Here is a 115,343-nt window from a genome sequence, read left to right on the forward strand (position 1 = left end):
CTCCGAAGAGATCGCTCGACTTGCATGTGTTAGGCACGCCGCCAGCGTTCATCCTGAGCCAGGATCAAACTCTCAAAATAAAATTGAAGTTTAGCTTCAATTTTATATCGCCAACGAATCTTTTACAGATTCCGTTGCTCAAAATAAAATTGATTCTGTGCTCAGATATATCTGAATATCTGGCTTAATTATGGTTTGTAAGAGTCCGAACAAATCGTTCGAACAAATTTATCTGCTGTTCAGTTTTCAAAGATCATTTCTTATTTTCTTTCGCCCTTTCTCAAGGACAAGTATTACTATACCATCGTAAATTATATTCGTCAACACTTTTTCATAAACTTTTTTTGACTTTTTTTATTCATTTTTATAATACATTGAAATTTCAACCTTAATAGGGGTTGTATTTTTTTGTCTTATGTTCATTATTTTACCTCTATTTTATTGCTTTAGGCATACTATAATGATACTATATATTTAGGAGGAGGTGCTAATTTTATGAAATATATCAGAGAGGCCGGAAACGGGTTTACTCATCTTTTCGGAGCAATCCTTTCTTTTGTCGGATTGCTTGCGCTGGTTATAAAAACATCTATTTACGACCCCGATCCTCTTTCAATTACATCTGTTATTATATTTGGTATGAGCATGATATTTCTTTATACAGCTTCGACTGTATATCACATGGTTATATCTACAGACAAGGTCATAGCCTGGCTTAGAAAACTGGATCATTCAATGATATTTATTCTTATAGCCGGTTCATATGCTCCTTTCTGCTTCATATCACTTAACACTCCATCAGCATGGATACTATTTTCTGTAATTGCTCTTGTGGCAATTGCAGGAGTATGTTTTAAGCTGATATGGTTCAGATGCCCAAGATGGCTTTCAACACTTATGTATGTTGCCATGGGATGGCTTTCGGTAGTTCTTATTGTGCCGCTTTACAAAGTTCTTTCTGCATCAGGACTTTCTCTTCTGGTTGCAGGTGGAATATTTTATACAATCGGAGCAATTATATACGCTGTAAAACCATCATTCCTAAATTTTAAATATTTTGGTTTTCATGAAATTTTCCACGTATTTATAATTCTTGGAAGTCTGTGCCATTTTCTATGTGTTTATATGTATGTAATTGTAAAATAATATATAACTCAAATCAAAAAGGACTTCTTATCTAGAAGTCCTTTTTGATTTGTTTGGGATTATGAGTTTTATTTAAGGATATTACTGTGCCTTTTATAATATCCGTAAAAGCAAATTTCTATAATATAATCGTACCACTTTACCACTTTTTATTATTTTATAAACATTCAGTATTTCAATATATATCAGTTACCCTCTAATATATACTTATTTATTACTGAATTTTTTACATATACCCGCTACTACTCCACTAAGAGCTACTAATGCCATTGCGTTTGGTATAACCATAAGACCATTGAAACAGTCTGCAAGCTGCCAAACAAGTTCAACTTTTAGAGTTGATCCTACTATTATGAAAACTACTACTATTAAAGAATATATCTTTACAGCCTTATCTCCGAACAGATACTTCACGTTTATCCGTCCAAAGAAATGCCATCCAAGTATAGTTGAGAAAGCAAAGAATAGAAGACATACTGCTATAAATAAATCTCCTCCGCTTCCAAATGTTCCCATAAATGCAGCCTGAGTAAGAGCTATACCTTCTTTACCTGAATCAAGTACTCCTGAAACAAGAATTGATATTGCTGTAAGATTAAGTATTATAAATGTATCTATAAATACACTTATCATCGCTGTAAGACCCTGTTCATGAGGGTTTTTAGCTGTTGCTCTTGCATGTGCATGTGGTGTAGAACCCATACCTGCTTCATTAGAGAAAAGACCTCTTGCAACACCATATCTTATAGCTTCTTTAATTGATATACCTACTGCACCACCCATAACAGCCTGAGGATCAAATGCTCCGACTATTATCATTTTAAATGCTTCTGGAACCCGTGTAATATTCATTCCTATAAGTAATAAACTTCCTATAATGTATATAAATGCCATAATCGGTACTATTTTTTCAACTACAGATGCAAGTCTGCTTGTTCCACCGATAAATACGAATCCCGCTGCTACAGCTACAAGTATTCCTACTGCAACTGGTGGTATATTTATGTTTCTTTCAGCAAATACTTCAGAGAACGCAGCTCCTATTGAGTTTGATTGAACCATGTTACCCATAAATCCAAGAGCAAGTATTATAAGTACAGAGAATGTCGCTGCAAGGAATTTTCCGAATCCTCCCTTGAATGCAGCTCTTATATAGTATACCGGACCTCCTGTAACCTCGCCATTTTCAACTGTTTTGTATTCCTGTGCAAGTGTTGCCTCTGAATATATTGTAGCCATTCCGAAGAATGCACTCATCCACATCCAGAAAATAGCTCCAGGTCCTCCTGATAAAAGTGCAGTAGCTGCACCAGTAAGGTTTCCTGTACCAACCTGCGCTGCTATTGCTGTTGCAAGTGACTGAAATGGTGTCATTTCACCGTTTCCTTTTTTCTCCCCATTTAACTTAAGATGACCAAATACAAGTTTAAATCCCTCTCCGAATTTTCTAACCTGTATGAACTTCAGACGGAAAGTAAAATATATACCTGTTCCGCAAAGTACTACCAGCAATAATGAGTTCCATAATACCCCGTTTACTGCCACTACAAATTCCAATAAGCTGTCTAAAAACTGTTCCATATTTCTCCCTCTTCCTTTCTTTAAAAATGAAAATAAAATAAGAGCTGATATAAATCAGCCCCCTTAAAGAGTAGAACATATGCATGCGGTACAAACAACCCGCTATACTGCTCTGTCCTTTTGCCTGAGAGATTACAGGTTAAACCTGCGTACACCTTCGGCGCCCCTTTGTTTGGAGACTCTCCAGAGTAAATCTGTTTTTTATAATACTTTTCTGCTACGGTTTTATCATACCATTTAAATTATATAATTTCAAGGTATTTTACGAATTTAATGAAAATATAGAACATTTTATTTCCCAATTTATTTCCTTATCTAAATATACGGTTTTATCATTGTTTTATTTACTCTTATCGTTAATTCTCTATGTTATAATTTTAATATAAATTAGAAATCATATAACTAATTTCTGGAAGGTGATTATTATGAATATTTTAGTAGCTGTCGACTCTTTCAAGGGAAGTCTTTCCTCTCTTGAAGCAGGTCAGGCAATAGCTGAAGGTATAAAAAATGCATCAGATAATTTCAATGTAGAAGTTTTGCCTGTTGCTGACGGTGGTGAGGGTACATACAAGGCTATAGGAGATTATCTTGATGGGGAATTTATAGAGCTGTATGTGACAGACTCTCTTGGAAACAAGATAAAAGTAGAATACTCTATTATAAATTCCGGCGGTAAACATACTGCTGTCATAGAAACCGCTCAGGCATGTGGGCTTCCCGATGTGCCAAAGGAACTTAGAAATCCTCTTTATACAACTACATACGGTCTTGGAGAAATGATCCTCGATGCGATAAAAAAAGGTTGCAGAAATTTTATAATAGGACTTGGAGGAAGTTCTACAAATGATTGTGGAATTGGCATGCTTCAGGCTCTTGGATATAAATTTTTAGATGATAATATGCAAAATGTAGGTTATGGAGGAATAAACCTTGAAAAAATCAGATATATCGATCCTTCAAATGCAAATGAATTTATCCCCAAATGTAACTTTAGAATTGCATGCGATGTGGACAACCCTCTATATGGAAAGAATGGAGCTGCTTATATATACGCTCCACAAAAGGGAGCTACTCCTGAAATTGTAGAGAAACTCGATTCAGGTATGAAGTCTTTTTCAAATCTATGTGCTGATTTTTATGGAGAAGATATATCATCTACACCAGGATGCGGAGCTGCCGGTGGACTTGGTTTTGCATTTATGAGATTTCTAAACACAAAGCTTGAATCTGGTATAAAAATAGTACTGGATGAGATAGTTTTTGAAAAACATGTTAAAAACTGTGATATTGTTGTAACCGGTGAAGGAAGAATGGATAATCAGACAGCAATGGGAAAAGCCCCTGCTGGTATAACCGAGATAGCACAAAGATATGGAAAAAAAGTCATTGCGATTGCAGGCTCACTTGATGACGATATATCTGAATGTAACAAAATCGGAATAATATCGTGTTTCTCATCGATAAATAAAATCTCCACACTTGATGAGGCATTAAACAAAGATAATGCATATAGAAATCTTGTTTCTACAACAACGCAGATATTCAGACTTATAAATGAGCTGAGCAACTAAAAATTGTAAATAGCTTACCAATACTTTTCCTATACATAGATAAAACCGTGAGAATTTTTCTCACGGTTTTATCTTTTAGCATATTCTATATTATAAATTTGTATGTATGTTATTTGAAATCCATTAGATTTATATACCTGATTTTGTATATCCTTTTATCTAAGCATTCTCATCGCATTTAATACTGCAATTATAGAAACTCCGACATCTGCAAATATTGCTTCCCACATATTCGCAACTCCACCTGTACTCATAAGCATTACTATTATTTTTACGGACATCGCAAATATTATATTCTGCCATACTATTGTATTTGTTCTCGCAGCTATTTTCTTTGCTGTAGACATTTTTGAAAGTTCATCTGTCATAAATACAATATCACTTGCCTCTATTGCAGCATCCGAACCAACTCCACCCATGGCTATACCTATATCGGCCCTTGCAAGAACCGGAGCATCGTTTATTCCATCTCCTATAAATACAGTTTTTCCTGTTTCGTTTTCTTCTGATATTTTTTCAAGTATTTCTACCTTCTGGTTTGGAAGAAGATCTGAATATACCTCATCTATTCCAGCTTCTTTGGCTATTTTTTCTGCAGCTGCTCTGTTATCTCCTGTAAGCATTACAATTCTTTTTATTCCATTTTTTCTCATATCGGCTATTGCCTGAACGCTGTCTTCTTTTATCTCGTCTGATATTACTATCGCTCCCAGATATTTTCCATTTACTGCTACATATACAACTGTTCCTGCTTCAGATATCTCCTCAAATTTTATATTTTCAGAGTTCATAAGTTTTGAACTTCCAGCAAGTATTATCTCTTCGCTATATACTGCCTTTATACCGTGCGCAGGAATTTCCTCGTATTCTCCAGCTTTTTCTGTGCTGAATTCATCTTTGTATCCGTATTCCTTGCATGCATTTTTTATAGATAGTGCTATAGGATGATTTGAATTCTCCTCAGCTATTGATGCATATTTCAGTATATCCTCTTTTGTTGCATCCCTGCATATTACATCTGTTACTCTGAATACTCCTTTTGTTATTGTACCTGTCTTGTCAAGAACAACAGTATCTGCTGTTCTAAGCGCCTCAAGATAGTTACTTCCCTTTATAAGTATTCCGTTTTTAGATGCAGTACCTATTCCACCGAAGAAACTTAGAGGTATAGATATTACAAGTGCACATGGACATGAAACTACAAGGAATATAAGTCCTCTGTAGAACCAGCTATAAAAACTATCCCATCCTGTAAATATTGGAGGTATAAATGCTACAGAAAGTGCAAGCACTATTACAATAGGTGTATAATATCTACAGAATTTTGATATAAAATTTTCCGTATGTGATTTTCTGTTTCCGGCATTTTCCACCATATCAAGTATTTTGGTAACAGTAGAATCTGAATACTCATTGACTACCTCTGCATATATAAGTCCACTTGTATTTATCGTACCTGATAGTATATTATCTCCTTTAAATACTTCTCTTAAAACAGATTCTCCTGTTATGGCAGAAGTATCCACCATTGAGTTTCCCTCTGTAACAACAGCATCAAGAGGCACTTTTTCTCCAGGTTTTATAACTATGATATCTCCTTTTTTGACCTCTTCAGGAGATAACTTCTCTATTTTGTCATTTCTTTTTACATTGGCATACTCGGCTTTTATTTCCATAAGAGCAGATATTGATTTTCTTGACTGACCTACTGCTCTTCCCTGAAGATATTCACCTATCTGATAAAAAAGCATAACTCCTACAGCTTCGGAATACTCTCCAATTGCAATAGCTCCTACTGTAGCAATCGCCATAAGGAAGTTCTCATCTGTAACTCTACCTTTGAACATATTTTTTATAGCATTTAATAGTACCTCTCCACCTATAAGAATATAAGCTACCATATATATAATCCACGAAAACTCGAAGTCTCTTTCAAATAATGCAAAGATATATACAAATACTCCGACAATTATTTTTATCATCTCAGAGTTTATATTTTTACCCGTTTTTTCGTCATGATGGTGTTCATGCTCATGATGATGCCCATGGTTGTGTTCGTGTCCATCTCCGCAATGGCTTGAACAACCTCAGCCACCTCCACCTTTTCCAGAAAAATCAATTGCTCCAACAAAATTATTTGAGGCAAGGCTTATACTAAGTCCGTCTTCTGTATCATCTATTATATCGGCTATTTCATGCACATTTTTATCGTTTATATCTGAATCTTTCATATAAACACTAAGTTTTTTAGCTACAAAATTCATATTCGCATTTTCCACATACGAAAGATTTGAAATTTTATCCTCTATCTTCTGTGCACAATGCGCACAGTTAAGTCCATCAAGTATAAATTCAATTTTTGCACTCATAGATATCTCCTCCTATTTGTAGTATTCCTCTTTTACATGTGCTAGTCCACACTCAAATATTCTGCTTATGTGTTCATCATCAAGTGAATAGAAAACCATCTTGCCTTCTTTTCTTGATTTTACAAGTCTTGCAGATTTTAAAACTCTAAGCTGGTGTGATATAGCAGAATGTGTCATTCCCAGAAGTTCTGCTATATCACATACGCACATTTCATTCGAAAAAAGCGCAAACAGTATCTTTACTCTTGTAGAATCTCCAAAAACTCTGAACAAATCAGCCAGATCACCCAACATCTCATCTGAAGGCATATGACTTCTTGTTTCATCTACTACATCATCATGTATTATGCTTTCCTCACACTCTTCACAGTATCTTTTATCTGAATTTTTTTCCATATTTCTATCTCCTTTGTTATATAAATATATGAATAACTGTTCATATGTTTATTATAATTCCGATTCTGCTCAACGTCAATACAATATATGAATAATTATTCATATATTGTGTAAAAACTTTATCTGATAGACATAATTTATAAATTCTTAAAAATGTAACCTATTAATATATCAACAAATTATTACAGTTTTATAAATTATATTGTTTCAAATAAACGTTCTCTTATAATATATTTATAAAATAGGAATTGAATTGCTTTAATATTATTGAAAGGAGAAAATTAAATGACTGAATTTAATCCAATCAGAATGACAAGGTTATTAAATATAAAAAATATAGAACTTTATTATATATATAGTGATAATGTTCACAGTAAACTTGATTTTAATTATTATGTTTTGATAGTAGATTTAAGACGAAAAAGTACAATGGAAGATTTTCCAACGGCAGATCCAGATGATGAAGAATATATTGTTAGAGATAATCTAATATTAGTAACTTTTATAACAAAAAAACACTTTAAAATTTTTGAGGAATTTGAACCTATAGCGATGATAGTATCGGATTTGATAGAGCCTAAGGAAAGCTGTATTCAAAAGTATGAAGTATTCGAAGATAATAATATTCCTGATGGCATTTGTATGGGATATGGCGTCGTAGAATTTACTAATAAGTATTTAAAAAGACTAGGACTTGATTCTATTGATGATATAGAACTTGATAAATTTAATTACTTATCTCAAGATTAGATTATATCAATATTAAATAAGGCAGAAATTCTTTCAGAGAATCTCTGCCTTTCATTTTTATATTAATTTCATTATTCATCCAGAAAATCGTAGAAATCCTCATTTCCAGACTCTACAAAATCATAAAGTGCATTCTGTTCAAAGAACATCTCATCCCGGAATTCAATATATTCACTGTACTTTGCCTTTAACTGCCCGTTTATATAATCTCTGTCTCTCTCTGAATATGTTCCTACAAAGAACATCCCGTCTATACAATAATATATCGCTTTTATATCATTATTTATTACATATGATTTTTTGCCGACATGGTCGTTGTTGAAATTGAATCTCGTAAAGAATACCGCATCCTCCATATCACTTTTAAGCATATAAGGATTATCTACATAGAATTTTTCTGCAAATTCCTTATAATCTCCATTTATTGTATATACGGTTACATACTCTTCCTTTGATATCTCATCAAACACTTCAAAATCATACATAGGCTCAATATCTGCAATAAGCACAGATTCCAATCTGAATCCAAGTTCTTCATCCTTTGCTATATTGACTGCCATTTTGCAACTATAATATCCGTCGCTGTCTTCATATATTACATCTACTACATATTTTCCGTTTCCTCTTTCGTGTACATCTGTTTTCAGAAGAGCTCCGTTTATTTTTGTTATATGCATAGATCCTATCTCTTCACTTTTTGAATAATATGTAAGTCCCTCTCTGTCCCAAGCTATAAGCCTCATAACCATATAGTTTACAAATTCTACTTCTGTTTCTATTTTTTTGCATATTTTAGGGAACATATCGTATATAGTAATCTCTGTTTCAAAGTTGTTTATTATATCTATATATTCGTCGATATTTCCAGAAAGCTCTTTTCCGTATTTTATATTTCTGCTTCCAAAATGCTTTATAAGGAAAAGTGCCTCTTCCTCTTCTATAAATATTCTATCCGATCCAAGACCTCCCATAAGTCTTTCTTCTTCTATTCTTTTCTCATCATCTGATGGATTTCTCAGACTTACATAGTCGCAAAGTCCCAGTCCCTCAGAATCCAAAAGGAAATACTGATAAAACTCTCCATTCTCATCTTCTCTTTTTATAATAAGTCCCATACTTCCCATAAGTCTGGAATTTGTAATCTTTGCATATATAAACTTCATATTCTACCTCTCTTTGTTATTCATTATGTCTATATTTTATCACAATGAAACCATATGCCCAACCTATCTAAATAATTTCAAATTTTTCTGTACTTATATAACATACTGTTGTATACTATATAGAAATACATTTCTGGAAGGGGGAATATAATTTGAAAAAAAGAGCAGCATTTTTTGATATAGATGGAACACTTTACAGAAATTCACTTATGGTAGAACACTTCAAAAAGCTTATAAAATATGAAATTATAGATGAAAAAACATGGATTGAGCATGCCAGAAGCACTTATGTAGACTGGGATACAAGAAAAGGCGATTACGACGACTATTTACTAGAGGTCTGCAATATTTATGTGGAATCTCTAAAAGGCGTTGAATGGGACAGTATAGAATTTGCTACAAAGCAGGTAATGAAAACAAAGGCTGATAGAGTATATAAATTTACAAGAGAAAGAATAAAAAAACATCTCGAATCTGGAGATATTGTAATATTTATTTCTGGAAGCCCCGATTTTCTTGTAAAGAAAATGGCTGAAAAATACGGTGTAACCGATTATCTTGGAAGCCAGTATATTGTCAGGGATGGATATTTTACAGGAGAACTTGTCCCTATGTGGGATTCAAAAAGTAAAAACAAAGCCATTGCAGAATTTGTGGAAAAATACAACATAGATCTTTCAGAGTCATACGCATACGGAGATACTCATGGCGATATAAATATGCTTAGAAATGTCGGGCATCCAGTAGCCATAAATCCAACCTTTGAACTTTTTGAGGGTATTAAAAAAGATAAGGAACTTTCTTCTAAAACAGAAATAGTTGTGGAAAGAAAAGATGTACTTTACAGAATGAATGCCAATGCTAATATTTCACAGTTCTAACAAAAAATCAGGAGCTACATTAACATTATGTTAGTGTAACTCCTTTTTAATTTCTATAATAAATATATCACTATATAATATATTCATTTCAGAACGTGTAAATATTAAAAATATCTTTTTATATGTTTTCTGATATCTCTTTCATAAAATAATATAAACTGACTGTATACTATATCATAAGCAACAAATGCAACATTATAAAATGGTACAAGGAATATAAGGCTCATCTCTTCTGATATAAATTCTCCAAGAAGAAAATTAAGCACGACAAATATTATATTCGCAAATACAATTTTTATAATCCATTCAATTTTTATGTCTCTTCCCCTTTCAATAAATTCTTTTACAGAACCATATATTGCAAAAGTAAGGGCAAACAGTATCCATTGAAATTTATTCGATATTATCAGAAATGATATAAGCACAGATGCTATACTGAAAACGGCACCTGCTCTGCTTCCGTACTCCATAATTATTATAGATGAGATAAGTGATGCCAGTCCCATTATGAATATTGTGTTAATAGGAACAAAATTCATGGCTATAAGTATAATAGCCTCAAGTGCAAGCATCATACCTCCAGATGCAATTATCTTGCTCTTTGATGCCATATTATCTCACCTCATAATTAACAGCAAGTTATGAAATCTCCACCCATACATTCGCAGCATGAGTCACAGCACCATAACTGACAGCATGTTGTACAGCAGTCATCTCCACAGCAACAGCAACATGGAAGACATCCTGACGAATCATATCTTCTTCTCTCGTTGTAATATCTGGCTCTGTTGTCGTATCCATTTCTGTATCCGTTGAATCTGTTGTATTCCTCATCATATTCTCTATTATCCGGATCCATGAATCTTGCCTTTTTCATATAATCCTCGCTTTCTTCATACATCCCCAGTTTTGAGGCTGCCTTCCCAGCAAGGTAAAACCATTCAGCACTTCTATCTCCAGGCATTACTGTTTTTAAAAGATCATATGCTGCTGAGAATCTTCCACTTTCTATCATTCTTTTTGCTTCAATAACTATATTTCTATCTGCATAATTTCCATACATTTTCCGCACTTCCTTTCTTTTCTCCATATAATATATTTTTGTATCTTAGATATACTCCTGAAAACATAATATTATCTATAATCCCTATATTCCATTTAAGTTTCAGCTCGTCTATCGATTTTGATGCCATTCCAAGACATATTGAAATAAGTCTGTCCACCTTTTTTTTCAGTTCATCATCCGACGGAGAGTAATTTACAAATGGATTGTATCTTCCCTTTTTCAAATCTTCCTCCAGATCTTCATATGCATCCAAAGTATATATATATTTGCCTATATTGAATCCTATATCTCTTAGATATACCTCATACTCATCATTTTTATATGCAAATATTTCTCCCATTATTCTACCGAATGTATTCGATACCTCATCTATATCTGTAGATTTATTTCTTTCAAGTTCTGCAAGCTTATCCAGCTCTTTTTTTATTATTTCGGCTTTTTCAGGATACATTTTCTTTGCTTTTGATGCACTGCTTTTTCCTATTGAAAAAGCTATTTTATCTTTTATTCTTCCATCGTCATTTACATTGTCCTCAAGTTTATAGTATGTAAGAAGTACATTCATAGCGGCTGCATATTCTGTAATTTCATTTATTAGAACCTTCTTTTTCTTCATAGGGTTTGCTATGCACACCTCTTCTGTTACCTTTGACTCAGGATTGTATATTGCCGAAAGCAGAACTATAAGAAATGTTATATCATAATTCAGAGAAAATCTTGAAATTTCACCGTGCTCTCTTTTCAGACATTTACAAAGTCCACAGTAATAACTTCTGTAGTGCTCGTATTCTCTGAATGTAAGATCCATTTTATTTATTTTTACATATCCAAACATTTAAGTTCCTTTCAGTCGTTTATTTATTATATTGATTATAGCACTTTTTATATCTTTTGTTGTGAATAATATTTAATCTTTATAGATTATTAATATTTTGATGGATTAATATTTCCCAGAAAATAGAATACCTGTACTTTTTAATCAAGTACAGGCATTTTTTATCTTTATTTATTTCATAACCGCAGATTTTATTATATCTACTTTCTCACTATATGTCTTTCCATCTTCTCTGAAAAGTGCAGATGTTCCAAGCACATATACATCAACTATATCTCTGTCCATCATTGCAATCGTATCCGGATTTATATTTCCATCCACTTCAACTATAGGTCTTTTATCCATATGAGCAGTCATTTTCTTAAGCTTATCAAGCTTCTTTAAAACCCCCATATTAAATTTCTGACCTGCAAATCCAGGATTTACAGTCATCATAAGAATCATATCTATTTTATCCAGATACTTTTCCAGTACTTCTACAGGAGTCTGAGGACTTATTGCTATAGACACTTTTATTCCTGCATCCTTTATCATCTGTATATCTCTTTCTACGTCGTCACTTGCTTCAAAGTGAAACGATATATACTCAGGCTTTATATGACTGTACATTTCTATATATTTACCGGGATCTATCGTTGCAAGATGTATATCAAGAGGAATACTTGTTTCCTTTTTTATATATTCTAATGCATATGGACCCATAGCAAGATTATTTACAAAAATTCCGTCCATTACATCACAATGCAAAATATCCACATTTGCTTTTTCTAGTTTTTCAAGTTCTTCCTTAAGTGCAAGCTGATTTGCACACATTATTGATGCTGCTATTTTCATAATATCCTCCAGAAATGCAGCCCTCAACATTTATCTTTATCCTACAAACTTATTCTATATTTTTTTATACATTTTATCAAGATTTATATTTATTTATTGTAATATTCAGTATGTTTCAATTTTACGAAACATTTTTTCAGCCAAATAGTTTTAAATTTTCAAAAAATATAAAAAATGTATTGACAGCTTTGCCGTAAAAAGTCATAATATTATTAAATTTCTAAAAATCCGGATTGTATACAAGTTCATTAAGATAGAGGTGAAATTATGAGTGAAAAAATCAGTATTGGAAGTGTTATAAAATTTGGAGGTGCTTATATAGCATATATTATAGGTTCAGGTTTTGCGACAGGTCAGGAAATAGTACAGTTCTACACATCCTATGGTATGCTAAGTATTGCTGCTGTTCTTATAAGTATGTTTCTATTTGCATGGGTTGGTGCAACTGTAATGCGTCACGGATATGAGAGTACTGTTTCTGGAGACAATACAGGTGCATACCAAAAATTCTGTGGAAAACATTTAGGAACTTTCTATGAATACTTTGTTGCATTCTTTCTTTTCTGTGTAGTTGTAATCATGCTTTCTGGAGCTGGGGCTACTTTAAACGAATACTATGGACTTAACCACTATGTAGGAAGTGCAGCTATGGCTATAGTTGTGTATCTTGCATATGTATTTGGTCTTAAAGGACTTATAAATATAATCGGGACTATCGGTCCTGTAATAATAGTTTTTACAATTGGAGTTGGTATAATATCTATATTAAATTCAACAGGGGATCTTTCTTCTGCAAATAGTATAATAGCTTCTATGGAGATTCCAAAGGCATCCCCTCAGTGGTGGCTTAGTGGTCTTCTTTATGCAGCATATAATATTTTCGGTTCTATTATATTCCTTTCAGAACTTGGAAAAAATGCAAAATCATCAAAAGAAGCTTCTATGGGAGGTGCATTCGGAGGAATAACTCTTATGGTAGGTACTCTTCTTATGAACGTAGCATTCCTTGCAAATATAAGTGAAGTTGGAGCTCTTGAAATACCTACACTTTATCTTGCAGACAGAATTTCTCCAGTTATAGGAGTTATCTTCTCTGTAGTACTTATACTTGGGATATTCTCAACAGCAGCTCCTATGACATGGACTGTATGTGACAGAATAACAAAAGAGGGCACTGTAAAATCAAAAGTTGTTGCAGCTGTTGTTGTTATATTGGCATTTATCGGAGGTCAACTTCCATTCGGACAGCTTGTAGGTACTATATACCCTTGGACAGGTTATCTTGGATGTCTTCTTTTTATCTGTCTTGCGGTATACGAAATCAAGAACAGAAAATCATTGTAATTACAGAGGTGAAATAATATGAAGCTAAAAATCAGAGATGAACTTACACAACTTGAAAAAAACAGCTATGCTTCTGCAGAACTTGTAATTCCTGAAAATTGTATAGATTGTGGAGAGGGATGTAATCCTTATGGATATCCAAAGGAGATATTAGATACTTTTAAAAATTTTGATACAGATAAGATTTTTCCATATCCTCACAGTATGGCAACTACAGATGCCATAATCGATTACTGGAAAAACGAATGCAATCTTGAAAGAGAAAACATATTGCTTGCTGATGGAAGTATCTCCGCTCTTTATCTTATAAATAATATTTTTAATATAAAGGGAGCGAAGGTACTTGGGTTTGCACCGCAGTTTGCAGATTTCTCAGCAAATATAAGATTACTTGGTATGGACTACAAACCTTTTTATGCAAATGCAGAGAATAACTTCAAAATGAATGTTGAAGATCTTATAGATACAGTAGACGAGACATACAGTCTGGTATATATAGACAATCCTAACAATCCAACTGGACAGATATTCGGCTGCGATATGATAAAAAAACTTCTTGATAAATGTGCCGAACTTGGAGTATGTGTCATTATCGACGAAGCATACGGAGATTTTATGAAAAAGTCAAATTCATCAGTTCAGTTCCTTGAGGATTATGAAAATCTTATAGTTGTTAGAACTTTTTCTAAGGGATTTGGTCTTGCAGGTCTTAGAGCAGGATATATTCTTGCTTCAAAGATGATAATCTCCTATATGAATAAGCTTTCAAACCCTTATCAGATAGGAGAACTTACCAGAGAACTTGCTGCATCTGCACTTAAAGTTGGCAATAATTTAGATGCAACTATGGATGAGTTCTCAGATGCGAAGTCTCAGATACAGAAAATAATAGGAAATAATCTAAACATGGCAGAGACAGGTATGTCTGTATCAATCTGTACTCTTTACCACAAAGACAGCAATATCGACCTTCAGTCAGAGTTTCTGAAATATGGAGTTCTTACTGTACCAGGTGCCGAGTTTGACGGACTTGACAAGTCTTTTGTAAGGGTAAGAATGCCTAAAAAAAGCGAACTTCCTTCGCTACTTGATGCAATAGCTAAAATAGACCTAGCCTAGTCTATTATATAAATAAAATTCCTTTAGTCAAACGGTGATATAATTCACCGTTTTTTATTTTGAAAATATAAAAATTCCGGCAATACCTATCTTATAGGTATGTCGCCGGAACCGATTTCTAATATATAATATCTTCTCATCTCGTCAATTCTAAATAGTTCAGATATCACTGGAATATCTACATAGACTTTCTATATATCTCTTCTAATGCTTTTTTATCAAATACAACTGGATGATTTTCTATATTTCCAAGAGAAACCTTAAATGCATTTTCAGCCATCCAAGGTATATCAGATTCCTCTATTCCAAGTTCAGAAAGCCCTCTATCAAGTCCTATTCTCTTTATAAATGCTCTTACTCTGTCGGCACAGTCAAGTGCACTGTTTCCACCAAGAAGAACAGAAATAGTAGCGTATCTTTCAGGGTCTCCCTCCCATGAAGCTTCTACTATCGCAGGTGTAAGAGCTGCAAGGCCTTCTCCATGTACTATATTTTTTATTCCACTTGCTGGATGTTCCATAGCATGAGGAAGAGCACAACCAGATGCTCCTATTGCCATACCTGCAAGAGTACTTGCAAGTGTTATTTTCTCCCATACAACAGTATCTCCTGTTTCATCTTCAACTGCAGGAACTCCATTATCAGCTATCAGTTTCATAGCATATGCTGCATATGCATCAGACATTGGTGTTCTTTTCTTTGTAACATATGCTTCCATTGAGTGTGCAAGAGCATCAAATATTACAGCTGCTCTTACTCTTTTGGGCATTGTCATCATAAGTTTTGGATCTACTATTGAAACTTTTCCATATATGGCAGCGCTTCTTATAGATTTTTTATCTCCTGTTTCACCATCTGTAAGAACTGCATAACAGTTACCCTCACTTCCTGTACCACATGTAGTAGGAACAAGTACAAGTGGAAGCGCCTTGTCTGAAGACTTTCTTCCATACATATACTCAACTGCATCTCCTCCATTTTCAGCTATAAGTGCTATAGCTTTTGCAGCATCCATTATACTTCCTCCGCCAAGAGCAACTACTACATCACAGTTTTCTTTTTTAGCAATTTCAGCTCCCTGATGTACAGTTGATACAAGAGGATTCCGCGTTACTTCATTGAATATAACACCATCTATTCCCTCATTTGCCAGAAGTTCCACTGATTTTTCAAGAAGTCCTGATTCCTTTGAACTTCTTTTACCTGTAACTATAAGTGCTTTTTTCCCGTATTTTGCTGTTTCACGTCCAAGCTCATTTATCTTATCGCATCCAAATAATATATTTACTGGTAGATTGTAGTTAAATTCTATTTTCTGCATGTCATTTTCCTCCAAAATTTATCTGTTTTCAATGCTTTTTAGGTATCTTAAAAAACTGTTTATATCATCTATATTCACTGGATATACCTTATCGTCTTCTTTTGATTCCTTCTCTTTTTCATCTATTATAAATCTGAATGAAAGTCTTAATCCAAAAAGTTCATAAGATACTTCTTTAAGAAATCTTCTATACTGTGTCTCCATTATCTGAGCAGTTCTAAGATCTTTTACTGTTACATATACAACACCTGAATCGTATCCACTCTGATAACTTTCTCTGAACATACTCTGATATACTGCAGGACTTATAAGTTCCTGAATTCTCCCAAGCATAACTTTCCATATATCCATAACATCTATGTTCTGTATATCTGCATTTAATTCTTCTTTTTCTTCTTCAATTTCAGGTTTTGGGGGTCTTACCTCTACTGTCTGTTCTTTTAAATTTGTCAAATCTGATTTTTCAAGTGATTTTATACCTATATCTATTATTTCATCTCTTGATATAAATACAATATTTATATTTTCAGCTCCATTTATAACAGCTGATAGATATTTTTTTATAATATAGATATATACATCATTTACTCTGTTTTTTATATCTTCATTTTTTACTATTATATACAGCGTATCTTTGCTGAATTTTATTTTGTCAATTCCTTCTGATATAGCCTGTATATCCTCTGACATTGAAGATATTGCATCTTTTATAATGTTCTCTATGTCCATAAAAACACCCCTTTCTAAAATTATGTTCTTAATATTAATTATACTTCAAACACAGCACTTTGTTTATATTTATAATAATATTTTGTAGTCAAATAAAATATTATTAATTCAGACACTTGTATTCAAATAAAAAAATTCCGGCGATATCCCTCTCATGGGTATATCGCCGGAACTGACTTTGAATATATAACATCTTCACGTTTCTTCATTTTTGAGCGGGTAATGAAGATTTATGAATTTATACTCTTACTTGCCTTTTTAGGCTGTTTTTCTATTATTTAAAGTATTTAACACCAGATTCGAATATCTTCTGGTCTTTTTCTCCTGGTATGTTTTTGATAACATTGGCACCAGTTCTCTCTGAGTGACCCATCTTACCAAATACTCTACCATCTTTACTAGTTATACCTTCTACAGCATAGAATGAACCATTAGGGTTGTGTTCTATATCGTAAGTAGCATTTCCTTCGTAGTCAACGTACTGAGTAGCTATCTGTCCGTTTTCTATAAGCTCTTTTAGTACTTCTTCGCTTGCTACGAATCTACCTTCACCGTGTGATATTGGTATACTGTGTATATCTCCTACCTCTGTCTGAGATAACCATGGAGATTTGTTTGATGCTATTCTTGTTCTTACAACCTTAGCCTGGTGACGTCCTATATTGTTGTATGTTAATGTAGGAGCATCAGCAGATGGCTGTCTTATTTCACCATAAGGAACAAGACCTAGTTTTATAAGTGCCTGGAATCCGTTACATATACCAAGCATTAGACCATCTCTGTTGTTTAGAAGGTCGTGTACAGCTTCCATCATCTTAGGATTTCTGAATACTGTAGCTATGAATTTAGCAGATCCGTCTGGCTCATCACCTGCACTGAATCCACCAGGAAGCATTATTATCTGAGATTTCTTGATTTCAGCTACCATTTCATCTATAGATTCCTCTATATCTTTGTAAGAAAGGTTTCTGAATACTTTTATAGTTGCTTCCCCTCCTGCTCTCTCAAAAGATCTAGCTGAGTCGTATTCACAGTTTGATCCTGGGAATGCAGGTATAAATATCTTAGGTTTAACTATGCTTAGTGAAGATTTAGCAGGAGCTCCTGTTCTCACGTAGCTTACGTTTTTAACCTCAGAAGTTATTTCAGCGGCTTTTGTTGGGAATATTGGCTCAAGAGTAGCACAATGTCCTTTGTATAGTCCGCATAGATTTATTTTTTCATTTCCGAATACTATTTCAGAAGCTTCAGCTGTTTCTCCTAGAAGAACACATCTGAATCCTTCAAGTTCAGAAAGTGCACTTTCATCAGCAAGTTCAAGTATTATGCTTCCGTAATCTGCTGCAAATAAGTCATCAGTGTTTGCGAATTTTTCTTCAGCTTCTTTGCTGAATACAAATCCTATTCCATTACCGAATCCCATTTTTGCTATAGCTTCACCAACACCGGCAAATCCTAAAGCATAACTTGAAAGAACTTTTCCTGAGTGTATAAGTTCTCTTACTTTTGTAAGGTTTTTCTTTAACTCATCGAAGCATACAACTCCGTTTTCAGCTTTTTCAGCTGATATAAGTACTACCTTAGAACCAGCTTTCTTGAATTCCTGAGTTACTACCTTCTTGGCATCTACTGTATCTACAGCAAATGATACAAGAGTTGGAGGAACATCTATATCCTTGAATGTACCAGACATTGAGTCCTTACCACCTATTGCAGGTATCTCGAACTGTTCCTGAGCATAGTATGCACCAAGAAGAGCTGAGAATGGTTTACCCCATCTTTCTGGAGCAGTTCCAAGTCTCTCGAAGTATTCCTGGAAAGTAAGTCTAGTTGTAGCGTAGTTTCCTCCAAGTGCAACAAGTTTTGCAACAGATTCAACTACTGCATAAAGTGCACCGTGGAATGGAGACCACTTACCTATCTTAGGGTTGTATCCGTATGTCATTATAGTAGATGTATCAGTTTCTGCTCCAAGTACCGGTATTTTTGCAACCATACCCTGTGCAGGTGTAGCCTGATATTTTCCACCAAATGGCATTACTACAGTGTTTCCACCTATAGTGTTGTCGAATTTCTCTACAAGACCTTTCTGTGAACATACGTTAAGATCTGCCAGAGCTTTTTCAAATTTTTCGTTAAGAGTTGATGCACCTGCTACAACGTCTCTGTTTTTGAAGAATGTATTTTCTTCATCTACAGCCTCAACTTTTACGTCTGTTGACTGTTTTGCACCGTTTGTATCAAGGAATGCTCTCTTAAGATCTACTATTGCTTTTCCATTCCAGAACAGTCTCATATATCCTGTATCTGTAACAGTAGCAACATGAGTTGCCTCAAGGTTTTCAGTTCTTGCAAGCTCTATAAATCTTTCTTTGTTTGAAGCATCTATAGCAACCGCCATACGCTCCTGAGATTCAGATATTGCAAGTTCTGTACCATCAAGTCCATCGTACTTCTTAGGTACAAGGTCAAGGTTTATGTCTAAGCTTTCAGCTATTTCACCTATAGCAACACATACACCACCTGCACCGAAGTCGTTACATCTTTTTATCATCTGAGCTACTTCTTTATTTCTGAAGAATCTCTGTATTTTTCTTTCGTTTGGAGCATCACCTTTCTGAACCTCAGCTGAACAAGTGTTTATAGACTCTTCACTGTGTTCTTTAGATGAACCAGTTGCACCACCGCAACCATCTCTACCAGTTTTACCTCCAAGAAGGATTATTACATCTCCCTCTTCAGGTCTTTTTCTTATTACGTTTTCTTTAGGAGCTGCAGCTATAACTGCACCTATTTCCATTCTCTTGGCTACGAAATCTTCATCGTAAACTTCTGCTACCTGTCCAGTTGTAAGACCTATCTGGTTACCGTATGAACTGTATCCGTTTGCAGCTTCAGTTACTATCTTCTTCTGCATAAGTTTACCTGGAAGAGTATCTTCAAGAGATGTTCTAGGATCTGCCGCACCTGTAACACGCATTGCCTGGTAAACATAAGATCTTCCTGATAATGGGTCTCTTATTGCTCCTCCAAGACAAGTCGCTGCACCACCGAATGGCTCTATTTCAGTCGGATGGTTGTGTGTTTCGTTCTTGAACATTACAAGATATTTTTCAGGTTTTCCATCGATTTCAACATCAACGTTTATTGAGCATGCGTTTATCTCTTCACTCTCGTCAAGGTCAGCAAGCTTTCCTTCTTTTTTAAGTTTTTTCATAGCAAGAGTTGCTATGTCCATAAGGCATACATCTTTCTTTCTGTTTACATAGATTTCTTTTCTTGTATCCATGTAGCTGTCAAATGTATCCTTAACTATATCAGTGTATTTACCTTCTGATATTTCCACATTCTTAAGCTCTGTCATGAATGTAGTGTGTCTACAGTGGTCTGACCAGTAAGTATCAAGAACCTTGATTTCTGTTATAGTCGGATCTCTGTCTTCGTCGTTTTTAAAGTAGTTCTGAACATGTTTTAAATCTTCAAGAGTCATCGCAAGTCCCTGTGATTTAACAAAATCAGCAAGTCCTGCCTCATCAAGATTTCTGAAGCCATCAAGAACTGCAACTTCTGTAGGTATTTCTGTAACCATAGCAAGAGTTTCAGGTTTCTCTAAAGAGGCTTCTCTACTGTCCACAGGGTTTATTATATAACCCTTGATTTTGTTGAATTCTTCTTCAGTTATGTCCCCAGTAAGAACGTATACCTTTGCTGATTTAAGCTCAGGTCTCATTCCCTGATTGACAATCTGTATACACTGAGCAGCCCAATCGGCTCTCTGGTCATACTGTCCTGGAAGGTATTCAACCGCGAATACTTTTTCGTCTTTAAGTCCCGGAATTTCCTCGAAGTAGACAACATCAAGGTTTGGTTCTGAGAATATTGAGTTTGCAGCATTCTGGTAAACTTCCTCAGATATACCTTCTACATCGTATCTGTTAAGTACTCTTAGAGACTCAACAGAACTTATGTGAAGACTTTCCTCGATGTCTTTTTTAAGAGCTCTTGCTTCAAGATCAAAGCCGTTTCTTTTTTCGACTAATACTCTTTTGACATTCTTATCCATCTTTTCTCCTCCAGTTTATTTTTTGAAAGACTACATTCCTATATCAGTTCTGTAGTGCATTCCTTCAAAGTTTATTCTTTTTATGTTTTCATAAACTTTATCGGCAGCTTCAGAAACAGTATTAGCTTTTGAAGTTATTCCTATTACTCTACCGCCGTTTGTAACTAATTTACCATCAGACATCTTAGTTCCGCTGTGGAATACTACTATATCATCATCAAGGCTATCAAGGCCAGTTATCTCTTTGCCTTTTTCGTAGTCTTCAGGATATCCTCCAGAAGTAAGTATAACACATATTGCCTGTTCATCTGTATACTCTATTTCAACTTCTGAAAGTCTGTTGTCTATTACAGCGTTCATTATTTCACTTAGATCAGTTTTTAGTCTGAATAATACTGACTGAGTTTCAGGGTCCCCAAATCTTACGTTGTATTCAAGAACCTTTGCTCCATCTTCAGTTATCATTATTCCCACGAATAATATTCCTCTGTAGTCAAGACCGTCGTTTTTGAATCCCTGAAGAGTTCTTTCAAGTACGTTTACTCTTATTTCTTCAGCAAGTTCTTCAGTCCATAACTCACTTGGTGAGAATGTTCCCATTCCACCTGTGTTAAGACCTTTTTCTCCGTTGTTTACTTTTTTGTGGTCTTTTGCACTTTCCATAGGAACTATTGTGTTATTGTCGACAAATGCAAGTATAGAAGTTTCTATTCCTGTAAGGAATTCTTCAACTACTACCTTATCTCCGGCACTTCCGAATTTTTTGTCAGACATCATTTCTTTTAAAGTTTTTATTGCATCTTCTCTGTTTTCAGGTATTACAACACCTTTTCCTGCAGCAAGTCCGTCAGCCTTTATAACTACAGGGTATCCGAAGCTGTCTATTTCGGCTATTGCCTCGTCAAGGTCTGTATACTCTTTGTATTTTGCAGTAGGTATATTGTTTCTTATCATGAATTCTTTTGAAAATGCCTTACTTCCTTCGAAAGTAGCACATTCTTTATTAGGTCCGAATACTCTAAGACCTCTTTTTGCAAACTCATCAACTATACCCATTACAAGAGGTACCTCAGGACCGACTACTGTAAGGTCGATCCCGTTTTCCTCTGCAAACACTGCAAGTTTTTCTATATCACTGTCTTTTATATCCACACACTCAGCAGAATCAGCTATTCCGGCATTTCCTGGTGCGCAGTATATTTTTTCAACATCTTTTTCCTGTTTAAGTTTCCAGCATATTGCGTGTTCTCTTCCGCCGCTTCCTACAACTAGAATTTTCATATCCGATACCTCTCTTAGTGTTTGAAATGTCTTACTCCTGTAAATACCATTGACATATTGAATTTATCGCAGGCATCTATTGAATCCTGGTCTCTTATTGATCCACCAGGCTGTACTATTGATTTTATTCCATATTCATTTGCTAGTGTAACACAGTCGTCAAATGGGAAGAATGCATCAGATGCAAGAGTTGCTCCTGTAAAGTCTTTATCTTTGTTGTTTTCAAGAGCATTCTTAAGAGCCCATATTCTTGAAGTCTGTCCACATCCTAATGCTAAAGTCTGTCCGTCTTTTACAACTGCTATAGCATTTGACTTCATGTTTTTAACTATCTTCATACCGAATTTCATATCTTCAAGTTCTTCTTCAGTAGGTTCAAGTTTTGTTACTGTTTCGTATTTATCAGCAAGTTTAACATCTTTATCCTGGATAAGAAGTTTTCCATCAAGATATTTCATATCGTATTTCTGTTTGCTGTCTTCTATTTTAGCAAGTTTTAATACTCTAAGGTTTTTCTTAGTTCTAAGTATTTCAAGAGCTTCATCTGTAAAGTCGTATGCAACAACTATTTCAAGGAATATTTTGTGAAGTTCTTCTGCAACAGCTTTATCAACTGTTGAAGTTATACCAACTATTCCACCGAATATAGAAGTCTTGTCAGCTTCATAACATTTTATGTAAGCTTCTAAAGCATCTTTTCCAAGACCTACACCACATGGGTTAGTATGTTTTATTGCTACTGCAGCAACCTCTTCAGAATCCTTGAACTCTCTCATAACTTCAAGACATCCTGTAAGGTCGTTTAAGTTGTTGAAAGAAAGTTCTTTTCCGTTAAGCTGCTCGTAGTTTAGTATAGGGTTTTTAGCATTTGGCTGAGAGTAAAGTATTCCGTTCTGATGTGGGTTTTCACCGTATCTTAGAGTCTGTTCCTTCTGGAATGTAAGGTTAAGAAGCTCTGGATAATCGTCTCCAACCTGCTCTGCAAAGTAAGTAGATATTAAAGCATCGTATCTTCCTGTTGTAGAGAATGCCTTGTATGCAAGGTTTCTTCTTGCTTCTTCAGAAAGATCTCCCTCTTTAAGTCCTTCTATTACCATATCGTAGTCTTTTATATCAGTAACTATTATAACGTCTTTATAGTTTTTAGCTGCTGATCTTATCATTGAAGGTCCACCGATGTCTATGTTTTCTATCATTTCAGCGTGGCTTTTTCCTGCCTTTAAAGTTCCCTCGAAATCATAAAGGTTTACACATACAAGGTCTATTCCTTCTATTCCGTGTTCTTTTACTGTTTCAACATGACTTTCAAGGTCTCTTCTGTAAAGTATTCCACCATGTATATATGGGTTAAGAGTTTTTACTCTTCCATCAAGTATTTCAGGGAATTTTGTAACGTCTTCAACCTGCATTACATTTACCCCGTTTTCTTTAAGCATTTTAAATGTATTACCAGTTGATATTATTTCAAAATCAAGTTCGTTAAGTGCTTTTGCAAACTCAAGTACTCCTGTTTTATCAGTAACACTTATTAAAGCTCTTTTACTCATTTATATATACTCTCCTTCCATCTACTTTTACTTTTCCATCGCATATAAGTCCTACGCTCTTTTTAAGTATTTTATGTTCCACTTTTAGAACTCTAGCAGCAAGTGTATCTGCATCGTCATCCTGCATTACAGGTACTGCTTCCTGCATTATTATAGGACCTTCATCGGCACCTTCAGTTACAAAGTGAACTGTGGCTCCAGTAACTTTTGCTCCGTAGTCAAGAACACCCTGATGTACTCTCTTTCCGTAGAATCCCTTACCGCAGAAAGAAGGTATAAGTGAAGGATGAATGTTTATCATTCTGTTTTTATATTCATTTACAAATCTTGGGCTTATTATCTTCAGATATCCTGCCATCACCACAAGATCTATTTCTTTTTCTTTAAGTATTTCAATGACTTTTTCCTCGTCATTTTCAAATACAGCCTCTATGTTGTGCTTTCTGGCTCTTTCAAGTCCGTATGCATTTTCTTTGTTAGAAATTACAACCTTTATCTGTCCGTTTATTTCTCCTGCCTCGGCAGCATCTATTATAGACTGAAGGTTTGTTCCCCCTCCAGATACTAAAACAGCTATATTTAGCATAGTTCTACTCCTTCGTGAGAATCAGTAACTTCTCCTATTATGTATGCTTTATCTTCCATTAAAGAAGCGTATTTTTCATCAACATAAGCTGCATTGTCATTTGGTCTTGCATTTATGTAATCAACAACTGCCTGAGCATCTTCTTTGTTTACTATTACAACAAGTCCGATACCCATGTTGAAACTCTTATGAAGTTCTCTCTGCTCAACAGCATTGAATCCTTCTATCATCTTGAATATAGGTGGTTTTTCCCAAGATTTAGTGTTTATATCAAGTCCAAGACCTTTTGGTATTACTCTTGTTATGTTTTCTATAACTCCTCCACCAGTTATATGAGCTATAGCTTTTATATTCTGTTTTTCTATAAGGTCAAGAGCAAGTTTTACATATATTTTTGTTGGAGTAAGAAGTGCCTCTCCTACTGTCATTCCTAATTCTTCAACATACTGGTTCATATCGTAGTTGTATTCTTCAAGGAATATTTTTCTTACAAAAGAGAATCCGTTTGAGTGAACTCCACTTGAAGTTATACCAACAAGAACATCTCCTGCTTTTACATCTTTTCCAGTAACTATTTTTTCCTTGTCAGCTATACCAACAGCAAATCCTGCTAAATCGTAGTCGTCTTCTCCATACATACCAGGCATTTCAGCTGTTTCTCCACCTATAAGTGCACATCCTGACATTTTACATCCGTTTGCAACACCGTCAACTATCTCAGCTATATGCTCAGGAACTAATTTTCCTAAAGCTATATAGTCAAGGAAGAATAGTGGTCTTGCACCCTGACATATAAGGTCGTTTACACTCATCGCAACAAGGTCTATACCTACTGTATTGTGAACGTCCATCATCTGAGCTATTTTAAGTTTTGTACCAACACCGTCAGTAGCTCCCATTATTACAGGATCTTTCATTCCAGCAAATTCAGCTATGCTGTAAAGTCCACTGAAGTTTCCAAGATCTCCTATAACATTGTTGTCATAAGTTTCTTTTATTTTTCCTTTTATAAGGTCTACAGCTCTGTTTCCTTCGTCTATATTAACACCAGAAGCTTTGTAAGTTAGCATTTCATAATCCTCCTAGATTTTTTATTTATCTATTTTTTTTACTGCATAATCTCCATCGAAGCATGATGTACAGAATGTGTTCATTCCGTGTGCTGCCTCTTTCATTCCTTCAAGGCTTATAAATTTAAGTGTATCGCAGCCTATGTATTCTCTCATTTCCTCTACACTATGGCTTGCTGCAAGAAGACTCTCTCTTGTTGGAGTGTCTATTCCGTAGTAGCAAGGAAATTTTACAGGTGGTGAAGTTATTCTAAGGTGTACTTCTTTTGCTCCAGCTTCTCTAAGTGATTTTACAAGCTGTTTTGAAGTAGTTCCTCTTACTATAGAGTCATCTACAAGTATTATAGATTTTCCTTTTATTGCTGATGCAAGTGGGTTAAGTTTTATTCTTACTGCTATTTCTCTCTCTTCCTGAGTAGGTTTTATAAATGTTCTACCAACATATCTGTTCTTTACAAGACCCTCAGTAGTTTTAAGTCCACTTTCATTTGCATAACCTATCGCTCCTGCCCATCCTGAATCCGGCACTGGAACAACACAGTCAGCTTTTATATCTTCATTTCTTGCAAGATATGCACCGCAGTTTATTCTGAATTCGTAAGCATTAAGTCCGTCTATTGTAGCGTCGTTTCTTGCTATATATACATGCTCGAATATACAGCTTTTCTTAACAGGTTTGCATACTTCTGAGTAGTGATATGATTTAAGTTCTCCGTCTTTTACAACTATTATCTCACCTGGTTCAACGTCTCTTATTACTTCTCCACCAAGTATTTCTATTGCACTGTTTTCAGAAGCTACAAGATATTCATTTCCTTTTTTACCAAGAAGAAGTGATCTGAATCCATGAGGATCTCTTACTGCAACAAGTGAATCATCACATATAAGAGCAAGAGTATACGATCCTTTTATATGATCCATAGTCATTTTAACAGCTTCAACTATATCTCCTTTGTAGTATCTTGCAAGTATGTGAAGTATTACCTCAGCATCTGAATTTGTCTGGAACATAAATCCTTCCTCTTCAAGAGAATCTCTAAGATAATTTGCATTCACAAGACTTCCATTGTCAACTATTGCAAGCTTTCTAGATCTGCAACTTCCAACAAAAGGCTGAGTATTTGACACATGGTTGTGACCTACTGATGAAGATCTTACATGTGCTATACCTATATTTCCTTTGTAGTTTTTAAGTTCCTCCTCTTTGAAGGCATCTCCTACAAGTCCTTTTTCCTTTTTATATACAATTTCTGAAGCTTCAGTATCGTATATAGCCATACCACAGCTTTCCTGTCCTCTATGCTGCATAGAGTATATACCATAGTATAATTCTTTCGATACATCTTTGTCTGAATATACACCTAGTATTCCGCTCATAAACACACCATCCTTTTTTAATAGATTTTATTTAATAAATATATGTCATTGTTATATTGTCCGATTCATTATCTAAGGCTTGCATCGTCATCTAAAACTTTTTTAGCCATTTCATCTCTGTAGGCCTGAAGTTTTCCTGTAAGTTCAGGATATTTAAGCGCCATCATCTGAAGAGCTAAAAGAGCAGAGTTAAGACCTCCGTCTATTGCTACTGTCGCAACAGGTATACCTTTTGGCATCTGAACTATTGATAAAAGCGAGTCAAGACCGTCCATAGTAGATGATTTTATTGGAAGACCTACTACAGGTATTAATGTCTGAGCTGCTATTACACCTGGAAGATGTGCAGCTTTTCCTGCAGCCGCTATTATAACGTCTGTGTTTCCTTCAAGTCCTTCAAGGCATTCTGTAAGCTGTACAGGAGTTCTGTGAGCTGATAAAGCTCTTACTACAACCTCTACCCCAAATTCCTTTAAAACATTTATTCCTTCTTCAACTTTTGGGTAATCTGATTTAGATCCCATTATTACTGCTACTTTCATTTTATTTCCCCTCTCTTCCTTTTATTTGTTCAGTTAAAAAAATTCGTATTATTATACGAACTATATAATTAAATTTTATATTAATATACCTATTTTATCAACTTATTTTTTGTTTTTTTTGTAAAAATATTAAATTTTTAATTGTTTCACCTAGATAATGTTCGTGTTTTTGAGTGTAAAATTTATTTTTTGTTCGGATAATATGTATTTATTGCAGAAATAGACCATTTTATCTATATTTCTATCTGAAGTACTTCTATTCCTTTTATGCAGACAAAAAAATAAAAGCATCAGATGCCGTCATTAATGAAGCAGCACCCAATGCTTTGTTGACTTAATTTAATTTATCTGTTTTGACTACGAGATATATTATATATGCCTTTTCTATATTTTTAAATACTATTATTATTTTTTTATATATAATTTTATTTTTATCGTTTAAACCCAGTTATTTGCTGATTCACATTGTTCTTCACTTATACTCATAAGATATCCAAGAGCTTCTTCTTTTGAAAGGAAAAAGTGTATTCCACCTGTAGAATCTCTCCATCTATCCGGGTTAAAACCTTTTGCATATGCCATTTCTCCAGTTCTATACACAAAATCTCCATCTACAAATGAAACCGCTTCATCAAACTTCACACTTTCATCCGGATTTGTTATTTTAAGAACCTTAGCCTTATCACATCTGCATGTATTCATTGTTGATGATGTTCTTCTTGCATCTGCAGGAATAAGAAGCATTACAAGCCTCATATTAAAGCAGGTCTTCCATCCTATAAAAGGTCCTGTCTCCGGACATTTCATTTTGAAGTGTTTTGTCGTATCATCCGTTATTACACCATCAAGTATTGTATCTTCAAGATTTGAACAGAATATATCGGCACCTCTCAAATCTGCACCTTCAAGATTAGAAAATCTCAGGTCTGTACTGTGCATCATGCAGTTTCTGAAAGACACATTCTTAAGAGATAGTCTCTCCATATAGGCATTACTTAATATAGAGCCCTCAAAATCTGCGCCATCCAGATTTACATCGATAAAATCACACCATTCAAAATCGATATTTCTCAGTTTCATACCGCTCATATCGATATTTTCAAATCTGCATCTTTTTAAGTCCAGCATTTTATTTCCTTCTGAGATATCTCTTTCTTTTATCATATCCCTTAGTTCCTGCTCTGATATATTTCTCATAATATCACCTTCTCTGTTGAAGTTTTTCTATTACTTATATTATACATCATTCTGAACTAATCCACTATCTTAAGCCTTCCCTCTACCATCGAATCCATATGCATATGTGTAGACAGGTATTCCTCAACAACCTGAAATCCTGAAGTAGCAGTGCATCTTATATCCTTGTCAAATTCCTTTTTCTTGACCCCAAGATTTTTTTCAACATTTTCATAATGGTATCTCTGTATACCTACAGTGTATTTTTTGTCATCTTTTATCTTATCTCCATCAAGTTCCGCCTTTATGAGCTTCTGTTCAGACATTGACCATATAAACTCACACCCGTAAGACACCTGATAAAATTCTGATGAAATAGGCTCTATATACGCATTTCTGAACATATTTGATATAAATTTCTTGATTGTCTTTCCTTTTAATTCTGTCACATATATCTCATCGTCATACGGATAAAACTCTGTCAAATCTCCAAGGCTTACAACCGGTCCGAGTCTTTTCTTTCTCAGACTTCCACTTCCAAGAAACATTATATCCACTCCTGATACTTCCTTATGTATATCCGCCATAAGATTTCCTGCTTCTGTTTCTCTGGTTCTTTCCGGATGTGTAATCTGTCTATTTAGCCTTGTAACTATTCTTCCGTATTTCCCGTCTACTTCTTTTTTATACGTATTTATAAGAGATTCAAGCTGATTATCTCTTGGGCAGTACTCCTCTTTTATAGGTATCGTCTTCCATTTATAGGAAGCAATTCTTTTCTTTTTTGTATCTATTATCATATCAAATCTTCCAATCTGGTTTGTACCTATACCAGCCTGAACAATCGGTATTCCATTTACTATCTCAGGTTCATCCGGAAGCGTATGGGAATGTCCTCCTATTATAAGGTCTATTCCCCATTCTTTTTTTAGTTTTGACGCAAGGACCTTGTCCTCATCAAAACCTATATGTGTAAGAAGAACTGTCATATCGACATCTTCTTTTCTATATGCATTGCATATTTTTCCTATCTCATCCACCGCATCATTTATATCAATAAGAGAACCTATCATATTTTCCATTCTGGTCCTTGATAGAACCATCTCTGTTATTATACCTATAAACATTATTTTCATTCCGTCTATTTTTATCACTCTATACGGCCTGAACATTCTATGGTTATTTGTAGCTATATACATATTTGCATTTATAATCGGGAATGTAGCACACTTTTCTATAAACAGAAGATGAGCTATTCCATAGTCGACTTCGTGATTTCCTATTGTAGCAATATCCGGTCCAATCAGATTCATTATTTCTATTGTAGATATTCCTTTATACTCACTGTCTATTACAGATCCCCTGAACATATCCCCAGCTATTGCATATATAACATTTTTTTCCTCATTTCTTACTTTATCTATATATCCGGAAAGCATTGATACTCCGCCAACAAGCTCCCGATTCACTTTTTCCGCAAGAAAATCTCCATGTAGATCATTTGAGTGAAGAAGTGTAAGGTTTTTGAATCTTTCTTTACTGTTTTCTTTTTTCTTTCCCATATTCACACCTCTTTATTTATTTTTAACGTCTGTTAGATTATATTAACATCTGTTTTTAAAATACATATTAAGTATTCGTTACAAATATGTTTTTTGTAACTCTTTGTATCCTTTTTGTTGTTGACATAATATTTTGTATTCAGTATAATTTTGCATAATTATTCCAAATTTTATTTAATTTCGGAAAATATGTCTTTTTTAAGGAGGATAAAATGAATCTATTACTGAAAAATATTATTTACTATGTTATTGCTGGTGTGGGATTTTTTTCGCTAAATATGTTTGGTATAGGATATAATAGCCCTATTATAAGCATTGCTGCTATACCTATGATGATTATACTTTCGGTTTATACTCTTTATATAAATAAAAACTATAGCATTACAGACAAACTAAAAACCGCATTTGAAAAGCCTTCTGTAGGAATTTCTCTTATACCTTTTATAGCTGTATTATCGGTTGTACTCACTATTGCAGAGGGAATAATCACTTCAAAATTTTCTGCAAGAATCATCTCGTCAGCTATACTTACTTTTATGATCGGACTTTCAGAAGAGGGTACTTTCAGAAATTTTATAATTTCATATATGCAGGAAAAGAATTATTCAAAACCTGTTATGATTGTGGTTTCGGCTATATTCTTCTCTCTTCTTCATATGGTAAATATTGCTGCCGGGCTTTCAGTTGAGTCAGCATTTATACAGACTGTAAATGTCATACCTTTTGGACTTCTTGCGGCTTTTTTCTTTGTCGAAACCGGGAATATAAGCGCTCTTATTTTCTGGCATATGTATTTTGATTTTTCGCTTTTTATATCAGAAATCGGTATTTTTTATTCTGATTTTATAATAGGTATTGTTATAGATATTCTATTGATAATTGAAATTATAAAAATCATAATAAAATATGTAAAAAAATCAAAACACTAAAAAGGATACATCAGTAAAACCTGGGATCTATATACAAATAAAAAGCATTCAGGCAATAAAAACCTGAATGCTTTAATTCCACAAACTCATATTGTATAACTGTATTATAAATAATCAGTTTTTTTATTAATATATTGTTGTATAAATTATTCTGTAAGCTGATAATTTTCAATTTCATTAAGCTTTCTGAACAAAGTTACAACAACTGATATCGCATATATTCCAAATAAAGCCAGCAATGAACCGCCTATATTATTTGCAATTCTCATAACCGCTGCACTTCCTGTACCATATACTCCCCGGGCCATAGCCAATGCGCCAAAACAGTTACAGGCTGTTTTGTTTCTGTATTCTGTACATAGCCCCATTATAATACCAGCTATCGGACCTACTATAAACATATATCCAGCAGGCATAACTGAACATATAAGAACAAATAAAATTGTTCCCATTACGATACCATATGTTCTCTGTTTTACTCGTGCACTGAAATCCGCCTCATATGCAGTAATAATTGACGCACATGCAAATCCTGCCCATATAAATTTGTCTATATTTACAACTTCACCGATAAAGAACAGCAAACTCATAATTGCTGCAACCTTTATCATCCATCTGCTCTTTTTATTTCTCATTCTAAATCCAGCTAGTATATCTTTAAATGAAATATGTTTATCTTTATGTTTATTGTTTCTGTACATTACAATACTGCATGCAATAAAACCTACTATAAACATAAAAAATCTTCCTGTCATTACTTCCATAGTAACATTTGTATCCATTGCAAATACATATCCAAACATATAAATACCGGCATTACCGTATTCCGGTCTATCACTTGTTATAACAAGAATGGCGGTTATTGCCATAAAGTTTATAAGTATTCCTGCGTATGGCCCAAGTATATACTGGCATACCGGAGAAATAAACATTATTACGTATACCACTGCAAGACCTATTATCGAATCTTTTATATTGTAATTGTATCCTATAAATCTCATGCTCATAAATATACAGAATATAAATACTGCCATGCCACTGTTTTCAGTTCCAAATGCAAAACTCATTGCAGAAATTACTGAAACCGCAAACAGTACTGTTAAAATACTCTTTGTCAACAGAGCCGACATATAGTACATTTTTCCTTTTTTTGACTCTTCTTTAGATATATATCCTCTAAGTGCATACACATCAAGCTGCATTAAATCATAAAAATTCATCTCTACATCACTCCCTGTAAATAGTATTATTTTTACAGCATGTAGAGCATTATATCACATCATTTATTATGTTTCTATTTGTTTTTTTGTCTATACATAATAATTTTTCAGATCAGTTTTATCAAATGCCTGCATTTCTATTTTCTTTTCTTCCTTACAAGATATACTATAAACACTATCGGTATTACAGCTAGAATAATAAGAGTATACCGATTCATATATTCTTCTATATTATTCCATGCACTTCCCAGCATACTTCCTATATTTACAAGAATCGTATTCCATATAATAGTTCCAAGTGTAGTAAGAATTAGAAATTTCTTCATATCCATTTTTGATGCTCCGGCTGGAACTGATATTATACTTCTTATAATAGGAACAAATCGCCCTATAAAAACTGCTTTATATCCGTGTTTATTGAACCACTTATATCCCTTTCTCACATCATCTTTTTTTAGTTTCAGCATTTTACCATATTTGCCGTCTATGAAATTTTCCATTTTTTCTTTTGTCATAAGTTTTCCAACGTAGTATAGAAATATAGCCCCTATTACAGATCCTATAGTCGATGTAATAATTACACCTATTGTTGTAAGTTCTGTGTACGTAGTTGCAAAACCTCCGAATGTCAGAACTCCTTCTGACGGTATCGGCGGAAATATATTTTCTATCGCCATTAATATTCCTATACCAAGGTATCCAAATTTATTTACTATATATATTATTCCTGCTTCCATACTTACCTCTTTAATTTGAATGTATTTACTTTTATATTATACCATTTATATTTTTATTTAATCTTAAAGTTATCTAAAGTATTTATGAATAAAAAAACAGGCATAAAAATGCCTGTTTTAAATATATTTTCTAGTCTTCTAGTATTTCTCCATTTGTTCTTATTGTAACCACCTGCCATGGTATAAATTTACCACTGTTTTTCATAGCTTCTATCGCTGCTTTTTCAATTCCACCACAACATGGAACTTCCATTCTCACGACTTTTACACTTTTTATATTGTTGTTTTTTATTATCTCAGTAAGCTTTTCTGAATAATCTACCATATCAAGCTTTGGACATCCTATAAGAGTTATATGTCCTTTTATAAAATCCTCATGGAAATTTGCATATGCAAAAGGAGTACAGTCAGCAGCAATAAGCAGTTTTGCTCCATCAAAGTAAGGTGCATTTATAGGGGCAAGTTTTATCTGCACCGGCCACTGAGAAAGTCTGCTCGTATTCTCTATATTTACAGTCTTATTCTGTTTTGTTGATACATTAAGATCTATTGATTTTCTTTCTATTGTTTTACTCTGGCTTCCAGGACATCCACATGGAAGTTTTTCTCCCTGAAGATTAATTCCCGCTTTTTTAGCTTCCATTCTTTTTTTAACAGCTTCTTCATCATATGCAGCTGCTTCTCTTTCTTCAAATGATATAGCACCTGTTGGACATACCGGAAGACAGTCACCTAACCCATCACAGTAATCATCTTTTAGAAGTTTCGCCTTTCCATCTATCATTCCTATCGCACATTCGTGACATGCTTCAGCACAAAGTCCACATCCATTACATTTTTCTTCGTCTATTTTTATTATTCTTCTTATCATAACTCTCCTACTCTCCTCAAAATTAAACTTATATATCTTATATACTCTAATTATTATATTGATTCTATACCCATATTATAATAGAATTAATTTAATAATTACGTTGTAAAAACAACTTTGAGGTGAAAAATATGATATTAAATTTAAAAAAACGGGAAATACTAAATAATTCAGCTTTATTCGATGGAGTTTCCGAAAACGATATAATTTCAATGTTAGAATGTTTAAATGCTGTTTCAAAGAAATTCAAAAAAGATGAAACTATATATAGAATCGGAGATTTTATAGAAAGCATTGGTTTTGTTTTGAGTGGAAGTGTATCAATAGAAAGATACGATATATGGGGAAACAGAAAAATAATAGGTAAAATCTCTCCTGGAGATATATTCGGTGAAAGTTATGCATGCAGTTCCGAGGATCCACTTATGGTAAATATAGTTTCAGATTGTGATACAGAGATTCTTTTTATGAACGTAAATAGAGTAATGGCTGTCTGTTCAAACTCATGCCGGCTTCATTCAAGAATTGTAAAAAACCTGCTGAATATACTCGCCCATAGAAACCTTGATTTCACAAGAAAAATAGAATATCTGACTCAAAAGACAATCAGAGAAAAAGTTCTTTTATACTTATCCTATGAAGATTCAAAATCTGATTCCGAGTATTTTAAAATTCCTTTTAATAGACAACAGCTTGCCGACTATTTATCAGTAGATAGATCTGCACTTTCTGCGGAACTATCTAAAATGCAGAAGGATGGCCTTATCGAGTTTAAAAAAGATATATTTAAGATAAAAGTATAGGTGACGGATAAAATTCCGCCACCTAAGGTTTTGCATATACTATATAGCATTACAAATATTATTTTCGGCTATATCTTCACCATCATTACAATTTTCACTATCAAGCTTTCTGAATACCACTGCTATCATAAGTGCTATGGCTAGTGCTATTATTGTGATTGGGAATACTACATTTGTAGCTCCATTTCCAAGATATCCGACTCCCCAACCTATAAATATCTGGTCAACTATGTTATATAGTGATGATACAAGTAATGATAATATACACGGAATAGAAAATTTCATCATAAGCTTTCCTATCGGTGCATCTGTTAAATAATGATTTGTTGTTTCCATATATTCTCCTTTCAAAATAAATATTCTTCTCTTTTTTACGACTTTTGCATTATAGCATAAATTTTTCTTTTTTCGTAATAGTTAATTTTATTTTTCGCGAAACTCCTTGTTTTTTAATCTCATTTTGAATATTTATTTTTCATTTTAAACTATAGGAAACGTTATTTTAGACTATTTTTTCTATATATATGTACTTTTTTCTTTATTTTATAATCATTGCATTTTTATTAACAAAGAAAAACAGGATGTATAGTACATCCTGTTTTCCGGTCAATGGATAGTTTTAAGGTAAATATATATTTATTTAAGTTGATTGCTTATTTTATAAATGCAAGTATTCCTCTCATATCCTGAACAACAAAGTCAGCACCTGCATTCATGTATACTTCTCTTACTCTTTCACAGTTTTCTATTTTTTCTTCTTCTGTTAGAGCATTGTACTCTTCTTCTGTAAGTCCCATTTCAGAACTTCCTTCTATAACACCTATTGTAAGAAGTCCGGCATTTTTTCCTTCTTTTATATCCGATACCGTATCTCCTACTTTTATCGCATTCTCTACTGATGATACACCAAGTTTTTCAAGGTTTTTAAATACCATAAATGGTTTTGGTCTACCGACACCGCAAGTTGAATCAGGGCTGAACCAACAGTCAGGTTCGTATCCTGCAGCTTTTGCTTCTCTTGTAACTATTTCCATCATTTTATCAGTGTATCCAGTTGTAGATCCTATTTTTATTCCTCTTTTTCTAAGTTCTGCCACTGTTTCAATAACATATGGCTTTGGTTCTGCAAAGTTATGAAGTATAGAAAGAAGTTTTTTCTCGAATATATCATGCATTTCCTTTGCATCGTTATCCTCAGGTTTTCTTCCGTGTACTTTTTCAAATTCAGTACTTATTCTTTCCATATTAAGCATAGTTCTTATATGGTCTATTTTCAGCATTCCCATTGGTTTTCTTGTTTCTTCCATTGTAGGTTCTACTCCGTACTCCTTGAATACCTCTACAAAAGCCTGTACAGGTGCAAAGCATCCATAGTCTACTGTAGTTCCTGCCCAGTCAAATATTACTGCCTCTGTTTTTCTACTGCTCATTTGCTTTTACCTCCATGAACTCTTTTATTATTTCAGCAAGTTTTATCATATCTTCTTCGTATATTTCACCTATATTACCTATTCTGAATGTATCAGCTTCAGTAACTTTTCCTGGATATATAGCATATCCTCTCTCTTTTATATACTCATACATTTCCTCAAATGAATAATTGTGTATTTCAGGATAAAGGTAAGTTGTTATTATTGGTGACTGATGATCTATATCTATGTATGTTTTTATTCCAAGTTCTTCCATTTTTGCTATAAGAGTACGGTTATTATTTAGATATCTTTCATAACGCTTCTGTATTCCACCTTCAGCTTTAAGTTCTTCTATTGCCTGTGCAAATGCAAGAACAACATGAGTTGGTGAAGTAAATCTCCATTTTCCGTCTATGTTCATTGTCTTGAACTGGTCATAAAGGTCTAATGATAAACTTCTGGCTTTTCCTTCACATGCTTTTAAAGCGTCTTTTCTTGCTATTATGAATGAGAATCCTGGTACTCCCTGTATACATTTATTTGAGCTGCTTATCATAAAGTCTGCTCCAAGTTTATCCATATCTATAACTACTCCACCAAAACTACTCATAGCATCAACTATAAAAGTTTTTCCATGCCCTTTTACAACTTTTGCAACTGATTCTATATCGTTAAGTATTCCTGAAGTTGTTTCACTGTGGACCATAGATACATGAGTTATTTCTGGATCATTTTTAAGTATTTCATCTATTTTAGCAGCATCTGGTATCATATTGAATGGCTCGCTGTATACTACGCTGTTGATTCCGGCATGCTCTGTTATATCTTTCATTCTTTTACCGTATGCTCCATTTTCACATATAAGAAGTTTATCTTCCTTACCTACAGAACTTGTTATTACTGATTCAACTCCAAAAGTTCCACTTCCCTGCATAAGCACTACTGTATAATTTTCTTCTGATGCATTTGCAAGTTCAAGAAGGTCTTTTCTTATTTTCTGTGTTATAACCTTGTAGTCATTATCCCATGTACAATGATCTACCATCATCGCTTTCTTTACAGTTTCACTTGTTGTAAGTGGTCCTGGTGTTAATAGTTTATAGTTCATTTTTTTTAATTCTCCTTTTTATTTTTATTTTAAGTTTCGTTAACAGACCCCCGAAACATTCAGGGGCTGTTTATCTCTACTATTATTTTTCTTATATTTTTTTATATTATTTGCATGAATCTGAGAATTCTATGTGTTTTTCAAGAAGTTCTGCTGTTAAAGGTTCTGCAAATACTTTTGGATATTTAGAGTGGTTTTTGTTATCTGTTTTTTCACCTTCATATATCGCATTTGGATATGTCTGTATAAGGTACTCTCTACCGTTTTCTATTATGCATTTTGCCATTTCCTGACATAATTCAACTTTTTCAGCATCGTCTTTTTTAACTACTGCAACTGATTCTGTAAGAGAGAAGTTTCCTTCTGTTGGGTCTACATAGTCTATTGGTAGCCCTTCTTCTTTGTCTGCAACTGCCTGATGACGAAGACCAAATCCTATTGCAACTTCTCCTGCTCTTGCTTTTTTAAGTGGTGCTGAACCTGATTCCTCTATATGATCTCCCGCATTTTCATATATAGCTGAAAGTATTTCTTTCCCTTCTGTTTCACCGTATTCACTTATTATAGCCTGTACTAAAAGCCATGCTGTAGATGAGCTTGCAACATCTGTTACTGATATAAATCCTTTGTATTCAGGCTTAGCTAAATCTTTTATACATGTAGGCATAGGAAGGTTGTTTTCCTTTATCATCTCTGTATTAACTATTATTGCTCCCTCCTGTGAAGTTATAGGTGCATAGAAATCCGGAACATCTATTCCATCAAGAGTTTTTATATCATAATTTCTTTTTTCAAACATATCATTTTTTTCCTGAGCACTATCAAGATAGAAAGAACTCATTGTAACCATGTCTGCTTCTATATTAGTTCCCTCTGCTATTAATTTTCCTCCAAGTTCAGATGTACCAAATGTTTGTACTGTATACTGTCCTTCATATCCATTCTCATCAAGTGCTTTTGACATCGCCTCTATAGCTTCTTCATCCGCGTTAGAGTAGATTACAACCTGATCTGATGATCCTGTTTTTCCGCATCCTGCAAGAGGTGCAACTGCCATTGTTAAACATAATAATGGTAAAACCAGCTTTTTCTTTAGACTCATTTTTCTTCTTTCTCCTTTGTTTTCTTCTTTTTCTTCTGATTCTGAAGTTTTTCTATTTGCAAGCGCCTGAAAAATCGCTTTAACAACAACATTTGTTATTAGTATCATTATTGAGAGTATAAAAATTTCATCAAATTTAGCAAAATACTGAAGTTCTTTTATCTTTGTTGTAATTGTTGCAGTTCTCGCTCCAACAAGGAATACAACCGCACTTATTGTTACCATTGCATTCACAAAGTAATAAGATAAAACTTCACATATTGTCGCAAATGAGTTTGGTGTTACTATTCTTATTATTGTTTTTATCCATGTATCTCCCATAAGCATTGCTGTCGTCTCCCATGAAGAGTTCATCTTTGAAAGAGAGTTTTTAAACATAAGATATGGTGTTGAGAAATAATGCACAACCGTACATATAACTAATATAGTGAATGTATTCTGTATACTTGTTCCTGTAAACATAAGCAGATAAGCTATACCTATTACCATTCCAGGAACAGTATTTGTTATAAGTGATATTGTTTCTATTACTGATTTTGCCTTTGGATTTATCTCACTTCTTGAAGTTACAAGCGCTGCACAGTATGTAAGAATCATACCTATTACAGCTGTAGCTGCTGCAACTCCTATGGAATTAAGATATACTTCTCCAAGATTTGCTGTTTCTATTATCTTCATGAAATTATCTAATGTAGGTGTCATATCATATGGCCACATTTTTACAAATGGAGCTATAAATATAACTATGAAAGGTATTATTATTGATACACATACAAGTACTGACGCTATTGAAAATACTGTATCTCTTACAGGTCCTTTTTTTATTTCAACATTCGATATTTTCTGGTATCTTATATTGAATCTTTCAAGATATGTAAGTACCCCTATTCCTACAGCTGTAGGTATCAGCATTACAAGAGCTACAACTGCACCTGTATTGAAGTTTGGTATTGATCCCAGCATCTCAGAATATAAAGTAGATGCTATTGTATCGTATTTTCCACCTATAGATGCCGGTATACCGAAATCCGTAAATGAAAGGAAGAATGTCTGTATAAATGCCGCCGCAAGTGTACCTGCAAGTGGTCTAAGAACCGTATTAAGGAAAGTTCTCAGAGGACTGTCCCCCATTACTCTCGATACTATAGAGAATTTCTTATCTACATATCTCATAGTATTTGATGTCAGCATATACGATATCGGAAGCGTATAGATTACAAATCCCAGCACAAGCCCATTAAGTCCGTATATTTCAAAAAACTGTCTTCCAAGTAGCGTGGTTATAAGTCCCTGTTTTCCAAAAGAATATATTATTGCGAATCCATATGTTATTGTAGGCAGAAGCATTGGAAATACCGCTGCAGTTTTTATGAATTTTTTGATGGGTTCTTTTGTGTTTGTATAGTGAACTGTATAAGAAAGTATAAATGCAAGCACCGTAGATATACATGCACTCAGCGCCGATACTTTTAAACTGTTCATAACTGCTGTTGTAAATCCTTTTTCTGAAAATACCTCAGAGAAAAATTCTGTTGTTATTCCAGCATTTCCTACAAATGCATATCTGAATACATATGCAAGAGGTATAATAAGGAAAAGTGCAAATACAACACAAAGTATTCCGAATATGGACTTTATTTCCTTCTGTGTCTTCATTTTCATGATTACATCGCTCCCCCTGTCGAAGCAGCCGTTATCTGACTTGCCATATTAAAAAGATTGAATATATTATTTTTCTTTATTTCAAGCTGATTAAGTATGAATTCTTTTACAAAATTGTTTCCTGGAGCATTTATTATACTTTCAGGATTTCCATACTGAGATATCATTCCCTGATTTATTATAAGTACCTTATCTGAAAGAGTAAGTGCCTCTTCAGGGTCATGAGTTACTATTATTATTGTAAGATTAAGTTCTTTAGCTATTGTTTTTATACGCTCTTTTATAGATTCTTTTATTACTCCGTCCAGTGCACTAAGCGGCTCGTCAAGAAGAAGTATTCTTGGCTTCATCACAAGAGTTCTCGCAAGTGCAACCCTCTGTTTCTGTCCACCTGAAAGCTGCTCTATCTTTTTATTCAGATGTTCTTTTAATCCAAGAAGATTTATAAAATCATCTATCTCCCGCTGTGTTGATATTCCCGGCTTATTTTTTAGTCCGTATGTTATATTCTGGTATGCGTTAAGGTTTGGAAATAAAGCATAATCCTGGAAAACTATATTGAATCCTCTTTTTTCCATTGGAACTTTTGTAAGATCCTCTCCATTGAAATTTATTTCTCCTGAATCTGCATCTGTAAGCCCAAGTATTATATTAAGTAAAGTTGTTTTTCCACATCCTGATGGACCAAGTATTGAAACTATTTCTCCATCTCCTACTTCTATACTTATATCCTTTAAAACCTCTTTCCCATCAAAGCTCTTTTTTATATTTTTTAATTTAAGCATATTCTATTCTCCTTTTCCTTTTTTTAGTTTGTGTTTCTATCGGTTATATTTTAAATTTTAATTTCATTTCCCTTGCCACATCCAAAGTATAGCATCACGAAAATATCCCATTCAATAAAATCCATGTTAAAAAAAAGTAGTGATTCCATCATTTTCAGGACATAAAAAAATGTAGTGAAACTACATTTCACTACATTTTCTGCATATATTTTTTATTAATATCCTCTGTTTCTTATCGCTTTTTCATTCTTTTTTAGTATATCTATATATTTATCGTAGTCGCTATGGATTATCCCCATATAAATCATATCATTTATTACCATTTGTATTGCTCTTGAAAATATTGCATCTCCATAAAGCATCTGATCACTGCTTGTACATATAAGTATATCTGCATATTTAACTATTCTACTATCTCTGTAATTTGTTATAACTATTGTTTTTGCTCCTTTTTTCTTGGCAGTTTTTATCATCTCAACGGTATCCTTTGAATTTCCTGAATAAGATATTCCTATTGCAACATCCTTTTCACTGAGATTATAGGCACTTATCTTCTGTAGATATGCATCTGTATACATTTTTACATTTATTCCAAGGTAAAGCAGTTTTGTAGCCAGATCGTTTGCTGAAGACACTGAGTTTTCAACACTGTATATATCAATATTTTCAGCATTTGAAATACTTTCTATTACATCTGAATAACTCTTTAGAGATATAGCTTCAAGCATACTGTTTATCTGTTTTTCAATAGTCATAACAATTTTGCCTGGAATCATTTCTATAGTATCATTTCTGCTTATATCAAACCCATGAAGTGGCTTCATAGTTCCTGTCTCATCTTTATTTCTTTTTATAAGCGAGTACTTGAGTTCATTGAATCCATCAAGTCCCAATGATTTTGCAAACCTCATAACTGATGGTTCACTCACTCCAGACTCTTTTGCAACCTGCTTCATTGTAAGATTTTCCGCTTTACCTCTGAAATTTTTTATAAAGTCCGCTACCTTTTTCTCTGATTTACTCAGAGTCATATACTTCGTTGCAATCATAAATAAAAGTTCTTCTCTTTCCATCCTATCTATCCCCCTTAGGTAGTCAAACTACATAATATTATTGATTTTATTTTTTTATTTCTTTCATTTATAACATATATCCCCGATATTTATAGCGATTATATATAAGTTAAACTTTTGTAAAATAAATTTAATCTGTATATGCATATATATTCTAAAGCCAGTATCAAATGGCTAAATATAGAGCTTTTCAATTTCAGAATGATATATTCATATTTAATTTCTTATTTATCATTATATTAAAAATATCATTATATTTTCTATATTATTAATGCTTATTTAACAGTTTCTTTACAATAAAAATCAATTGTCGAACTTTTTTATATAATTGTTTCAGATGACTACATATAAAATAAGAACCATCAGAATAAATTATTCTGATGGTTCTTTTTATATCAAATCTAATTCCCCTTTAATATGTCTTTTAGTGTATCCATTACAGACTGTTTTGTTCCCCCTCCAGCCTGATATATGTTTTCTGTCTTTTTACCTGAAAGTGCCTTTTTCTGTGCAGTACTTAGAGATTCTTTTCCTATTACTACAGGCATATCGTTTTTAGCTGCAAAACTTCCAACCGTAAGAGCATCAACTATAACATCATCTTTCGTTATAATTGTTCCCTTTAACTCAGAACCTGTATAGAATTTCTCTATTACCTTTGCATTTGTATCTTTTCTTGTGTTTCCTGCAATTCTATTTTTGCTTACATCCTTTGATACAACCTGATTTATCTGATTTATTGTTTTATCAGATATTCTCTTTTCTCCACCTATAAAATATGCATCCCCTACATTTTCAGATTTTATAAAGTTATAAACATTACTGTCTACTTTATTTACATCTGTCAGTATTATAGGTGCTTTTGCCTTTCCTGCCACAGAGGCTATTGAAAGTGCATCAACTTCTCCGTTTCCGCCACTTACAAATATTTTTGATACATCATTTGTCTTGTCTATTTCCTTTGCTATGGCAAGTGAAGTTTCATATCTTGTACTTCCACCTATACGAGTTACATTTACATTTGATACAGTATTTTTTATACTGTTTACCACAGTTGCAGGAACTGATGTCGTTCCTCCTATTATGTATACTTTCTTTGGTTTTAGACGTTTAAGCTCCTGAACTGTATCTGATGGAAGCTTTCCATTGTTTGAAAGAAGTACCGGAGCATCGTTTACACTTGCAAGAGGTGTTGCTGAAAGCCCATCTACCATATGCTTTTCATTACCATTTACTATTACTACTGTGTCTGCTCCTGTTTTCCATCCCATCTGGCTTATCTTTGTTGCTGTATCATATCTGTCAGAACCTGTCATTTTTACTACATTTACTGTAGGTTCTTCATCTGGCTTTATCTCCTCATCTGATGTTCCTTCTCCAGACGAACCACTTCCCGAAGAACTTCCTCCAGATGAAACCGAATCTCCATTTCCACCTTCACCTACAGTTATACTAAGGTCTCCGGTTTTTTCAAGATTCGAATCACCATCTTCATCATATGTAGCTGTTACTGTTGTTATTTCAGCATCTGTTACCCTATATTCTTCTCCCGCATTTCCAGATATTGTTACTGCACCTATTTCAAGTTCTCCGGCTTTTGTAAGATCAGTTTCTGATGTTACTGTTATATCAACTGTTGTAATATTTCCATCTTTTGATGTTTTTATATCTGACGTTCCATTTGATTTTATTTTTTCAGCAAATGAAATACTCTTGTATTCCACATTTCCATCTATTTTAAATATCATATGAAATGCATTTGTTGTACTTATATCATCGACTTTCAGATTGAAACTTCTTCCATCTGCTCCAGATTTTATATTTAACTTCATATCTGTATCTTTTGATGCTGAAGTTCTATCTACACCATTATTATTTGCCATACCTATTATCCCGCTCGATACTATTACTGTAGATACGACTGCTGCACTTATAATTTTATTCGATCGTTTCATATTTCCTCCTATCAAATTTTATCTATAATATAAACCTATTTATCTTCGCGAACTGCTATATCAGTATTTACATATGTAGCTTTTGAGTTTGATTTTGTTAATCCTGAATTTTCCAGTTTTATTGTTGGAAGTTCCTCATAACTTCCAGCCCCTATTTCAACATAAAGAGTATCACTTACAAGTCTCTGTCCTATAGGTGCTCCCTCAGAGTTAAGTTCGTTGTATCTGTAAAGTTCCGCCTTTACTCTTCCTGTAAGAGTTTCATATTTTTCAGCAGGTATCCAGTATATCCATTTTCCATCTGCTACACTTCCAAGAGGTGAATCATCCGGTACATTTGCCATAAGTATTGCTTCTCCACTTATAGTTCTGTTGTTTTCATCTATAAGAAGTGGTACGTTAAATGCCGGATTTCCTTTGTACTCACCTGTTATTACTATAGATCCTGCTGGTATTTTTACAGTATCATCCTTTCCGTCATCCGGAGTATTATCTGCCTGTACTACAAAATCACTTTCAAGTCTTCCTATACCGTTTGTTCTTTCTCCATTCTCTGAGTTTATAGCTCCTATTTCTATATTGTCACCTGTAGAACCTATAAGTCCTATATCAGCTATATCTATATTTGTAGCTCCTTTTGCAACAAATTTTACATATCTGGCATCATAAGTGTAAAGATTTCCGTTTTTATTAAATAATACTTTTGCAGTATTTTCATCATCTGCACCACCTATGATAGTGTGATTTCCAAAATCGAATTTTCCTTCAGATACCTTTGTCCAGTTCTTATTATCATTACTTATATGTATTTCATAAGAAGATATAGCTTCATATGATGTATTTCTACTGAAAAGTCTCTTTAATGAGAATCTGCTAACCGCATCTGATGATTTAGTATACTTAAGTCCACTTATAGATTTGCTTCCCTGAAGGTCCATAACTATATACGGATCAGCATTTACATTTATATCATCTACTTTATGAGGATCATTGTTGTATTCAGAAGCTGTAAGCTTTCTTCCCTTAAATGATGTCGCTGAATCTGAATCTTTTATATTGTCAAGTCTGTTGCTATTTTCATTTGTTTCATCCGATGTAAGATTTGATTTCAGTACAAATTTTGAACTATCTATATTTCCATCGTGGCTGAATTTTATGCTTCCTATTTCGTATTCCTCTGTAGCATTTAAGTTATAATCGTATGCTACTACTTTATATGTAGCTGTTCTGTTGTTAATAGGAGATATGCTGTCTGTGAAAGTCGCACTTCCATCAGCTGATGCATTTACAAATCCAACAGGTCTATATGCTACATGATTTGATTCTCCATCAAAATAGTTTCCGTCACTTCTTATTATCTCGTATCCAAGTATCTTGTCTTTGTCACCTGTTACATTCATTGATATTTTAACAGAATCGCTCTTTACAGTACTTCCAGGTGTTGTTCCTACAAAAGATGCTTCTACTGCAGTATCCTCTGACATGTCTGTTACACCTTCAAGTCTCTTTCTGAAGGCTTCATCGTTAAGATACTGTATTTTTCTCGTTTCCTTGTCTTCTGCATTCGGGAATTTCTGCTGAAGATATATACTTGTACTTTCATCCGCTATTATTCCCCAGCTTGCAAAGAATGCTCTAAGGTCTTTTCCAGCTGCATCAGATGCTCTTCTTATAAGAAGCTGATTTTTATCACTTGTTTCATTTGCTGTATTTCTGTATGCTCTGTTCATCTTTGCAAAGTAAGAATCGTTGTTAGGATTATTATCACTGTTATTCTTTAACATCTGTGATGTATTTCCTGGCTCATATGCAAGATGAAGCTGCCAGAACATTCCAAGTAAAGTATTTATATCCTGAGATACTCCAACACTTCCACTTGTTACTTTTTTGTATATGCTATCATATGTTTTGTTTTCATCAAGTCTCGATTTATCTTTTCCATCGAATGTCTGAGTTATAAGTGCAAGAAGGTTATTTGTTGTCTCGCTGTATGTTCTACTTCCTATATCGGCCTTATGACCTATTTCGTGGCTTATTCCCCATCCGAAAAGTTTAGCCTCGTCAGGATTTGTTACATTTCCACTTTCATCAAATTTAAATGGTACACCATTCATAAGATCTGCTGCACTTCCCATTTCAACGCCGACGTGATGTCCACTTGCATACATAAATGCACCTATAAACATTCTCTGGTATTTTACGTTTACTCTGTTTCTAGATGCTTTATTTCTGTTGTATTCAGCATTATCAGAGCTGTCTACCTCTCCATTTCCATTGAAGTCTGCAACTTTTTCGTATACACCTTTCTTTGCATTAGTTATCTGTATAATCTGCTCCCATGCAAGAACTGTATCATAAAGTTTATCTACCTGAGCGTCTATACCTGATGCACCATCTTTGATTCCTTTGTATACTTCTGTCGCAGGAAGTGTAAGTGTAAATCTGTCTCCCTCTATATTAGTAGAGTTTAGTATAGATGTTTTCTCGTCATATGAGTATATATTATTTGTATTGTCCTCTTCTGTCGCTCCTGCTTTGTATTCATTCTGCATTGTAGACACATGAGTATCAAGTTTTGTTATATATGTTCTAATCTTATCCTTAACTGCTTTTACCTTTGGATCTTCGTTATTGTTTTTATTATTTACCAGATAATCTACATCATCTAGATAGTTATTCAGATTAAGATGAGGAGTTTTCTTTGCTCCACTTACTCTTATTTTTATATTTACATTTGAACTATCTACACTATATGGGAATCTTACATATAAGTTTCCGCCTTTTTCAACATTAAGATCTGTAAGTTTATCTATCTGTATAGTATTTTTCCCTGGCTTAAGAACTATTTTTTCTTTTGACATATAAGATCCAGATTCAGCATAGTGCTGCTCATATCCAAACCAAACCTGTTTAGACTCATCACTTGTAGCCATATATACATTTATTGTATCTCCTGCTTTTGCAGTATATCCAAGCGCCTGCCAATCATTTCCATAACCTGTATTTGTTCCACTATTATTTATAAGTGGATCCACAGTTATAACATCCTCTGAAACTTCTTTGTCTCTTAATAAGTCTTCAGCTACCTGAATCTCTTTCATAAGAGTTGTTTTTTCCGGGTGATATTCTCCTGTATTCGGATCTTCTGTATTAAGTCTCTCTCTAAGAGCATCTATTTCATCCTGAGTTACAGGATTTTCCATATCATCTCTAAGCTCTATCTGAAGTTCATCTTTGAAAAGATTTTTTACATCTTTTTCTATGCTGTCGTATTTATAGAATTTAAGTTCCGCTATACTTATCTGAGTATATGCATATCCACCTATATTTACCTGAACTTTATTTGTTGTTACAGGTTTATTAAGCTTTAATATAGTATAATTTCCATTGTTGTTTCTATTGTATACAGATGCTTCATGCTCTTCCCAGCTTTTTGTTTCATCATTCCATACTTTTATAATTCCTCTCCACACAGATGTAGAAAGATTGTCTCCTCTTGTGACAACTGTTATTGTATCCATAGTATATTTCTGGTCAAATGTAACTATAGGTCCAATTCTTGAGTTTATTCCACCGTCCCAGTTATTAAGAGCCCAGGCTGTAGTATAATCGTTGTCTACTACACAGTCCTCATCGAATATATCAAGATATTCATTTGCTGCTGCTCTAGGGAATTCAACAGATGTTACATGCTGCATAAGTTCATTCTGACCATTTGGAAGATTTATCAGATTATAGTTTGATGTATTAGGTATTCTTATTGCACTTGTCTTTCCTGTTACTCCCTGAGACATACCACTTGTTCCAAGATGGTTTGTTGCAGTAAGTTTTATTTCATATGTTGCTCCATCTTCAAGATTTCCTATTGTATAAGATGTTTTATTAACTATAGGTTCTGTATTGGCTTTTTTAAATTCTGTCTCAGAAGCTCCCATTTTTCTGTAATACACATCAAAGCTCTGAGCCGAGTTGTGCGCCTTCCAGTTTACATCAATAGATTTATATTTACCCTTTACGCTTATACCTTCTGGTGGTTCCGGCTTTTCATCCGGCACAACAAGTATATTTATTATTCCGTCTGGATCAAATGTCTTTGGCACATAGTTTCCAGATGCTATCGAATCATTTTCTATATTGTCTATAACTCCATTTTTATCATTCTCGTCGGCTTCCTTGTATCCACCTTTCCATTCACCATTAAGAGACTGAATACTTATTCTGTATCTTGCATATGCTTTTATATCTCTTACCTTAATGCTGTTTTCTGAAGTCTTGAAAGTTCTTGTTCCTGTACCATTTCCAGAGCTGTCTATTGTTTCTACCTTTACCTCATATCCTGTAACGTTCTGTTCATGCTTCCAATTTATTTCCATACTTTCATGAGCAACTTTTGTAGATGTTTTTACTGATGTTATCTCAGGTATATTCATTTCCGGTTTTGGAAGCTCTTTATATACGTTATTTAAAAATTCTACCTTAGCTATTTCAACAAGATTTCTATCATTTCCAGTTGTAGCAGTTACATTTATGGTAATTTTCGATACTGCTTTCTGACCTTGAAGGTTTATAACTATATCACCGTTTCTAACAGTAGTTCTTGATACAATTCCCGTATCAGCTCCACTATCAGTTTCTGAATTTTCACTTCCAAAACTGTATGACTTTCCATCGACTTCTACTGTTCCAGCTGAAGGTGCATTTGTTCCAGATTTTATGACTATCTGCTCCATCTCAACTGCACTTCTTCCTATTCCAGAAAGATCTATATCCAGTTTTGCTGGATTATTCTTGCTTATCACAGTATCACCAGTAGATATCCGTACACTTCCCTCTGTATCAGAAAATAAATCTTCACTACTCCCTGTTATTTTCTGTCCAGCAGCCGATGAAAGTGTAACTTTTTCTGTATCTATTATTGGGTCTGTATCCTCTATTGTAGGAGAACCTGCTGTTTTACCCATATTTTTCTTTATGTATGTAAGATCAAGTATATTCACTTTACCGTCTCTATTTATATCATACTCTGCTTTGTACGTTCCTATACTCTCATATACTGCATCATAGTCCATTCTGTCTACTTTTTTATTGTTATCTATATCTCCAAAAAGCATAGCTCCATTTTTTCTATCTTCTTCTTTGCCAACTGTAACTAATGTATTATTTATGACTACTCTTTTTGAATATGTATCCAAAATAACATTAGAAGCTATTCCCGAGAAACCTACACCATTTATACCTATGTTATATGCACAGTCGCTTCCAGCTTCTAATCCATCAAATATTACTCTGTAGTAATATACCTTTCCTCCGTCTTCTACTTCTGTTACTCTGTCATGAGCAAGAGCTTTTACTGTATAGTTTATTGTTTTATCATTATATGAAATAGAACTTGATTTTATTTCAGAACCAAGCTCCATTTCCGCAATTATATCTTTTTCTTTTTTAAGATTTATATTTATTCCTGCCTTATTTTCATTTACTACAGGAAGTTCAAGATTTATATCAACTTCAAGCTTTCCACTTTTTGTTATTTTACTTTCATTTACCGTATTAGCATTTTCTCCTGTTAATTCTGTACTTAGGTTTATTTCTTCAGCCATTACATTCAGCGGTACATTTCCTGCTATTACCGCTGCTGCCAAAGCACCAGATATTACCTTTTTCATTTTTACCTCCTATTTATTTGAATTGTTTTATAGATGATTTAAGTTGTATTTATAGTTTATTTCTATACCCACTTTCTATAGTTTATATCATAAATTTCTTTATTTTGCAAAATAAATTTATCTATTTTTTACTAAATTTAATATTTATTTAACTAATGTTTGTGTTTTATTATTATTTTTAAAGTTTATGTCAGTAATCAAAATTTCTTTTACTATTTTCTCATTTTTCAAAATTTAACCATTCAATATAATATTACTATTTTATTTTTTCAAAAATAAAACTGCATAGATCACAATATATGCTCTATGCAGTCAATTATTTTATATTCAATTATTTTGCAAGAAGTTCAATATCGTCTTCAACAGTTCCTATTCCCGCTATGCCAAAATTCTCTACAAGTACTTTGGCCACATTTGGTGATAGGAATGCCGGCAGAGTAGGTCCAAGATGTATGTTTTTAACTCCAAGGTATAAAAGCGCCAGAAGAACTATTACCGCTTTCTGTTCATACCACGCTATATTGTACGATATAGGAAGCTCATTTATATCATCTAGTCCAAACACTTCTTTTAATTTAAGAGCTATAACAGCAAGTGAGTATGAATCATTACACTGTCCAGCATCCAGAACTCTAGGTATTCCACCTATATCCCCAAGTTCAAGTTTGTTGTATTTGTATTTTGCACATCCTGCAGTAAGTATAACAGTATCCTTTGGAAGTGCTTTTGCAAAATCAGTATAGTAGTTTCTGGCTTTACTTCTTCCATCACATCCGGCCATAACTATAAATTTTCTGATTGCTCCTGATTTTACAGCGTCAACTACTTTATCTGCAAGCGCAAGAACCTGATTATGAGCAAATCCACCTACTATTTCTCCTGTTTCTATCTCAGTTGGAGGAGGGCATTTCTTTGCATGCTCTATTATTTCAGAGAAGTCCTTGTACTCGCCTATTTCTCCTGGTATATGTTTACATCCAGTAAATCCTACTGCTCCAGTAGTATATATTCTATCTATATAACTTCCCTTTGGCGGAACTATGCAGTTTGTAGTGAAAAGCACAGGTCCATTGAAAGTTTCAAACTCCTCTTTCTGTTTCCACCATGCATTTCCATAGTTTCCTGCAAAATGGCTGTATTTCTTGAATTTTGGATAATAATGTGCAGGAAGCATCTCAGAGTGAGTATATACATCTACTCCTGTTCCTTCAGTCTGCTCAAGAAGCATTTCAAGATCTCTAAGGTCATGACCTGATACAAGTATAGCCGGATTATTTCTTACTCCTATATTTACCTTTGTTATTTCAGGATTTCCATATGCCTCTGTGTTTGCCGCATCAAGAAGTGCCATTGTATCTACTCCAAACTTTCCTGTTTCAAGAGAAAGCGCTACAAGTTCATCCACACCTATACTGTCATCAAGCATTTTTGAAAGTGTCTCCTGAAGAAAAGCGTCTATTTCATATTTTTCTTTTCCAAGTGCGTTTGCATGTTTCAGATATGCAGCCATCCCTTTAAGACCATAAGTTATAAGCTCTCTAAGACTTCTTATATCTTCATTTTCTGTAGATAAAACTCCTACAGATTCAGCTTTTTTCATTATCTCTGATTCATCAGCTTCCATATAAAGGGCATGCTCTGATAGCGAATTTTTATCTGACACCTCTTTTAAAAGCTCTGACTTCAGATTTAAAGTATCTTTTACTCTTTTCATTATAGCTTCATCGTCGAAGTTTGCATTTGTTATTGTTACAAAAAGATTCAGTGATATTAAATGATTTACATTTTCTGATATCTCTTTTCCCTCTTTTCTAAGAAGAGTGGTTACTTCAGATATCCCTTTTGTAACATATACAAGCATATCCTGAATTTTTGCTGTTTCAGGTTTTTTCCCACATACTCCTACTTTTGTACATCCACTGCATCCAGCTGTCTCCTGACACTGAAAGCAAAACATTTTATTATCTATTATATTCATCTATTTATCCTCCTGTTTTTTATGTTAATCAAATAATAACATATACAGAAGTATAAATATGTTGTATAAACAACGTAAATTGTATTTTTAATCAGTATTTATTACGAGTTCACATTCACAGTGCTCAAAGATTTCATTCATTTCCTTTTTTATTTCTCTGGTTGCCATATTAATCTCGTCTATTGATACATATTTTTCCTCGGTACTAAAATATACAGATATCCATATTCTTCTTCCCGTCCTTGTCACGTCAAAAAACTCTGTTTCAAAACCATACTTTTCCATAATCGGCTCTGACTTTTCTTTTATCTCATCCATAACCTCATCTTCTGGTGAGAAAAGAAATACATCTTTGAACGATTTCACAAGCATTCTTATAACCTCAGGCATCATAGCAAAGACTACTATTATTGCCATAACCTGATCAAAATATGCTGACATCCAGGCAAAAGATGTTTTTTCGATGAGTGTTGCCGCCGTAAATGCAATTGCCATCCCCCAGCTGTACACTATATCAAGTTTCCAGTCATAGATTTCTATATCTGCTATTGGAGATGATATCTTCTTGTTCATCATCTGCATAAATATCAGTATAACAATCCCTACACATCCCATACCAACCTGGAAAATCCCTATCTGAGATGTATCGACTCTATTTCCACCCGACAGTATTATTTCAATACTGTTTATTGTAAGACCTATTGTCACAGCGAGAATCATAAAGCATTTTATTATAATAAGAACTGATTCAAGCTGAGCATATCCGAATGGCCTTTTTTCGGATATTGGTTTGTGAAAAAGCGGTGTAAGAAACAGCGTAAGCCCTATAATTATGAGCTCTGATGAATCATATGCAGCATCCATAAGTACGGATTGCGATCCTGTATATATAGCCATTGCAAATTCTGCTATTACAGTTGCTACACCTGCTGCAAATGAGAGCCATAATATCCTCTTCTCTACTTTTTCGGTTTTTGTCATAGTTTCACCCTATTCTATTTATATTTATGCGTATATACGCATATTAGCCAGGATATTATTACAAACATTATATCATATACAGAATATTTTGTCATTTATCCAAAAAAGCCCCTTCACCGCATATTTCAAATACGATAAAGAGACTTTTTATTATTTTTTATACTTTTTTTTAAGTATATGAATATTGTTCAATGTTTCTTCGGCCTTTTTTGAAATCTTTTCATAAACAGCCAGTATTACTGCATCTATAATTATAACAGGAGTAGTCATAGAATGATATTCGTCTTCCTCTCCTCTATATACAAATATATTTGCATCTGCCTTTTCTTCTTCATTTCTGTATTTTTTTCCTGAAAATACAACCGTTTTATATCCTGCTTCTCTTCCGTATGAAAGTATCATTTTTGATTCCTTTGAAATCTTCGAAAGACAGAAGGTTATTATGACATCCCCTTCTTTTGCTGATGCAATTCCCTCTACAATTTCACTTCCACCAGAAGGAATCATAGATACATTTATTCCCATTCTTCTAAGTCTGAACATCATCAGTTGTGCAAGTGATGATGATGCATTTTTACCATGTATAAAAACTCTGTCTGCTTCTGATATAAATTCAACCATTTTTTCAAGTTCAGATGTTTCTATAACTTCCCTTGTCTTATCTATATACCCTTTCTGAAGTTCAATCCAGTGATCTATATTGAATCCATCCGATTTCAGAAGGGCTTCAGACATTTTTTTTGCAGCTCCACCGCTTTTGTTTTCATTTTTTACTTTTATTTTTAAATCCTTGAAGTCTTTACACCCTGTATGTTTTGCAAATCGAGATACAGTTGCATCGGAAACTCCAAGAGTCTTTGCAACCTGTCCTATATTCATAAACAGAAAATCATCAGTATTATTTTCTATAAAGTCCATTATTTTCTCTTCCGCTTTTGTATATGTAAGACTTTTATCGACAAAATTAAATGTCATCTTTTCACCCCTGTATAGTTCATTATCTATCTGAATTATACCACTTATTAGGGATGCTTTTGTACATACTTTCTAATTTAATATAAATCTAAACTATCTCATCACATTTAAGAATAGAAACATAGTCTCCTCCAAGAAAATGTATTTCCTTTAATGCTTTCTTTAAAATAGAAGCTGTTCTAACTTTATAACCTGCATTTTCATCTATTTCTATATTGTAGTCGCCACTTTTAATTCTTTCATAAAGATCTGATATCTCTGTAACTGCACCATAGAATTTTGTTTTTATGCATCCATATTGGAAAGACTGATGAGTATCACTTCCTGATACAACCGGTTTTCCAATCTGCTTTGAAAATTCGTATATTTTCTTTTGAGTTCCCTCTTTATCTATTGCTATATCCTTTCCATTCATATCTATAAAATCAAGTCTTTTAAGCTCATTTATGTCTATTTCAGGTATATGACCGCCCTCTCTGAACGGATGTGCTGCACCTACTATTACAGGATAGTTTGAAAAAAGATCCATGAGCTTATTGAAAGGAAGGAAATTGTCTGGAGTTTTATACGGCTCAAGTTTTCTATTAAGTTCTATTATTGACTCTATAGGACCTATTGATAATATATGTCCACCCTCTTTTATATCTGTTTCCATTCCTGTGAAAATTTTAAGTCCATTTTCCAGAACATAACAGTCATTCTCTCTTTTTCCTATTTTTTTAAGGTATTCATAAAGATCTTCAAACTGTATTGTATTAAAATGTTCTGTAAGACATATAGCGTCAAGTCCGGCTTTTTTTGCTTCTCCAAAAAGCCATTCTGTGTAAATTTCTGAAAATGGAAGCTTTTTAGCAAGCTTTCCATGTGTGTGAAAATCCATATACATAATTATTATCTCCTTTTTTGTGTTTTACTTATTACATAATTGTAGATACAAGCATTGTAAGAGATACCCATAAAACAGATGCAGAGATAAATATCATATCATTGTATCCTATTTTTAGAGTTGAAAGTCTCATCTTTCTTACTCTTTTGTCAGTTGCAGCATATCTATACCCTTTTATTTCAAGTGCCTCTACAGTGGTTCTTGATTTTTTCGCTGTATTAAGCATAAGTGGATAAAATGCCTGTACTATTATTTTTATCTGATATATAAAATATTTTACTTTCCCTTTGAAATTACTGTGTTCCGGAGGATTTCCTCTCAGCTTATATGAAAGCATTATATTCTGAAATTCCTTTATAAGCATCGGAAGTATTCTATATGCATATGATATAGAAAATGATAGTTTTTCAGGAAATCCAAACCACATAAGTCCTTTTGAAAGATTATCCGGATCAAGCCCTGAAAATACTGTTATAGATGCAAGAGAAACTGTTGCAACTTTTACAGTAAGAATTGCAAGCGGTATAAGTGTACTTATATCACCACCAAATAAAAGAGAAACTATAAACAGATATCCAGTCTGTGAAAATACACCTATACAGAATATGAATATTACAAGAGCTGATATATGAGCCATTATAGTTGTTATTGTAACTATTACAAATGCTCCTGTAAGAAATACAAGGTTATTTGAAAACCATGGAACAATACCAAAGAAAAGATACCACATTATAAGTATTCTCGGATCAAGTCCTGCTATTACCGTATCTGTATTGCCGTATGCGTTTTTCAGTATCTGATTTCTAAGAAAATCCATAGAAATTTTGTCGACTATATTATCCGACAATTTTTTCATTATTTTTTCCATCTTCTATCACCTCAAAACTTTCAACAAACTCTTTTATTGTGTAGCATAGACTGCTTTCATCAAGCGCCTTTGCCATACTGAATATTTCAGGAGGTCTTATTCCTGTTTCTATAAGTACATTTTCATCTCCGAATATATCGTCTTTGTTTCCGTCTTTTATAACTTCTCCACCCTTAAGGACAATTATTCTATCTGCCCATTCACACACAAGCTGCATATCATGAGTTGCTATTATTACAGTTTTCGTAGCATCTTTTATATCTGAAAGTGTTCTTATTATTTCCTTTCTTGTTGCTATATCAAGATTTGCAGTCGGTTCATCTAGAAGCAGTATTTCGGGTTTAAGAGCTATACCTATTGCAAGACTCGCTCTTCTCATCTGTCCTCCTGAAAGAAGCCTTCCATCTCTGTCCTTAAGTTCTGTAAGATTAAACCTTTCCAGAAGTTCCCTTGTCTTTTCTTCATATCCCTCTATGTTTCTTACTTTCATGGCATATGCTATATCCGATTCTATTGAATCCTTTATAAACATCTCTTCCGGATTCTGATATACAAGAGATATTGCCCTTGATATTTTATCCATATTCATATCGTTTATATTTTCCTGACCTATTGTTATACTTCCGCCTTCAGCTTTTATAAGTCCTATCATCATCTTCATAAGAGTGGTTTTTCCTGCACCATTTGATCCTATAAGTGCTATCTTCTCACCCTCTCTTATATCAAGATTAAGTCCATTATATATTTTATTTCTTCCACCTTTTACAGTGGAATATGATACTGACACATCTTTAAAACTCACTGAAGTACCAGTAGATTCTGGTTTATATTCTTTTACATCTTTATTTTTTTCTTTATTATATTTAAGTTTTGAAAAACTGTTTATTCCATCGGCAATTGTCACAGGTAGATTTTCTTTATCTGATATTATATTTTTCTTCTGTAGCATTCTCGCTGCTGACGTAACCTGTGGTGGAAATATATTGCATCCTTCAAGTTCGTCTACTTTTGCAAGTGCTTCCTTTACAGGAAGCTTCCACTTTGCTGTTCCCTTATCTATAAATAAAACATTCTTACAATAATCTGCTATATATTCCGTATGATGTTCTATTACTATTATTGTTTTATCATATTTCTCATTAAGTTCCTTCAATACTTCATATATTTTGTCCGCATGCCGTGGATCAAGCTGTGCTATCGGTTCATCAAGTATTATTACATCAGGCTGAATAGATGTAACACCCGCCAGCGCAAGAAGATGAGTCTGCCCACCTGAAAGCTGCCACACAAATTCATCTTTTTTATCTTCAAGTCCACACTGCTTAAGTGCTGTCATTCCTCTCTGCTCATAATCATCCATCGCATAGTTAAGACATGCATATGATGCATCATCAAGTACTGTCGGTCTTACTATCTGATTTTCAAAATCCTGATATACATATCCTACTTTTCTTGCAAGGTTTCCAACAGTTAAATCTATTGTATTTTCTCCATCTATAAGTACTTCTCCGGAATAATCACCTGCTATAAAATGAGGTATAAGACCGTTCATAGTCTTACATAAAGTAGACTTTCCACAGCCGTTATTTCCTATGACTGCAAGAAAGTCTCCTTTTTCTATATTTACAGATATATTGTTTAATATAGGTTCAGATGATCCCGGATAGGAATAAGTAAGGTTTTTTATTTCTATTATGTTACTCATTTTTTCATTCCTCTCCGCTATTTTTTCTGTTATTATGCCTGTTTGTGCTGTGAATTCTTTTTCATAACTATTAGAACAACCAGTGCGACCGCGGCTGCTACCACCATAGCCATCGCTATTGCTGAACCACTTTCTGCCCATGAAGCTTCCCAGTCTATTATTGAAAGACCTGTTTCTGCCATCATTTCTGAACATACTGCTATGAAAAATGCTACTGCTGAGCCAATTATCACTTTTGCATTTATACTTCCCACTCCTGTTTTTTCTGTACGAGGTTTCATTCCTAATAGAGGCTCTATTTTTCCATAAAGTTTAGGCACAAGATATAATGTCGGTAGCATACAGAATAATATTCCTGAGAATAAAAGATCGTTCATAAATGCAAATCCTTCAGTTGCAAATACACTCTGTGGAAGACCTGCCACCGCTTCAAAATCCCGAACTGCAAACTGCACTTTCATTATATCTACAAGCATTCCAAGAAAAAGCTGTACACCGGTACCTGTTATTGCAGCAATTGCAACAGATTTCTTATTTTTAGGATCTTTCACCATTCTTCCTGCAATATAAACACCTATTGTTACTGTTATAAATTTTTCAAGTTCACCTAGTCCTCCGAACTGTCCAAGCATTATTTCACTGAATACAAGTTCTCCTGTCGCTGCACCAAGAGCTGCTGATATAGGATCAAAAAGCATAGCGAGTACAAGTGGTATAAAAAGAAAATATTCCACTGAAAATTCCACAATTCCAACCTGAAACTTAGGTATAAGTTCTGTAAATAAAGTTGCCAAACCGTAAAGTGACATTGTTAATACGAAAATCATTAATTTCTGTGACTGATTATAGCCGTTTTTCTTGTTTTCCATTTTTATTATTCCTCCAGTTTTATCAGTTTTCTTTGTTTCTGATAACAAGTATATCTATTTTTTGTAAAATAAATATTTAATTTGTGTAAAATGCAGTTTAAATTTACATTTTTATAATTAATGTAAATTTATTTACATTAATTATGTAAAATTACATCATTACTGTTTTTCTAATATTAAGGAATGATATTTTACAATTTTTAATTTGGACATCAGTTGATATTATAAAAATATTTATATTTTGCTATAAAATATTTTTATAATATTACAACATTAAATATACAGGAGTATAATTATTTATATAAAGTTTATAATCAGGAAAGGAGTTTTTTTATGAATAGTATAGTAAAACGATACATTATATTTATAATCGGCCTTATAATAAACGCATTCGGTATAACATTTATAACAAAAAGTGCACTTGGAACATCACCGATTTCCGGAGTTCCCTATGTATTCAGCCTTAAATTTACGGATTTGAGTTTTGGTATATTCACATTTATACTAAACTTTATATTTGTAATCCTTGAAATAATCCTTTTGAGAAATAAATTTAAGCCTATACAGCTTCTGCAGCTTGTTGCAACATTTATATTCAGCTCTTTTATAGACATCTGGATGTTCATTTTATCAGACTTAAATCCAAATACATTATTACTTAGACTTATGTGTCTTATATTTGGATGTATGATTCTTGCCTTTGGAATATGTGTAGAAGTCGCACCGAATGTACTTGTTGTTCCTGGGGAGGGAATGGTAAGAGTTATATCATATGTGCTGAAATCAGATTTTGGTAAAACAAAGACTTGCTTTGATGTTACACTTATGATAACTGCTGCTGTTTTTTCTTTTATTTTCTTCGGGAAACTTAATGGCCTTGGTATAGGAACTGTTATATCAGCTGTTGTAGTTGGACAGTTTGTATCTTTGTTTAATAGGAAATTTACTTTCCTAAAAGCTTTAAAAGCATAAAATAGGGATGTACGGCTATACTGATTTCCAGATCAGATTTTATATTCTGATAACAGGAGATCAGTAAATTAACCTACATCCCTTTATATATGTAATATAATTATATATTTAATTTATTTTGTCATATCTATATTCATAGGTGTCGCATTTATTACAGATGCAGATGAATTTGCTGAACGATCTGAGTTAGAAGTTGTTTCAGCTTTAAATGTCTTTGTTTCTTTTGTATCAATATTTACTACATCTATGTAAAGATTTGCTCCATAATCTGCTGTGTATGTACCTTCTCCTTCTACTCTCTTTCCATCAAAGTGGAATTCGTAAGGCTTTCTTGAATATTCTTTCCAGCTATAATGATGTCCGCTTCCCATAAGTCTAGTCAGTGATACATAACCTCTTTCAGTTGCTGTAAGATTTCCTACAAGTTTAACTTTTCCTGATGTTTTTACCTTTTCAAGTCTTGCTCTTACTTCAACAGTCTGACCAGGATTAAGAGTTATTGTTTGTGATGGAACTTTGTATGTTACAGTCTTACTATCACTTTTTGTTTCAGTATCAGAGAAATTGTACTGTGTAGAAACTGTTGTATTAAGACTTCCTACCACAGGTACATTAAATGAAGCTGATGCAGAAACCGATGTACCTATTGAATTTGTCGTAGCCGAAGTTACGGTATTTGTTTCAGCAAAATCAAACGCCTGACTTGTAAGAGTAACCTTTTCATTTGTTGTATTTGTAAGTCTTGTGCTTCCTCCAAATATCATATCAAGATTTGTACTTTCAGAATTTTTAATATTCTCAACCTTAACATCGTTAAGTGTTGCATCCCAGTACTGAGATACCGGATTTCCCTGAACACGATCATTTATTTCTTTTTCAGCCTGTGCTTCAAACTCTTTAGTCTTTTTAAGTCTTGCCAGTTCAGCTTCGTACTCTGCCGCCTGATAATGTTTTACTTCAGCAGTAAATGCTAAATTTTCAAATCCCTGTTCAGATAATGAATGATATTCTCCCTGACCAAGTACAAGACGATGTTTTCCAGACTCAGTTCTAAGAGTTACTATGTAACCATATGGTACCTTTATAGATGACAGATTTCCTCCACCGAACTCATATTTTGAAAGATTGTGATTTCCCTCTTTTAAATATGTATGCACACCCTGATAATCATCATCTCTATAAAGTGCTACCCCCTGCGTGGCTTCATCTGCAAAAATTGCCGCGTTTGAAGATAACATTCCTATTATTGCTGCACTTATAATCACTTTTTTAGCTGTTGATTTCATCGATTTCATATTTTTTCCATCCCTTCTTATTCATAAGATATTTTATGGTATAGAAAGTTTTCCATCCTTTGAACATGATACATTGTTTTTCTGATTTTTCAGATTTTTATATGTATAATAAACCGTTTTCTCCCATTTTTCAGTTACCTTATACATATGAAAAGTAAATTTAAACATCTAAACACAACTCCATATTCCTAAAAAGTATCACCTCTTCCTTTAAGATTTTTTTATTTTAACAGTTATTATTCATTTGTTCAATATTTTATAATATTCTGTAATTATTTTGTAACCTTATTAATTCTGTTATTTTTTATAATTTATTAAATTAATTAAACTTTTATCCTTCTTAAGAACTTTTATTTTTAATATTTTTAGGTGTAAAAAAATATCTGCAGAGAATAATTTCCTGCAGATATCTTATATAATCTATTTAAATTGTTTTTTTAATTCGTCTATTTCTTTTTCGTATTCAGCTTTTATACGCTTTAATTCATCTATTTCTTTTTTATACTCTTTCTTTATATTTTTGATTTCATCTTTTAGACGTTTAGGTCTTGCCTGAAGATTAGGATATGCATCATTTATACGGCGTATAAGCATCTGTTTATCCTTTAGAAGAACTCTTATTTCTTTAGTTATTTCTTCTGTACTGTCACCTTTCCGGTTATCGATTTCTTTTTTAACAATATTCATCATAAAATGTGAAACCACGTTATCAGAAATAACAATGATTACTATTATAACCGCCATATATTTTATGTATTCTGATTTTATTCCTTCAATAACTTTGAAAAAAGCCGGATCAAACCACCATACTATTATTACAGATGCAAGACCAAACAAAATAAGATTTCCCATCCATATACGACCATGAAGGTTCATAGGTTTCTGGCTGTAATCCCACCATCTTGCATGGAAGAATTTTTCCATATACCAGCTCGTAAAATATTCAAGAGCTCCACATATTACCATTCCTGCAAAGAAAGTTTCAAATATTGTACCATGTCTTCCTACAAGTCCACCTACTATTACAGTGACAGTAACAACACCTGCTCCATAGATAGGGCAGTATGGTCCAATCAGAAATCCCCTGTTTATAAATCTGTGAAACTGTATGTATTTAAGTGTAACCTCTGTAATCCATCCCAATATAGAAAATACAAAAAACAGTATTATAAGCTCATCCAAAATATTTAATAATATATTCATATCATCACCTCAAGTTATATACTTTCTTTTGAATTTGAATATTTTATCTGTAAATCTCTTTCAAGTTCAAATACAGTCAGACTATCTCCATCGATATTTTCACTGTTCATATCAATCGCTGTTATCCGACAGTTTTCATAGGTTTTGTAGTAATATATACCCTTGTCCGCATTTATACAGCATGAATATCTTGTCATATCGCTTTTTCCCTCAGGTGTCAGTGCAGCACCTCTTATCATCGCTACCGAATCAAGCACATGAAAAACCTGAGATACAGATGATCTTTCTGATTTTGTAGATTCCGAGTTTGAAAGATTATATACTGCTCTTACAAATCTTGAAGCTGAGGATACATCGCCTGGAAGGCCTATACTCCCCATTCCCCGGCTATAAGTAGATAAATCCAGCTTTTGCGAAAACCTGTTTTCAGGTGTAGTATTTGTCAGGTTTATATAATTGTTCATATTCCATCTGTGGTACTCAAACGGAGGGTTGTTTGTAAGAACATTGTACTCATTTTCAAAAATATTAAGTCCGTCTTTTCTCTGTTCCACTACAATACATCTTTCTCTATCTGATATCATCCAGTGAAGAGGCGCAAGTGTCATATTCTCAGCAAAATTTATGTTTATAAGATTGATGTTTTTTATACTTTCTTCAGCCTCATCGACTGTTGCAAAGTTTCCAAGAAGCCATGGTATAAACTCAAATGGAGTTATATTTAACTTTCCATCAGTCTCATCATTGTATACTGCATTTCCCGGAAAATTAAGCCCTGCTATATAAAGTCCTTTTTCATTCACCGCTTCTGCATATAGTGGATATTTACCAGCTACTGTCGCCATACCTATCATTGCATATTTTGTATTTAGCATTTTTTCTTTTCTAAGTTCAAATTTGTATCCTCTAGGTGTAATTACAACTTTTTCACCAAATGAATACTCAAGATCGAGATTTCTCCCGAAATAACAATCTCCGTTTACGTACTTTAATGATGTACACATAATTTTTCTCCTGTTCATGTTTCATATTTATTGAGTCATATATACCCAGTATATACATATACTACCATTTTGTTTTATATATTTAAATAATTATATTTTAAATTTGTATAAATAAAAAATCACACTATACAAAGCGTGACTTTTTACTAAAATCTATAAACTTTTCTATGAATTTACATTAATTTCCTTGTATTTCTTTTCAGGCTGTGCACTCAGAAGTGTAATTGCACATATTACTAAAAATAACCCTGTAAGAGATATTAAAGTAGGTATCTCAGAATAGAAGATTATACCAAATATCATAGCTGCAATCGGCTCTCCTGATGCAAGTATAGATGCTTTCCCAGCTTCTATATAATCAAGCGATACCGTATACATTACATATGGAAGTACAGATGTGCAAAGTGCATGAACAACCATAAATATACTCATATTTATAGGACTTGAAGATATAGAAGATGCTATTACATTCCAATCAGTAAGCGGTATAAGAACTATAAATACAGTAAGCAGACAATAAAAAGTTATTGTAAGCGGTCCATATCCTCTCTGTATTGCAAGCTTTGTGAAAATACTATACATAGCATAAAATATTGCTCCCATAGTTCCTACTGCTATTCCATATACTGACCATTCCATACCTGAAGAAGATTCAAGAACTCCACTTGCCAGAATACATCCAACTATCGCCATAATCATACATAGTATTTTTCTTGATGTTATTTTTTCTCTGAATATAATTGCAGCAAGTATAAGTACAAATAAAGGTGAAAGACTTAAAAGTACTGCTGAAAGCGATAAAGTAAGTTCTTCAATCGCTATATTGTAGCATACATTAAGTCCAAATATTCCAAGTATTCCCCCGCCAAGAAATACCCAGACATCTTTTAATTTTATTTTTAAAAGGCTTTTATCATATAAGTATATTCCTGCTCCCAGTATAAGTACTGCAAGTATTACTCTTGATTCAACTATTGTATAGCTGTTCATATTCATTTTAGTCAGAGTTCTTACAAATATTCCTGCAGATCCCCAAAGTATACCCGAAATAACAGGAAATAAAAATATAAATTTTTTCAAGCGAATACCCTCTTTCATAAAAAGAATTATACTTATTATTATATCAATATTAGTTCCATGTTTCATATATAATAATATCATCTATTTATACGTTTTTTATTTATCCATCTCTATCATATCAAATCTAATAATCTGAGTATCATGATCAACTATAGTCTGATATCCAAAATAAAGCGCTATAAAGCATGCAAGTATATTAGCTGCACAAATCGCAATCATAATAGCTATCTGATACATAATCGCAGTAATTGGAACCGCACCCGCCAGAATCTGTCCTGTCATCATCCCCGGAAGATGCACTATACCCATACCAAGCATAGAATTAAGTGTTGGAAGTGTAGCTGTTTCAAGAGCCTGTCTAACGCATGGAAGTAAAATATTCTTTGATGATGCACCCGCACATATAAGCGCATTTATCTTGTATCTCTGACCATCTAGAGTTTCTCTGAATGCATTGAGTCCAAGAATCATAGCAGTCATAGTATTCCCAAGAACCATACCTCCAATTGGAATCATATACTGTGGATTTCCTAAATCCTGTCCTGCAACAACAGAAATAAAAAATACTATAATAAAAAGATTGGATACAAGTACCGAAATAACAGTTATAAGCTTGAATTTACTATTAAGCCATTTATTTTTGGAAAGTATTCTGTGTATGGTAAATACAATCATAACTACAAGATATGCAAAAGTATAAATCGGGCTATCTATGTTGAAAATATATTCAAGAAGAAGTCCCGCTAACACAAGCTGAAATGTCATCTTCAAACTCGCTACAAACAAAAGCTTTGTCTGACTCATCTTGCACTTTTTCATAACAAGAAGTATCAAAATCAAAAGAAGATAAATCAGTAAAAAACGCGCAATAGAAACTTCTATATTACTCACCTATATCTCCCCCCAACTTTATAATATCGTCTGCAAAAACTTCAACCAGCTTATTGCTGTGTGATATACATACAACCGTAATATTATTTTCACCACAGTATTTTCTGAAATTCTGCATAAGTTCAATAGATGTCTTCTCATCAAGAGCAGCAGTAGGCTCATCCATAAGAAAAACATCTACTGCCATAGAAAGAAAAATTGCCAGAAAAACACGCTGTCTCTCTCCACCCGACATTCTCGTACATACATCACCTGCTTTGAAATCAAGACAGCATATTCCAAGAAATTCTTCTATTTTCTCATCTGATATCGTCTTATCTCCCCTTGAAGTATAATAAAAATCGAAATTTTCCCTTATAGTGGCATCCAGCAGAAAAATTTCCTGTGGCACAAGAAGAACATTTCTTCTGTATTCTAGTACCGGATACTCAGAAATTTCCTTTCCGTTGTATCTAATACTTCCTTCATTTGGTAAAACCATGCGATTCAGCATTTTAAGATATGTACTCTTCCCACATCCACTTTTTCCTATTATAAAAGTGAATCTATTTCTTTGAATTTTTATCTCCGGATATATTATATCTCCATTGAAACACAAACCCGGATTTGAATTAATAATACACATTTCTTCCTCCTTTATTATTTTATATAATATCTTTTAATATATTTTTCTCAATAACGAACGAAATTGACAAAATATATTATATTTGAATATAAAACTAAATTCAATATGGGATAATTAATACATAAATAAAACATAAACTCAAAAGGAAATCTTAAAATAAAATCATTCTAATCATATTCAAATAAAAAGGCCAAGAAATACTGATTTCACAGCATTCTTGACCGTCTATACGCTTATTTTTATATACTATAAAATTTCCTTCATAAAAGTCTCACCTAATGGGCACTTCAAATCACATCCAAGCTCAGTAAGTGCATTTTCAAGTGCATTCAATGTATCAAAAACATCACTCATATTACAGTTTTCTCCCATATGCCCGATTCTTATAACCTTCCCAGCCATAACATCAAAAGATTCTGCTACAAGTATATTGTATTTATCCTTCATAATATTCATAATATCCGCTGAAGAAATTCCCTCTGGAACATCAAAAACTGTCACTGTATCTGAAAATCCACTTTCTGTATATAAAGTAAGCCCCGAATCCACAATAGCTTTTCTCACTGCTGATGCAATCCTGTGGTGACGCTCGAAAATATCCTTATCATCAAAAACATTATCCAAAGCAGTTCTAAGTGCGTAAATATCATATACAGGCATAGTATAAGGGAACCATTTATCCTCATAATATGTTCTGAAAGTAGAAAGATTTGCATAAAAAGATGCTATCGGAGTTTTTCTGTTGTACATAACTTCTTTTGCTCTATCACTCACTCCAACCATTGTAAGACCTGGAGGTGCAGACAAAGCTTTTTGAGATCCAAGACAAAGTATGTCTATATTACCCATAGACAACGGATTTCCAAAAGAAGCTGATACACTGTCGACAACTGTCATAATACCGTACTCTGAAAGTAAATCAGATATACTTTCCACATCGTTTAAAATACCACTTGGCGTATCACAATGCACAACTGTCGCATATTTGAAATCATGATCTTTTTCAAGATACTCCTTAAGCCTTTTGACATCAACTGTATTTTTGTAATCTACTGTATAAAGAACAGGATTACCACCATACATTTTTACAAAATCCTCAAAACCTTTACCATAGATTCCATTGTCTATAACCAGAACTCTATCACCACTTTCAGTAAGTGATGCACAGGCAGCTTCAAGTCCAAGAATACCCTCACCACCTAATATATAGAATTCATTTTCGGTATTAAAAAATTTTGACAGCATAGAACATGTCTCATGGTAAAATTCACAGAAACTCTCGTCTATATCTGGATTTTCCCTTTCAAAAACCATAGACATTCTAACATTTTCCTTTACCTGTGTAGGTCCAGGTGTCATTACTTTATACATTTTTTCACTTCCAATCATAAGATATCTACTTTCATATTAAAACTTTAATTTGGCTTTGTCAAATGTATACTTTTAATTATTTATAACTTAACATATACGAAATGTATCTAATTATATCAGCTTTCTTTTCTGAATTCCTTTGAAAGTATAAATACTCCATAGAATAGAAAACTTGCAACAAGATATATAAGCATTCCATTCCATGATGCACTCTGATTTGGTTCAATAGATTCTATTCCATAAATAATCGGAGACATCATGTTGTTTATGTAATGAAGAAACGATACAATCCATACACTCTTAGTCTTCATATATACATATCCGAAAAATATTCCAAGGGAGATGCATGTTATCTGATGGGATACAACACCGATAAGTCCATATTCCGGCTTCAGATAATATGCAAAATCAAGTGGCATATGCCAAAGTCCCCATATTATTCCTGTAAGAATAACACCTGTTCTTTTTCCTGCTATATTCTGAAGTCTTCCCTGAAGAAAATATCTCCATCCATACTCTTCTCCAAAGAAAAATACAGGCTGAATAAGAAACATAAGTGGCATAAATATAATACTCATCAATCTTCCAGAAACTTCATCTGCTGTTATATATTTTGTTATCTCTGATATTTCACCTGAAGCAACAGTCATAAATAATACATTCGCCAGATAAAGTACAACAAACAGACACCCGTATTTTAACCATTCTTTTGTTCCTCCTGTAAGTCCAAAAGCATCTGTATTTTTCCTGTCTTCTTTAAAGACAATTAGGATAAATACAATACCTGCAATCACTACAGATAATTCAAGTATGCCGTCTATATTCGTATGAAATATTGTCGCTCCAATAAGTATGACTATTGAAATTAATACAATCGCAATATAAAATATGAACCGTTTTTTCGGAATCTGAGGATTATTTTTTCTGGTAATCAAGTATGCAAACATTACACCCGCTGCCGGATAAAGCATCTGTATCAGCGGAAACATCTGTACAGAAAGTCCATTTCTATATGAATACATAAGAGGTATTCCCATCAGAAATGTTACCACAAATACTGATACGAGATATATTAATAATTCTCTTTTTTCTGTAGCCATAAATTCTCTCCCCTCTATATATTTTGTTCTTTTCTAAATTCCTTTGCAAACAGGATTATACCAAATACCAAAACATTGGCAACAAGTGAAGCAACTACTCCACCCCATGATGGATTCCGGCTTGAAGTGGAATTCATTCCATAAATTATAGGCGTCATCATATTATTTATGCAGTGGATAATTGATACAACCCAGATATTTTTTGTCTTCATAAATACATATGCCAAGAATATACCACCTGTAATACAGCCTATCTGATAACTTGCCATACCTATAAGCCCATATTCAGGATCCATATAATAGAAGAAGTTAAGAGGCATATGCCAAAGTCCCCATATTATTCCTGTAAGAATAACGCCCACTCTTTTTCCTGTCATATTCTGAAGTCTACCCTGAAGAAAATATCTCCATCCGTATTCTTCTCCAAAGAATATCATTATCTGAAATAGAAATGTTATCGGTATAAGTATCATTGAAAAAACTTTTTTGAAAGTATCTGTAGATAATACCTGCATCATTTCAGATATATTTCCTGAGAAAAGCTCCTCTAAAAATAAACTTGCAATATAGAATAAGATAAATATAAGAGAATATTTAATCCATCCTTTCATACTTCCTCTCAATCCATACTCTCTCGCCTTTTCCTTATCTTCAACCTTTAGTATCAGGAAAATAAATATAAACCCGATAATTACCAGAGCACTCTCAATAAGACCATTCACATTTATCTTTAGTACAGTTCCCATAATCATAGCAATTATTGCTAAAGAAACTACTCCCAGATAGAATGTATACCGTTTTTGGGGAATCTTTGGATCCCCTTTTCTGACAATCATGTATGTAAGCATTACACATGCTGCTGGATAAAGCATCTGCACCAGCGGGAATACGTCTACTGAAAGTCCATTGTAGTACGAGTAAGCAAGTGGTATTCCTGTCAGAAATGTTATCGCAAATACTGATACCAGATATATCAGCAGTTCTCTTTTTTCATCGTACATAAAACTCCTCCTTTATAAATTATATATGTATTAAGTAAATATATTTTTCTACTCTGTAGTTTAGAATATATACTTATGTTTTTTATTATACAGAGTAAGAATAATTTCCTCAACGTTATTTATTAGATATACTGCTATTTTTATAGTATGTTTTCATATGCTGATATGTATCCATTCTGACTTAGTGCATATTTTATATATGAGGAAATTGGAGTTGTATAGGATAAACAGTTATCGTAGTTATCCCATAGATATTCTTCCTCAGCATATACTATTATGTTATTTATTTCTTCATCAGTTAGTGATATTCTATTTTCTTCTGTTATTTTGTTAAGTTCTATTTTCATCTCGTCGATATAGTACATAAAACCACCTCAAAATTGATAATTATAAAAGCCAGGAATCCATATTACTTAATCTCCTGGCTAAATACTTTTATTTATAATTTTCTTTAATTACAAGTCAATATTACTTATCTCCTCATCCATAATCTCAATTAGTTTATATATAAATGTATCTTCTTCACACCCATCAATTTCAGAAATAATTTTATCCAATATAGAGAATCCTGTATTCGCATACTCTTCTATTATTTTATATATTTCATCTGTATTGTTTATTTCTTTTTCCATCCCTTCCTCGATTAAATCTGGTAATATTGCTGCCTTCATACAATATAATTCACTATCTCCTATTGAATTATCTCGTACAAATCCCATCTTATTTTTTAAAGGGGTTCTATGTCCATCTTTTATCCCAAGGTCAAAAGCCAACATAAATATATCTATATTATATTTGAATGTTTCTATATTTTTATTTTTAATTTTATCAATCAAAGCAATTTCACCAGGTAATTCTTTATATTTACGGTCAATACTCACTCTATCCAACATAACCTATATTACCTCCATTCCAGTTTTAGTTTCATCTGTTTCAAGATACGCATAACTAGATATAACATCTCTATTAAAAACAGTCTCTATCTCATCAGAATATTCTGCTGGTGTAAAGGCTAATATTATTTGTTTTCCTTCACTTATTCCAAGTAATACTTTAGCAAAATTTTCTCTGTTTACATCAGAAACTCTTCCTACTGGTGTATCAATAAATAATAGATTATCGTATCCAGATACTTTATGTAATGCTATTGTAAAAGCTAATGCTAGAAGTTCTTTTTCTGCTGCAGAGCAACTATTCAAGCACGATGTTTTCTCATATTTATGAAATAATTTTAATCTGAAGTTTGAATCTAATTCTACGTTACCATAAGTGTCCTTTTTCCATATTAAGTCATCAAAAGTGCTCATTGTTAATTTTTCCATGTTTACTCTAACATCGCGTATAATTTCATGCTTTACTTCTGATATTATTTTTGATGCAACTGTTACAAATTCTAACTTAGATTTCAATTCTTCACATTCTTTATTAGCTTTAAGTGCCTTTTCATATGAATCTTCAGCTAATTTTAATTTTTTCCCCAAATTTATGATTTCATTCTCTTTTGCTCCAATTTTTCTATCATTTGTTGACATTCTTTTTTCATTTTCTCTTTTTCTATTAAGTTCATCTGTTATCACTTCTAGATCAGAAACCGTAGCTATTCTTTTCCGTAAAATGTCATTGCTATCATTTAAAGCTTTTATTTCATTATTGCACTCATCTAATTTTTCGTATATTTCTAACTTTTCTTCTTCGTATCTATCAATATCTAAATCTAAATTTCTTTCAATATATCTTTTTATCCTAGATAAATTTTTTATATTATCGTCTATTTCTTTATTTTGCTCTATTAGTTTTTTCAATCTATCCTCGAGAGAACTATCTATTTCATTTCTACATATCCGGCATTTATGTTCATTCAAACTTTTTTTAATTATATCTATATTTATATAATTAGGTATCCCTGATGATTTTTCTAATTTTGATATATAATCGATAACTTCATTCTTTCTTTTATACAAACATATTTTTGTCATATATTTTTTAACAAGATTAGATAATTCCTCATTTAAACTATTTAGCCTATGCTCTCTATTAGCTATTTTTCTTTTATTTTCCTCATAATGTTTATTATCTTCTACTACTGATTCTGTTCCATTAAGTATTCTATTAGCTTTCTCAATTGCTTCTTTAGCCTCTTTATTTTGTTCTTCTAACTTATGTATTTCCTCTTTGAATGATTTTATCGAATTCTCTATTTTTTCCTTTTCTTTTAATTTTTCATTTAACTGAGGGGATAGCTTTGATATCTCCTTTGAATATCTACTTTTAAATTCATTTAAGTGCTTTTCTGTTTTATCTATTACATTTACCTGAGATATTTCATATATACTATCCTTTATATGAGAAATCTTATTATTATCCTCATTAAAATAATTCAATAATTGTTCTCCATCAAAATAAAAATACTCTCTTATTTTTCTTGGAAGATATCTATCCACTATATATTTAGCATGATCTCCTTCTTCGATGTTGGTATTACCTTTTTTATCTTTAAATTTAACATTAAATATATCTTTCCCTGTACTTATTTTAGCATTTACATCAAATTTAGAACTTCTTTTAATTGTATATCTTTTCCCATTATTATAAGCTATTATTTCAACTATAACATCACAAGTTTTAAGTCCATTAGATTTTGCTTCTTCTATAGATTTAAGATTACAAATTGGTAATGTATCTTTTTTTGAATCTGATGCTCCAGACCTATGTGGTTCATCTCCATACAGACACCAGTTTATAGCATTCAATAAATTTGTTTTTCCTACCCCATTTGATGCTACTATTATATGTAAATCATTATTCGTTGTTTTTGTAAAATCAAAGGATATATCTTTGTATTGTCTATAATTTAAAATTTTTATCGATTCAAATCTCATATTTCTATTTACTCCTATTTTTAATATATTTATCTATTAATTTTTCATATTCTTTTTTATATTGACTGTTATCATTTTCATGATTTAGTATATTTATCAAAAACATACTCATATCTGCATCGTCTTTTGTTTTTTCTTTTATCTTGTTTATTATAGATTTATTTTTTATCATAAATTAATCTCCTCTAAAATATCATATATCATATTATTAATCGTTACATTATTTATAGAATTCCTTGACAACTCAAGAACTCTATCCATTTCTTTTCTAAAAATCCTTTTTTCCATTTCTATTAATTTGTCATCATAAAATAAATTAAACGATGGTTTTATAATCATATCGTAAATTTCTGCACAATTTTTATTCTTCTCTTGTCTAATTACTCTACCTATTCTCTGTATATATTCTCTTGGATTAGTACTACTTGCCATAACAATCGCTCTTGTTGCTGATGGTATGTCTATTCCCTCATCTAAACATTTAATAGCTACTAATACCTTATATTCTTTCCTTTTAAATAAATCTATTATCCAATCTCTTTCAGACATTCCATTATACTTTTCTGATATAGAAGTTGATCTTTCTTGAGTAAATCTTGCTGCATCTATATTTCTATCTCCCAATATTTTCATTACTCTGTCTATTTGAGAATCAGATACAAATATAATTGTGTCTGATATATCTTGACCTATTTCATCCAACAAACACTCTAATTCTTTATATTTATTTTCTGCTTTTTTTTCTATCTTAGCTCTATTATATCTTAACATTTCTATATAATCATTTGTCTCATCATCTTTATACCTAGAACTTTTGACTATCTTTTCTGTTATTTTTTTATACTCCTCTATTTCATCTTCTGTTAAACTAATAAATCTTGGATGATATGTATATTCGGCTAAAAATGTTTTCCCAGTAATTGGATTTATATTTGTTAAAGCATCTTCCAGGCTAAATTCAAAACTTTCATTACCAAAAAATGATTCAATCAATTTACTTCCGCTTTCATCAAACCATCTTTGTGGAGTTGCACTTAATCCCAACCTATATTTATATAACTTTAATAGCCCACACCTTGTTTTTTTTGCCCCCATTCCATGAACTTCATCAGCTATCAAAAATTTTATTATATTTTTGCTGCTATTTTTTAGTATATTTATAAAGTTATCTGAATGACAAATCTTATGAGTTGTATAAACTACTAAATTATTATATCTACCTGCTGATAATTTACTAATTTCAGATAACAATAACTTATCCCATCGCTTTATATCTCCATTTATACGTATACTTCTATGTTCTTCTATATCTAAATTTTCTATATCTTTTTCCCATTGAGATGACAATGTAACCTGAGGGCATGAAATTATAACTAGTAATTTATTAGTATCTTTTAACGCATTATCCATACATTTTATAGCCGTTCTAGTTTTTCCACACCCTGTAGCCATTTGTAATAGTAGCCATCTATTATTTTCCTCCCATTTTTCTACTGCTTCTTCTTGATAGAAAAATAAATTTAACTTTTCTTTTTTCTTATTTTCAATGATATATTCTTCTTCATCTTCTTTTACATTTTCCTCTGGATAATATTTATATATATCTATATCATTAAATTCAAAATCCTTACTTACAGTTATTAAATGTTCATTTATCGCCGATGGAATATCTTTTATTTCTATATCCGGTCTATCATCATTCCAAAAACTATCAAACTTTTTTATATCTTCATATATATACTCTTCTACACCTTTCCAACTACAGAAAACTTTAAACTCTTCTGTATTTCCTATCCATCCAGATGCAGATTCATTATTAGAACCAGAAAATGATATTATATTTTCTTCATTATCATATAATATTCCAACCTTTTGATGCATTATTCCAGATTTTTCTATTTCTTCCCGATCATATACATGACCATTTTTTTTAATTATTGCTATCTTTATATCTAATTTATTATTAGCTAGCATCCACCCTAATGCTTTTACATGGTCTCTCTTGAATTTATCTTCTATTTCCTCATAATCTTGTATAAAATTATCACTTAGTATTGCATCTATATCATCAGAAAAATATTCTAACATATCTGCATCACTTCTACTAAGTTGAGGACATGTTATCAACCTCATTTTTCCACCATTTTTTATAAATTCTCCTAATCCTCTAGCACTTGTTGCTAAACTAGTTGATGAAAAAAATCCAGCTATTCTATCATACGATTTTGCATTTGATAAGACGGGTATATAAAAATCCTTTAGTATATCATCAAAACCAGAATCATACGATAGCTTTAATGGTATATCTTTAAAATCATTTCCCAATCAAATCACTTCCATTCGATATTAGTCATTATTCTAACATTTAATTCTATATCTTCTATATTCTCGCATATACAATTTATAATATTTTTTAAGTTTGACCTTCTTCTTATACTTGTCGATTCAGATAAATACTTCCTTAATACATCCATTCCATTAACTCTGTCAGATATAGCCGAAGTTAATAATATTTGAACTATTGGTATTTGTAAAAAGAGTTTATTTCTAACTACTAATTTTTCCTCTTCTGTTAACATCATGTATCTTTTACCCAAATCAGTTACTTCAAATGGTTTTTGAAGAGTTACTAATCCCATTAATGCTGCTATCTTATAGTGATTTTCTCCATATTTCATTTGAGCACCCTTTTTTGAGTCTTTGTTTATATAATAACCTATTAATTCATATGTTGTATTTTCTGCAACACTAACAAAATCTAAAACATCATTTATAGATGATAAATTGCTAAATTGTGGTATATTTCCTGGATTTATATCTTTAATCTTATCTTTATTTGAATCAATCAACTTTATTATATTGTCAGTGCTTACATATTCTAAAATATTAATTAATCTATTTGTACTTTGTTCTCTTTCATTGTCAGTATACTTTCTGTATTCATAGTTAAAATTATCCAAAAAAAATAATGTTAATACCTTATTGTAATCTATTTCCTCTTTTAATAATTCATCTATGTACAATTTTTTAATCACCCTTACTTCATTATCTTTCTTCTTTCTTTCAATTCTTTAACATATTCTTGTTCGTCATATCTAACATCAAAATATTTTGCTGCTATTTCAGGGAATTTTTCTTCAAAATCATTTAATGCTTTCATTGATGAACATAATGTGCCTTTAGTTTTATGATGTGCTTGATTAGCTTCACAAAATTCTCTAAATGTCATTTTCTTTAAAAATTGTGGCATATTACACCATCTTGCAATCTGAACAAATAATCCTCTATAAGGACTTTTTTCATAATCTTTATGTCTCATAATATATGGTAAACAACCATATTTTATAATTATTAAAATCCTCTCAAAAACACTTTCTATTTCCTTCTCGTCTTGTCCATCAAATCCAGATAAAACATATAACTTTGTTCCTTTGGTACTATATTTTCTCCAAAGTTTTAGCTTTTCTTCGATTAATTCTCTCTCTTCTATATGGTCAAAAGCAAATATTATATCTCCGTTATATTTTGCTTCATTTAATACTTTTGCTTTCTCATCTGTAAGAAGTCTTATATCTATTCCTTGTCTAAATTGAAATTTCTTTTTTGTTTCCTTTAATTCATCAAACACTTCTTTCCATTTAGAATATCCAAATATATTATCATCCCATAAATATATTCCTTTTCTTTCTGGATCAAGCCATTCTTTTATATGTGAATGGAAGTGAACTTTGTCATATTTTTTATTTACACAAAACTCACACTTTCTAAAACATCCTCTAGTTGCAAATCCTATAGAATAATCTATATAGTCCTTCCAATACACATTTTTATTTTTATGTTTCGTATCATTTTCTATAAACGAATCATATATATGGTAGTCTGGCATATGATGTTCTATTTCGTATGGTAAATCTTCTCCTCCATCAAAATAAAAACCCGTTCCTCCAAAAAATACATTATCAAACTTCAAAATATTTTCATCAATCTCTGTAAAATCGAATACCTTAGATATATATATTGCATCATAGTCTTTTATGCCTTCATAATTATTATTGGTTATTATAGTATAATTTTCTATGAGTTCTACTTCGCATCCCTTTTCTTTAAAATATCCACTTAATTTCATTATAACAAGATTTGGATGTCTTGTACCATTATCCAATAAATCCGCATCTATTAGTCCAATTTTACCTCTTAAATCGTATCTTGTTTTCTTAACTAACACCTTTCACACATCCTATATTAAAAATGATTTATAGATCCATTCTATTATAAAAACACAAAATTTTCTATATCTTTTACTAAAACAAAATAAATCTTATTTCATACATTTTTATAACTTTTATTTTTCACTTTATAACTTCTATATATTAATAAAACTATTAAAATTATATGTTAAAAAAGGGGCTGTCGCATTAACATTTTGTTAGTGCGATAGCCCCTTTCCATCCTTTATCTTACCACTCAAATACATTATTCTCACTATCAACCATACCTGTAATAGTACTCATTCCAAACATCTCTTTAAACAATCCACGAAGTTCATCCATCGCTTCTCTTACATTATCATCATTAACTCCACGGAAACCATCTATAACAATAACAACATTTCTCGTATCCTCGCTTATCTTACCATCCTCACTTTGTCTCCATGTCCAGCGACGAGTCTTCACTGTATTTCCACTCACATAAAGAAGCTCTTTCTCATCTGGTTCTTCCATCTCAGTTCCACCCATCGGAAGGAAGTGATCTCCCTTTTCGAAAAATCTTACACCCATAGAGTTTCCCTCAAACTTATCAACATTATGAACACCTATAGGCACAAAATTCTTCAGAGAAACGGCATTTCCCAAATCTACAAGTGTATTTATATGTGGAAGTTCAGGCTTTTTCTGAACTCGTTTTGCAAGTGCTTCAATAGAACACATAAACTTATTCGGATTTATATTCAAAAGTCTAAAAGAATTTCTGTATGGCTCTATTCTACTGTCCTCTTTTAGATTTATTCCCTGTACTTTCTCTGAAAATTCAACTGCTGCCTCATCCAGCATCTTTGCGATTTCGTCGACTTTATTCGCATTGTCAAACTCAGAAACCACAACTACCCCAACACAGTAATCCGGTAAAACTCTAAATACCTCTTTATCAATAAAAAATTTCATATACTAATCCCTCCAAATAAAAAAGTGTCAATCAAATTGTACTGTAATACATTAAGATTAACACATTTACACATATATTAAAAACGAATTAAAATGCTTGTTATAAGCACTTTTCTTCATATATAAATTTCAGTAGTTTTTTGAAGGAATCGGATTGAACAGACTTTGAAAACACCAACTGAGTATTTTCCCGAAAGTCATCTCCAAGAGGAAGTGTAGTAAGTCCCTCAAATGTCGAACCCCTAGAATATGGAAGTATCGCAAATCCTTTTGACATTCCCACATTTAACAGTTGTTCTGATAGAGTTTTGCAGACTATTATTTGTGGACTTGTTACTCCGAATATTTGTCTGAAATTCTCCTGACACTTCTCGTGATAGTCCGGATTGTCTGATTTTGTAATTAATGGCATATTGGATATTATAGATCCTGCTGTTTCAAATCTATTTACCATAGATTTTGAGCATACAATGGATTGTCTCATTCTAAGAATCGTATAGTATTCATATCCATCAGGAATTTTGAGTGCATCTGGAATAACAAGTGCATCCACTTTTCCACTTTCAAGTATGTCGATAAGTTCCGTATCCTGACCAAATGAGAAGTATATCGGTATATCAGGGAAAGTTTTTTCAAACTTTTGAAGAACCGGTATCTCCAGATAGTCCTGAATCGCTATTCCCAAATGAATACTGCCATCTACAGATGAAACTATATCCTGTAGGAGTTTCTGGTAGCTTTTGTTTATTTCTGTTATTCCGTTGTAGAATTTCTGCCCCTGCTCAGTTAGAACGACTTTTTTGTTGTTTCTCTGAAATAGGGTGCATCCGATTTCTTTTTCAAGAGTACTTATGTATTTACTCATTGTAGTTTGAGCTATGTTGCATTCTTCCGCTGCCTTTGTAAAGTTTTCAAGTTCAGCTGCTTTTAGAAAATATTCTACTTTTGATAAGTCCAATGTCTACACCCCCTTGATTATGATAAAGTTTCAAAAAAGTCCAATTGATATCTAAATTCTCTTTTGTAGATATACCATGTCCTTTATCTGAGTCCCATTTTCAATGATTGGATGGTCATAGTTATCTATGAAGAAATTTTTTATCATATGCGATTTTACAAATCCACACTTTTCATAGAATGGTACAGTTGATGGACTATCACCTGTCCCAACCTGCAGAATGGAATATCTTCCTTTATATTCTCTAATAATCCATTCAATTAATGCTCTTCCATAACCAATTCCTTGACATTCTGGTAATACAGCAATGTTCTTTATTTCTAAAATATCATCATTTTCAATTGTAACTACGCACTCAGCTTTTATACCATTATCATCAAGCACATACATTGTACCTCTTTCAAGATAACGGTCAATCATATCTTCTTGTTCATCTGCCAAAAGCAATAAATCAATATATTGCTTTTTATCTTTTAATACTTTGTATATTATCATTACAGATCCTCTCGCTTGAAATATTTTATGTTTTTTTAATATGTATTCTATATTCTTTAATACCATGACTTTATTGATAAAAATTATATCACTAAACTTTGAGTAAATCCACAAATACAGAACAAACATCTTTTCTATAGAATATTATATGATTTCAACTCTTTTTATAAAATATTCAACCTTTGATATGTCCAAACTGACCTCCACTTAGTATATATATTACATCATGTTACTTTTGATTTATTAGCATACAAAAAGTGAACTTCTATCAAAAAGTTCACTCCTGTTACAATATTTACATTATATAATCGAGTTTTTTCGAGTCTTGTTCTGAAATAACTCGATTATACCTAGATGATCTTCCTTTACCAATTAAATTTACTTGAACCTAGGCTTCTATAAATTCCTAGTTCTCAATCTTTTGTTATACTAAATTTTATTCAAACTCACTCCTCATAAATCAATATTAAACGATTTTTAAGTATGGTTTAGCAAGTAGTCTATATATTCTTTTGTATTATCTATAAAGCATATGCTATCCGATTTTTATTGCCACAAATGTAATATAAATCCATTAATAAATCAAGGTTTGATATTGGCAACAAAAGTATCTTTTATCTTCTTATTTAGGTCTCTCATATTTTTAAATTGGGAAACATTTATCTCACTAATGATAGTATCATACAATTTATCTGGTACGTCCTCTGAAATAAGCTGATAATACTTAGTAATAATTTGATTCACCCTAAAACGAACAAACTTTTTCTTATCTTCATCAGTAAGTAAATTAAAAACACCTTTATAATCGAAACGAGATCTTAATTCGGGAGATATTTTGCTTGTAAAATTTTCTTTAGTAATATTTGATGTAAATACAATAATATAACCATTAGCATCATACTCATCTGCTTGAGAATTTATAATTTTACCGTTTTCAAGAATATCCAAAAAGTAATTGAATACAGCGTTATTAGCTTTTTCAAATTCATCTATTAATATTAAACCTACATCAGATTCATTGACTCTTTTTAACAATTCACCCCCGTCACTTCCAATATATCCTCGAGGGCTACCAATCAAACTGTTAAGCGCATCATGGCTACTGTAGTTTCCAAAACTTATTTTTGCTAACTTCGATTGACTTCCAAGTGCCTTATGAATCGTTCTCGCAACCTCAGTTTTACCTATACCAGAGTCACCCATTAAAAATAATGATAGTATTTTATGTTCGCCTAACTTATTAAATACTCTAAAAGAAGTGACCAATTCTTTAAATTCTTCTTTAAAGCATTCATGACCGTATAACCCTTCATCAAATTTAGAAAAGAATAAATCTAGCTCAGCGTCATCTAAATCAGTAATTTTTTTAACAGAAGAAGATTCTTTAACCGATATTTCTTGAACTTCATCTGTGATTTCATCTCTTTCAACTTCAACATCTGAAAACTCATCAAATATATATCGAAAAATATATTTGATATCTTTTTCGTAAACTTTGTCACAAATAAAAGATATGTTTTCCCCAAAACTATTAAATAATTGTTCAAAATTGAATAGTTGTGAGTCGTCATATTTTACAAAACTAACTATAGAAGAAATATCAACATAATATTGTTGAGATACCTCCAAACTTTCAATCTTTTGAGATGATATTAATTTAGACATACTCAAAAATTCAAATCCTGCACTCATTTGATCAGATTTAAAATTGAAGAACTGATCTCTTGTGTAGAAAAATAATTTACTCATTAGATAACCCTCTTTCGTTTTGTTGTTTTTTAGAATTCATCATCTGTTTCGCTATCCTGTGATTTTATTACCTGTATAATTGCGAGAAGATCTATATAATTATAATCTATGTCCTCATCTTCACCTTTCAACTTATCTACAGTAGATTCAATATATTGACTATTATGAACCTCACTATCCGAATCAGATTTTGAAAATTGACTCAACTCTTGAAAGAATTCAAATGAATTTTTTAGTCCATTAACCTTCGTTTTTCCTTTGTATATTCCGATTAAAGATACCTTTCCGATAAACAAGTCATCCACATTATACATATTCTCAAATTCATTCTCGAATGTGAGCGGAATTTTTATTAGTACTTTTTCCTTACTATTATTAATTTCGCCTTTTAGTTTATAAGAATAATCCTTGAACATAGAATTGAATAAATTGTTGATATCAAGTCCACCTGATTCTGGCAAATTCATACCTTTGAAAGAACCATTGGAAAACATTTTAACTGTTCTCAATTCTGTTTCATTTTCTAAAGATAGTGATACCTTATCAATTCTAATAAGTTGACCCTCTTCAAGGCTATTAAAATCAGTAACAGGTTTACATTTGTCCATAACTTCGCTCAAAATAAGCGATTTTGTCATAGTTACTTTAAAATTTTCAAGGACCTTTTGCGAATCTGTTGAACCCGACTTAATATCGGAACCGATCTCAGCGTTGAATAATTTCAAAAACTTTGTCCCCATTTTTGCCTGCATCGCCGCATCAACAGTGTCGTTTTGTCCAGTTTCTATACTTTCATCTGTCTTGATAACATTACTTAACATCATCTTTATTTCATATACTTTTGAAAAGTTTAAGTAATAAATATTGAATAGCATTATAAAAGCTCATCCTCCTTTTTATATTTAAATTTTAAATTTATCTTAAACAAATATACTCTAACTTATTTCATACAAAAAAAGGTGAACCTATAATTGAAAGGTTCACCACATAATCTACTACCTGGCCGCTCTTTTTATTAGACGCTCACGGTTTGCGACAAAAGTATTCTATATAACTATAATATCATCTCTTCCTACAGAATACAATAACTAAAATCTTATTCCCACTCTATTGTTCCAGGAGGCTTAGAAGTTATATCATACACAACTCTGTTAGCTCCATCAACTTCGTTAACTATTCTGTTAGATATTCTCTCTAACACATCGTATGGCATTTTGTACCAGTCAGAAGTCATACCGTCAGAAGAAGCAACAGCTCTTATACCTACTAGATAAGCATAAGTTCTCTCATCTCCCATAACTCCAACAGTCTTAACATCTGGAAGTGTAGCAAATGCCTGCCATATATCTCTGTAAAGACCTGCTCTCTTAAGCTCTTCCATGTATATAGCATCTGCTTCTCTTAATATATCACATTTTTCTTTTGTTACTTCACCTATAACTCTTATTCCAAGACCAGGACCTGGGAATGGATGTCTGAATATAAGATCTTCATCTATTCCAAGCTCTAGACCTATTTTTCTAACCTCGTCTTTGAATAATTCTCTTAATGGCTCTATTATTTCCTGGAAATCTACATCTTCAGGAAGTCCACCAACGTTGTGGTGAGATTTTATAGTAGCTGCACCGTTTCCGTGCCCACTCTCTATAACGTCTGGGTATATAGTTCCCTGTACAAGGAAGTCCATTTTTCCTAGTTTTTCAGACTCAGCTTCGAATACTCTTATGAATTCTTCACCTATTATTTTTCTCTTCTGCTCAGGCTCAGTTACACCTTTTAATTTAGAAAGGAATCTGTCCTCAGCATTTACTCTTATAAGGTTCATATCGAATCTTTCTTTGAATATTCTTTCAACATCGTCTCCCTCGTTCTTTCTTAAAAGACCGTGGTCAACGAATATACAAGTAAGGTTGTCACCTATTGCTCTGTGCATTAATACAGCTGCAACAGAAGAGTCAACACCACCGCTTAGTCCGCAAAGTGCTTTTCTGTCCCCTACTTTTTCTTTTATTTCTCTTATTTTATCTTCTATGAAAGAATCTGTAGTCCAGTCTCCCTTAACTTTACATACATTGTAAAGGAAGTTTCTAAGTATTTTATCTCCCTCTAGACAATGCTCAACCTCTGGGTGGAACTGTACTCCGTATATATTTTTCTCAACGTTCTGCATAGCTGCTATTGGACAGTCTGCAGTGTGAGCTATTATTTCAAATCCTTCTGGAAGCTCTGATATGTAGTCAGTGTGACTCATCCATACAGAGTTTGTTGTAAGTCCTTCGAATAAAGCAGATTCTCCGTAAGTTATTTCAGTTTTTCCGTATTCTTTCTGCTGTTTTCCACCTTTTTCAACTTTTCCGCCTAAAAGATGAGCTATAAGCTGATCTCCGTAGCATATTCCAAGTATAGGTGCTCCTATTTCGAATATTTCCTTTGATATAGTTGGTGAATCTGGAAGATATGCACTGTTTGGTCCACCTGTGAATATTATTCCTGATGGGTTTTTAGCCTTTATTTTTTCGATGTCTGTAGTACATGGAAGAATTTCACAATAAACATTGTTTTCTCTTACTCTTCTTGCTATCAGCTGGTTGTACTGACCACCGAAGTCTATGACTAGCACTAATTCATGTTTCATCACTATTCTCTCCTTATATTTAAAATATTTTTTTGCATAAAAGTTACATTATAATACTTTTATTATACTTGAAATCCCCAACAATTAAAAGATTTATTGTTAAATTGTTCGATAGTTTTATTTAATTGATATTATTAAAAAAGGATTTCGGAAAATCCGAAATCCTCTTGTATACCATTTTTTTAAATGCTTTTATTACATCATTCCAGGCATTGCCCCAGCCATTGGGTCTGTATCTTTTTCTGGAATATCTGCAACTGCAGCTTCTGTTGTTAGGAATACTCCTGCTATTGATGCTGAGTTCTGAAGAGCTGTTCTACTTACTTTTGTAGGGTCAACTATACCAGCTTCTATCATATTTATATATTTTTCGTTAAGTGCATCAAATCCAACCTGAGGTTCTGCATCCATTACGTTTTTAACTATTACAGCACCTTCAAGACCTGCATTTATTGCTATCTGTCTTAGAGGTTCTTCAAGAGCTTTTCTTATTATTACTGCTCCAAGTTTTTCCTCTCCGTCAAGTTCATTTATAAGTTTTTCAAGTGCAGGTATTACACTTACAAGTGCTGTACCACCACCTGCTACTATACCTTCCTCAACTGCTGCTTTTGTAGCATTTAGAGCATCTTCTATTCTAAGTTTTCTTTCTTTCATTTCAACTTCTGTAGCTGCACCGACTTTTACTACTGCAACTCCACCTGCAAGTTTTGCAAGTCTTTCCTGAAGTTTTTCTCTATCAAAATCAGATGTAGTCTGTTCTATCTGATGTCTTATCTGTGAAATTCTATCTTCTATAGCGTTTTTATCTCCGGCTCCACCTACTATTGTAGTAGCTTCTTTTGTTACTTTTACAGATGATGCATTACCAAGCATATACATCTGAGTATCTTTTATATCGTAACCTAATTCATCAGATATTACCTGAGCACCTGTAAGAACTGCTATATCTGCAAGCATTTCTTTTCTTCTGTCCCCAAATCCCGGAGCTTTTACTGCAACAACATCGAATGTTCCTCTTAATTTGTTTACTACAAGTGTTGAAAGTGCTTCACCTTCTACATCTTCAGCTATTATAAGAAGTTTTCTTCCCTGCTGTACTATCTGTTCAAGAACTGGTAATATGTCCTGTATGTTAGATATTTTCTTGTCTGTTACAAGTATGTATGGATTTTCAAGTACAGCTTCCATCTTATCCACATCTGTTACCATATAAGCTGATACAAATCCTCTGTCAAACTGCATACCTTCAACTGCATCTAGTTCTGTATGCATAGTTTTTGATTCCTCAACAGTTATTACACCGTCTTTTCCTACTATTTCCATAGCTTCAGCTATAAGTTTACCTACTTCATCATCTCCTGCTGATATAGATGCAACCTGAGATATTTCCTCTTTTGTAGATATAGTTTTTGACTGTGCTTTAAGCTCTTCAACTGCAACTTCTACAGCTTTGTTTATACCTTTTCTAAGAAGTACAGGGTTTGATCCTGCTGTTACGTTTTTAAGTCCTTCTCTTATTATAGCCTGAGCAAGTACAGTAGCTGTTGTTGTACCATCTCCTGCTATGTCGTTTGTCTTAACTGCAACTTCTTTTACAAGCTGAGCACCCATATTTTCAAATCTATCTTCAAGTTCTATTTCTTTAGCTATTGTAACACCGTCGTTAGTTATAAGTGGTGCACCGAATTTTTTATCAAGTATTACGTTTCTTCCTTTTGGTCCTATTGTAACCTTTACTGTATCAGCAAGTTTGTTTACACCTGCTGCAAGTGATTTTCTTGTATCTTCAGAGAATTTTATTTCTTTTGCCATGTCAATCTACCTCCCAAAATAATACTTATTCGTATATTCTGATTTGTGCTTTGTGCACATTTATATGATTCTTATATTCTGATTGTTTTTTCATTATTCAAGAACTGCAAGTATGTCGCTCTGTCTAAGTATTGTGTACTCTTCTCCTTCAACCTTTACTTCTGTTCCCGCATATTTTGAATATATTACCTTGTCGCCTTTTGCAACTTCCATCTTCACTTCTTTTCCGTCTACTACTCCACCTGGTCCTACTTCGACAACCTCTGCTATCTGTGGCTGTTCCTTTGCTGCACCTGCAAGTATTATTCCGCTGGCTGTTTTTTCTTCAGCTTCAGCTTTTCTTATTACTACTCTGTCGGCTAATGGTCTTATTTTCATATTATATGCCTCCCAATCTATATTAGAATATTTTTTTCTTATTATTTAGCACTCTAATACTAAGAGTGCTAACAATTATTATAATATACCTTTTTACATCAATTTTCAATACCTATATAAATATTTTTTTATTTTGGTTTAGATTGATTTTATAATGCTCTATTTATAGAGTCCAATATCGTTCTATTTTCCTATTCCAAGCTCTCTTGCATAGTAGAAAAGATACTGCTGAGCATATCCTGCACTCACTCCAAATTTATCAAGTGCAAATTTTCTTATTTTTGTAAGGCTCATATCGTCCTCTACATAAAACTCCTGCATCACTCTTTTTACCCATACATCTACCGGGAAAGTATCCATTTTCTGCATTCCAAATAATGCTATACAGTCGCATACCTTTGGTCCTACACCATTGAATTCAAGAAGTCTTTTTCTGCACTCCTCTGTATCCATCTCTCTGAATGATTTTACATCTATTCCCGATGATTTCACCGCTTCACATGTGGATTTTATGTATTTATCTCTGAATCCTGTTTTACAGTCTCTTATTTCTTCAACTGTAGCCTTTGAAAGTTCTTCCGGTGTAGGGAATGCATAGTATTTTTTGCCTCTGTATTCACCTATATAACTTCCGTATCTTTCAGAAAGGTTCTCTATTGCCCTCTGTATCATCGGTATTCTGTTGTTTGAAGATATTATAAATGATATAAGCATCTCCCAGCTATCCTGTCTGAGTATTCTTATTCCCCATCCGAATTTGCAGGCTTTTTCAAGGTATTCGTCGTATGATTTCAGATCCTCTTTTATTTTTGAGTAATCTGTATCCATATCGAAGTAATCACGCCATATATTTTCATAGTCTTCCATGTTTGTGTTGTCTATGTATATATTATCTCCTTCTCTTCTTACATTTATAACTTTTCCCATAGCTACTCCTGTAAAAGAATCGTCTTCTTCTCTATGCCATCTGAAACACTGACCACATTCAAATACATGAACAGGATCAAAACTGTCTGCTCCCTCTATTACTATTCCATTTTCTATCTCATATACGTTCATTTCTTACCTCCGCAATTTCTTATATATCTAATTATAATACCCATATACAAAATATATAACTCCTTTTATTTATTTTAGTTCAATATAATTGTAACCCGATTGTAAAATATTGGATTTATATTTATTACAATTTGATGACATATAGTACTTTTGTTGTATATCCTTCTATTAGTATGCTATTATACAGTCAAAGAACGTCTTTAAAATTATTTATGAGGTGTTGATTATAAGGGTGTGTCTCTCATTACATCATCAGGAGGTGTAGAGTATGGTGAATTTCATCAATAAAAACAGTAAATCTCTATCTATCGTTTTGATATTTATAGCTGTATTACTTATAATTTTTATTTTCACAAGCGAAAATATATTTGGAGATAGAGCAGAACATATCGCTACAACTTTAGTTGACTTATACTTGTTGACGATCTGGTTATTTATAAGTTTAAAGGCAATATGCCAAAACAGTATTTACTCTGACAAAGTAAATAACAATCTTTGTGCTTTTTCAATAGTACTTGCTATTTTATCAGCAATACTATACTTCATCGTAGGAAAGAATATTATATATCTATATCTTGCTATAACTATAGTCATAGATATCTATCTATATTTACATAAAAAACTAAAATCAAATAAAAAAGATGTATCCGTTTGATGCTAATTATAAATATAAAAACTCCCCTGTTTATACAGGGGAGTTTTCTGTGGAGTATTGATTTTAGAAGAATAAATTTATAAGTATCAGAGCTGCTGCAACCTGTACAGTTCCTACCATTGCACCGTACATAGTTACATCTTTGCCCTGTCTTAAAAGCTCTTTTACATTTACTTTAAGTCCTATAGCCGCAAGCGCTATTATTTCAAATTTGTTGCTTATCTCTTTACACATCATTGATACATTTTCTGGTATGAATCCCATTGAGAATAATGCACATGTTATAAAGAATCCTATTACATACCAAGGTATTTTTATTCCGCCTTTTTCAGCAGCCTCTTCGCTGTACATTTCAAGTCCGTTTTTCTTTTCTTCTCTTGATTTAAGTATAGTGAAGAATATTACTACAAATATTATACATACAACCCTTACAAGTTTGAATATTGTCGCCATGTCTTTTACTTCAGGTCCTACTATTGCACCGCTCGCAACAACCTGACCTATCGACTGAAGTATTCCACCTATCATAGCTGAACTTCTAAGTGTTTCATTTCCATAAAGGAATGCTGTAATTGCAGGAAGTAAAAACATAAGCACTATTCCTGTTACATTTACTATTGTTATTGCTATTCCCTTATCGTTGTCATCTGCTCCTACAACTGGTGCTGTAGCTGCTATTGCCGAAGAACCGCACACTGCATTTCCGCTCGCCATAAGGTATCTGAAATTATTTCCGAATCCAAGTTTTTTACCTATAAATAAAGCTGATACTATTGTTATTGCCATCTGTATAACTATAAACATTATACCGCCGACTCCAAGTGCCATTATATTTCCTACACTAAGCGTTGCTCCAAGCAGAACTATTGAATACGCCAGAAGATCTGTTTCCGAAAATTTATATCCACTCATCATTTTTGACTGATCAAATGAAAGATTTCCAACTATCATTCCAAGAAATATTGCTATTGATGCAGCTCCTACGTTTGGTATAAATTTTGCCGCTACGACAGATGCCATAGCAACAGCCGCCGATACTGCAAATCCCGGTATTATCGATTTTATTCTTTCAGGAAGTCCTATCATAACTCCCGACTTTAAAGTTCCCTGATTCTGCATTTTTGTTCCTCCTTATTTTAAAACTTTTATCTCGTGTCTATGCTTTCAGTATACGCCTCGTCTAACCATTAGTAAAATGAATATATATAATCTACATTATTAAAAAATTTAATATAAATTGTGCTATAATTGTAGTATCAGGAATCAATTTTGAAGGATGTGGTATATATGTTTGAAGAACTAAAATCGTTTATCACTGTCGTTGAGCTGAAGAACTTTACAAAAGCAGCTGAAAAGCTTAGCCTGTCTCAGCCAAGCGTAAGTGTACATATAAAAAATCTCGAAAATCACTTCGGTGTAAAACTTATAGACCGTTCTGTAAAACAGAAAAGTATAGCAATTACAGATAGGGGATATCTTCTTTATAGAAGAGCAAAGGAAATTATAGAGCTTATGGATACTACTGTTCAGGAGGTAAAAAACTACAGCGAAAATATAAGCGGCAGTCTAAGAATAGGTGCCAGCCTTACTATAGGTGAGTTTCTTCTTCCAGAGCTTATAGCATATTTTTCTGAGAAATATCCGGATGTGAATATAGAGGTTTTCATTGAAAATACTTCAAAGATTGCAAATATGGTAAAAAATCTGAGCATAGATATAGGTATTATAGAGGGAAACATTTCATCATCAGACTTCAATCAGACATTCTTCTATAAAGATGAAATGGTTCTTGCATTTCCTTACTCAGAAAAAAGCCTGATTCACAAAAAGGACTATAGAGATCTTATTTCAGGAAGGAAATGGGTAGCAAGGGAATCCGGTTCCGGTACAAGGGATTTTCTGGATATGTTCCTGAGTCAGAACAAGATAACTCCTGAATCTATAACAGTTCTTGGAAGTAATTTTGCAGTCAAAGAAGCTGTAAAAAATAATATGGGTATAACTCTTCTTTCAAAACTTATATGTAAACGTGCTGAAAGAAAAGAGGAGATTGTATGCGTGTCTCCGGATGAGACATATGTGAGAAATTTTTCGTATATAGTTTCAAAAAATATAACTCCAAGTAGAGCTGCAACCGTATTTATAGATGAGCTTAAAAGCTATTCAGAATCATTATGCATATAATATTGTTAATTATTACATTATCAAATTATAAAAGCCTCTGATTTTTATATCAGAGGCTTTATTTATTATTCTTCTGTATTTTCATTTTTTTCCAGTTCTTCTTTTTCATGCTTTTTATTTTCTGTTATTCCTTTTATTCCAGCGAATAAAAATATCAGCACTCCAAGAAATTCCACTGTAGGTATATTCCATCCCTCAACTTTGTAAAGATATAACATTACAAAAAGAGCTATTGTGGAAACTATACTATATATATAGTGTCTGTATCTAAGAAAGAATATCATAATTACATTCCTAATTCTTTGAACTGTCTGCTTCCTGGTTTTACAAGTTTCTCTTTTCCTTCTTTACATAGAGGACATTCATCAGCGTCAAATACCTGTATGTCAAGTTTTATTGCACTGTATATAGGCATTCCTATATCTTCGCTTGTTCTGTCAGCTATACATGCAACACCTATAACTTCTCCACCTAATTCTTCAAGAACTCTTTTAGTTTCTTTTGTTGATTTTCCTGTAGTTACAACGTCTTCTGCTATTATTATTTTAGCACCTGGCTTAACTTCGAATCCTCTTCTAAGTTCCATAGTGTTGTCTTTTCTTTCAGTGAATACTGCTTCTTTACCTAACTGTCTTCCTAGTTCGTAAGAAACTACAACTCCACCCATTGCTGGCCCTACTACAAGGTCTATATCAAGATCTTTTATCTGCTCAACAACTGTGCTAAGTACCTGCTCAGCGTACTCTGGGAATCTAAGAACTTTTGCACACTGTATATATCTGTTACTGTGCTTTCCTGAAGATAAAAGGAAGTGTCCTTCTAATAATGCATCACTTTTTTTAAGTATTTCTATTACATCTACATTGCTCATATCTTTGTCCTCCATTTATATTATTATTTCATTTTTAGTCTTTATCTTTAATCCATATACTATTATACAATAGTTTCTCAGTATGTAAAATTATTTTTGTATACAATTTGAATTTTGTTTTATATTATACCTCTTATTTCATCAAGGTTTTTTATTCCCTCGCTGTCCATAAGTTCTTCCAGTTCTTTAAGTATCTGTATTCCCGCTTCAGGATTCATGAAGTTTACAGTTCCAAGCTGTACAAGAGTTGCTCCAGCCATTATAAATTCAAGTATATCCTTGGCTGAAGATATTCCTCCCATTCCTATTACAGGTATGTTTACTGCCTGACTTACCTCGTATACCATTCTAAGTGCTATAGGTTTTATAGCTGGTCCTGAAAGTCCTGCTGTCACATTTTCAAATACAGGTTTTCTTCTTTTTATATCTATTGCAAGTGCCTTGAATGTGTTTACAAGAGATACACCGTCTGCTCCCTCTTCTTCACATACTTTTGCCATTCCAACTATGTCTTCCGCATTTGGAGAAAGTTTTACTACTAGAGGATGTTTACATACTTTTCTTACCTCTCTTACAACTTCTCTTGCAACTTCATTTTTTATTCCGAAAGCCATTCCACCGGCTTTTACGTTAGGGCATGATATGTTAAGTTCCACTATATCTATATCCTGGTCGTTTAAAAGTTCTACACCTTTTACATAGTCCTCCAGACAACCTCCACCAACATTTGCTATTCTAACGCATTTAAGGTTTCCGAAGAAAGGCATTTCGTGATCTATGAATCCCTGAACTCCAGGGTTTTCAAGTCCGACACTGTTCATTATTCCAGATGGAGTTTCATATATTCTAAGTCCGTTGTTACCTGGTTTTGCATTTAGAGTAAGACCTTTACTGCTTATTCCTCCAAGCTCGTTTACATCGTAGTACTCGTTGTATTCTTTACCAAACCCAAATGTACCAGATGCCATTATTATAGGGTTTTTGAATTCTATATCACCGAATTTTACTCTTAAATCTGCCATTAGAAAATCACGTCCTCTCCCCAGAATACTGGTCCGTCTTTACAAGTCTTTTTGTTTCCGCCTTTTGTTTTGCATGTACATACAAGGCAGGCTCCTACACCACAGGCCATGTGATTTTCAAGAGAAACCATTATTCTTGTATCTGTTCCTTCACACATTTTTACAAGTTTTTCCATCATAGGAGTAGGTCCACATGTAAGTATATAGTCGTACTCGTTTACATCAAGTATATCTGTTATAAATGTATTTCCTGTAGTTGTTTTTACTTCATTACAGTATTTACTGTACTCTTCAACAAGTATCGGCTCTTCTCTGAATCCAAGATATGCATCGCATCCAGGCATATTTTTAGCTACAAGGTATAGAGGAGCAACTCCTATTCCTCCACCTACAAGAGCAACTTTTCCTTCTACTTTTTCATATCCGTTTCCATAAGGTCCCTGAAGCTGTATTTCATCTCCTGCTTCAAGTTTTGCAAATATCTCAGTTCCTTCTCCCACAACTTTGTAAAGGAAGCTTATGCTTTCCTCGTCTATATCGTGGATACTTATCGGTCTTGAAAGTACCGGGTATTTATCCCATGCTCTAAGCATATAGAACTGTCCCATTTTTCCTTCAAAGTTTCCTGCAACCTTCATTCTGTACATATCTTCACCGATATATACATTTTCTAAAATTCTGCTCATCTAATATCTTCCTTTCATCTATTTTGGTTCTTCTATTCCTAAAAGCTTCATTATAAGCGCCATTCTTACATACATTCCGTATCCTGCCTGCTTGAAATATACTGCTCTTTCATCCGAATCCACATCTGTAGATATTTCATTTACTCTTGGAAGTGGATGAAGAACTAACATATTTTCTTTTGCAGATTTCATTTTTTCCGCATTAAGTATGTAAGTATCTTTAAGTCTTTCGTACTGCTCTATATCGTCAAATCTTTCTCTCTGAACTCTAGTCATATAAAGTATATCAAGATCCGGTATAGAACTTTCAAGATCTGTTGTTTCAACAAAATCGTGTCCAGCTATTGCCTCTTTTACATAGTCAGGCATTTTTAACTCTTCTGGTGCTATAAATACAAATTTTGTACCTTTGTATCTTGACATAGCCTTTGTAAGTGAGTGTACTGTTCTTCCGTATTTCAGATCTCCGCAAAGTCCTATTGTATGACCTTCAAGAGTTCCTCTAAGAGATTTTATTGTAAGAAGATCTGTAAGAGTCTGAGTTGGATGCTGATTTCCACCATCTCCCGCATTTATAAATGGACGAGGGCATACCTCTACTGCTTCTTTTGCAGCACCTGCCACCGGATGTCTCATCGCTATTATATCAACATAATTTGATACTGTTTTTATTGTGTCCTGAAGAGTTTCCCCTTTTGTTGTTGAAGATGCTCCAGGATCTGAAAATCCTACTACACGTCCGCCAAGTCTGTTTATAGCTGATTCGAAGCTAAGTCTTGTTCTTGTAGATGGTTCGAAGAAAAGTGTTGCCATAAGTTTACCGTCACATACATGGATAAACTTTTCAGGATTTTCTATTATTCTGTTTGCCAGTTCAAGAACTTCATCTATTTCTTCTACAGTGAAATCCTCTGGCCGTATTAAACTTCTTGATTTTAACATGTCGTATCCCCTCTCCTAGACTCATAGAAACGTTATAGAGCCTTTTATTTCTTTTAGTAGCTTATCACCTTTGTTTTTTTATGTCAATAAAATCATTATTTATCTATATTTTACCATATTGCCTATCTTAAAAAGAATATCTAACCCCAAAAAAGCTCACATAAAATGTGAGCCTTTATTTATATATTATTCTGTTTTTATAATACTCTTCTGGCTGTTACAAAATGGCTTGTATAATAATCTGAATCTATACTTGTAACTTTTACAACATCTCCTGAATGAGGAGCATGTATCATACATCCATTTCCTACATATATTCCTACATGACTTACATTTCCTGTTCCATCTGTAGCAAAGAATACAAGATCTCCTGCCTGAAGCTGATCTCTCGATACCTCTGTACCAACATTTGCCTGATCTCTTGATACTCTTGGAAGAGACACTCCTACTGCATTTCTGAATACATAACTTGTAAATCCTGAACAGTCAAACTTGTCAGGACCTGTTGATCCCCAAAGATATGGAGATCCTTTCTTTGAGTACGCAAGGTTAAGTACAGCCTGTACACTGTAGCTGTCAGCTGAAGGTACATCTATTACATTTCCGTTTACATCTACAGAAGGTACTATAGGTGCTTCATCTGTTACATAGTCCGCATGCACATATCCTTCTGTACCCCGGTTTCTTACCTGAAGCCAGTCTCCTTCTTTTTTAACAACTGTAAGGGCACTTCCCTTATCAAGTTCCTCTATTACTTCAGCTGAAGTATTGTCAGCTGCTCTAAGGTTAAGAGTAGACGCCGTAGTGAACGCAACTCCCTCTGATATATCTACAAATTCAGATGAAATCCATGCTTCGTCTTCTCCGTCCTCTACATTAAGCCATTCACCCTGAATTCCTATTACTTTGAACTGCTCTCCCTCTTTTGCAACTCTTTTTACACTTCCATCTATTCTTACATTAACTGATTTTCCGTCTTTTACAGTAGCTGTCTTGTATGGCGCCTCCTGATACTCCTCTATTACTATTCCAGTTTCAGAAGATGCTTTTACTTCTCCTATTTCATCTGCTGATACAAGAGCTGTTCCACCTGCTATTATAACCGCAGACATTACAAGAGACATTATTTTATTCTTATCCATCGATACACCTCCTAAATAACATTATATCCATTCCTCTGTTTTTTATACGTCTAATCTATATTATACAATCAACTTTTTATAATGTAAATGATTTACATAACATTATCATATATATCAAAATCAATATAGAAAGTACTTCCCTTTTGATACTCACTTTTGACCTTCAATTCCGTATTATGTCTTTTTGCTATTCTCTGGGCAATTGCAAGTCCAAGTCCTGTTCCTCTTTTATTTCTTTCATCTCTGCTTCTACTGAATCTTTCAAATATATTTTCTATATCTGAGTCCGCTATTCCACATCCTCTATCTTTTACAGATACTCTTACCTTGTTGTTATATGTATATACCTTTATTTTTACATCTGTATTTTCCTCTGAAAATTTCACTGCATTATCCCCAAGTACAAGTATAAGTTGTCTAAGTCTGGCATAGTCACCTTTTATATATGTTTCACCAACCGATATATCAGTTATTACATTTATATTTTTTTCTGCTGCAAGGTGTCTTATACTTCTCGATGCATCAGATACAAGCTCCTGTATATTTATTATATCCGAGTCTATCTTAAACTTCGCATTCTGAAGTCTTGAAAGTTCAAGTGTATCATTTACAAGTCTCTGCATATAGATACTCTCATTTTTTATTTTTTCTATCATTTCATCTTTTTCATTTTCATCACTTACAATACCGTCGCTTAACATCTCTGCCATTCCTCTCATAACGGTTACAGGCGTTCTAAGCTCATGAGATATATTTGATATAAACTCTTCTCTGAGTTTTTCAAGTTTATCCCTTTCCTCATCTGCTTTTTTCAGTTTTTCGGACATAGTATCTACAGATTTCCGAAGTTGCCCAATCTCATCATTTCTCTTAAGTCCTGTTTTTTTACCTGTATTTCCCTTTGCTATCTCAGATATCGTATTTTTTATAACTGATAGTGAATTTATCATTCTTCCAGATAAAAATATACCTGCAATAACCGATAGTATTATAGCTGAAACTATACTCATTATAACTATCATAAATACATTTTTTATACCCGACTCCATAAAATTCATATTTCTATCGAGTACAACTCCACCTATAATTTCATCATTTTCTCCATATACGGGAGCATATGATATTATATGTCCCCGAAAACTCCTTTTATTTATATCCGAAACTACGCCGCTTTCCCCGGAAAAAGACTTCTGTATAACATCCATATATCCCTTTGGCATATCGCTATATGTATTATAAACAGTTTCTCCGCCTGTTATAACATCTTCATTCTTCATATCTATAATAAATACTTCAGCATCTGCAAGACTGTTTGCAAGCCTTATATAACCTTTTATACCTCCTGACATACCTGAATGATTCCGATTATTTTTCTTTCCTTTTCCCGAAACTCCCCGGCCGGATGATACTCCGTCTGTTACACTTTGTGATCCCGATATATTTTCAGATATCGACTTTGTGTGGTGCATCAGATCATCTGCTGTTGTATCTATACTATACTTCATAAAGAATATAAGAAAAACTGTGCACATAACCGCAGAGAAAAGAATTACTATTCCCGCAATATAAACGGCGATTTTTGATTTTATGCTTTTAAATCCGAGATATCTTTTCAAATTTATATCCCACCCCTCTTACAGTAGTTATATCCCATCCTTTTTTTTCATACTTTTCAATTTTTGCTCTAAGTCTTTTTATATGCGTATCAACCGTTCTTATATCACCGTAGTAATCAATACCCCATATACTATCGAGAAGATTATCCCTTGTAAATACTTTCTGCGGAGATGACGCTATCATTATAAGAAGTTCCTTTTCTTTTTTTGTAAGTGACAACTCATCCTCATTTATATACACAGAAAATTTTTCTATATCTATAGTCAGATTACCACATTTTATTGTATTTTCATTTGTTTCAACCTCTATTTCTCTTCCTATTCTTCTCATTATAGCTCTTATTCTTGCCATTACTTCCGCTGGAGAAAACGGCTTTACAATATAATCGTCTGCACCTATATCAAGCCCCATTATTCTGTCCATATCCTCACCTTTCGCTGTCACCATTATAATAGGAACATTTGAGTATTTCCTTATTCTTCTGCATACCTCAAAGCCGTCAATTTCGGGAAGCATAACATCCAATAGTATAATATCCGCTCCATCTTTTTCGTATATCTCTATTGCTTCCTTGCCATCATACGCCGACATTGTACTGTATCCCTGATTTTTACAATATTTTACAAGTACATCATTTATATCTCTATTATCATCAACTATAAGTATTTTCATATCAATTCCTCCTTTATGACAATTATACATCCGTATTCTGTACTTTTTGTGTCATTTTTTTATTTTGTCACTTAAAGGACACATTTCTGATTTATTATACAATCAAAGGATAGAACAAACAAAATCAGAGTATTAAAACAAATTGAAATGGAGGTATTTATTATGAAAAAAAGATTAAAAGTTATAGGACTTGCAGCAGCTTCTTCAGTAATGCTTCTTTCAACATCTATATATGCTGATTCAACAGGTCAGTCTCTTGTTGATATAGTATCAAAAATCACTGGAAAAACTACTACTGAGGTTACAGAAATGAGATCTGATGGTATGACATATGGAGAAATCGCAGCTTCTTCTGGTAAACTTGATGAATTCAAAAAAGAAACAGGAAAAAACAACTGTACAGGAGATGGAACTTGCACATATTCTCAGGGTAATGGTAATTGCGATGGCACTGGTTATGGAAATGGTACATGTAATGTAAATTCCAACTCAGCCGGCAATTCACAAAACAGTTCATATGAAACAGATAACAGCAATAGTACTCAGAATAATTCCAACAGTAGCGGATTACAGAACGGTTCTGGAAATGGAAACAAAGGAAACGGACCTCGTGATGGTTCCGGCAAGGGTAACGGTGGACATGGAAGAAGGGACGGCAGTTGCATAAATAATTAAATCCATAAAAAAATAAAAGGCAGGGTTAAAACCCTGCCTTGTTTATTCACTGTAATACTTTGAGTAAATCTTAGTACCATCCTCTTAATTTCATAGCAGTTGCTACTCTCTTAACTGAGTGCATGTATGCAGATTCTCTCATTGTTACATTGTATTCTTCTTTTATTTTCCATAGAGCTTCGAAAGCTTTAACCATAGCTTCTTCTTCCTTAGCTTCTACTTCAGCTTCTGACCAGTAGTATCCGTATAAGTTCTGTACCCACTCGAAGTAAGAAACAGTAACACCACCAGCGTTAGTTAATATATCTGGAGTTAATACTATACCTTTTTCAGCTAAAACTTCGTCAGCTTCTGGAGTAGTAGGTCCATTTGCAGCTTCACAAACTAATTTAGCTTTTATAGTTTTTGCAACGTCTGCAGTTATAGCGTTTTCTAGAGCAGCTGGAACTAATATATCTACATCTAATGCCCAGAACTCATCTAATGATAAGTGTTTAGCTCCTGGGAAGTTATATAAGTTTCCGTTTTCAGCTCTGAAGTCCCACATAGCCTGGAAATCTAATCCAGCTTCGTTGTATATTACGTAAGTTCCGTGATCTTTGCACCACTCAGCTATAGCAACAACAGTTCCGCCTAATTTCTGTATATTTTTAACTGTGAAAGCACCAACGTTACCGAATCCCTGTACAGCAACTTTAGCTTCTTTCATGTCTATTCCTAATTTTTTAGCTGCTTCTCTAGCAGTTACAGCAACACCGAATCCAGTAGCTTCGTTTCTTCCTAGAGATCCACCGAACTCAACTGGTTTACCAGTTATAACACCTATATTGCTGCTTCCTGTTAATTTATTGTATTCGTCAACCATCCAAGACATTATCTGTCCATTTGTGTTTACGTCTGGAGCTGGTACGTCTACTTTTTCTCCTATTAATTTATATATACCATCTATATATCCTCTTGATAATCTTTCAAGTTCTCCCTGAGATAAAGTAGCTGGGTCAACTATTATACCACCTTTACCTCCACCATAAGGTATACCTGTTACTGAACATTTGAAAGTCATCCATATAGATAAAGCTTTAACTTCTTCTAATGATACGTTTGGATGGAATCTTACTCCACCTTTTGTTGGTCCTACAGCATCGTTGTGCTGAGATCTGAACCCTTTGAATACTTTTATAGAACCGTCATCCATTTTAACTGGTATGTTAACTTCTATAACTCTCTGTGGTTCTTTTAGTAATTCATATACGTTTGGTTCCATTCCTAACTTATCACATGCTTTTTTAACCTGAGCTTGTGCGTTTTCAAATACATTTCCTGACATTTGTAAGCCCCCTTAAATATTCATCATTGAACAAAAGTAAATTTTTCACGCTGAAAAAAACTTTTTCCCGCGTCTACATTTTGATTATAACATACTTTTTTAAAAATAGTACAACATTTTTATAATTATTTCAAAATTTTTAATTAATAAATTTATATTTACTATTTCTTTATTTTAATTATATTTATATTAACTTTTCTTATATTAATCATGGTCATGGTTTCAAGACTCTTCTTTATATTAAATTGGAGCTTTTTTACCATTTTCAAATTATCAGCAGAATCGATAAATATGCCTATATTTACATCTGTATAAGACTCACTGTTTTCCACATCTATATGTTTTACTTTTGTAACAAATCCTATTGTTTCGCATACATGTCTTATTATCTGTATTACTGCGTCAGGACTTATATAAAACCCGCCTATATAGCTGAATGTAGGCCTTATAACTGTTTTTTCGACCTCTTTTATTTCATTGTTTCTTCCAACAAAATAACCCCTTAGGGAGTTTATACTTATTCCATTTACCATGTTTTTTACCTGCACTGTAGGCGCTGGAATAATATGCCTTCCATTTTTTCTGCACTCTCTGGCTTTTTCTATTTCCTCATCTGTACTTATAGTATTTATATATATGTACTCGTATATTGTTCCCAGATCGAGTCTCTCAGCTATCCTATTTACCATTTTATCTGATGTGCCTATAACAAGAATTTTTCCAGGCGTATCACTGTTAATCTTTTCTCTAACATTTTTTCTGTGGGTTTCGTCTGAAAATATAGCTGTCCTAACCGCCTCAACCTTTGTTTTTGACTGCTTTGCGGACTTTCCTGCAACTATATTACCTCTATGAATCAGTAGCCCATCATCTATTATCCAATCTATGTCCTTTTCGTAGGATAATTCTATTGCCTTATGACTTTTTCCAGTTCCACTTTTTCCTACCAATGCATAAATCTTCAAAAGTATACCCCCTTTATGATATCGTTTTCATATCTTTGTTTTATTTTGTCGCCTTCCAGCTATTTATTATATACTATTACTTTAATTATTACATACTATTTATATTTTAACCTTTATATTTTTAGTAAATTCTGACATTTCACTCAATAATTAATTTATATTTACCGCATATATACTTTACATATTATTGAAATTTTTTTAACATTTTTTCTCTTATATGAAATAGCTCATTTATTATATCAATTATAAATCTAAGATTTTATTTTTCCAGAAATAACTTTTATCAAAAGAAACTCTCACTTGATATTCAAATCCATTGTGTATTTGAAAAAAATATTTAAATCTTCCAACACATTAAAATCAAGCCATTTTCAGCATGTATATAAAAAATATTGCAATCTATAACTGCAATTTAATTGTTCATTATGATTTTTTTTGTTATAATGAGATTACAGTAAAAAATAATTATTAGGAGGATACTAAAATGGCATACAAAATAACAGATTCTTGTGTAAGCTGTGGTGCTTGTGCAGCTGAATGTCCAGTTGGAGCAATATCTGAAGGAGATAGCATATATGTAATAGATGCTGACGCTTGTGTAGATTGTGGTGCTTGCGAATCTACATGTCCAGTTGGAGCTCCTCAGGCTGAATAATTATCAGACAAAGAGAGTATAAAAAAGCTGATTTGAAATTTTCAAATCAGCTTTTTTGTTTTTAATCAGTACACACATAATTAAAATCTATTTGTTCTCTGCTGTTTCCTTCATAAGGTATGATAATGTAAACAGACTCTCAGTAAGATTTACATTCTCAACTATTATACCTTTTGGAACTTCAAGGTCTATTGGAGCAAAGTTCCATATACCTTTTATTCCAGCTCCGACTATTCTGTCTATAAGCTCCTGTGCTCCATTTTTAGGTATACATACTATAGCAATGTCTATATCGTGTTTCTTTATATATTCCTCTATTGTATCAGAATCAAGTATTTCAAGATCTCTTATTTTTAGACCTATCATTCTCGGATTTGCATCAAAAAGAGCTTTTATCTCAAATCCTGAGTTTCTGAATCCTGAATAGTTTGTTATAGCCTGACCAAGATTACCAACCCCTATAAGTATTGCATTGTATGGTTTATCAAGACCAAGTATTTTTCCTATCTCGGCATGAAGAGCCTCAACATTGTATCCGTATCCCTGCTGACCGAATCCACCGAAATTGTTAAGGTCCTGTCTTATCTGAGAAGCTGTGAACCCTATTATCTCACTAAGTTCCTTTGAAGATATTCTCTGAACATCATCTTCAAGAAGTTCTCCAAGATATCTGTAGTATTTAGGAAGTCTTCTTATTACAGCCATCGATATGTTCTTGTTTCCCATTTCAAACACCTCCCTTTCTCAAATCGTCTTATTACAGTTTATCACATATAACATTCTTTTTGCAAAACCAATATATATAGCCTTGAATATATTATATCAAAACATTATAATTTTAGGTAGCTTAGGAGGTAGAAATTTATGATAATTTTGTCATGCAACAATGTAAATAAGAGCTTCGGAGTGGAAACCATTCTTGAAAATATATCTTTCACAGTAAATGAGGGTGACAAAATCGGTATTATAGGTGTCAACGGTACCGGTAAAACCACCCTTTTTAAAATAATTTCAGGTATATACAGCTGTGACAGCGGCGATATATATACTTCAAAAGACTGTGAGATAGGATATCTTGAGCAGAATACCAACTTCTACTCTGAAAACACTATATTCAATGAGGTCGTTGAGGTTTTCAGAAATCTTATCGCTCTTGAAGATGAACTAAGAACACTTGAACAGAAAATATCTGATAAAAGTAATGATAATGAAGCTGAGCTTAACAGACTTATGGATTTGTATGCCAGAAAACTTGAGTTTTTCCAGGAATCAAACGGATATGGATACAAATCTGAAGTAAGAGGAGTTCTAAAAGGACTTGGGTTCAGCGACGAGGATATGGAAAAACCTATAAAAATTCTTTCCGGTGGAGAAAAAACAAGGGTACTTCTTGCAAAACTTCTTCTGAAAAAACCTACCCTTCTTCTTCTGGACGAGCCTACAAACCATCTGGATGCAGAGGCACTTGAGTGGCTGGAACTGTTTTTAAAACAGTACAGAGGAACTGTTATTCTTATATCACATGACAGATATTTCCTTGATCAGTCGGTAAATAGAATCTTTGAAATTCACAACAAAAAACTTAAAGCATACAACGGAAACTATTCTGATTTCATAGTGAAATCTGAGATTGAAAAGGAAATCGAAAAAAAGAAATATGAAAATCAGCAGAGAGAAATCAAAAAACAGGAAGAATCAATAGAAAGATTAAAGGCCTATGGTAGAGAGAAACATCTGAAAAGAGCCAGAAGTAAAGAAAAGGCTCTAAATAAAATAGAGGTTCTTGATAGACCAGACGGCGAAAGAAAAAAAGCCAATATAAAATTCATACCGTCAGTAGAAAGTGGAAACGATGTATTACAGGTAAGAGATCTTGAAATGGGATTTGAAGACAGAACCTTGTTTAAAAATTTAAATCTGGATATTTACAGAGGTGAAAAAGTCGCACTTATCGGTCCAAACGGAGCCGGAAAATCTACACTTTTCAAAATTATAATGGATGAAATAAAACCTCTTGCCGGAGATGTAAAATTCGGTACATCTGTAAACATATCTTACTTCCATCAGGAACAGAAAACACTTAATCTTGAAAATACTATAATAGATGAAATATGGGATTCAAATACTCACCTTACTCAGACAGAAATAAGAACAATGCTTGGAGCGTTCCTTTTCTCTGATGAGGACGTATTCAAAAAAATATCATCTCTAAGCGGTGGCGAAAGAGCCAGAGTTGCAATACTTAAACTTATACTTTCAAAGGCAAACTTTCTTCTTCTGGACGAGCCTACAAACCACCTGGATATAGACTCAAAAGAAGTTCTTGAAACTGCTATAAAAAACTACACAGGTACAGTGTTTACAATATCACACGACAGATATTTCCTAAACAAAATAGCAGATAAAATAGTCGTACTTTCTGAAGATGGTATAACTGAATACCTTGGAAACTACGACTACTATCTTGAAAAGAAAAAACAGCTTCTTGAAATGGATAATGGTGAAGAGGAGACTGTAACAAAAACTAAAACTCAGCTTAAAGAAGAAAAGAAAAAAGAAAGAGAAGAAAGAGAGCGGAAAAGACGGAGCAGAAATAAAATCAAAAAGCTTGAAGAGGATATAGAACAGACAGAAAAGAAAATCAGCGGACTTGATATTATGCTTTGTCAGGAGGAAATATATTCAAATCCTGAAAAGTCAAAGGAAGTTAATCAGGAAAAAGCAGAACTTGAATCAAAGCTTGAAAGATTATACGCTGAATGGGAAAAAGTTATGGAATAGAAAGGGGTTTTTATTTGACAGGATTATTCGCATTTAACGATGAAAATAAGAGATTTTATTCTATACTGCTGTCTTTATGTATACCTATTGTAATTCAGAACCTTATATCTACATCTGTAAATATAATAGATACTGTAATGATAAGCAGTCTGGGAGAAGTATCTGTGGCATCTGTAGGAATTGCAAATCAGTACTTCTTCCTGTTTAACATGTGTCTTTCTGGAATACTTGGGGGATCTGGTATGTTTATCTCCCAGTTTCTTGGAAAAGACGATAAAACAAACATAAAAAAGGTAACTGCACTTAGTATTCTTCTTGGATTACTTATCAGTATGCCTTTCTTTCTAATTGCACTTATCTCTCCGGAAAGTGTAATTCATATATTCTCTCATGATGCCGAAGTTGTCAGACAGTGTAGAGAATATCTTAATGTAATTGTATGGTGCTATCCTATGATAGCTGTCAGCATAGGATTCGGTGTATGTTCAAGAAGTATAAAAAATCCGGCACTTGGAATGAAATGCAGTGCAATAGCAATAATAGTAAACGTATTTTTCAACTACTCTCTTATACTTGGTAATTTTGGATTTCCTGAACTTGGTGTAAGAGGTGCTGCAATAGCTACAGTTATAGCTAGAAGTGTCGAAGTTGTTCTTATGGTCGGATATGTATATATCTACAAAAAGGACTATCTACTTAAATTCGGTTTTAGACACTTCAGACTTATGGACAAAGGATTTATCTCTGCCTACTATTCAAAAAGTATGCCGGTATTTCTAAACGATGCTCTTTGGGCAATAGCTACTGTATGTTACTCTGTTGCCTATGCCATGGCGGGAACATCTGCTATAGCCGCCAGCCAGATTGCAACGACTACAAGTAACTTCTTTATAATAACAGCTGTATGTCTAGCTATCGGTTCTTCTATAATGCTTGGTAATGAGCTTGGTTCAAACCATATAGACAGGGCTCTTGAATACGCAAAGAAACTCGGAATACTTGTCGCAATAGCAGGTTTTGTTATGGGAATGCTGCTTATAGCTGCTATTCCGGTTCTCCTTGTAATATTCAATGTTACTCCTCATCTTGAACCCGATATAAGAAAAATATTCACTATAATGGGTATTATGATGGCTCTGAGATCATTTAATACATTTATTATAGTCGGAGCTCTTAGAAGCGGTGGAGATACAAAGGCAGCTCTTATTATAGAAATGGGATCAATGTGGTTCGTATCTGTTCCACTTACTTTTGCAGCTGCTTATCTGGGAGCACCTATATATCTTATAGTTATGTGTTCTTTTGCTGAGGAGATTGTAAAAGTCGTATTTGGACTACCTAGGGCACTTAGTAAAAAATGGGCCAGAAATATTGTTAAAGATATAAATTAATATAAAATAGAGAGGTTTTCCTCTCTATTTTTTAAACATTTTTAGCACTCACCTATTGACAGTGCTAATAACAAGAGTTATAATATATTTGTAGAAAGGAAGAGGATAAAAAATATATAAACAAACCTTCCTTGAGACAAGAATTTTCAACAACACTTCTAATCAGATTTCTCTTTTAGTACTAATCTGACAGTGCTTAAAAATTCAATGTATTGTAATTTTGAAGGGAGATATGACTTATGATGATGCCTAGTATTTTTAGAGAAAACTTATTTGATGATTTAATGGACTTTTCTTTTGACAGAGATTTTTGGAATATGAACAATTCTCTTTATGGAAAACAGGCCAAAAATATGATGAGAACAGATATCAAAGAAAATGAGAATAATTATGAACTTGATATTGATTTACCAGGATTCAAAAAAGATGAAATTTCAGCTGAATTAAAAAACGGTTATTTAACTGTTTCAGCTACTAAAAACGTTGATAATGATAATAGCGATGATTCTTCTAAGTACATAAGAAAAGAACGTTATGTTGGTTCTATGTGCAGAAGTTTCTATGTTGGACAGGACATAAAACAAGAAGATATACATGCTAAGTTTGAAGATGGTATATTAAAACTTTGTGTTCCTAAAGAAGATGTTAAAAAAGTTGAACAGACAAACAACTTTATACAGATAGAAGGATAATAAAAATTCAAAAGGTTAACGCACTGATAACTGGTGCGTTAACCTTTTTTATATATTTTAAAATTTTCTAATATAAATCAAATGATACAATGAAAGTACTGCCAAGACTATATTTATTATAATTATAATATTATATAGTGAAAAGTTTGCTGTCTGCATAATCAGAAGCGATGCAAATCCATCTAAACATATAGAAAAAAACATCAATGCCGTTGCTATCTTGTTTCCCTTTATACAAAAGTAAAATATCAGTATTGCTATAAACTGTGCAAGTACAAAACCTACTCTGAAATCTGATAATATACTGATATAAAATTTTACAGTTCCTTCTAACGTTTCCGTATTTATATCAAATCTCGTAAAGTTTTTTATTATCATTGTATAAATAAAATATGCATATAGAAAGTATTTGCTATTCTTTTTTATCGCTGTCATACTATATCTCCTTTTCTAATTTTTATAGATTATACTATAGAAGATTTATTCAGACAACGTTTTCTATATTTCTGTAATTATTTGTCATTACCTAAAAATAATTATAATTTAATAATTTTTAATATATTATTCACAACAAAATAAAAGATTTAATAATTGATTATTCTAATAATACTATTTTGTTCCCTAAATACCTAAAATCCAAAAGCAATTTTCATTTTCTTTTGAACTCGAAATCCATAAATTAAACTCAGTCATAAATTCTATTAATTCTATATCTTCAGATATTAATATTTTATCTTCTAATTCTTTCCATTCTTTTAATTTTATTTTATTTGGTCCAAAATAATTAAATTGTGGAAAAACTAGATTTATATATTTTCCTAATTTTTTAAAATCTTCATCTGATATATAAATAGAATCTTTATTTTTGAAATTATCTAAGGTTTCTTGATTCTAGCTTTTGCAATACGTAAATTCATATACATCTCCACTAGTTAAATTCTCTAGTTTCATTATCTTCATACAAACTCCCCTTTAAGCAAGATTATTTAAAACTCAAACTCTAAATCGTATTCTCTTCTCTCTGAATATAATTCCGCTACCATATACGATTTATCCTTATCTTCATTCAATAATACACTGTTTATCCAGTAGCACAGAGCATTTCCACTATAACACAATACTCTCTCACCGTATTCGTCAGTTTCCCAGAATGAGTGCGTCTTATCGCTATATATCCACTTGAAAAAATCGTCTATATTTATACTTATATTATCTGGACAATATATATAATCGTATTCATCATATCCACCAAAACCAACTCTTATAATCATTTTTTCTCCTTTACTTCAAAATCTTAGCTTATAACATTATTTTTTCATCTATCATACATATTCCTTCATGAGCTGTAGTGTAAAAAACACAATTATCATTCTTATAAAAAGAAATATCTATTTGACACACATCAAATAATACATAAGCGTCATTATCGTCCTTTATAAAAGATCCATAGCTTTTTAGAATATCCATCGATTTATTGCTTATACTAAATTTGTACTCCTTGAAGTTTTTTCGTCTTCCCCTACTTACTTTTGTCCCAGGCCATGTATTTGTATATCATTCATCTATGCATTCAGATTTCAAATTAGATATTATTGATGGTATTTCATCCAATTCTACTGGTACTACTAGCTTGAAATATTCACATATATCACCTAATATTTTAAGCAGTTTCCTGTATTCTTTTTCATTAACTATATCTATTTTTATCATAAGTACCTCCTTTTACAAAAGTAAACATTATGAAGTGAACTATATTTTTCATTCAAAAATATGATTCACTTCACTATTTTATAGGTACAACATCAATTTTTAATATAAAATATATAAATTTAATATTACATTCCAATATATTTAATATATTGCTCAATTTCCATTAGTGGCATATCCAATTTTTGTTTAGTTTCAGTAGATACTCGTCCTTGTGTTGCCATTTCAAACCCAGCTAACTCTACACTCTCTAAATACTGCTCAACAATTTGTTTAATATTATTATCTTTGCTTTTTAGGAGCTTACCACAATTTCTGTAAATTTCTAAAGTAGGATTACATGAAGAGAATACAACTTTCATTGTTTCAAAATTGTTATTACCTGGGAATCCTGAGTTAGATATAACAACAAACTTTTGTGTTTTAGCTTTAGTATCTGAAAGGTCAAAATTTTCATTTTGCTGTATTATTAGTGGACTTTTTAAAGGAGCAAGACGATCTACGAAGTTTTTAAGTGCGGCAGTCATATTCCAAGTGTAAACTGGAGTTGCAAAACAAACAACATCTGCATCAGTATATTTTAAAAGTAATTCTTTCATATCATCTTCCATAATACATTTACCAGGTGTTCTGAACCAACACGAAAAACATCCTTTACAATGTCCAATATTTTTATCAATAAGAAATACATTTTCAGTATCTGCACCACCACGTTGAGCTCCACGTAAAAATGCATCTCCTATTACGTTAGTACTGCTGTTAACTCCTGCAGGACTACCATTAAATATAATAAATTTCATAAAAATATCTCCTTTCTATGTTTTAATTTATATATTATTATAAAGATAAGTATCTACTCATTCAATCTACGTATCGTAGATTGAATATATATTCTTATATTGGAATTCCCACCATAACATAATACTGTTTCACTATATTCATTACGCTCCTAAAATATATAGATTTTTTATTCATATATCTGTTTAAAAGAGCCGTTTATATCTATGTCTATATTTTTTGGATAATATATATAATCCTATTCAATGTATTCATCAAAACCAACTTTTGCAATCGATTTTTTTCTATTTTTATATATATTTTTTTATAACTGCTATTTTCATATAAAAAGAGCTGTTGTACCTACAATACAACAGCCCATATTTTTACTCTGTTATCTGAAGATTTGGAACAGCATTTAAATCCATTCCATCCACTCTGCCTTTCAGATATCTATAATATCCTGCACAGCCTATCATAGCCGCATTATCCGTACATAAAACAGGCGGCGGGAATTTTACATCCACTCCCTTTTCCTCCCCAAACTTCTGTATCTTTTCTCTAAGCCCAGAGTTTGAAGCAACTCCTCCTGATAATGTAACAGTCTTGTACCCTTTTTCAGATGCAGCTTTCACCGCTTTTGATGCAAGTACATCTGTAACAGCATCCTGGAAAGATGCAGCGACATCAGCTACAGGTATCTCCTCTTTTTTCATTCTCTTTGCATTCAGATAGTTTAAAACTGCAGATTTGATTCCACTGAAACTGAAATCATATCCGTCATCTATATACGCTCTAGGGAATTCTATTGCCTTTGGATCTCCCTCTTTTGCAAGTCTATCTATTATAGGTCCACCTGGATATCCAAGCTCCATAGCTCTTGCTACCTTGTCAAAAGCCTCTCCTGAAGCGTCGTCTCTAGTTCTTCCAAGTATTTCGTATTCTCCGTAGTCCTTTACTTCTACAAGATGTGTATGTCCACCAGATACTATAAGTGTTACAAATGGTGGCTCAAGCTCTTTGTGAGCTATATAGTTTGCACTCAGATGACCTTCTATATGGTTTACTCCTACAAGGGGAACATCAAGTGCATATGCCATAGCCTTTGCATATGAAAGTCCTACAAGAAGTGCACCTACAAGCCCTGGACCATATGTTACAGCAATCATATCTATATCGTTCATTTCTATTCCGGCTTCATCTATAGCCTGCTGAACTACTATATCTATATTCTCGACGTGTTTTCTTGAAGCAACTTCAGGAACTACACCGCCGAATTTTTTGTGTATATCTATCTGAGTTGATATTATATTCGATAGAACTTCTCTTCCGTTTTTCAGAACAGATGCCGCAGTTTCATCACAGCTGCTTTCTATCGCAAGTGTTATAAGATCCTTCATTACTACACCTCCTTCAGACTGTTCCACATTATCACAGCGTCCTCTTTATTGTCGCTGTAATACTCTTTTCTTATACCAGCCATTTTAAATCCGTATTTTTTATACAGGTTCTGTGCTACAGTATTACTAGCTCTTACTTCAAGTGTCATCGCCGCAATACCATTTTCTCTACACAGATTTACCATTTCCTTCATAAGCTCGTTTCCTATTTTTCTTCCTCTGAAATCGCTGTGTACAGCCACATTTGTTATATGTCCTTCATCTATGATAAGCCATATTCCTACATATCCTACAATTTTTCCATCTGTTTCAGCGATCAGATATCTGGCATTTTTATTTTTAAGTTCATCTCTGAAAGACTGTTTAGACCAGTAATCCTCAAAACAGTTTTTCTCAACCTCAAAAACGCCGCCTATATCTTCAGAAGTCATAGGTCTTACTATTATATTTTCCATTTTCTCCCTCTCTGAAGCATCTATTTTTCAGATGATGCCTTAAGTTTTTTCATTTTTTCCTCGTACTGCACTTCTGCCTGCGATTTTCTTATATATACAGGTGCTATATCGTAGCATGTATGTATTTCCTCACCTTTTTCGTATTTGATTAAAGCTCCTGTACATACACCAGATGCCTTTGATATACAGTTTGCAGGAGACGCAGGTTTTATGTTTTTGTATTCTGATATCCTGTCAAAATACTTATATACAGCTTCCCCGGCTATTATATATTCATCACCTGAGTTTCCTATTTCCGAAAGAAGCTCATCTATATCCCTTACTGATATTTCTGTATCGGCTCTAAGTGTATTTCCGTCATATGAATAATTTGCAGTATATACATGAGTTCTCTGTGCATCCAGTATTGCACATATTTTTCTATCTGTCGGCTCTATATTGTATGCTATTGTTTCAAGCGAGTCCACAGATATTACAGGTATGTTGTTTACATGAGCAATCGCCTTTGCAGTTGCCATTCCTATTCTAAGTCCTGTAAAAGAACCCGGCCCGACAGATACCGCAATTGCATCTATATCCTCGATGCTTATATCGCTCATTTCAAGCATTTTTTCTATTATCGGCATAAGTTTCTGCGAGTGCGTTTTCTTGTCATTTATTATATATTCACATACAGGTGTATTCCCATCAAATAAAGCTGCACTGCACGCCTTTGTCGATGTATCGATTCCCAGTATCTTCATCTAAAAATTCAGCTCCTCAACCATTTTTTCGTATTTTTCTCCATATGGAATAAGTGTTATCTCTCTTCCCATATCCTTGTATTTAAGCTCTATCTCAAGCCTTTCTTCAGGAAGTATATCGTCGATTATATTTGCCCACTCTATTATACATACGCCGTCTGAATCTATATATTCATCGTACCCTATGTCGTACATCTCCTCGCTGCAACCTATTCTATATACATCGAAGTGATAAAGTGGCATCCTTCCCTCGTATTCATTTACTATTGTGAATGTCGGACTTGTTATATAGTCCTCCACTCCAAGAGACTCCGCAAAACTCTGAGTAAAAGTCGTTTTTCCCGCTCCAAGGTCTCCTATCATGCAGATAACAGTTCCTGGAAATACTTTCTCTCCCAGAATTTTACCGATTTCTCTTGTCTTACTTTCATCTTCCAAAAAAAATCTCTTCATATTTTTCTCCAACTCTGTCATATTTCTGATATACCATTTTATTTTTGTTTATTTTATAAAAACAGTATAACTATTTTCTATAAACTATTTTTCCGTCTATTATAGTGCATTCCACATTTGAACTTATCTCAAAAGGATTGCCGTACCATATTACTATATCCGCATCTTTACCTTCTTCAAGTGATCCCACTCTATCCAGTATTCCAAGAGTTTTTGCAGGATTTATAGTAACTGCTTTAAGCGCTTCCTCTCTTTTCATTCCATTTTTAATTGCTATTCCCGCACATATTGGCAGATATTGTATCGGTGTTTCCGGATGATCTGTCATAAGACTTACAGGAATTCCGGCATTCGATAGGATACCGGCAGTTTCAAATGTAAGGTTTCTAAGTTCAGGTTTTGATTTATCTGATATAGAAGGTCCTACTATTATCGGATAATCCTCTTTTTCCTCGAGCAACTCATCTACTATCAGATGTCCCTCTGTACAGTGGTCAAGAGTTAGCTTTAAGTCAAATTCCTTTGCTATTCTTATCGCTGTAAATATATCATCGGCTCTGTGAACATGAGCTTTCAGAGGTATTCTTCTTCTAAGTACAGGTATCAGACTTTCAAGTTTCATATCGTATTCAGGTTTGTCTACATCATTTTCATCTGACTCGCTATAGAAGTTCATCTCGTCCATATAGTCCTGCGCTTTTTTGAATGTTTCTCTAAGCGTCGCCGCTATTGCCATTCTTGTCTGAGGACTTTTTTCATTCTGACCGTAACAGCTTTTAGGGTTTTCACCAAAAGCTATTTTTACCGCCACGGGATTTTTTATTATCATTTTGTCTATTCTTTTTCCAAAAGTTTTTATTGCTATACACTGTCCACCTATAATATTGGCACTTCCTGGAGTTGTACATACAGAAGTTATACCTCCTTTGTACGCGTCTGCAAAACTTTCATCCATTGGATTTATGGCATCTATCGGATTTAGATGTGGAGTTACAGGATCTGTCTCCTCATTTCCATCTGCCCCTTCAAATCCAAGACCAGACTCCCATAATCCCATGTGAGTATGCGCATCTATAAATCCAGGATAGATTTCCTTGCCCTCGGCATCTATTATTTCACATTCTTCCGGTGCCTGTATAGATTCTCCTATTTCTTCTATTTTACCGTCATTTACAAGTATATCACCTTTAAATGATCCATTTGTTACAGTGTTTATAAATCCATTTTTTATAAGTATCATCTGCATCATCCTTTTCTATTCTTTTAAAAAACAGCAGTTATATCTCCATAGAAAGAGAAACTCTGTTTTTCTGTATATCTACACTTAAAACCTTTACGTCTATTATATCACCTACTGATACAACTTCCATCGGGTCCTTTACTCTTTTTCCCATCTGCGACTTGTGAACAAGCCCATCGCTTTTTATTCCTATATCGACAAATGCTCCAAAGTCCACTACATTTCTTACTGTACCTTTAAGAACCATTCCTTCTTTTATATCCTCTATCTTTAGGACATCTGATCTAAGTATAGGTTTTATACCGTCTTCTCTAGGGTCTCTTCCCGGCCTTTTTATTTCAGAGATTATATCCTTTATTGTCACCGCTCCTGTATTTAATATTTCAGCTTCTTTTTCTATCCATTTTTCATCAGTCTTTTTATCTATATCAGATATGTTTCCGTTTTTTATATCATCCTTTGTATATCCAAGGTCAGCTAACATTTTTTCACATATGCTGTAACTTTCAGGATGTACACCTGTAGAATCAAGTGGATTTTTGGCATTCGGTATTCTAAGGAATCCCGCACACTGAGTATAAGCCTTTGGTCCAAGTTTTGATACTTTTTTTAGCTCTTTTCTATCTCCAAAAGGTCCGTTTTCCTCTCTGTATGCCACTATATTTTTCGCAACAGCCTTACTTATTCCAGCAACATGTTCAAGAAGAGACGCTGAAGCTGTATTAAGGTCTGCTCCTACACTGTTTACCGCATCTTCTACCACTCCATCCAGAACTTCCTCCAGTCTTTTTGCATTCAGGTCGTGCTGGTACTGTCCTACTCCTATGCTCTTTGGATCTATTTTTATAAGTTCCGCAAGAGGGTCCTGTATTCTTCTACCTATTGATATAGCACCTCTTATAGAGACATCTACATCCGGATGTTCTGCTGCTGCAAGCTCTGATGCCGAATATACAGATGCTCCGGCCTCATTTGCTATTATATACTGCACATTCAGATTATTTTCCCTGATTAAATCAGATATGAATATTTCAGATTCTCTAGATGCTGTTCCATTTCCTATAGCAACTATATCTATAGAATATTTTTTTATCATATCGAGAATATCTTTCTTTGCCTTTTCCTGAGCTTTTTCACTTCCTGTTACATAAGCAACTGTATAGTCCAGGAATTTTCCATTTTTGTCCACTACTGCAATCTTACATCCCGTTCTTATACCCGGGTCAAATCCCATTACAGTTTTTCCCGATATAGGAGGCTGTAGAAGAAGACTCTTCAGATTTTCCCCAAATACTTTTATTGCTCTTTCCTGAGCCTTTTCAGTAAGTTCAGTTCTTATCTCTCTTTCAATAGATGGATATATAAGTCTCTTGTATGAATCCTCTATCGCATCCACTACTATTTTGTGGGAATCTCCAGAAAGTTTTTTAGCAAATCTTCTTTCTATCCATGATTTTACCGGTTCATCATTTATTTCTATTTTTACTTTCAGTACTTTTTCTTTTTCTCCTCTGTTTATCGCAAGGATTCTGTGAGGAGCTATATATTTTACAGCCTCCGAATAATCCCGATACATCTGATATACTCCTGCATCCTCTTCAGATGATTTAGAGACTATTTTTCCTCTTTCTCTAACTGTATTTCTCAGATATTTTCTGACATCAGCATCGTCTGAAACAATTTCTGCTATTATATCATTTATACCCTTAAATACATCATCAACAGACTCTACTCCAACTTCTTTGTTTATATATTTCTGAGCCTCTTTTCCAACATCGGGAATTTTTCCGTATAATACTTCAAGCGCCGGTTTTTCCAGTCCTTTTTCCTTAGCTATTGATGCTCTAGTTCTTTTTTTCTGTTTGAATGGAGCATATATATCCTCTGCTTCCTGAAGTGTTTTTGCCTCTTCTATTGATTTTTTTATTTTATCAGTAAGCTTTCCCTGTTCCTCTATAAGTCTCTGTATATCCTCTTTTCTCGATTCGAGATTTCTTAGGTATACAAGTCTGTCGTACAGATTTCTAAGAACGGTGTCGCTTAGTTCTCCAGTCATTTCCTTTCTGTATCTCGCAATAAAAGGTATTGTATTTCCCTCGTCTATAAGTTTTATCGTATTTTCAATCTGAAAATCCTTTAGTTTAAATTCCTCTTTCAGTATGTCTGAAACTTTCATATCATCACCTCTTCGTCAGACTCTCTTTTTCATATTCTTATTATAACTGTTATCACCAAAAAGGAGAAGTGAAACCGGCTATATACCGATAATTCCACTTCTCCTATAGAGTCTATTTTCCAAGTTTGTTCATCTTCAGATATTCATTTATAAACATATCTATATTTCCATCCATAACACTGTCGACATTTCCTGTTTCGGCATTTGTTCTATGGTCTTTTACCATTTTATACGGCTGGAATACATATGATCTTATCTGACTTCCCCAGGTAATCTGTGTATATTTTCCCTGAAGGTCTTCTATTTTCTCCTTCTGTTCAGCCTCTTTTATAGCCACAAGTTTTGCAACAAGCATCTTCATTGCAACTTCTCTGTTTAGATGCTGAGATCTTTCATTCTGACACTGTACAGTTATTCCTGTAGGCAGATGAGTTATTCTGACAGCTGAATCTGTAGTATTTACATGCTGTCCACCTGCACCTGATGCTCTATATGTGTCGATTTTCAGGTCGCTCTGATTTATATCGACTTCTATATCCTCGTCGATTTCAGGCATCACATCGACCGATGCAAACGATGTGTGTCTTTTTCCTGATGGATCAAACGGAGATATTCTTACTATTCTGTGAACACCTTTTTCGCCTTTCAGATAACCATAGGCATTTTCTCCCTGCACAAGAATTGTAGCACTTTTTATTCCTGCCTCAGGGTCTGATATAAGATCAAGAAGTTTTACTTTGTAGTCTCTTCCTTCAGCCCATCTTATGTACATTCTGAGTATCATCTGTGCCCAGTCCTGAGCATCAAGTCCACCTGTACCTGAGTTTATCGAAAGTATCGCGTTGTTTCTATCGTACTCTCCGCTTAAAAGAGTATTTATCTTCATTTCATCAATTCTCTTCTGAAGAGATTTAATCGATGAATATATTTCGCCTTCCACAGAATCATCGTCCTCTTCCTCGCTCAGTTCCATAAGAACCTGTATATCATCAAGAGATGATTCAAGTGACTCATATGCCTCTATTTTTTCATTGAGCATTTTTGTTTCCTGAAGGATTTTCTGGGCTGACTCATTATCATCCCAGAAATCCTGTCTGTTCATATCGTGTTCATTTTTTTCTACTTTTTCTCTGAGTGTATCCACGTCAAAGGGAAACACCCAATTCTTTTATATCTTCAGACATTGATTCTATCTCATGTCTGTACTCCTGTATATTAAGCATTTGCTATCATCCTCTCACTATCTTCCACAGCAGTTTTTGTATTTTTTACCACTTCCACATGGACAAGGATCATTTCTTCCTACTTTTTTGTCTTCGTTATGGCGTGTTTTTGATGCTGATTTTCCCTCTGGATCAGGAGATTCAAGTTTTTCAACATCTACAACAGCTTTTCTTTCTGCAGGTACTTCTATTGTTATATTGAATAGATATCTTACAGTATCCTCTCTTATAAGTCTGTTCATTTCCTCGAACATATCGAATCCTTCCATTTTGTACGCTATAACAGGATCCTGCTGTCCTAAAGCTCTAAGACCTATACCCTGACGAAGCTGATCCATTGCGTCTATATGGTCTATCCAATGGTTATCAACTGACTGAAGAAGAACTATTCTTTCAACTTCTCTCATTCTTTCAGAACCTATGTGTTCTTCTTTTATTCTGTAAAGAGCCATAGCTATCTCATTTACTTTTTCTATTATTTCTATAGAATTCATTTTTTCAAATTCTACGCCATCAAGACTTCCAATAGGCATGAATTTAGTATACATGTATTTTCTGAATTCATCAGAATCGAATTTACCTTCTGAATCAAATGCGTCAACAGCATCAGATATCATCTGGTGTATCATATCCCGTATCTGATTTTCAAGGTTTTCACCGGCAAGAACTCTTCTTCTTTCAGCATATACAACCTCTCTCTGTTTATTCATAACATCGTCATACTGAAGTACGTGCTTTCTTATACCAAAGTTTTTACCTTCTACTTTTTTCTGTGCAGACTCTATAGATTTTGTAAGGAATCTATGCTCTATAGGCATATCATCTTCAAGCCCTACCTTATCTACTAGTCCCTGCATTCTATCTGAACCGAAAAGTCTCATAAGATCATCATCAAGCGCTATATAGAATCTTGAAGTACCCGGGTCTCCCTGTCTTCCGGCACGACCTCTAAGCTGGTTGTCTATACGTCTTGATTCATGTCTTTCAGTACCTATTATACAAAGTCCTCCAGCCTCTAAAACAGCTTTCTGCTCTTCATCTGTCTGAACCTTGAATTTTTCATAAAGTTCTTTGTATGTTTTTCTTGCTGCATCAAGCTCTTCATTTTCCTCTATTCCGGCAGTTTCATTTGCAGCATTTACTCTGTTTATTATTTCATCTGTGAAGTTTAATCTCTTCATTTCTTTTATTGCCATAAATGAAGGGTTTCCTCCAAGAAGTATATCTGTACCCCTTCCGGCCATATTTGTTGCTATTGTAACAGCTCCAAGTCTACCTGCCTGAGCAACTATCTCTGCCTCTTTTTCGTGATACTTGGCATTT

General features: G+C 33.2%; 103 protein-coding genes, 1 rRNA gene and 1 riboswitch (1 of these 105 running past the window's edge). Of the genes, 15 read left to right on the forward strand and 89 right to left on the reverse strand.

Annotated elements, in window-relative coordinates; genetic code table 11:
* A 16S ribosomal RNA gene (locus tag EXD82_RS02860) occupies positions 1-80 on the reverse strand; the annotation flags it as partial.
* Positions 81-495: 415 nt separating this feature from the next.
* Between EXD82_RS02860 and trhA the strand changes: the two genes are divergently transcribed.
* Entirely contained in the window at positions 496-1,146 is a 651-nt protein-coding gene (trhA, locus tag EXD82_RS02865; RefSeq protein WP_142535411.1) for a PAQR family membrane homeostasis protein TrhA, read from the forward strand.
* A gap of 207 nt (positions 1,147-1,353) precedes the next feature.
* On the opposite strand, the gene EXD82_RS02870 is transcribed toward trhA, so the two are convergent.
* Entirely contained in the window at positions 1,354-2,727 is a 1,374-nt protein-coding gene (locus tag EXD82_RS02870) for an alanine/glycine:cation symporter family protein (protein ID WP_142535412.1), read from the reverse strand.
* A 102-nt stretch (positions 2,728-2,829) separates the two neighbouring features.
* Positions 2,830-2,924, reverse strand: a riboswitch (glycine riboswitch).
* A gap of 228 nt (positions 2,925-3,152) precedes the next feature.
* Between EXD82_RS02870 and EXD82_RS02875 the strand changes: the two genes are divergently transcribed.
* A complete protein-coding gene (locus EXD82_RS02875; protein ID WP_142535413.1) occupies positions 3,153-4,301 on the forward strand; it encodes a glycerate kinase in 1,149 nt (382 codons plus the stop codon).
* Between the two features lie 155 nt (positions 4,302-4,456).
* Here EXD82_RS02875 and EXD82_RS02880 read toward each other — a convergent pair whose 3' ends face one another.
* From EXD82_RS02880 to EXD82_RS02885, 3 genes are all read right to left on the reverse strand, one after another.
* Positions 4,457-6,202 carry a heavy metal translocating P-type ATPase gene (locus tag EXD82_RS02880; protein WP_330573686.1) on the reverse strand — a complete coding sequence of 582 codons (1,746 nt, stop codon included), beginning with the start codon at positions 6,200-6,202 and terminating at the stop codon, positions 4,457-4,459.
* 186 nt (positions 6,203-6,388) lie between these two features.
* On the reverse strand, positions 6,389-6,670 hold the full coding sequence (locus EXD82_RS10520; protein ID WP_330573687.1) for a heavy-metal-associated domain-containing protein: 282 nt from the start codon (positions 6,668-6,670) through the stop codon (positions 6,389-6,391).
* Between the two features lie 12 nt (positions 6,671-6,682).
* A complete protein-coding gene (locus EXD82_RS02885) occupies positions 6,683-7,066 on the reverse strand; it encodes an ArsR/SmtB family transcription factor (RefSeq protein ID WP_142535414.1) in 384 nt (127 codons plus the stop codon).
* Between the two features lie 285 nt (positions 7,067-7,351).
* On the opposite strand from EXD82_RS02885, the gene EXD82_RS02890 reads away from it, so the two are divergent.
* Positions 7,352-7,816: a hypothetical protein gene (locus tag EXD82_RS02890; RefSeq protein WP_142535415.1), complete on the forward strand. Its 465-nt coding sequence runs from the start codon at positions 7,352-7,354 to the stop codon at positions 7,814-7,816.
* A 71-nt stretch (positions 7,817-7,887) separates the two neighbouring features.
* Here the strand turns inward: EXD82_RS02890 and EXD82_RS02895 are convergent, their stop codons facing one another.
* A complete protein-coding gene (locus EXD82_RS02895) occupies positions 7,888-8,979 on the reverse strand; it encodes a hypothetical protein (RefSeq protein ID WP_142535416.1) in 1,092 nt (363 codons plus the stop codon).
* Positions 8,980-9,131: 152 nt separating this feature from the next.
* On the opposite strand from EXD82_RS02895, the gene EXD82_RS02900 reads away from it, so the two are divergent.
* Positions 9,132-9,860: an HAD family hydrolase gene (locus EXD82_RS02900; RefSeq protein WP_142535417.1), complete on the forward strand. Its 729-nt coding sequence runs from the start codon at positions 9,132-9,134 to the stop codon at positions 9,858-9,860.
* A gap of 104 nt (positions 9,861-9,964) precedes the next feature.
* On the opposite strand, the gene EXD82_RS02905 is transcribed toward EXD82_RS02900, so the two are convergent.
* The 4 genes from EXD82_RS02905 to EXD82_RS02920 all read right to left on the reverse strand — a co-directional run bounded on the left by EXD82_RS02905 (position 9,965) and on the right by EXD82_RS02920 (position 12,595).
* A complete protein-coding gene (locus EXD82_RS02905) occupies positions 9,965-10,471 on the reverse strand; it encodes a hypothetical protein (protein WP_142535418.1) in 507 nt (168 codons plus the stop codon).
* A 17-nt stretch (positions 10,472-10,488) separates the two neighbouring features.
* The gene (locus EXD82_RS02910; protein WP_142535419.1) at positions 10,489-10,923 is read right to left on the reverse strand and encodes a tetratricopeptide repeat protein; all 435 of its coding nucleotides are present in this window, start codon (positions 10,921-10,923) and stop codon (positions 10,489-10,491) included.
* Positions 10,901-11,761, reverse strand: a complete 861-nt coding sequence (locus EXD82_RS02915; RefSeq protein WP_142535420.1) for a DUF5685 family protein — start codon at positions 11,759-11,761, stop codon at positions 10,901-10,903. The genes EXD82_RS02910 and EXD82_RS02915 overlap by 23 nt, the downstream gene beginning before the upstream one ends.
* Before the next feature lie 171 nt (positions 11,762-11,932).
* Positions 11,933-12,595, reverse strand: a complete 663-nt coding sequence (locus EXD82_RS02920; protein WP_142535421.1) for a ribulose-phosphate 3-epimerase — start codon at positions 12,593-12,595, stop codon at positions 11,933-11,935.
* A 267-nt stretch (positions 12,596-12,862) separates the two neighbouring features.
* Here EXD82_RS02920 and EXD82_RS02925 point away from each other — a divergent pair, with 267 nt between their 5' ends.
* Entirely contained in the window at positions 12,863-13,939 is a 1,077-nt protein-coding gene (locus tag EXD82_RS02925) for a YkvI family membrane protein (RefSeq protein ID WP_142535422.1), read from the forward strand.
* An 18-nt stretch (positions 13,940-13,957) separates the two neighbouring features.
* Positions 13,958-15,058 carry a pyridoxal phosphate-dependent aminotransferase gene (locus tag EXD82_RS02930; protein WP_142535423.1) on the forward strand — a complete coding sequence of 367 codons (1,101 nt, stop codon included), beginning with the start codon at positions 13,958-13,960 and terminating at the stop codon, positions 15,056-15,058.
* 178 nt (positions 15,059-15,236) lie between these two features.
* On the opposite strand, the gene EXD82_RS02935 is transcribed toward EXD82_RS02930, so the two are convergent.
* The 11 genes from EXD82_RS02935 to EXD82_RS02985 form a co-directional block, all read right to left on the reverse strand.
* Positions 15,237-16,379: an iron-containing alcohol dehydrogenase gene (locus tag EXD82_RS02935; protein WP_330573688.1), complete on the reverse strand. Its 1,143-nt coding sequence runs from the start codon at positions 16,377-16,379 to the stop codon at positions 15,237-15,239.
* Positions 16,380-16,397: 18 nt separating this feature from the next.
* The gene (locus EXD82_RS02940; protein ID WP_142535424.1) at positions 16,398-17,108 is read right to left on the reverse strand and encodes a hypothetical protein; all 711 of its coding nucleotides are present in this window, start codon (positions 17,106-17,108) and stop codon (positions 16,398-16,400) included.
* 274 nt (positions 17,109-17,382) lie between these two features.
* Entirely contained in the window at positions 17,383-21,171 is a 3,789-nt protein-coding gene (locus tag EXD82_RS02945; protein WP_142535425.1) for a phosphoribosylformylglycinamidine synthase, read from the reverse strand.
* Between the two features lie 30 nt (positions 21,172-21,201).
* Positions 21,202-22,452 (reverse strand): phosphoribosylamine--glycine ligase, encoded by a 1,251-nt coding sequence (gene purD, locus EXD82_RS02950; protein WP_142535426.1) that lies wholly within the window; start codon positions 22,450-22,452, stop codon positions 21,202-21,204.
* A 14-nt stretch (positions 22,453-22,466) separates the two neighbouring features.
* Complete coding sequence (gene purH / locus EXD82_RS02955) at positions 22,467-23,999, reverse strand: bifunctional phosphoribosylaminoimidazolecarboxamide formyltransferase/IMP cyclohydrolase (protein ID WP_142535427.1); 1,533 nt, start codon at positions 23,997-23,999, stop codon at positions 22,467-22,469.
* Entirely contained in the window at positions 23,992-24,585 is a 594-nt protein-coding gene (gene purN / locus EXD82_RS02960; RefSeq protein ID WP_142535428.1) for a phosphoribosylglycinamide formyltransferase, read from the reverse strand. The genes purH and purN overlap by 8 nt, the downstream gene beginning before the upstream one ends.
* Complete coding sequence (gene purM, locus EXD82_RS02965; RefSeq protein ID WP_142535429.1) at positions 24,579-25,655, reverse strand: phosphoribosylformylglycinamidine cyclo-ligase; 1,077 nt, start codon at positions 25,653-25,655, stop codon at positions 24,579-24,581. Before purM ends, purN begins: the two co-directional genes overlap by 7 nt.
* A gap of 21 nt (positions 25,656-25,676) precedes the next feature.
* Positions 25,677-27,032 (reverse strand): amidophosphoribosyltransferase, encoded by a 1,356-nt coding sequence (gene purF, locus EXD82_RS02970; protein WP_142535430.1) that lies wholly within the window; start codon positions 27,030-27,032, stop codon positions 25,677-25,679.
* Positions 27,033-27,100: 68 nt separating this feature from the next.
* Positions 27,101-27,574 carry a 5-(carboxyamino)imidazole ribonucleotide mutase gene (purE, locus tag EXD82_RS02975; RefSeq protein WP_142535431.1) on the reverse strand — a complete coding sequence of 158 codons (474 nt, stop codon included), beginning with the start codon at positions 27,572-27,574 and terminating at the stop codon, positions 27,101-27,103.
* 438 nt (positions 27,575-28,012) lie between these two features.
* Positions 28,013-28,771, reverse strand: coding sequence for a pentapeptide repeat-containing protein (locus tag EXD82_RS02980; RefSeq protein WP_142535432.1), 759 nt, complete (start codon positions 28,769-28,771; stop codon positions 28,013-28,015).
* 56 nt (positions 28,772-28,827) lie between these two features.
* Positions 28,828-30,312, reverse strand: coding sequence for a bifunctional metallophosphatase/5'-nucleotidase (locus EXD82_RS02985; protein WP_142535433.1), 1,485 nt, complete (start codon positions 30,310-30,312; stop codon positions 28,828-28,830).
* A 212-nt stretch (positions 30,313-30,524) separates the two neighbouring features.
* On the opposite strand from EXD82_RS02985, the gene EXD82_RS02990 reads away from it, so the two are divergent.
* Positions 30,525-31,241, forward strand: coding sequence for a CPBP family intramembrane glutamic endopeptidase (locus tag EXD82_RS02990; protein WP_142535434.1), 717 nt, complete (start codon positions 30,525-30,527; stop codon positions 31,239-31,241).
* Positions 31,242-31,387: 146 nt separating this feature from the next.
* Here the strand turns inward: EXD82_RS02990 and EXD82_RS02995 are convergent, their stop codons facing one another.
* The 3 genes from EXD82_RS02995 to EXD82_RS03005 form a co-directional block, all read right to left on the reverse strand.
* Entirely contained in the window at positions 31,388-32,461 is a 1,074-nt protein-coding gene (locus EXD82_RS02995; RefSeq protein WP_142535435.1) for an FUSC family protein, read from the reverse strand.
* Between the two features lie 137 nt (positions 32,462-32,598).
* Positions 32,599-33,198, reverse strand: a complete 600-nt coding sequence (locus EXD82_RS03000) for a DedA family protein (RefSeq protein WP_142535436.1) — start codon at positions 33,196-33,198, stop codon at positions 32,599-32,601.
* A gap of 130 nt (positions 33,199-33,328) precedes the next feature.
* The gene (locus EXD82_RS03005) at positions 33,329-34,069 is read right to left on the reverse strand and encodes an ATP-binding protein (protein WP_142535437.1); all 741 of its coding nucleotides are present in this window, start codon (positions 34,067-34,069) and stop codon (positions 33,329-33,331) included.
* Positions 34,070-34,200: 131 nt separating this feature from the next.
* Between EXD82_RS03005 and EXD82_RS03010 the strand changes: the two genes are divergently transcribed.
* Complete coding sequence (locus EXD82_RS03010; RefSeq protein ID WP_142535438.1) at positions 34,201-34,872, forward strand: Crp/Fnr family transcriptional regulator; 672 nt, start codon at positions 34,201-34,203, stop codon at positions 34,870-34,872.
* A gap of 39 nt (positions 34,873-34,911) precedes the next feature.
* Here EXD82_RS03010 and EXD82_RS03015 read toward each other — a convergent pair whose 3' ends face one another.
* From EXD82_RS03015 to EXD82_RS03085, 15 genes are all read right to left on the reverse strand, one after another.
* Positions 34,912-35,208, reverse strand: a complete 297-nt coding sequence (locus EXD82_RS03015) for a hypothetical protein (RefSeq protein ID WP_330573689.1) — start codon at positions 35,206-35,208, stop codon at positions 34,912-34,914.
* A gap of 317 nt (positions 35,209-35,525) precedes the next feature.
* Complete coding sequence (gene phnX, locus EXD82_RS03020; protein WP_142535439.1) at positions 35,526-36,302, reverse strand: phosphonoacetaldehyde hydrolase; 777 nt, start codon at positions 36,300-36,302, stop codon at positions 35,526-35,528.
* Entirely contained in the window at positions 36,292-37,392 is a 1,101-nt protein-coding gene (gene phnW, locus EXD82_RS03025) for a 2-aminoethylphosphonate--pyruvate transaminase (protein WP_142535440.1), read from the reverse strand. Before phnW ends, phnX begins: the two co-directional genes overlap by 11 nt.
* Positions 37,393-37,498: 106 nt before the next feature.
* A complete protein-coding gene (locus tag EXD82_RS03030; RefSeq protein WP_142535441.1) occupies positions 37,499-40,156 on the reverse strand; it encodes an extracellular solute-binding protein in 2,658 nt (885 codons plus the stop codon).
* Between the two features lie 2 nt (positions 40,157-40,158).
* The gene (locus tag EXD82_RS03035) at positions 40,159-40,941 is read right to left on the reverse strand and encodes an ABC transporter ATP-binding protein (protein WP_142535442.1); all 783 of its coding nucleotides are present in this window, start codon (positions 40,939-40,941) and stop codon (positions 40,159-40,161) included.
* A 215-nt stretch (positions 40,942-41,156) separates the two neighbouring features.
* Positions 41,157-42,014, reverse strand: a complete 858-nt coding sequence (locus tag EXD82_RS03040; RefSeq protein WP_142535443.1) for a MurR/RpiR family transcriptional regulator — start codon at positions 42,012-42,014, stop codon at positions 41,157-41,159.
* Between the two features lie 401 nt (positions 42,015-42,415).
* On the reverse strand, positions 42,416-43,969 hold the full coding sequence (locus EXD82_RS03045) for a cell wall-binding repeat-containing protein (protein ID WP_142535444.1): 1,554 nt from the start codon (positions 43,967-43,969) through the stop codon (positions 42,416-42,418).
* 35 nt (positions 43,970-44,004) lie between these two features.
* Positions 44,005-49,635: a M60 family metallopeptidase gene (locus EXD82_RS03050; RefSeq protein ID WP_142535445.1), complete on the reverse strand. Its 5,631-nt coding sequence runs from the start codon at positions 49,633-49,635 to the stop codon at positions 44,005-44,007.
* Positions 49,636-49,966: 331 nt separating this feature from the next.
* Positions 49,967-51,613, reverse strand: coding sequence for a hydroxylamine reductase (hcp, locus tag EXD82_RS03055; RefSeq protein ID WP_330573690.1), 1,647 nt, complete (start codon positions 51,611-51,613; stop codon positions 49,967-49,969).
* An 87-nt stretch (positions 51,614-51,700) separates the two neighbouring features.
* Entirely contained in the window at positions 51,701-52,594 is an 894-nt protein-coding gene (locus tag EXD82_RS03060) for a cation transporter (RefSeq protein WP_142535446.1), read from the reverse strand.
* 150 nt (positions 52,595-52,744) lie between these two features.
* Complete coding sequence (locus EXD82_RS03065) at positions 52,745-53,569, reverse strand: MurR/RpiR family transcriptional regulator (RefSeq protein ID WP_142535447.1); 825 nt, start codon at positions 53,567-53,569, stop codon at positions 52,745-52,747.
* 88 nt (positions 53,570-53,657) lie between these two features.
* Positions 53,658-54,455, reverse strand: coding sequence for a PHP domain-containing protein (locus EXD82_RS03070; RefSeq protein WP_142535448.1), 798 nt, complete (start codon positions 54,453-54,455; stop codon positions 53,658-53,660).
* A 31-nt stretch (positions 54,456-54,486) separates the two neighbouring features.
* On the reverse strand, positions 54,487-55,311 hold the full coding sequence (locus tag EXD82_RS03075; RefSeq protein WP_246081999.1) for an energy-coupling factor transporter transmembrane component T family protein: 825 nt from the start codon (positions 55,309-55,311) through the stop codon (positions 54,487-54,489).
* Positions 55,292-57,028, reverse strand: coding sequence for an ABC transporter ATP-binding protein (locus EXD82_RS03080; protein WP_142535450.1), 1,737 nt, complete (start codon positions 57,026-57,028; stop codon positions 55,292-55,294). The genes EXD82_RS03075 and EXD82_RS03080 overlap by 20 nt, the downstream gene beginning before the upstream one ends.
* Before the next feature lie 32 nt (positions 57,029-57,060).
* A complete protein-coding gene (locus tag EXD82_RS03085) occupies positions 57,061-57,897 on the reverse strand; it encodes a cell division protein FtsQ (protein ID WP_142535451.1) in 837 nt (278 codons plus the stop codon).
* A 333-nt stretch (positions 57,898-58,230) separates the two neighbouring features.
* On the opposite strand from EXD82_RS03085, the gene EXD82_RS03090 reads away from it, so the two are divergent.
* Entirely contained in the window at positions 58,231-58,869 is a 639-nt protein-coding gene (locus EXD82_RS03090) for a YczE/YyaS/YitT family protein (RefSeq protein ID WP_142535452.1), read from the forward strand.
* A gap of 113 nt (positions 58,870-58,982) precedes the next feature.
* On the opposite strand, the gene EXD82_RS03095 is transcribed toward EXD82_RS03090, so the two are convergent.
* The 27 genes from EXD82_RS03095 to EXD82_RS03215 form a co-directional block, all read right to left on the reverse strand.
* A complete protein-coding gene (locus tag EXD82_RS03095; RefSeq protein WP_142535453.1) occupies positions 58,983-60,164 on the reverse strand; it encodes an ETX/MTX2 family pore-forming toxin in 1,182 nt (393 codons plus the stop codon).
* A 33-nt stretch (positions 60,165-60,197) separates the two neighbouring features.
* Positions 60,198-60,332 carry a hypothetical protein gene (locus EXD82_RS10490; protein WP_281282224.1) on the reverse strand — a complete coding sequence of 45 codons (135 nt, stop codon included), beginning with the start codon at positions 60,330-60,332 and terminating at the stop codon, positions 60,198-60,200.
* A 252-nt stretch (positions 60,333-60,584) separates the two neighbouring features.
* Positions 60,585-61,367, reverse strand: a complete 783-nt coding sequence (locus EXD82_RS03100; protein ID WP_142535454.1) for a putative ABC transporter permease — start codon at positions 61,365-61,367, stop codon at positions 60,585-60,587.
* A 14-nt stretch (positions 61,368-61,381) separates the two neighbouring features.
* Positions 61,382-62,371: a choloylglycine hydrolase gene (gene bsh, locus EXD82_RS03105; RefSeq protein ID WP_142535455.1), complete on the reverse strand. Its 990-nt coding sequence runs from the start codon at positions 62,369-62,371 to the stop codon at positions 61,382-61,384.
* 165 nt (positions 62,372-62,536) lie between these two features.
* The gene (locus tag EXD82_RS03110; protein WP_142535456.1) at positions 62,537-63,451 is read right to left on the reverse strand and encodes a DMT family transporter; all 915 of its coding nucleotides are present in this window, start codon (positions 63,449-63,451) and stop codon (positions 62,537-62,539) included.
* 96 nt (positions 63,452-63,547) lie between these two features.
* Entirely contained in the window at positions 63,548-64,342 is a 795-nt protein-coding gene (locus EXD82_RS03115; RefSeq protein WP_142535457.1) for an ABC transporter permease, read from the reverse strand.
* A complete protein-coding gene (locus EXD82_RS03120; RefSeq protein WP_142535458.1) occupies positions 64,335-64,967 on the reverse strand; it encodes an ABC transporter ATP-binding protein in 633 nt (210 codons plus the stop codon). The genes EXD82_RS03115 and EXD82_RS03120 overlap by 8 nt, the downstream gene beginning before the upstream one ends.
* 246 nt (positions 64,968-65,213) lie before the next feature.
* A complete protein-coding gene (locus EXD82_RS03125; RefSeq protein ID WP_142535459.1) occupies positions 65,214-66,338 on the reverse strand; it encodes a pyridoxal-phosphate-dependent aminotransferase family protein in 1,125 nt (374 codons plus the stop codon).
* Positions 66,339-66,454: 116 nt separating this feature from the next.
* On the reverse strand, positions 66,455-67,438 hold the full coding sequence (locus tag EXD82_RS03130) for a CPBP family intramembrane glutamic endopeptidase (protein ID WP_142535460.1): 984 nt from the start codon (positions 67,436-67,438) through the stop codon (positions 66,455-66,457).
* A 14-nt stretch (positions 67,439-67,452) separates the two neighbouring features.
* Entirely contained in the window at positions 67,453-68,439 is a 987-nt protein-coding gene (locus EXD82_RS03135; protein ID WP_142535461.1) for a CPBP family intramembrane glutamic endopeptidase, read from the reverse strand.
* A gap of 140 nt (positions 68,440-68,579) precedes the next feature.
* Positions 68,580-68,804: a hypothetical protein gene (locus tag EXD82_RS03140; RefSeq protein ID WP_142535462.1), complete on the reverse strand. Its 225-nt coding sequence runs from the start codon at positions 68,802-68,804 to the stop codon at positions 68,580-68,582.
* A gap of 90 nt (positions 68,805-68,894) precedes the next feature.
* Positions 68,895-69,332 carry a hypothetical protein gene (locus EXD82_RS03145; RefSeq protein ID WP_142535463.1) on the reverse strand — a complete coding sequence of 146 codons (438 nt, stop codon included), beginning with the start codon at positions 69,330-69,332 and terminating at the stop codon, positions 68,895-68,897.
* A gap of 3 nt (positions 69,333-69,335) precedes the next feature.
* On the reverse strand, positions 69,336-71,318 hold the full coding sequence (locus EXD82_RS03150; protein ID WP_142535464.1) for an AAA family ATPase: 1,983 nt from the start codon (positions 71,316-71,318) through the stop codon (positions 69,336-69,338).
* Positions 71,319-71,322: 4 nt separating this feature from the next.
* Positions 71,323-71,490: a hypothetical protein gene (locus tag EXD82_RS10265; protein ID WP_174919139.1), complete on the reverse strand. Its 168-nt coding sequence runs from the start codon at positions 71,488-71,490 to the stop codon at positions 71,323-71,325.
* Positions 71,487-73,643, reverse strand: a complete 2,157-nt coding sequence (locus EXD82_RS03155) for a DEAD/DEAH box helicase family protein (protein ID WP_142535465.1) — start codon at positions 73,641-73,643, stop codon at positions 71,487-71,489. Before EXD82_RS03155 ends, EXD82_RS10265 begins: the two co-directional genes overlap by 4 nt.
* A 5-nt stretch (positions 73,644-73,648) precedes the next feature.
* Entirely contained in the window at positions 73,649-74,341 is a 693-nt protein-coding gene (locus EXD82_RS03160; RefSeq protein WP_142535466.1) for a hypothetical protein, read from the reverse strand.
* 14 nt (positions 74,342-74,355) lie between these two features.
* A complete protein-coding gene (locus EXD82_RS03165) occupies positions 74,356-75,543 on the reverse strand; it encodes a radical SAM protein (protein ID WP_142535467.1) in 1,188 nt (395 codons plus the stop codon).
* A gap of 232 nt (positions 75,544-75,775) precedes the next feature.
* Positions 75,776-76,480, reverse strand: a complete 705-nt coding sequence (locus tag EXD82_RS03170) for a B3/B4 domain-containing protein (RefSeq protein WP_142535468.1) — start codon at positions 76,478-76,480, stop codon at positions 75,776-75,778.
* 100 nt (positions 76,481-76,580) lie between these two features.
* Positions 76,581-77,438 carry a LysR family transcriptional regulator gene (locus EXD82_RS03175; protein WP_142535469.1) on the reverse strand — a complete coding sequence of 286 codons (858 nt, stop codon included), beginning with the start codon at positions 77,436-77,438 and terminating at the stop codon, positions 76,581-76,583.
* A gap of 51 nt (positions 77,439-77,489) precedes the next feature.
* On the reverse strand, positions 77,490-77,933 hold the full coding sequence (locus EXD82_RS03180; protein WP_142535470.1) for a GNAT family N-acetyltransferase: 444 nt from the start codon (positions 77,931-77,933) through the stop codon (positions 77,490-77,492).
* Between the two features lie 582 nt (positions 77,934-78,515).
* Positions 78,516-79,682 (reverse strand): AAA family ATPase, encoded by a 1,167-nt coding sequence (locus tag EXD82_RS03185; protein ID WP_142535471.1) that lies wholly within the window; start codon positions 79,680-79,682, stop codon positions 78,516-78,518.
* A gap of 29 nt (positions 79,683-79,711) precedes the next feature.
* Positions 79,712-80,557 carry a hypothetical protein gene (locus EXD82_RS03190; RefSeq protein ID WP_142535472.1) on the reverse strand — a complete coding sequence of 282 codons (846 nt, stop codon included), beginning with the start codon at positions 80,555-80,557 and terminating at the stop codon, positions 79,712-79,714.
* Between the two features lie 221 nt (positions 80,558-80,778).
* Positions 80,779-82,317, reverse strand: coding sequence for a glutamine-hydrolyzing GMP synthase (guaA, locus tag EXD82_RS03195; RefSeq protein WP_142535473.1), 1,539 nt, complete (start codon positions 82,315-82,317; stop codon positions 80,779-80,781).
* 195 nt (positions 82,318-82,512) lie between these two features.
* A complete protein-coding gene (gene groL, locus EXD82_RS03200) occupies positions 82,513-84,132 on the reverse strand; it encodes a chaperonin GroEL (RefSeq protein ID WP_142535474.1) in 1,620 nt (539 codons plus the stop codon).
* Positions 84,133-84,225: 93 nt separating this feature from the next.
* Entirely contained in the window at positions 84,226-84,510 is a 285-nt protein-coding gene (locus EXD82_RS03205) for a co-chaperone GroES (RefSeq protein ID WP_142535475.1), read from the reverse strand.
* Positions 84,511-84,693: 183 nt separating this feature from the next.
* The gene (locus EXD82_RS03210; RefSeq protein WP_142535476.1) at positions 84,694-85,569 is read right to left on the reverse strand and encodes a DNA-3-methyladenine glycosylase family protein; all 876 of its coding nucleotides are present in this window, start codon (positions 85,567-85,569) and stop codon (positions 84,694-84,696) included.
* A 718-nt stretch (positions 85,570-86,287) separates the two neighbouring features.
* Entirely contained in the window at positions 86,288-87,343 is a 1,056-nt protein-coding gene (locus tag EXD82_RS03215) for a YeiH family protein (RefSeq protein ID WP_246082000.1), read from the reverse strand.
* A gap of 168 nt (positions 87,344-87,511) precedes the next feature.
* Here EXD82_RS03215 and EXD82_RS03220 point away from each other — a divergent pair, with 168 nt between their 5' ends.
* Complete coding sequence (locus EXD82_RS03220) at positions 87,512-88,408, forward strand: LysR substrate-binding domain-containing protein (protein WP_142535477.1); 897 nt, start codon at positions 87,512-87,514, stop codon at positions 88,406-88,408.
* A gap of 65 nt (positions 88,409-88,473) precedes the next feature.
* Here the strand turns inward: EXD82_RS03220 and EXD82_RS03225 are convergent, their stop codons facing one another.
* The 8 genes from EXD82_RS03225 to EXD82_RS03260 form a co-directional block, all read right to left on the reverse strand.
* On the reverse strand, positions 88,474-88,692 hold the full coding sequence (locus tag EXD82_RS03225) for a hypothetical protein (RefSeq protein WP_142535478.1): 219 nt from the start codon (positions 88,690-88,692) through the stop codon (positions 88,474-88,476).
* 2 nt (positions 88,693-88,694) lie between these two features.
* Positions 88,695-89,279, reverse strand: a complete 585-nt coding sequence (gene pyrE / locus EXD82_RS03230) for an orotate phosphoribosyltransferase (protein ID WP_142535479.1) — start codon at positions 89,277-89,279, stop codon at positions 88,695-88,697.
* Positions 89,280-89,398: 119 nt separating this feature from the next.
* Positions 89,399-90,301: a dihydroorotate dehydrogenase gene (locus EXD82_RS03235; protein WP_142535480.1), complete on the reverse strand. Its 903-nt coding sequence runs from the start codon at positions 90,299-90,301 to the stop codon at positions 89,399-89,401.
* Entirely contained in the window at positions 90,301-90,987 is a 687-nt protein-coding gene (locus tag EXD82_RS03240) for a dihydroorotate dehydrogenase electron transfer subunit (RefSeq protein WP_142535481.1), read from the reverse strand. The genes EXD82_RS03235 and EXD82_RS03240 overlap by 1 nt, the downstream gene beginning before the upstream one ends.
* An 18-nt stretch (positions 90,988-91,005) precedes the next feature.
* Positions 91,006-91,929, reverse strand: coding sequence for an aspartate carbamoyltransferase (gene pyrB, locus EXD82_RS03245; RefSeq protein ID WP_142535482.1), 924 nt, complete (start codon positions 91,927-91,929; stop codon positions 91,006-91,008).
* 197 nt (positions 91,930-92,126) lie between these two features.
* Complete coding sequence (locus EXD82_RS03250) at positions 92,127-93,071, reverse strand: C40 family peptidase (protein ID WP_174919140.1); 945 nt, start codon at positions 93,069-93,071, stop codon at positions 92,127-92,129.
* 92 nt (positions 93,072-93,163) lie between these two features.
* The gene (locus tag EXD82_RS03255; RefSeq protein WP_142535483.1) at positions 93,164-94,687 is read right to left on the reverse strand and encodes a sensor histidine kinase; all 1,524 of its coding nucleotides are present in this window, start codon (positions 94,685-94,687) and stop codon (positions 93,164-93,166) included.
* Entirely contained in the window at positions 94,665-95,360 is a 696-nt protein-coding gene (locus EXD82_RS03260; protein WP_142535484.1) for a response regulator transcription factor, read from the reverse strand. The genes EXD82_RS03255 and EXD82_RS03260 overlap by 23 nt, the downstream gene beginning before the upstream one ends.
* A 162-nt stretch (positions 95,361-95,522) precedes the next feature.
* Between EXD82_RS03260 and EXD82_RS03265 the strand changes: the two genes are divergently transcribed.
* Entirely contained in the window at positions 95,523-96,035 is a 513-nt protein-coding gene (locus EXD82_RS03265; protein ID WP_142535485.1) for a hypothetical protein, read from the forward strand.
* 70 nt (positions 96,036-96,105) lie between these two features.
* Here the strand turns inward: EXD82_RS03265 and gluD are convergent, their stop codons facing one another.
* Both gluD and EXD82_RS03275 read right to left on the reverse strand, forming a co-directional pair.
* Positions 96,106-97,362 carry an NAD-specific glutamate dehydrogenase gene (gene gluD, locus EXD82_RS03270; protein ID WP_142535486.1) on the reverse strand — a complete coding sequence of 419 codons (1,257 nt, stop codon included), beginning with the start codon at positions 97,360-97,362 and terminating at the stop codon, positions 96,106-96,108.
* Between the two features lie 161 nt (positions 97,363-97,523).
* Entirely contained in the window at positions 97,524-98,327 is an 804-nt protein-coding gene (locus EXD82_RS03275; RefSeq protein WP_142535487.1) for an ATP-binding protein, read from the reverse strand.
* Between the two features lie 484 nt (positions 98,328-98,811).
* Here EXD82_RS03275 and EXD82_RS03280 point away from each other — a divergent pair, with 484 nt between their 5' ends.
* Positions 98,812-98,982, forward strand: coding sequence for a DUF362 domain-containing protein (locus EXD82_RS03280; RefSeq protein WP_142535488.1), 171 nt, complete (start codon positions 98,812-98,814; stop codon positions 98,980-98,982).
* An 87-nt stretch (positions 98,983-99,069) separates the two neighbouring features.
* Here EXD82_RS03280 and EXD82_RS03285 read toward each other — a convergent pair whose 3' ends face one another.
* Entirely contained in the window at positions 99,070-99,708 is a 639-nt protein-coding gene (locus EXD82_RS03285; protein ID WP_142535489.1) for a redox-sensing transcriptional repressor Rex, read from the reverse strand.
* Between the two features lie 138 nt (positions 99,709-99,846).
* On the opposite strand from EXD82_RS03285, the gene EXD82_RS03290 reads away from it, so the two are divergent.
* From EXD82_RS03290 to EXD82_RS03300, 3 genes are all read left to right on the forward strand, one after another.
* Positions 99,847-101,763, forward strand: coding sequence for an ABC-F family ATP-binding cassette domain-containing protein (locus tag EXD82_RS03290; RefSeq protein ID WP_142535490.1), 1,917 nt, complete (start codon positions 99,847-99,849; stop codon positions 101,761-101,763).
* A gap of 14 nt (positions 101,764-101,777) precedes the next feature.
* Positions 101,778-103,154 carry an MATE family efflux transporter gene (locus EXD82_RS03295; protein ID WP_142535491.1) on the forward strand — a complete coding sequence of 459 codons (1,377 nt, stop codon included), beginning with the start codon at positions 101,778-101,780 and terminating at the stop codon, positions 103,152-103,154.
* Positions 103,155-103,393: 239 nt separating this feature from the next.
* A complete protein-coding gene (locus tag EXD82_RS03300; protein ID WP_142535492.1) occupies positions 103,394-103,846 on the forward strand; it encodes an Hsp20/alpha crystallin family protein in 453 nt (150 codons plus the stop codon).
* Positions 103,847-103,903: 57 nt separating this feature from the next.
* Here the strand turns inward: EXD82_RS03300 and EXD82_RS03305 are convergent, their stop codons facing one another.
* The 12 genes from EXD82_RS03305 to secA form a co-directional block, all read right to left on the reverse strand.
* Positions 103,904-104,281: a hypothetical protein gene (locus EXD82_RS03305; protein WP_142535493.1), complete on the reverse strand. Its 378-nt coding sequence runs from the start codon at positions 104,279-104,281 to the stop codon at positions 103,904-103,906.
* A gap of 551 nt (positions 104,282-104,832) precedes the next feature.
* On the reverse strand, positions 104,833-105,117 hold the full coding sequence (locus EXD82_RS03310; RefSeq protein WP_142535494.1) for a hypothetical protein: 285 nt from the start codon (positions 105,115-105,117) through the stop codon (positions 104,833-104,835).
* A 283-nt stretch (positions 105,118-105,400) separates the two neighbouring features.
* Positions 105,401-105,556 (reverse strand): hypothetical protein, encoded by a 156-nt coding sequence (locus EXD82_RS10270; RefSeq protein WP_174919141.1) that lies wholly within the window; start codon positions 105,554-105,556, stop codon positions 105,401-105,403.
* 125 nt (positions 105,557-105,681) lie between these two features.
* Complete coding sequence (locus tag EXD82_RS03315; protein WP_142535495.1) at positions 105,682-106,353, reverse strand: flavodoxin family protein; 672 nt, start codon at positions 106,351-106,353, stop codon at positions 105,682-105,684.
* Positions 106,354-106,716: 363 nt separating this feature from the next.
* The gene (gene tsaD, locus EXD82_RS03320) at positions 106,717-107,730 is read right to left on the reverse strand and encodes a tRNA (adenosine(37)-N6)-threonylcarbamoyltransferase complex transferase subunit TsaD (protein ID WP_142535496.1); all 1,014 of its coding nucleotides are present in this window, start codon (positions 107,728-107,730) and stop codon (positions 106,717-106,719) included.
* Positions 107,731-107,732: 2 nt separating this feature from the next.
* Positions 107,733-108,185: a ribosomal protein S18-alanine N-acetyltransferase gene (gene rimI / locus EXD82_RS03325; protein WP_174919142.1), complete on the reverse strand. Its 453-nt coding sequence runs from the start codon at positions 108,183-108,185 to the stop codon at positions 107,733-107,735.
* A 20-nt stretch (positions 108,186-108,205) separates the two neighbouring features.
* A complete protein-coding gene (tsaB, locus tag EXD82_RS03330) occupies positions 108,206-108,928 on the reverse strand; it encodes a tRNA (adenosine(37)-N6)-threonylcarbamoyltransferase complex dimerization subunit type 1 TsaB (RefSeq protein WP_142535497.1) in 723 nt (240 codons plus the stop codon).
* Positions 108,929-109,381 carry a tRNA (adenosine(37)-N6)-threonylcarbamoyltransferase complex ATPase subunit type 1 TsaE gene (gene tsaE, locus EXD82_RS03335; RefSeq protein WP_142535498.1) on the reverse strand — a complete coding sequence of 151 codons (453 nt, stop codon included), beginning with the start codon at positions 109,379-109,381 and terminating at the stop codon, positions 108,929-108,931.
* A gap of 70 nt (positions 109,382-109,451) precedes the next feature.
* Positions 109,452-110,621 carry an amidohydrolase gene (locus EXD82_RS03340; RefSeq protein ID WP_142535499.1) on the reverse strand — a complete coding sequence of 390 codons (1,170 nt, stop codon included), beginning with the start codon at positions 110,619-110,621 and terminating at the stop codon, positions 109,452-109,454.
* Between the two features lie 37 nt (positions 110,622-110,658).
* Positions 110,659-112,797, reverse strand: a complete 2,139-nt coding sequence (locus tag EXD82_RS03345; protein ID WP_142535500.1) for a Tex family protein — start codon at positions 112,795-112,797, stop codon at positions 110,659-110,661.
* 112 nt (positions 112,798-112,909) lie between these two features.
* Positions 112,910-114,020 (reverse strand): peptide chain release factor 2 gene (gene prfB, locus EXD82_RS03350; RefSeq protein ID WP_142535501.1). Its coding sequence is split into 2 segments (ribosomal slippage): positions 112,910-113,944 and positions 113,946-114,020, totalling 1,110 coding nucleotides; the frame shifts between segments, so codons are not numbered across the junction.
* 17 nt (positions 114,021-114,037) lie between these two features.
* Positions 114,038-115,343, reverse strand: partial view of a preprotein translocase subunit SecA gene (gene secA / locus EXD82_RS03355; RefSeq protein WP_142535502.1) — the 3' portion only. Its footprint extends 1,373 nt past the window's final position; 1,306 of the gene's 2,679 nt are visible here — the last part of the coding sequence; the start codon falls outside the window, past its right edge; it ends in the stop codon at positions 114,038-114,040.

The organism is Peptacetobacter hominis (genome assembly GCF_006861675.1).
GTDB lineage: Bacteria > Bacillota > Clostridia > Peptostreptococcales > Peptostreptococcaceae > Peptacetobacter > Peptacetobacter hominis.

Excerpts from the sequence above, each read along its gene's own strand:
- EXD82_RS03125 (WP_142535459.1), bottom strand. The coding sequence starts at position 66,338 with ATGTATAAAGTAATGACACCTGGACCTACACAGGTAAAGGAAAATGTT.
- EXD82_RS03095 (WP_142535453.1), bottom strand. The coding sequence starts at position 60,164 with ATGAAATCGATGAAATCAACAGCTAAAAAAGTGATTATAAGTGCAGCA.
- purD (WP_142535426.1), bottom strand. The coding sequence starts at position 22,452 with ATGAAAATTCTAGTTGTAGGAAGCGGCGGAAGAGAACACGCAATATGC.
- EXD82_RS03215 (WP_246082000.1), bottom strand. The coding sequence starts at position 87,343 with ATGCAGAATCAGGGAACTTTAAAGTCGGGAGTTATGATAGGACTTCCT.
- EXD82_RS03220 (WP_142535477.1), top strand. The coding sequence starts at position 87,512 with ATGTTTGAAGAACTAAAATCGTTTATCACTGTCGTTGAGCTGAAGAAC.
- EXD82_RS02935 (WP_330573688.1), bottom strand. The coding sequence starts at position 16,379 with ATGCAGAAAATAGAATTTAACTACAATCTACCAGTAAATATATTATTT.
- EXD82_RS03190 (WP_142535472.1), bottom strand. The coding sequence starts at position 80,557 with ATGCTATTCAATATTTATTACTTAAACTTTTCAAAAGTATATGAAATA.
- phnX (WP_142535439.1), bottom strand. The coding sequence starts at position 36,302 with ATGAGCAGTAGAAAAACAGAGGCAGTAATATTTGACTGGGCAGGAACT.
- EXD82_RS10520 (WP_330573687.1), bottom strand. The coding sequence starts at position 6,670 with ATGAGTGCAAAAATTGAATTTATACTTGATGGACTTAACTGTGCGCAT.
- EXD82_RS02925 (WP_142535422.1), top strand. The coding sequence starts at position 12,863 with ATGAGTGAAAAAATCAGTATTGGAAGTGTTATAAAATTTGGAGGTGCT.
- EXD82_RS03210 (WP_142535476.1), bottom strand. The coding sequence starts at position 85,569 with ATGAACGTATATGAGATAGAAAATGGAATAGTAATAGAGGGAGCAGAC.
- EXD82_RS02910 (WP_142535419.1), bottom strand. The coding sequence starts at position 10,923 with ATGTATGGAAATTATGCAGATAGAAATATAGTTATTGAAGCAAAAAGA.
- tsaB (WP_142535497.1), bottom strand. The coding sequence starts at position 108,928 with ATGAAGATACTGGGAATCGATACATCGACAAAGGCGTGCAGTGCAGCT.
- groL (WP_142535474.1), bottom strand. The coding sequence starts at position 84,132 with ATGGCAAAAGAAATAAAATTCTCTGAAGATACAAGAAAATCACTTGCA.
- bsh (WP_142535455.1), bottom strand. The coding sequence starts at position 62,371 with ATGTGTACATCATTAAAGTACGTAAACGGAGATTGTTATTTCGGGAGA.
- EXD82_RS03065 (WP_142535447.1), bottom strand. The coding sequence starts at position 53,569 with ATGACATTTAATTTTGTCGATAAAAGTCTTACATATACAAAAGCGGAA.
- EXD82_RS03240 (WP_142535481.1), bottom strand. The coding sequence starts at position 90,987 with ATGAGCAGAATTTTAGAAAATGTATATATCGGTGAAGATATGTACAGA.
- EXD82_RS03290 (WP_142535490.1), top strand. The coding sequence starts at position 99,847 with ATGATAATTTTGTCATGCAACAATGTAAATAAGAGCTTCGGAGTGGAA.
- EXD82_RS03035 (WP_142535442.1), bottom strand. The coding sequence starts at position 40,941 with ATGCTTAAATTAAAAAATATAAAAAAGAGCTTTGATGGGAAAGAGGTT.
- EXD82_RS02915 (WP_142535420.1), bottom strand. The coding sequence starts at position 11,761 with ATGTTTGGATATGTAAAAATAAATAAAATGGATCTTACATTCAGAGAA.
- EXD82_RS10265 (WP_174919139.1), bottom strand. The coding sequence starts at position 71,490 with ATGATAAAAAATAAATCTATAATAAACAAGATAAAAGAAAAAACAAAA.
- EXD82_RS02980 (WP_142535432.1), bottom strand. The coding sequence starts at position 28,771 with ATGAGAAATATATCAGAGCAGGAACTAAGGGATATGATAAAAGAAAGA.
- EXD82_RS10270 (WP_174919141.1), bottom strand. The coding sequence starts at position 105,556 with ATGATAAAAATAGATATAGTTAATGAAAAAGAATACAGGAAACTGCTT.
- EXD82_RS02940 (WP_142535424.1), bottom strand. The coding sequence starts at position 17,108 with ATGGACATAGAGAACATTATAAAAGATGCAATATCTTCAATGTCAGAG.
- EXD82_RS03280 (WP_142535488.1), top strand. The coding sequence starts at position 98,812 with ATGGCATACAAAATAACAGATTCTTGTGTAAGCTGTGGTGCTTGTGCA.
- EXD82_RS03010 (WP_142535438.1), top strand. The coding sequence starts at position 34,201 with ATGATATTAAATTTAAAAAAACGGGAAATACTAAATAATTCAGCTTTA.
- tsaE (WP_142535498.1), bottom strand. The coding sequence starts at position 109,381 with ATGAAGAGATTTTTTTTGGAAGATGAAAGTAAGACAAGAGAAATCGGT.
- EXD82_RS03085 (WP_142535451.1), bottom strand. The coding sequence starts at position 57,897 with ATGGAAAACAAGAAAAACGGCTATAATCAGTCACAGAAATTAATGATT.
- pyrE (WP_142535479.1), bottom strand. The coding sequence starts at position 89,279 with ATGAGCAATGTAGATGTAATAGAAATACTTAAAAAAAGTGATGCATTA.
- EXD82_RS03140 (WP_142535462.1), bottom strand. The coding sequence starts at position 68,804 with ATGTACTATATCGACGAGATGAAAATAGAACTTAACAAAATAACAGAA.
- EXD82_RS02945 (WP_142535425.1), bottom strand. The coding sequence starts at position 21,171 with ATGGATAAGAATGTCAAAAGAGTATTAGTCGAAAAAAGAAACGGCTTT.
- EXD82_RS03260 (WP_142535484.1), bottom strand. The coding sequence starts at position 95,360 with ATGAAAATACTTATAGTTGATGATAATAGAGATATAAATGATGTACTT.
- trhA (WP_142535411.1), top strand. The coding sequence starts at position 496 with ATGAAATATATCAGAGAGGCCGGAAACGGGTTTACTCATCTTTTCGGA.
- EXD82_RS03205 (WP_142535475.1), bottom strand. The coding sequence starts at position 84,510 with ATGAAAATAAGACCATTAGCCGACAGAGTAGTAATAAGAAAAGCTGAA.
- gluD (WP_142535486.1), bottom strand. The coding sequence starts at position 97,362 with ATGTCAGGAAATGTATTTGAAAACGCACAAGCTCAGGTTAAAAAAGCA.
- EXD82_RS03345 (WP_142535500.1), bottom strand. The coding sequence starts at position 112,797 with ATGAAAGTTTCAGACATACTGAAAGAGGAATTTAAACTAAAGGATTTT.
- EXD82_RS03250 (WP_174919140.1), bottom strand. The coding sequence starts at position 93,071 with ATGGATAAGAATAAAATAATGTCTCTTGTAATGTCTGCGGTTATAATA.
- EXD82_RS03285 (WP_142535489.1), bottom strand. The coding sequence starts at position 99,708 with ATGGGAAACAAGAACATATCGATGGCTGTAATAAGAAGACTTCCTAAA.
- EXD82_RS03090 (WP_142535452.1), top strand. The coding sequence starts at position 58,231 with ATGAATAGTATAGTAAAACGATACATTATATTTATAATCGGCCTTATA.
- EXD82_RS02885 (WP_142535414.1), bottom strand. The coding sequence starts at position 7,066 with ATGGAAAAAAATTCAGATAAAAGATACTGTGAAGAGTGTGAGGAAAGC.
- rimI (WP_174919142.1), bottom strand. The coding sequence starts at position 108,185 with ATGGAAAATATAATAGTAAGACCTATGACTTCTGAAGATATAGGCGGC.
- EXD82_RS03075 (WP_246081999.1), bottom strand. The coding sequence starts at position 55,311 with ATGAAAAAATTGTCGGATAATATAGTCGACAAAATTTCTATGGATTTT.
- EXD82_RS03000 (WP_142535436.1), bottom strand. The coding sequence starts at position 33,198 with ATGGAAGCAGGAATAATATATATAGTAAATAAATTTGGATACCTTGGT.
- EXD82_RS03235 (WP_142535480.1), bottom strand. The coding sequence starts at position 90,301 with ATGGCAGATTTAAGAGTAAAATTCGGTGATATAGAATTCAAAAACCCT.
- EXD82_RS03305 (WP_142535493.1), bottom strand. The coding sequence starts at position 104,281 with ATGACAGCGATAAAAAAGAATAGCAAATACTTTCTATATGCATATTTT.
- EXD82_RS03070 (WP_142535448.1), bottom strand. The coding sequence starts at position 54,455 with ATGTATATGGATTTTCACACACATGGAAAGCTTGCTAAAAAGCTTCCA.
- EXD82_RS02875 (WP_142535413.1), top strand. The coding sequence starts at position 3,153 with ATGAATATTTTAGTAGCTGTCGACTCTTTCAAGGGAAGTCTTTCCTCT.
- EXD82_RS03265 (WP_142535485.1), top strand. The coding sequence starts at position 95,523 with ATGAAAAAAAGATTAAAAGTTATAGGACTTGCAGCAGCTTCTTCAGTA.
- EXD82_RS02990 (WP_142535434.1), top strand. The coding sequence starts at position 30,525 with ATGAATCTATTACTGAAAAATATTATTTACTATGTTATTGCTGGTGTG.
- EXD82_RS03015 (WP_330573689.1), bottom strand. The coding sequence starts at position 35,208 with ATGGAAACAACAAATCATTATTTAACAGATGCACCGATAGGAAAGCTT.
- phnW (WP_142535440.1), bottom strand. The coding sequence starts at position 37,392 with ATGAACTATAAACTATTAACACCAGGACCACTTACAACAAGTGAAACT.
- EXD82_RS03300 (WP_142535492.1), top strand. The coding sequence starts at position 103,394 with ATGATGATGCCTAGTATTTTTAGAGAAAACTTATTTGATGATTTAATG.
- EXD82_RS03045 (WP_142535444.1), bottom strand. The coding sequence starts at position 43,969 with ATGAAACGATCGAATAAAATTATAAGTGCAGCAGTCGTATCTACAGTA.
- EXD82_RS03170 (WP_142535468.1), bottom strand. The coding sequence starts at position 76,480 with ATGAAATTTTTTATTGATAAAGAGGTATTTAGAGTTTTACCGGATTAC.
- EXD82_RS03130 (WP_142535460.1), bottom strand. The coding sequence starts at position 67,438 with ATGGCTACAGAAAAAAGAGAATTATTAATATATCTCGTATCAGTATTT.
- hcp (WP_330573690.1), bottom strand. The coding sequence starts at position 51,613 with ATGAATATAATAGATAATAAAATGTTTTGCTTTCAGTGTCAGGAGACA.
- EXD82_RS02880 (WP_330573686.1), bottom strand. The coding sequence starts at position 6,202 with ATGGTAGCTTATATTCTTATAGGTGGAGAGGTACTATTAAATGCTATA.
- EXD82_RS03185 (WP_142535471.1), bottom strand. The coding sequence starts at position 79,682 with ATGAGTAAATTATTTTTCTACACAAGAGATCAGTTCTTCAATTTTAAA.
- EXD82_RS02995 (WP_142535435.1), bottom strand. The coding sequence starts at position 32,461 with ATGAATTTTTATGATTTAATGCAGCTTGATGTGTATGCACTTAGAGGA.
- tsaD (WP_142535496.1), bottom strand. The coding sequence starts at position 107,730 with ATGAAGGATCTTATAACACTTGCGATAGAAAGCAGCTGTGATGAAACT.
- EXD82_RS03315 (WP_142535495.1), bottom strand. The coding sequence starts at position 106,353 with ATGAAATTTATTATATTTAATGGTAGTCCTGCAGGAGTTAACAGCAGT.
- EXD82_RS02920 (WP_142535421.1), bottom strand. The coding sequence starts at position 12,595 with ATGAAAATAGCAGCATCAATAATGTGTGCAAATCAGCTTGCACTTAAG.
- EXD82_RS02930 (WP_142535423.1), top strand. The coding sequence starts at position 13,958 with ATGAAGCTAAAAATCAGAGATGAACTTACACAACTTGAAAAAAACAGC.
- EXD82_RS02905 (WP_142535418.1), bottom strand. The coding sequence starts at position 10,471 with ATGGCATCAAAGAGCAAGATAATTGCATCTGGAGGTATGATGCTTGCA.
- EXD82_RS03050 (WP_142535445.1), bottom strand. The coding sequence starts at position 49,635 with ATGAAAAAGGTAATATCTGGTGCTTTGGCAGCAGCGGTAATAGCAGGA.
- purN (WP_142535428.1), bottom strand. The coding sequence starts at position 24,585 with ATGCTAAATATAGCTGTTTTAGTATCTGGAGGGGGAACAAACCTTCAG.
- guaA (WP_142535473.1), bottom strand. The coding sequence starts at position 82,317 with ATGAAACATGAATTAGTGCTAGTCATAGACTTCGGTGGTCAGTACAAC.
- EXD82_RS03040 (WP_142535443.1), bottom strand. The coding sequence starts at position 42,014 with ATGGAAAGAGAAGAACTTTTATTTATGATTGCAACGAAGTATATGACT.
- EXD82_RS03060 (WP_142535446.1), bottom strand. The coding sequence starts at position 52,594 with ATGACAAAAACCGAAAAAGTAGAGAAGAGGATATTATGGCTCTCATTT.
- EXD82_RS02985 (WP_142535433.1), bottom strand. The coding sequence starts at position 30,312 with ATGGGAAAGAAAAAAGAAAACAGTAAAGAAAGATTCAAAAACCTTACA.
- EXD82_RS03180 (WP_142535470.1), bottom strand. The coding sequence starts at position 77,933 with ATGATAATATACAAAGTATTAAAAGATAAAAAGCAATATATTGATTTA.
- EXD82_RS03150 (WP_142535464.1), bottom strand. The coding sequence starts at position 71,318 with ATGAGATTTGAATCGATAAAAATTTTAAATTATAGACAATACAAAGAT.
- purM (WP_142535429.1), bottom strand. The coding sequence starts at position 25,655 with ATGCTAACTTACAAAGCTTCTGGTGTTAATATAGACGAAGGAAACAGA.
- EXD82_RS03005 (WP_142535437.1), bottom strand. The coding sequence starts at position 34,069 with ATGATAAGAAGAATAATAAAAATAGACGAAGAAAAATGTAATGGATGT.
- purF (WP_142535430.1), bottom strand. The coding sequence starts at position 27,032 with ATGAGCGGAATACTAGGTGTATATTCAGACAAAGATGTATCGAAAGAA.
- EXD82_RS02895 (WP_142535416.1), bottom strand. The coding sequence starts at position 8,979 with ATGAAGTTTATATATGCAAAGATTACAAATTCCAGACTTATGGGAAGT.
- EXD82_RS03135 (WP_142535461.1), bottom strand. The coding sequence starts at position 68,439 with ATGTACGATGAAAAAAGAGAACTGCTGATATATCTGGTATCAGTATTT.
- EXD82_RS03100 (WP_142535454.1), bottom strand. The coding sequence starts at position 61,367 with ATGAATATATTATTAAATATTTTGGATGAGCTTATAATACTGTTTTTT.
- EXD82_RS03340 (WP_142535499.1), bottom strand. The coding sequence starts at position 110,621 with ATGATACTTATAAAAAATGGATTTATAAACACTGTAACAAATGGATCA.
- EXD82_RS03080 (WP_142535450.1), bottom strand. The coding sequence starts at position 57,028 with ATGAGTAACATAATAGAAATAAAAAACCTTACTTATTCCTATCCGGGA.
- purH (WP_142535427.1), bottom strand. The coding sequence starts at position 23,999 with ATGAGTAAAAGAGCTTTAATAAGTGTTACTGATAAAACAGGAGTACTT.
- EXD82_RS03225 (WP_142535478.1), bottom strand. The coding sequence starts at position 88,692 with ATGATATTCTTTCTTAGATACAGACACTATATATATAGTATAGTTTCC.
- EXD82_RS03120 (WP_142535458.1), bottom strand. The coding sequence starts at position 64,967 with ATGTGTATTATTAATTCAAATCCGGGTTTGTGTTTCAATGGAGATATA.
- pyrB (WP_142535482.1), bottom strand. The coding sequence starts at position 91,929 with ATGTTAAAATCAAGAAGTTTAATACGGCCAGAGGATTTCACTGTAGAA.
- EXD82_RS02870 (WP_142535412.1), bottom strand. The coding sequence starts at position 2,727 with ATGGAACAGTTTTTAGACAGCTTATTGGAATTTGTAGTGGCAGTAAAC.
- EXD82_RS10490 (WP_281282224.1), bottom strand. The coding sequence starts at position 60,332 with ATGTTTAAATTTACTTTTCATATGTATAAGGTAACTGAAAAATGGGAG.
- purE (WP_142535431.1), bottom strand. The coding sequence starts at position 27,574 with ATGAAAGTAGCAGTAATAATGGGATCTAAATCAGATTACCCAAAAGTT.
- EXD82_RS02890 (WP_142535415.1), top strand. The coding sequence starts at position 7,352 with ATGACTGAATTTAATCCAATCAGAATGACAAGGTTATTAAATATAAAA.
- EXD82_RS03030 (WP_142535441.1), bottom strand. The coding sequence starts at position 40,156 with ATGAAAATGAAGACACAGAAGGAAATAAAGTCCATATTCGGAATACTT.
- EXD82_RS03145 (WP_142535463.1), bottom strand. The coding sequence starts at position 69,332 with ATGTTGGATAGAGTGAGTATTGACCGTAAATATAAAGAATTACCTGGT.
- EXD82_RS03310 (WP_142535494.1), bottom strand. The coding sequence starts at position 105,117 with ATGATTATAAGAGTTGGTTTTGGTGGATATGATGAATACGATTATATA.